Annotated in this window: 90 protein-coding genes and 5 pseudogenes (2 of these 95 only partly in view); 53 read left to right on the top strand and 42 right to left on the bottom strand. The window is 71.5% G+C overall.

What is annotated here, in order from left to right; translation table 11 throughout:
• Nucleotides 1-209 carry the 3' portion of a hypothetical protein gene (locus OG948_RS42570; protein WP_406300585.1) on the top strand. 877 nt of this gene lie to the left of the window's left edge, so only the last 209 of its 1,086 coding nucleotides appear in the window; its start codon lies off the left edge, out of view; it ends in the stop codon at nucleotides 207-209.
• Between the two features lie 362 nt (nucleotides 210-571).
• Here OG948_RS42570 and OG948_RS42565 read toward each other — a convergent pair whose 3' ends face one another.
• The 5 genes from OG948_RS42565 to OG948_RS42545 form a co-directional block, all read right to left on the bottom strand.
• Nucleotides 572-2,074: a S1 family peptidase gene (locus OG948_RS42565; protein ID WP_331770340.1), complete on the bottom strand. Its 1,503-nt coding sequence runs from the start codon at nucleotides 2,072-2,074 to the stop codon at nucleotides 572-574.
• A gap of 206 nt (nucleotides 2,075-2,280) precedes the next feature.
• Entirely contained in the window at nucleotides 2,281-3,246 is a 966-nt protein-coding gene (locus OG948_RS42560; protein ID WP_331770339.1) for a LysR family transcriptional regulator, read from the bottom strand.
• A 283-nt stretch (nucleotides 3,247-3,529) separates the two neighbouring features.
• Nucleotides 3,530-4,978 carry a DUF2252 domain-containing protein gene (locus OG948_RS42555; RefSeq protein ID WP_331770338.1) on the bottom strand — a complete coding sequence of 483 codons (1,449 nt, stop codon included), beginning with the start codon at nucleotides 4,976-4,978 and terminating at the stop codon, nucleotides 3,530-3,532.
• A gap of 338 nt (nucleotides 4,979-5,316) precedes the next feature.
• On the bottom strand, nucleotides 5,317-6,009 hold the full coding sequence (locus OG948_RS42550) for a permease prefix domain 1-containing protein (protein WP_331770337.1): 693 nt from the start codon (nucleotides 6,007-6,009) through the stop codon (nucleotides 5,317-5,319).
• On the bottom strand, nucleotides 6,006-6,350 hold the full coding sequence (locus OG948_RS42545; protein ID WP_331770336.1) for a helix-turn-helix transcriptional regulator: 345 nt from the start codon (nucleotides 6,348-6,350) through the stop codon (nucleotides 6,006-6,008). The genes OG948_RS42550 and OG948_RS42545 overlap by 4 nt, the downstream gene beginning before the upstream one ends.
• Nucleotides 6,351-6,490: 140 nt before the next feature.
• Here OG948_RS42545 and OG948_RS42540 point away from each other — a divergent pair, with 140 nt between their 5' ends.
• The 4 genes from OG948_RS42540 to OG948_RS42525 all read left to right on the top strand — a co-directional run bounded on the left by OG948_RS42540 (nucleotide 6,491) and on the right by OG948_RS42525 (nucleotide 11,129).
• The gene (locus OG948_RS42540) at nucleotides 6,491-6,958 is read left to right on the top strand and encodes a DUF2269 family protein (RefSeq protein WP_331770335.1); all 468 of its coding nucleotides are present in this window, start codon (nucleotides 6,491-6,493) and stop codon (nucleotides 6,956-6,958) included.
• 159 nt (nucleotides 6,959-7,117) lie between these two features.
• The gene (locus OG948_RS42535; protein ID WP_331770334.1) at nucleotides 7,118-8,503 is read left to right on the top strand and encodes a hypothetical protein; all 1,386 of its coding nucleotides are present in this window, start codon (nucleotides 7,118-7,120) and stop codon (nucleotides 8,501-8,503) included.
• Between the two features lie 80 nt (nucleotides 8,504-8,583).
• Nucleotides 8,584-9,858, top strand: coding sequence for a MoxR family ATPase (locus OG948_RS42530; protein ID WP_331770333.1), 1,275 nt, complete (start codon nucleotides 8,584-8,586; stop codon nucleotides 9,856-9,858).
• Entirely contained in the window at nucleotides 9,855-11,129 is a 1,275-nt protein-coding gene (locus OG948_RS42525; RefSeq protein ID WP_331770332.1) for a DUF2201 family putative metallopeptidase, read from the top strand. Before OG948_RS42530 ends, OG948_RS42525 begins: the two co-directional genes overlap by 4 nt.
• Nucleotides 11,130-11,284: 155 nt before the next feature.
• Here OG948_RS42525 and OG948_RS42520 read toward each other — a convergent pair whose 3' ends face one another.
• Nucleotides 11,285-16,771: a carboxyl transferase domain-containing protein gene (locus OG948_RS42520; protein ID WP_331770331.1), complete on the bottom strand. Its 5,487-nt coding sequence runs from the start codon at nucleotides 16,769-16,771 to the stop codon at nucleotides 11,285-11,287.
• A gap of 525 nt (nucleotides 16,772-17,296) precedes the next feature.
• Between OG948_RS42520 and OG948_RS42515 the strand changes: the two genes are divergently transcribed.
• The 11 genes and pseudogenes from OG948_RS42515 to OG948_RS42465 all read left to right on the top strand — a co-directional run bounded on the left by OG948_RS42515 (nucleotide 17,297) and on the right by OG948_RS42465 (nucleotide 28,460).
• Entirely contained in the window at nucleotides 17,297-17,479 is a 183-nt protein-coding gene (locus OG948_RS42515; protein ID WP_406300584.1) for a tryptorubin family RiPP precursor, read from the top strand.
• Between the two features lie 231 nt (nucleotides 17,480-17,710).
• On the top strand, nucleotides 17,711-18,760 hold the full coding sequence (locus OG948_RS42510; RefSeq protein ID WP_331770330.1) for a cytochrome P450: 1,050 nt from the start codon (nucleotides 17,711-17,713) through the stop codon (nucleotides 18,758-18,760).
• Nucleotides 18,761-19,549: 789 nt separating this feature from the next.
• The gene (locus OG948_RS42505) at nucleotides 19,550-20,305 is read left to right on the top strand and encodes an ABC transporter ATP-binding protein (RefSeq protein WP_331773488.1); all 756 of its coding nucleotides are present in this window, start codon (nucleotides 19,550-19,552) and stop codon (nucleotides 20,303-20,305) included.
• A pseudogene (locus OG948_RS42500) lies at nucleotides 20,305-21,402 on the top strand (ABC transporter permease); the annotation flags it as partial. The gene OG948_RS42505 and the pseudogene OG948_RS42500, both read left to right, overlap by 1 nt.
• Nucleotides 21,403-21,628: 226 nt before the next feature.
• Nucleotides 21,629-22,849 carry an ABC transporter permease gene (locus OG948_RS42495; RefSeq protein WP_331770329.1) on the top strand — a complete coding sequence of 407 codons (1,221 nt, stop codon included), beginning with the start codon at nucleotides 21,629-21,631 and terminating at the stop codon, nucleotides 22,847-22,849.
• Between the two features lie 57 nt (nucleotides 22,850-22,906).
• A complete protein-coding gene (locus tag OG948_RS42490; RefSeq protein WP_331770328.1) occupies nucleotides 22,907-24,229 on the top strand; it encodes a sensor histidine kinase in 1,323 nt (440 codons plus the stop codon).
• A 239-nt stretch (nucleotides 24,230-24,468) separates the two neighbouring features.
• Nucleotides 24,469-25,083, top strand: coding sequence for a dihydrofolate reductase family protein (locus tag OG948_RS42485; RefSeq protein ID WP_331773487.1), 615 nt, complete (start codon nucleotides 24,469-24,471; stop codon nucleotides 25,081-25,083).
• A gap of 148 nt (nucleotides 25,084-25,231) precedes the next feature.
• Nucleotides 25,232-25,396, top strand: coding sequence for a hypothetical protein (locus tag OG948_RS42480; protein WP_331770327.1), 165 nt, complete (start codon nucleotides 25,232-25,234; stop codon nucleotides 25,394-25,396).
• A gap of 279 nt (nucleotides 25,397-25,675) precedes the next feature.
• Nucleotides 25,676-26,872 carry a serine hydrolase domain-containing protein gene (locus tag OG948_RS42475; protein ID WP_406300583.1) on the top strand — a complete coding sequence of 399 codons (1,197 nt, stop codon included), beginning with the start codon at nucleotides 25,676-25,678 and terminating at the stop codon, nucleotides 26,870-26,872.
• A gap of 61 nt (nucleotides 26,873-26,933) precedes the next feature.
• A complete protein-coding gene (locus tag OG948_RS42470; protein WP_331770326.1) occupies nucleotides 26,934-27,716 on the top strand; it encodes a hypothetical protein in 783 nt (260 codons plus the stop codon).
• 9 nt (nucleotides 27,717-27,725) lie between these two features.
• On the top strand, nucleotides 27,726-28,460 hold the full coding sequence (locus OG948_RS42465; RefSeq protein ID WP_331773485.1) for a VOC family protein: 735 nt from the start codon (nucleotides 27,726-27,728) through the stop codon (nucleotides 28,458-28,460).
• 75 nt (nucleotides 28,461-28,535) lie between these two features.
• Here OG948_RS42465 and OG948_RS42460 read toward each other — a convergent pair whose 3' ends face one another.
• Both OG948_RS42460 and OG948_RS42455 read right to left on the bottom strand, forming a co-directional pair.
• Nucleotides 28,536-29,369, bottom strand: a complete 834-nt coding sequence (locus tag OG948_RS42460; protein ID WP_406300582.1) for a hypothetical protein — start codon at nucleotides 29,367-29,369, stop codon at nucleotides 28,536-28,538.
• A gap of 398 nt (nucleotides 29,370-29,767) precedes the next feature.
• On the bottom strand, nucleotides 29,768-30,412 hold the full coding sequence (locus tag OG948_RS42455; RefSeq protein ID WP_331770324.1) for a TetR/AcrR family transcriptional regulator: 645 nt from the start codon (nucleotides 30,410-30,412) through the stop codon (nucleotides 29,768-29,770).
• A 239-nt stretch (nucleotides 30,413-30,651) separates the two neighbouring features.
• Here OG948_RS42455 and OG948_RS42450 point away from each other — a divergent pair, with 239 nt between their 5' ends.
• Nucleotides 30,652-31,872 (top strand): IS110 family transposase, encoded by a 1,221-nt coding sequence (locus tag OG948_RS42450; protein ID WP_331770323.1) that lies wholly within the window; start codon nucleotides 30,652-30,654, stop codon nucleotides 31,870-31,872.
• Between the two features lie 488 nt (nucleotides 31,873-32,360).
• On the opposite strand, the gene OG948_RS42445 is transcribed toward OG948_RS42450, so the two are convergent.
• Nucleotides 32,361-33,923 (bottom strand): NAD(P)/FAD-dependent oxidoreductase, encoded by a 1,563-nt coding sequence (locus OG948_RS42445; protein WP_331770322.1) that lies wholly within the window; start codon nucleotides 33,921-33,923, stop codon nucleotides 32,361-32,363.
• Nucleotides 33,924-34,293: 370 nt separating this feature from the next.
• Here OG948_RS42445 and OG948_RS42440 point away from each other — a divergent pair, with 370 nt between their 5' ends.
• A complete protein-coding gene (locus OG948_RS42440) occupies nucleotides 34,294-35,898 on the top strand; it encodes a D-aminoacylase (protein ID WP_331770321.1) in 1,605 nt (534 codons plus the stop codon).
• 33 nt (nucleotides 35,899-35,931) lie between these two features.
• Here the strand turns inward: OG948_RS42440 and OG948_RS42435 are convergent, their stop codons facing one another.
• Entirely contained in the window at nucleotides 35,932-36,918 is a 987-nt protein-coding gene (locus OG948_RS42435; RefSeq protein WP_331770320.1) for an aldo/keto reductase, read from the bottom strand.
• A gap of 207 nt (nucleotides 36,919-37,125) precedes the next feature.
• On the opposite strand from OG948_RS42435, the gene OG948_RS42430 reads away from it, so the two are divergent.
• Complete coding sequence (locus OG948_RS42430) at nucleotides 37,126-37,530, top strand: helix-turn-helix transcriptional regulator (RefSeq protein WP_331770319.1); 405 nt, start codon at nucleotides 37,126-37,128, stop codon at nucleotides 37,528-37,530.
• Between the two features lie 42 nt (nucleotides 37,531-37,572).
• Here the strand turns inward: OG948_RS42430 and OG948_RS42425 are convergent, their stop codons facing one another.
• Together OG948_RS42425 and OG948_RS42420 are read right to left on the bottom strand one after the other, a co-directional pair.
• Nucleotides 37,573-38,160 (bottom strand): ATP-dependent Clp protease proteolytic subunit, encoded by a 588-nt coding sequence (locus OG948_RS42425; RefSeq protein WP_331770318.1) that lies wholly within the window; start codon nucleotides 38,158-38,160, stop codon nucleotides 37,573-37,575.
• Nucleotides 38,157-38,780 carry an ATP-dependent Clp protease proteolytic subunit gene (locus OG948_RS42420; RefSeq protein WP_331770317.1) on the bottom strand — a complete coding sequence of 208 codons (624 nt, stop codon included), beginning with the start codon at nucleotides 38,778-38,780 and terminating at the stop codon, nucleotides 38,157-38,159. The genes OG948_RS42425 and OG948_RS42420 overlap by 4 nt, the downstream gene beginning before the upstream one ends.
• A 203-nt stretch (nucleotides 38,781-38,983) precedes the next feature.
• Here OG948_RS42420 and OG948_RS42415 point away from each other — a divergent pair, with 203 nt between their 5' ends.
• Nucleotides 38,984-39,442, top strand: a complete 459-nt coding sequence (locus OG948_RS42415) for a YcxB family protein (RefSeq protein ID WP_331770316.1) — start codon at nucleotides 38,984-38,986, stop codon at nucleotides 39,440-39,442.
• Nucleotides 39,443-39,478: 36 nt separating this feature from the next.
• On the opposite strand, the gene OG948_RS42410 is transcribed toward OG948_RS42415, so the two are convergent.
• Together OG948_RS42410 and OG948_RS42405 are read right to left on the bottom strand one after the other, a co-directional pair.
• The gene (locus OG948_RS42410) at nucleotides 39,479-41,371 is read right to left on the bottom strand and encodes a HAMP domain-containing sensor histidine kinase (protein WP_331770315.1); all 1,893 of its coding nucleotides are present in this window, start codon (nucleotides 41,369-41,371) and stop codon (nucleotides 39,479-39,481) included.
• Nucleotides 41,361-42,083 carry a response regulator transcription factor gene (locus OG948_RS42405; RefSeq protein ID WP_331770314.1) on the bottom strand — a complete coding sequence of 241 codons (723 nt, stop codon included), beginning with the start codon at nucleotides 42,081-42,083 and terminating at the stop codon, nucleotides 41,361-41,363. The genes OG948_RS42410 and OG948_RS42405 overlap by 11 nt, the downstream gene beginning before the upstream one ends.
• 121 nt (nucleotides 42,084-42,204) lie before the next feature.
• On the opposite strand from OG948_RS42405, the gene OG948_RS42400 reads away from it, so the two are divergent.
• The 4 genes from OG948_RS42400 to OG948_RS42385 are packed head-to-tail and all read left to right on the top strand — an operon-like array spanning nucleotide 42,205 to nucleotide 46,295.
• Nucleotides 42,205-42,858: a hypothetical protein gene (locus tag OG948_RS42400; RefSeq protein ID WP_331770313.1), complete on the top strand. Its 654-nt coding sequence runs from the start codon at nucleotides 42,205-42,207 to the stop codon at nucleotides 42,856-42,858.
• Nucleotides 42,845-44,188: a peptidoglycan-binding protein gene (locus OG948_RS42395; protein WP_331770312.1), complete on the top strand. Its 1,344-nt coding sequence runs from the start codon at nucleotides 42,845-42,847 to the stop codon at nucleotides 44,186-44,188. The genes OG948_RS42400 and OG948_RS42395 overlap by 14 nt, the downstream gene beginning before the upstream one ends.
• Nucleotides 44,185-45,057, top strand: coding sequence for an ABC transporter ATP-binding protein (locus tag OG948_RS42390; RefSeq protein WP_331770311.1), 873 nt, complete (start codon nucleotides 44,185-44,187; stop codon nucleotides 45,055-45,057). The genes OG948_RS42395 and OG948_RS42390 overlap by 4 nt, the downstream gene beginning before the upstream one ends.
• A 53-nt stretch (nucleotides 45,058-45,110) precedes the next feature.
• On the top strand, nucleotides 45,111-46,295 hold the full coding sequence (locus OG948_RS42385) for an ABC transporter permease (protein ID WP_406300581.1): 1,185 nt from the start codon (nucleotides 45,111-45,113) through the stop codon (nucleotides 46,293-46,295).
• A gap of 81 nt (nucleotides 46,296-46,376) precedes the next feature.
• Here the strand turns inward: OG948_RS42385 and OG948_RS42380 are convergent, their stop codons facing one another.
• The 6 genes from OG948_RS42380 to OG948_RS42355 form a co-directional block, all read right to left on the bottom strand.
• Nucleotides 46,377-47,822: a S28 family serine protease gene (locus OG948_RS42380; protein ID WP_331770309.1), complete on the bottom strand. Its 1,446-nt coding sequence runs from the start codon at nucleotides 47,820-47,822 to the stop codon at nucleotides 46,377-46,379.
• A gap of 819 nt (nucleotides 47,823-48,641) precedes the next feature.
• A complete protein-coding gene (locus OG948_RS42375) occupies nucleotides 48,642-48,797 on the bottom strand; it encodes a hypothetical protein (RefSeq protein WP_331770308.1) in 156 nt (51 codons plus the stop codon).
• An 83-nt stretch (nucleotides 48,798-48,880) separates the two neighbouring features.
• Nucleotides 48,881-49,693, bottom strand: coding sequence for an SDR family oxidoreductase (locus tag OG948_RS42370; RefSeq protein ID WP_331770307.1), 813 nt, complete (start codon nucleotides 49,691-49,693; stop codon nucleotides 48,881-48,883).
• 86 nt (nucleotides 49,694-49,779) lie between these two features.
• A complete protein-coding gene (locus tag OG948_RS42365) occupies nucleotides 49,780-50,580 on the bottom strand; it encodes an amidohydrolase family protein (protein ID WP_331770306.1) in 801 nt (266 codons plus the stop codon).
• A 121-nt stretch (nucleotides 50,581-50,701) separates the two neighbouring features.
• Nucleotides 50,702-50,923, bottom strand: coding sequence for a hypothetical protein (locus OG948_RS42360; protein WP_331770305.1), 222 nt, complete (start codon nucleotides 50,921-50,923; stop codon nucleotides 50,702-50,704).
• Between the two features lie 12 nt (nucleotides 50,924-50,935).
• A complete protein-coding gene (locus OG948_RS42355; RefSeq protein ID WP_331770304.1) occupies nucleotides 50,936-51,649 on the bottom strand; it encodes a fatty acid--CoA ligase family protein in 714 nt (237 codons plus the stop codon).
• Between the two features lie 7 nt (nucleotides 51,650-51,656).
• Here OG948_RS42355 and OG948_RS42350 point away from each other — a divergent pair, with 7 nt between their 5' ends.
• Entirely contained in the window at nucleotides 51,657-52,028 is a 372-nt protein-coding gene (locus tag OG948_RS42350; RefSeq protein WP_331770303.1) for a helix-turn-helix domain-containing protein, read from the top strand.
• A gap of 288 nt (nucleotides 52,029-52,316) precedes the next feature.
• Here OG948_RS42350 and OG948_RS42345 read toward each other — a convergent pair whose 3' ends face one another.
• Together OG948_RS42345 and OG948_RS42340 are read right to left on the bottom strand one after the other, a co-directional pair.
• Nucleotides 52,317-53,381, bottom strand: coding sequence for a DNA alkylation repair protein (locus tag OG948_RS42345; RefSeq protein WP_331770302.1), 1,065 nt, complete (start codon nucleotides 53,379-53,381; stop codon nucleotides 52,317-52,319).
• Nucleotides 53,290-53,637 carry a PQQ-binding-like beta-propeller repeat protein gene (locus OG948_RS42340; RefSeq protein WP_406300580.1) on the bottom strand — a complete coding sequence of 116 codons (348 nt, stop codon included), beginning with the start codon at nucleotides 53,635-53,637 and terminating at the stop codon, nucleotides 53,290-53,292. The genes OG948_RS42345 and OG948_RS42340 overlap by 92 nt, the downstream gene beginning before the upstream one ends.
• Before the next feature lie 78 nt (nucleotides 53,638-53,715).
• On the opposite strand from OG948_RS42340, the gene OG948_RS42335 reads away from it, so the two are divergent.
• Nucleotides 53,716-54,663 (top strand): RNA polymerase sigma-70 factor, encoded by a 948-nt coding sequence (locus tag OG948_RS42335; protein WP_331770301.1) that lies wholly within the window; start codon nucleotides 53,716-53,718, stop codon nucleotides 54,661-54,663.
• A gap of 322 nt (nucleotides 54,664-54,985) precedes the next feature.
• Nucleotides 54,986-56,732: pseudogene (locus OG948_RS42330) on the top strand (molybdopterin-dependent oxidoreductase).
• A gap of 103 nt (nucleotides 56,733-56,835) precedes the next feature.
• On the opposite strand, the gene OG948_RS42325 reads toward OG948_RS42330, so the two are convergent.
• Both OG948_RS42325 and OG948_RS42320 read right to left on the bottom strand, forming a co-directional pair.
• On the bottom strand, nucleotides 56,836-58,065 hold the full coding sequence (locus tag OG948_RS42325) for an MFS transporter (protein ID WP_331770300.1): 1,230 nt from the start codon (nucleotides 58,063-58,065) through the stop codon (nucleotides 56,836-56,838).
• Nucleotides 58,062-58,394 (bottom strand): FAD-binding protein, encoded by a 333-nt coding sequence (locus tag OG948_RS42320; RefSeq protein ID WP_331770299.1) that lies wholly within the window; start codon nucleotides 58,392-58,394, stop codon nucleotides 58,062-58,064. Before OG948_RS42320 ends, OG948_RS42325 begins: the two co-directional genes overlap by 4 nt.
• A 90-nt stretch (nucleotides 58,395-58,484) precedes the next feature.
• Between OG948_RS42320 and OG948_RS42315 the strand changes: the two genes are divergently transcribed.
• From OG948_RS42315 to OG948_RS42305, 3 genes are all read left to right on the top strand, one after another.
• Nucleotides 58,485-59,078, top strand: a complete 594-nt coding sequence (locus tag OG948_RS42315; RefSeq protein WP_331770298.1) for an XRE family transcriptional regulator — start codon at nucleotides 58,485-58,487, stop codon at nucleotides 59,076-59,078.
• Nucleotides 59,079-59,726: 648 nt separating this feature from the next.
• Nucleotides 59,727-61,226 (top strand): ABC transporter substrate-binding protein, encoded by a 1,500-nt coding sequence (locus OG948_RS42310; protein WP_331770297.1) that lies wholly within the window; start codon nucleotides 59,727-59,729, stop codon nucleotides 61,224-61,226.
• A gap of 375 nt (nucleotides 61,227-61,601) precedes the next feature.
• The gene (locus OG948_RS42305; RefSeq protein WP_331770296.1) at nucleotides 61,602-63,080 is read left to right on the top strand and encodes a PLP-dependent aminotransferase family protein; all 1,479 of its coding nucleotides are present in this window, start codon (nucleotides 61,602-61,604) and stop codon (nucleotides 63,078-63,080) included.
• A 36-nt stretch (nucleotides 63,081-63,116) separates the two neighbouring features.
• On the opposite strand, the gene OG948_RS42300 is transcribed toward OG948_RS42305, so the two are convergent.
• From OG948_RS42300 to OG948_RS42285, 4 genes are all read right to left on the bottom strand, one after another.
• A complete protein-coding gene (locus OG948_RS42300) occupies nucleotides 63,117-63,971 on the bottom strand; it encodes an NAD-dependent epimerase/dehydratase family protein (RefSeq protein WP_331770295.1) in 855 nt (284 codons plus the stop codon).
• Nucleotides 63,972-64,042: 71 nt separating this feature from the next.
• Complete coding sequence (locus tag OG948_RS42295) at nucleotides 64,043-64,447, bottom strand: cupin domain-containing protein (protein WP_331770294.1); 405 nt, start codon at nucleotides 64,445-64,447, stop codon at nucleotides 64,043-64,045.
• A 151-nt stretch (nucleotides 64,448-64,598) separates the two neighbouring features.
• On the bottom strand, nucleotides 64,599-64,994 hold the full coding sequence (locus OG948_RS42290) for a GNAT family N-acetyltransferase (protein WP_331770293.1): 396 nt from the start codon (nucleotides 64,992-64,994) through the stop codon (nucleotides 64,599-64,601).
• Nucleotides 64,995-65,118: 124 nt separating this feature from the next.
• A complete protein-coding gene (locus OG948_RS42285; protein WP_331770292.1) occupies nucleotides 65,119-65,784 on the bottom strand; it encodes a TetR/AcrR family transcriptional regulator in 666 nt (221 codons plus the stop codon).
• Between the two features lie 69 nt (nucleotides 65,785-65,853).
• On the opposite strand from OG948_RS42285, the gene OG948_RS42280 reads away from it, so the two are divergent.
• The 4 genes from OG948_RS42280 to OG948_RS42265 all read left to right on the top strand — a co-directional run bounded on the left by OG948_RS42280 (nucleotide 65,854) and on the right by OG948_RS42265 (nucleotide 71,203).
• Nucleotides 65,854-66,516 (top strand): class I SAM-dependent methyltransferase, encoded by a 663-nt coding sequence (locus tag OG948_RS42280; protein WP_331770291.1) that lies wholly within the window; start codon nucleotides 65,854-65,856, stop codon nucleotides 66,514-66,516.
• Nucleotides 66,517-66,751: 235 nt separating this feature from the next.
• Nucleotides 66,752-67,150 carry a glycine cleavage system protein GcvH gene (gene gcvH, locus OG948_RS42275; RefSeq protein ID WP_331770290.1) on the top strand — a complete coding sequence of 133 codons (399 nt, stop codon included), beginning with the start codon at nucleotides 66,752-66,754 and terminating at the stop codon, nucleotides 67,148-67,150.
• A 329-nt stretch (nucleotides 67,151-67,479) separates the two neighbouring features.
• Nucleotides 67,480-69,285, top strand: a complete 1,806-nt coding sequence (locus OG948_RS42270; protein WP_331770289.1) for a gamma-glutamyltransferase — start codon at nucleotides 67,480-67,482, stop codon at nucleotides 69,283-69,285.
• Between the two features lie 139 nt (nucleotides 69,286-69,424).
• Nucleotides 69,425-71,203: a PP2C family protein-serine/threonine phosphatase gene (locus OG948_RS42265; protein ID WP_406300579.1), complete on the top strand. Its 1,779-nt coding sequence runs from the start codon at nucleotides 69,425-69,427 to the stop codon at nucleotides 71,201-71,203.
• A 97-nt stretch (nucleotides 71,204-71,300) separates the two neighbouring features.
• On the opposite strand, the gene OG948_RS42260 is transcribed toward OG948_RS42265, so the two are convergent.
• Together OG948_RS42260 and OG948_RS42255 are read right to left on the bottom strand one after the other, a co-directional pair.
• On the bottom strand, nucleotides 71,301-72,404 hold the full coding sequence (locus tag OG948_RS42260) for a C45 family peptidase (protein WP_331770287.1): 1,104 nt from the start codon (nucleotides 72,402-72,404) through the stop codon (nucleotides 71,301-71,303).
• On the bottom strand, nucleotides 72,401-73,360 hold the full coding sequence (locus OG948_RS42255; RefSeq protein WP_331770286.1) for an amidohydrolase family protein: 960 nt from the start codon (nucleotides 73,358-73,360) through the stop codon (nucleotides 72,401-72,403). Before OG948_RS42255 ends, OG948_RS42260 begins: the two co-directional genes overlap by 4 nt.
• Before the next feature lie 94 nt (nucleotides 73,361-73,454).
• On the opposite strand from OG948_RS42255, the gene OG948_RS42250 reads away from it, so the two are divergent.
• A complete protein-coding gene (locus tag OG948_RS42250; protein WP_331770285.1) occupies nucleotides 73,455-74,090 on the top strand; it encodes a TetR family transcriptional regulator in 636 nt (211 codons plus the stop codon).
• A gap of 74 nt (nucleotides 74,091-74,164) precedes the next feature.
• Nucleotides 74,165-75,514 carry a hypothetical protein gene (locus OG948_RS42245; RefSeq protein ID WP_331770284.1) on the top strand — a complete coding sequence of 450 codons (1,350 nt, stop codon included), beginning with the start codon at nucleotides 74,165-74,167 and terminating at the stop codon, nucleotides 75,512-75,514.
• A 98-nt stretch (nucleotides 75,515-75,612) separates the two neighbouring features.
• Here the strand turns inward: OG948_RS42245 and OG948_RS42240 are convergent, their stop codons facing one another.
• The 5 genes from OG948_RS42240 to OG948_RS42220 form a co-directional block, all read right to left on the bottom strand.
• Nucleotides 75,613-77,319, bottom strand: coding sequence for a hypothetical protein (locus OG948_RS42240; protein ID WP_406300578.1), 1,707 nt, complete (start codon nucleotides 77,317-77,319; stop codon nucleotides 75,613-75,615).
• Between the two features lie 658 nt (nucleotides 77,320-77,977).
• Nucleotides 77,978-78,259, bottom strand: coding sequence for a hypothetical protein (locus OG948_RS42235; protein ID WP_331770282.1), 282 nt, complete (start codon nucleotides 78,257-78,259; stop codon nucleotides 77,978-77,980).
• 277 nt (nucleotides 78,260-78,536) lie between these two features.
• Nucleotides 78,537-79,187 carry a nitrate reductase molybdenum cofactor assembly chaperone gene (narJ, locus tag OG948_RS42230; protein WP_331770281.1) on the bottom strand — a complete coding sequence of 217 codons (651 nt, stop codon included), beginning with the start codon at nucleotides 79,185-79,187 and terminating at the stop codon, nucleotides 78,537-78,539.
• A complete protein-coding gene (locus tag OG948_RS42225) occupies nucleotides 79,184-79,345 on the bottom strand; it encodes a hypothetical protein (RefSeq protein WP_331770280.1) in 162 nt (53 codons plus the stop codon). The genes narJ and OG948_RS42225 overlap by 4 nt, the downstream gene beginning before the upstream one ends.
• A gap of 445 nt (nucleotides 79,346-79,790) precedes the next feature.
• Nucleotides 79,791-80,648, bottom strand: coding sequence for an EamA family transporter (locus tag OG948_RS42220; protein WP_406300892.1), 858 nt, complete (start codon nucleotides 80,646-80,648; stop codon nucleotides 79,791-79,793).
• Nucleotides 80,649-80,822: 174 nt separating this feature from the next.
• On the opposite strand from OG948_RS42220, the gene OG948_RS42215 reads away from it, so the two are divergent.
• The 3 genes from OG948_RS42215 to OG948_RS42205 all read left to right on the top strand — a co-directional run bounded on the left by OG948_RS42215 (nucleotide 80,823) and on the right by OG948_RS42205 (nucleotide 84,732).
• A complete protein-coding gene (locus OG948_RS42215; RefSeq protein WP_331773484.1) occupies nucleotides 80,823-81,755 on the top strand; it encodes a LysR family transcriptional regulator in 933 nt (310 codons plus the stop codon).
• A 214-nt stretch (nucleotides 81,756-81,969) separates the two neighbouring features.
• On the top strand, nucleotides 81,970-83,184 hold the full coding sequence (locus OG948_RS42210) for a serine hydrolase domain-containing protein (RefSeq protein ID WP_331770278.1): 1,215 nt from the start codon (nucleotides 81,970-81,972) through the stop codon (nucleotides 83,182-83,184).
• 282 nt (nucleotides 83,185-83,466) lie between these two features.
• Nucleotides 83,467-84,732, top strand: a complete 1,266-nt coding sequence (locus OG948_RS42205; protein WP_331770277.1) for an APC family permease — start codon at nucleotides 83,467-83,469, stop codon at nucleotides 84,730-84,732.
• Between the two features lie 37 nt (nucleotides 84,733-84,769).
• Here the strand turns inward: OG948_RS42205 and OG948_RS42200 are convergent, their stop codons facing one another.
• Entirely contained in the window at nucleotides 84,770-85,084 is a 315-nt protein-coding gene (locus OG948_RS42200; RefSeq protein WP_331770276.1) for a PadR family transcriptional regulator, read from the bottom strand.
• Between the two features lie 402 nt (nucleotides 85,085-85,486).
• Between OG948_RS42200 and OG948_RS42195 the strand changes: the two genes are divergently transcribed.
• The 6 genes and pseudogenes from OG948_RS42195 to OG948_RS42170 all read left to right on the top strand — a co-directional run bounded on the left by OG948_RS42195 (nucleotide 85,487) and on the right by OG948_RS42170 (nucleotide 90,521).
• Entirely contained in the window at nucleotides 85,487-85,888 is a 402-nt protein-coding gene (locus tag OG948_RS42195) for an SSI family serine proteinase inhibitor (RefSeq protein ID WP_331770275.1), read from the top strand.
• A gap of 294 nt (nucleotides 85,889-86,182) precedes the next feature.
• Nucleotides 86,183-86,611 carry a hypothetical protein gene (locus tag OG948_RS42190; RefSeq protein ID WP_331770274.1) on the top strand — a complete coding sequence of 143 codons (429 nt, stop codon included), beginning with the start codon at nucleotides 86,183-86,185 and terminating at the stop codon, nucleotides 86,609-86,611.
• A 314-nt stretch (nucleotides 86,612-86,925) separates the two neighbouring features.
• Nucleotides 86,926-87,936, top strand: a complete 1,011-nt coding sequence (locus OG948_RS42185; protein WP_331770273.1) for an NAD(P)/FAD-dependent oxidoreductase — start codon at nucleotides 86,926-86,928, stop codon at nucleotides 87,934-87,936.
• Nucleotides 87,937-88,141: 205 nt separating this feature from the next.
• On the top strand, nucleotides 88,142-89,134 hold the full coding sequence (locus tag OG948_RS42180; RefSeq protein ID WP_331770272.1) for a phosphotransferase: 993 nt from the start codon (nucleotides 88,142-88,144) through the stop codon (nucleotides 89,132-89,134).
• 620 nt (nucleotides 89,135-89,754) lie between these two features.
• Nucleotides 89,755-90,276 (top strand): annotated as a pseudogene (locus OG948_RS42175) (phosphotransferase); the annotation flags it as partial.
• A complete protein-coding gene (locus OG948_RS42170) occupies nucleotides 90,240-90,521 on the top strand; it encodes a hypothetical protein (protein ID WP_331770271.1) in 282 nt (93 codons plus the stop codon). The pseudogene OG948_RS42175 and the gene OG948_RS42170, both read left to right, overlap by 37 nt.
• A 21-nt stretch (nucleotides 90,522-90,542) precedes the next feature.
• Here the strand turns inward: OG948_RS42170 and OG948_RS42165 are convergent, their stop codons facing one another.
• From OG948_RS42165 to OG948_RS42155, 3 genes are all read right to left on the bottom strand, one after another.
• On the bottom strand, nucleotides 90,543-95,747 hold the full coding sequence (locus tag OG948_RS42165) for a caspase family protein (protein WP_331770270.1): 5,205 nt from the start codon (nucleotides 95,745-95,747) through the stop codon (nucleotides 90,543-90,545).
• A 40-nt stretch (nucleotides 95,748-95,787) separates the two neighbouring features.
• On the bottom strand, nucleotides 95,788-96,654 hold the full coding sequence (locus tag OG948_RS42160) for a hypothetical protein (RefSeq protein ID WP_331770269.1): 867 nt from the start codon (nucleotides 96,652-96,654) through the stop codon (nucleotides 95,788-95,790).
• Nucleotides 96,655-96,820: 166 nt separating this feature from the next.
• Nucleotides 96,821-98,017, bottom strand: a complete 1,197-nt coding sequence (locus OG948_RS42155; RefSeq protein ID WP_331770268.1) for an FAD-dependent oxidoreductase — start codon at nucleotides 98,015-98,017, stop codon at nucleotides 96,821-96,823.
• 104 nt (nucleotides 98,018-98,121) lie between these two features.
• On the opposite strand from OG948_RS42155, the gene OG948_RS42150 reads away from it, so the two are divergent.
• On the top strand, nucleotides 98,122-98,775 hold the full coding sequence (locus OG948_RS42150; protein ID WP_331773483.1) for a TetR/AcrR family transcriptional regulator: 654 nt from the start codon (nucleotides 98,122-98,124) through the stop codon (nucleotides 98,773-98,775).
• Between the two features lie 4 nt (nucleotides 98,776-98,779).
• Nucleotides 98,780-99,064: pseudogene (locus OG948_RS42145) on the top strand (hypothetical protein); the annotation flags it as partial.
• Between the two features lie 432 nt (nucleotides 99,065-99,496).
• Here OG948_RS42145 and OG948_RS42140 read toward each other — a convergent pair.
• Nucleotides 99,497-99,934 (bottom strand): Fur family transcriptional regulator, encoded by a 438-nt coding sequence (locus OG948_RS42140; protein WP_331770267.1) that lies wholly within the window; start codon nucleotides 99,932-99,934, stop codon nucleotides 99,497-99,499.
• A 576-nt stretch (nucleotides 99,935-100,510) separates the two neighbouring features.
• Between OG948_RS42140 and katG the strand changes: the two genes are divergently transcribed.
• Nucleotides 100,511-102,742: a catalase/peroxidase HPI gene (gene katG / locus OG948_RS42135; RefSeq protein ID WP_331770266.1), complete on the top strand. Its 2,232-nt coding sequence runs from the start codon at nucleotides 100,511-100,513 to the stop codon at nucleotides 102,740-102,742.
• A gap of 95 nt (nucleotides 102,743-102,837) precedes the next feature.
• Here katG and OG948_RS42130 read toward each other — a convergent pair whose 3' ends face one another.
• On the bottom strand, nucleotides 102,838-104,706 hold the full coding sequence (locus tag OG948_RS42130) for a hypothetical protein (RefSeq protein ID WP_331770265.1): 1,869 nt from the start codon (nucleotides 104,704-104,706) through the stop codon (nucleotides 102,838-102,840).
• Between the two features lie 399 nt (nucleotides 104,707-105,105).
• Here OG948_RS42130 and OG948_RS42125 point away from each other — a divergent pair, with 399 nt between their 5' ends.
• The 5 genes from OG948_RS42125 to OG948_RS42105 all read left to right on the top strand — a co-directional run bounded on the left by OG948_RS42125 (nucleotide 105,106) and on the right by OG948_RS42105 (nucleotide 114,493).
• Nucleotides 105,106-106,881: an ankyrin repeat domain-containing protein gene (locus OG948_RS42125; protein WP_331770264.1), complete on the top strand. Its 1,776-nt coding sequence runs from the start codon at nucleotides 105,106-105,108 to the stop codon at nucleotides 106,879-106,881.
• Nucleotides 106,882-107,450: 569 nt separating this feature from the next.
• Nucleotides 107,451-110,153 carry an immune inhibitor A domain-containing protein gene (locus tag OG948_RS42120; RefSeq protein WP_331770263.1) on the top strand — a complete coding sequence of 901 codons (2,703 nt, stop codon included), beginning with the start codon at nucleotides 107,451-107,453 and terminating at the stop codon, nucleotides 110,151-110,153.
• A 146-nt stretch (nucleotides 110,154-110,299) separates the two neighbouring features.
• Entirely contained in the window at nucleotides 110,300-111,250 is a 951-nt protein-coding gene (locus OG948_RS42115; RefSeq protein WP_331770262.1) for a LysR family transcriptional regulator, read from the top strand.
• 51 nt (nucleotides 111,251-111,301) lie between these two features.
• A complete protein-coding gene (locus tag OG948_RS42110; protein WP_331770261.1) occupies nucleotides 111,302-111,598 on the top strand; it encodes a DUF6506 family protein in 297 nt (98 codons plus the stop codon).
• Nucleotides 111,599-111,706: 108 nt separating this feature from the next.
• A complete protein-coding gene (locus OG948_RS42105; RefSeq protein WP_331770260.1) occupies nucleotides 111,707-114,493 on the top strand; it encodes a SpoIIE family protein phosphatase in 2,787 nt (928 codons plus the stop codon).
• 81 nt (nucleotides 114,494-114,574) lie between these two features.
• Here the strand turns inward: OG948_RS42105 and OG948_RS42100 are convergent.
• Nucleotides 114,575-115,343, bottom strand: a pseudogene (locus OG948_RS42100) (amidase family protein); it runs 801 nt beyond the window's last position.

The raw sequence follows: 115,343 nt of genomic DNA, 5'->3' as shown, positions 1-115,343 counted from the left end.
AATACCCTCGCGTTCGCGCGTACGACAAACGGGGCGAGCTGATCTGGGACTCCGAGCGGGAGAGTCGGGTCAGGGGTTCGAGCAACTGTGGTCGCACCCCCGACGGCCGCGTCGTCGGCTACCTCGCGCCGGACCCGAACGGGAGCCGGAACCCGCTGACGTGTCCACCGGCCGTGCCCTGGACGGCGGGGGAACCGAACCGGCCCTGAGGTACGCGTGCGCCCGCTCCGCCGGCTCGGTCGCAGCCCCGGAGCGGGCGCGCTCATCGCCGCGGCCGTCGCGAGCGGTTCCGGGACGGTCCCGGCGAAGTGGTCGGGCAGGCCGAGCGCGAGGGCCCACGCCCGGACCGCGTCCGTGCGGACATCGGGCCGGTGACCGGGTTGCGGATCGTCGCGAAGGTGTCGCTCAGGGCACGACCGCCGGCGGGGTATCGACCGAGTGCCGGACGCGGCGACGGGTACAGGCGTCCGGATCGACGCCTGTACCCGTGCCGCGCGGGGCATGCCCCGCGAGGTCCGCTCACCTCGAGGTCCGCTCACCTCGAGGTGTGCTCACCTCGGGGCTGCTCGGCTCAGGGCTTGCTCACCCCCAGCGTGTAGCCGCCCGAGCCGCTGTAGGCGTGCACGACGTAGCGGTAGCGACCGGCGGCTCCGTTGTGGTTGATCGTCTCGTTCGCCTGCGGTGTCGTGCCCGCGGCGACCTCGTTCCAGGTGGAGCCGTTCCACTTCTGCAGGGCCAGGTCGAAGTCGGTGCCGACGGGTCCGGTCAGGCAACCGGTGTGCGTGCCGGACGCCGTGGTCTCGTAGTACGAGTTGTTCGGCTGGATGGCCTGCGCGCCCGACGCGAGGGTGCCGGAGTAGGTGTTCTGCGCCCCGGCGCAACCGGTCGGCGGGGTGTTGCCGGTGACCAGGGTCAGTCCGTAGGTCTGCAGGATCTCGTTGACCGGCTGGTGGTACGTCTCGCCGCCGGAGGAGCAGTTGCCGGACCCACCGGAGGTGACGCCCTGGGCCTGGCTGCCCGAGATGAACGACCCGCCGGAGTCGCCGGGTTCGGCGCACACCGTGGTGCGGGTGACGCCGGTGACGGTCCCCTGGGGGTAGGTCACGGACGTGTTGTGCTGCTGGATCGTGCCGCAGTGCCAACCGGTCGTGGAGCCGGAGCGGCAGATGGACGAGCCGGCCGGAGCCTGGGTGGAACCGGCGACGGGCACGGTGCCGGGATAGCGGTTGACGAGCGGCCGCGGGGTCCAGTTGGCGTTCGTGGCCACCCACGCGTAGTCGTTGCCGGGGAAGGAGGACGCCTGGAAGGTGCCCTGCGCCGCGCCGTTGCCGGTGGTGGTGGCACCGGCCCGACCGCAGTGACCGGCGGTGACGAAGCCGTTCTGGGCGCCTCGGGTGATCGGGAACCCGATGGAGCAGCGGGAGGAGTTGTTGATGTTGTACGCGTCGCCGCCGCGCAGGTCGGCCAGCGCGCGGGGTCGCACGGTGGAGGGCACGATCTCGACGGCGGCGGCGTCGACACCGCTGTCCACGACGAAGGCGCGGGTACGGGCGCTGTCGTGGGACTGGACCACGACCTTGTTGGTGGTGACGTCGACGTACCACAGCGGGGTGTCGGCCGGTGTCCGGCGCAGCGCGGAGCGGTCGAGCGCCTCGCGGACACGATCGAGGTCGGCGAGCGAGTGCGCGACCACGCGGGCGGTCGCTCCGTTCGCCTCGATGGCGCGCACGTCGCGCCGGTCGGTGGTGGCGACCACGAACTGCGCGGAATCGCCGCTCAACCAGGCACCGGCCCAGTCGGCGCCCAGGCGTTGGCGCAGGGCGGGCTCCTGGATCGCCGCGCGGTATTCGTTGGCCAGGCGGGCCTTGGCCGCGGTTTCGGTGAGGCCCAGATCGCGTTGGAGTGCCTCGACGACACCCTCGGGGGCGATGGGGGCCGGCTCGACGGGGACGACGAGGGCGTCGTCCGTGGTGGGGGATACGGGACTCGCTCCGGCCGTGGAGGCGGTGCCGCCGAGGGACAGGGCGGCGAGCAGAACGGCACAGGACGTGGCCGCGACACGCTTGAGGCGCATGGGGACTCCTGTCGGTGGGGACGACAGAAACGTATCTGCGAGCGATGGGTCGAGGTACCTGTCAACAACCCCCTGTCGCGGTGTTATGGGTGGGCCGGCGGCGCTGTGCCGCAGGTCGGTCGCGACCTTCCGCCGTGAGGCCAAGTGCCTTGTCGTTGACGGAGATTGACGGGGCGTCAGTCGACGAGGGGAGAGCCGGCACGCGATCAGTTCGCGGTTCCGTAGCCGTATCCGTCGTGCCGGGCGAGCCAGTCGACGTAGCGCGGTGCCTCCCGTACCGCCGCGGCGTGCGCGGCGCGCGCCTGGGCGGTCACCAGGGCGGCGGTCCGCGCGGCGGGAGCGTGCGGATGCCAGCCGATCAGATGCCGCCACGACAGCGGTACGCCCGCCAGCGGTACCCGGGCGATGCCGGGCGTCGCCGGCATCGTGGCTCGGCACAACCCGACGGCGCGGCCGACCTGGGCCAGGTGCACGCACGAGGCCACGTCCGTCTCGTAGATCGCCTTCGGGGCGAATCCCGCTCGGGCGCACGCGGTGGAGAAGCAGTCGCCGAAACACCCCTCGCCCGGAACCACCACCCAGGTCTCGCCGGCCAGCGCGGCAAGGTCGGCCTCCCGCTCGCCGGCGAGCGGATGGTCGAGCGCGAGCATCAGGAAGACCGGATCGTTGCCGACCTCACGCCACGCGAGACCGTCGTGGTAGGCGGGGCGGCTCTCGCCGCACGCGCCGAGCAAGAGGAAATCCAGCCGCCCGGTGGCGACCATGCCGGTCAACTCCCGGTTGGACCACGACATGTACGTGGTGACCGCGTCGGCCCGATGGCCCTCCGCGAGGCGATCCACCAGGCCGCCGAGTAACGGCCCGTGCGTTCCGCCGAGGCGGAACTTGGGGGTCACCTCGCCCCGGTTGGCGAACCGGACGGCCTCCTCCTGGAGTTCCCGGGCGGCGGGCAACAACACCCGGGCCCGGTCCAGGACCAGTTCGCCCAACGGGGTCAACGTCACGCCCTCGCGGCCGCGCTCGAACAGGGCGCCGCCCAGGGCCTTTTCGATCCGCTTGAGTTGGGTGCTGAGGGCGGGCTGGGCCAGGCCCAACACGGCGGAGGCGCGGGTCAGACTGCCCGCATCCGCGATCGCCCGAATGGTGCGCAGATGGCGCAATTCCATGTCCATGCCCGGCAAGGTACGGCCGACAGGTGGCCGCTACAAGGGACTGACACCACGTCACACGGCATCCACCACAGACCCCAAACGACCAACGGGACACCACACCCGGAATCGAACCGCCGGCCGCGCCGAGCGGCCCCCGCCGGCGCGGACAGCTACGCGCCGAGCTCTTCGACGGGAGCGACAACCGCCGCGATCGTCGCGTGCTCGGCGCGGCCCGGCTCGGCCCGGCCCGGACCGACCGGGCCGGGCACGGGCCTGGGGCAAAGTGCCGTGGATCGGCGGGACTTCAGGCGCTTTCGGCGGTGACGCGGCCGGTTTCGACGGCCTTCAGCAAAGACGCGTGGTCGCGCTCGTTCTGGTCGGCGTACGCCTCGGCGAACGTCGTCAGAGCTCGGTCGAAGCTGTCGCCGCCGCCCAGGTAGGCGGCGATGGCGATGCGGTCACCGGATCGGGCGTGGGCGCGAGCCAGGGTGGCACCGCACAGTTCGCCGAACGCGCGCATGCCCCGCGGGACCATGAGCGAGGGTTCGGCGATGCCCTTCCAGTCGCGCAACTGTCGTACGTAGAAGTCCCGTTTGCGGCCGTCGATTCCGTCGACCCGTTCCCAGCCCAGGAGCATGTCGCCGGCGGACTGCATCAGGCGCTGGCCGGCGACGACCCGCTCTCCCTCGGTGGCGGTTTCGCCGGCGCCGACGTGGGCGGCCAGTACCGACTCGTCGGCCTCCTTGGCCTGGAGGATCAACGGGTCCCCTTCGTCCCGGCCGAGCAGGAGCAGGATCCAGCATCTGGTGCCGACGCTGCCGACGCCGACGACCTTGCGGGCCATGTCCACCACGGTGTACCGGCCCAGCAGGTGTCGAAGGTCGGATCGCAGGGTGCGGCGATAGCGCTCGACCAGGTCGCCCAGTCGGCCTTCGATCGCGTCGGGATCGCCGGCCGGCACGAACTCGGAGAGCGGGGTGATCAACGGCGGCGAGGAGATGAATCGAGGCTTGCCGTCGACCTCGTGGGTGAGTTTCTCGAACGCCTGGAGGCTGTCCCGGGTACGCGCCTTGGCCAGAGCCTTGGAGAGCCGCTTGCGACCGCGCTTGTGCAACCGCCCCGACGCCAGGTCCCGCAACTGGTCGGAGTCGGCCTTGGCGTACCACACGTCCAGGTCGCCCATGGCGGCGAAGCGGCGCATCTGCTCGCGGTAGGAGCGCACGGTGGCGCGGACGATGTCGGCGCGTTCGCGGTCGGTGTACTCGTTCTCCCGTCCCGCGATGACGAGACTGGTGGCCAGCCTCTTCACGTCCCACTCCCACGGGCCGGGCAGCGTCTCGTCGAAGTCGTTGATGTCGAAGAGCAGGAGTCGCTCGGGCGAGGCCAGCAGTCGGAAGTTCAGCATGTGCGCGTCACCGCACACCTGGGCCCGAAGGCCCGACATCGGCGTCCCGGCGAGGTCGCCGGCCATGATCGCGGCGGCTCCCCGATAGAATCGGAACGGCGACTCGGACATGCGGCCGTAGCGGATCGGCACCAACTCCGGTACCCGCGAGGCCGATTGTTTCTCGATGACGTCCACCGGATCCGGCCGTTGCCGGGTCGGCGCGAATTCGGCGTGACTGGAACGGGACGCGTTCGCCCGCGCCGCCCGGCCCTTTTCGGCCCGCTCCCGGGGCGTGGCGCACGGGGCCTTGCGGGTGGCGACCTTCGGGTTCGCCCGGCGTGTGGCGGTTCCTGCCTTCGACGTCATCGCAGGGCCTCCGGGCTCGGGTCGGGATCCGCGGTGCCGATTCGATCGGCACGCGGGTGTGCGGTGCCGGAGCCTGGTGTGTGGACGGACATGGCGCTCCCGGTCCGGATCGACGATCTGGGCGAGGGCGGCACGCCGCCCTGTCCTCAGGAGACGTGGGACCGGCGGTTCGTGCGAGCCGGGTGCCTCGAACGTGTGACGGCCGTACGGCCGGGTGCCTCGAACGTGTGACGGTCGTGCCCGTGGCGGGGCGCGACACGATCACCCGAACGACGCTGCGCCACGCCCCCGCGATCGCGTCTTTCGTGTCCGCGACCACGTTTCGGCGGGTGCCGGTGTCACCCGTACGGCAGCGCGGGGGGTGTGGCGGAGAGGTGGGCGCAGTGTCGGCAGGCACGTGCCGAGTTCGCCATCACCGCGTGCGAGGCGGCGGCGAGCGTGCCGGCGCACGCGAGCAGGGGCCAATTCGTGGCCAGGAGCGAGGCGGTGGCCAGGGCGAGGGTCGTGACGGCCATGGCGACCCCGGCGATACCGGCGGCCCAGCCGACCACGAGCGGCAGCCGCTCGGGTGTCGGCAGCCGGCGGGCGAGCGCGCCGGTGGCGGCCAGGGTGGTGCCGGCCAGCAGCGCCGCGACGGTCGCGACGGCGGCCAGATGTACGGCCAACAATTGTGCCACGTGCGGCAGTTGCCAGGAGCGATCGTGGCCGGCGATACGGGCCAGGTACCAACAGGCGATCAGGAGGGGCGCGGTGAGGGCCACCGTCCCGGCGGTGTGCCGGGCCTGGGCGATGGTCAGTTCGCGCTGGCAGCTCGGCGCGATCTCCTCGACGCTGCCGAACTCGCGTACCGCCTGGTGGGCGGCGCGTGGGTGGGGCATTCCGTCGTCGGCGTGGGCGGCGGCCGTGTCGGTGAGGCCGTCGCGGATCTCCTCGATCATCCGGGCCTTGGCGCGAGCCGGTCCGCGCAGGACGGCGGTCAGGGCCGCCACATGGTCGCCGATGGGGTCGACGTGGCCGGTGCCGGCACTCATGTCGCCGCCGGCCCGGGTGCCGGGGAGGGGTTCAGGACCGAGCCGATCGCCTTGGTGAACTCGCGCCACGCCGTGCGCTCGCCGGCCAGGGTGTGCCTTCCCGCGTCGGTGAGTTCGTAGCAGCGCCGCCGCCGCTCGCCCTCGGCGTGCCAACTGCTGCTCAGCAGTCCGAGCCGCTCCAGCCGCTGGAGCGCCGGGTAGATCGTGCCGGTGCGCAGTTCGAGTGCGCCGTCGCTCCTGTGCTGTACCGCGGCGATGATCGCGTAGCCGTGCAACGGCCCCGATTCGAGCACGGCCAACAACAGTCCGTCCAGGTGCCCGCGCACCGCGTCGGTCTTCATGAGTAGGCAGCCTACCCAAAAAAGCTGTAGGCGGTGTATGTATTGGCAGGCAATATATCTACGTCGGGTGCCGGGCGCGCTCCGCTCCGCTTCGCCATGCCTTGCCCCGGTTTTCGAACATTCGAACAGGAGATCTCGCGGTGACCAAGCTGTTGTTGTCCGTGCACGTGCTCGCGGCGATCCTGGCGGTCGGATCGATCGCCGTGGCCGCCTCGATGTTCCCGCGATACGCGCTCCAGGCGTGCGGCGACGACCCGAACGGGAGGGCCGCGGCGATCGCCGCGCTGCTGCACCGCGTCTGTCGCGGCTACGCCGTGGCCGGGCTCGCCGTACCGGGCTTCGGACTCGTCACCGGCGCCGCTCTCGGCGTCCTCACCGACGCCTGGCTGATCGTGTCACTCGTGCTGACCGTGATCGCCGCCGGCGTCCTCGCCCTGGCCGTGCTCCCCGACCAGCAGCGGTTGCTCGGGACCGCCGGCGGTCCCTCCGCCGGGGAGACGGCACGCCCGATGGCGACCCGCCTGAGCATGGTCACCGGCATCTTCAACCTCCTGTGGGCGATCGTCGTCCTGATGATCGTCCGACCCGGCTCGACGACGGGCGCCTGACCTCGGGATCATCGCCGAACAGGTGTGGTCTGGAGGGGAGTTGGGGGATGCCCGAGCCGTCGGCACCTGACAGATCGGGTCCGGGGCGATAGGCTCCCCCGCGATGACCACTCATGTTGTGAACCGATTGGGGGTCCCGTCCGCGCGAAGTGAGTGCTGATGCTCACTCGAACCGCGAACAGGGATTCCCGCCTTTCCTTGTGGCTGCGCGTGCGCGAGTTCGCCGTGCCGCCCTCCATGATCGACATCGCCACCGCCCGCCGACATACCGGGGACTGGGCGGGGGCGTGCGCCGCCGCACGCGTCGATGTCGATCTCGACCTCCGCTCCGTGGCACGCGCCCACGGCCGCGAACTCGCGGCCCGGGTCCGGGACGATCTCCGCCATCTGGCTCCCGATCTGTTGCGCTGGCACATGCCGAGGATCGCCCCCGACGGGCTGCTGCGCCCGGGGCTGACCATGGCGTTGGCTCGATACGACGACCCGGATGGTGCCGGCGACGGCTCGGTGTACCTGGTGGCTCGGACTCCGCCTGCCTGGGCGGACGCCGGTCAGCGGATCAGCCTGATGGTGTGGGACGGAACGCGTCGCGCGGGCGACGCCGAACGACGCCGGTATCCGCACCCGCATCCCGACCGACGCTTTCGTCTCGACCTGCACCGTCACCTGTGGGACGCGCGCAGGAGCGGCGAACTGCGGATCCGGTCGGGGGCGGACCGGTTGCCCGCCGACGACCCCGCCGAGTCGCTCCCCGAACCCTTGCCGGCCCTGCCGGCGGGACGGAGCTGCGCGGTCGACCGGTGGGCGGCCGAGGCGGGCATCGTGCTCCGGGCCGAGGGACGATCCACCGGCACGGTCACCGTGCGGATCGGCGTGCGACATCGGCTCGCCCTGGACCTGATCGCGGACCGGGACGATGTCGGGCCGCCCGCACTGCGGATCTCGGTGGCGTCCGCCGGCGCCGCCGAATCGACGATCCTGCCCGACGCCGCGACCTGGGTGCCGCCCGACCTGGACCTGATCCGGGCCGGCGCGATCGACGTGGATCGGCTGCACCCGCTGGTCGGCGCGGCATTGGCCGCGGATCACGCGCCGACCGAGCCGTCCCGCACCGGACACCCGACGGAACCCCCGACCGGGCGACCTCGTCCGGTGGAGTGTCGGGGAGCCCGGCATCGGATCGGCCTGGTCGACGGAGTGTTGGTGCCGCTGGACCACGACCCGGCCGAGATCCGCCGCGAGGAACTGCTTGCCGCACTCACCGGTACCCCACTGCCGTGTCTGCGGGTCATCGACGAGGTGCACCGTCGTCCGGAGTGCCTGACCGGTGTCCGCGAACGCCTGGACCACGGCGACTTCGCCGGGGCGTTGACCATCGTCGAAGGCCTGCTCGGCCCCGACGCGCTGCTGCGCGCCGGCGCGCTCCGCGACGAACTCGCGACGGCCGCGCAACGACGGATCGTCTACGGGCTGTTCAGGGCCGGGCTGACCGGACCCGGACCCCGCCCGGACCGTCGTGGTCCGCGCCGCCGCCGCTCCCACTGACACCACACCACCGGTCGATGCCCCGGGGACTCCCGTCCCCGTACCGACTCGACCCATCACGAACCCGAAGGTGATCACACATGCCCACGTCCACCATGCCCACATCCACCCCGACCGCCACCGATCCCCACGCCGACCCCGCCCGCGCCTCCCAACTCGAGGTCGCCGGCGACCTGTTGGCCCTGCTGCGGGAGACCGACACCGAGCCGCGCCCCGATCTGCAACTGGAGGCGCTGACCCTGGCCGTGGCCGCCGACCTGCCCGTGCTCCTGCTGGGCGAGCCGGGCATCGGCAAGACCGCGGCGTTGACCCGGCTCGCCGAGGCCCTGGACCTGCCGCTGACCACGGTGGTCGCCAGCGTGCACGAGCCGTCCGACTTCTCGGGGTTGCCGATCGTCGGCGACGATCCCGCCGAGCAGGGCGTGCCGATGGCCCCGCCGGACTGGGCGGTGCGCCTGGTCCGGGCCGGCCGAGGGCTGTTGTTCCTGGACGAGTTGTCCACCGCGGCACCGGCCGTGCAGGCCGCGCTGCTACGCCTGGTGCTCGAACGCCGGATCGGCGCCCTGCGACTGCCGCCCGGGGTACGGATCGTGGCCGCCGCCAATCCGCGATCCTCGGCCGCCGACGGCTGGGAGCTGAGCCCACCGCTGGCCAATCGATTCGTACACCTGCAGTGGACCCACGACCACGAGGTGGTGGTCCGCGGCCTGGGCGGGGTCTGGCCCCGGGCGACCCTGCCGCTCCTGGACCCGGAACGACTCGCGGAGTCGGTGGCCTTCGCCCGCCGCGCGGTGTGCGGGCTCCTCACCACCCGCCCGGCACTGGTACACCGGCTGCCCAGCGGCGAGACCCGTCGGGGCGGCCCCTGGCCGTCCCCGCGAAGCTGGGAGATGGCGCTGTTTCTGACCGCCTTCGCGACCGCGGCCGGATCCTCCCGCGAGGTACTGTCCCTGCTGGTCAGAGGCGCCGTCGGGGACGGCCCCGGGCTGGAGTTGCTGGCCGGCCTGGACCGGATGGACCTCCCGGATCCCGAGGACCTGCTCGCCGACCCGGCGAGCGCCGTCCTGCCCGAGCGAGGGGATCTGCGCCAAGCCGTTCTCGACGGCGTCGTGGAAGCGGTCCGCAAGCGCCCGGAGAAGGCCCGGTGGGACGCGGCGTGGGCGCTCCTGGTCCGGGCGTTGGACACCGGCGCGCCGGACCTGGTGGTCGTGCCCGCGAGCACCCTGGCCGCGTTGCGGCACGAGGACTGGGACGTACCGGCGTCGATCGATCGGCTCGCCGGAGCGGTGTCGCTGTCCCGACGGGCGGACCGCGCGGCGGAGCGGGCGGGCGTCGCGACGAAGGCCGGTCGATGACGCCGGGCACGCCGGGCGGGTCGGGCCCGCCGGGGACATTGGACCTGGACAAGCTCTACGCCGCCCGGCTGTACGCCGCCCGGGTCCGGCCGTACCTGGCCACGGCGCTGTTCGCCCTGCACATCGTGGAGTCGCGGTCGGTGCCGACGATGGCGGTCGACCGGCACTGGCGGTGCTACGTCTCGGCGAGGTTCGTGGACCGCATGCCGTTGGAGGAACTCGCCGGGGTGTGGGTGCACGAGGTGTCGCACCTGCTGCGCGACCATCACGGACGCGGTGACCGGGTCGCCCGCGAGCGCGAACTGCACGGCCCGGGGGAGCGGTTGCGGATGAACATCGCCGCGGACTGCGAGATCAACGACGACGTGTTCGGCGACGGCTTGGTCCGGCCCGAAGGCGCGGTCGTGCCCGAGGCGTTGCGGTTGCCCGGCGGCGAACTCATGGAGGACTACCTGCGCCTGTTCCGGCTCGGGCCGCTCACGCAGAGCATGGTCTGGCTGGACTGCGGCAGCGGGGCCGACGGGCTGGAACGGGAGTGGGACCTGGGACCGGACGGCGCGCACGGGCTCAGTGAGCAGGAACGGGACGCGGTCCGGTTCCGGGTCGCGCAGGGCATCACGGCCCGTCCGGGGGACGCGCCGATGGGGTGGCGGCGCTGGGCGGAGGAGGCGTTCCATCCGCCGCAGCCGTGGCGGGAGTTGCTGGGAGCGGCCGTGCGTTCGGCGAGCTCCGGGTCCGGCGCGGGGCAGGACTACTCCTACGGTCGGCCGGCGCGGCGCTCGGTCGGCCTGCCCGGCGTCGTGCTGCCGAGTCTGCGGCGCAGGCCGCCTCGGGTGGCCGTGGTCATCGACACGTCCGGGTCGGTCAGCGACGCCGAACTGGGCAGCGCGCTCCTGGAGGTGGCCGCGATCTCCCGTGCCGTGGGCGGCCGTCGGGACATGGTCACGGTCGTGCCGTGCGACGCGGCGGCCGACATCGCCCGCTCGTTGTGCCATGAGGAGGGCCTGGCGCTGATCGGCGGCGGGGGTACGGACCTGCGCGCCGGCTTCGCGAAGGCGCTGCGCACCCGGCCCCGACCGGACGTCGTGGTCGTGCTGACCGACGGGCAGACACCGTGGCCGGCCGCGCAACCGCCGTGCCGGACGGTGGTGGGCCTGTTCCCCCGGCAGCGGAGATCGTCCCGGTACGAGAACGATCCCGACTACGTGTCGAACACCCCGCCCGAGTGGGCGCGCGTGGTGGTCATCGATTCGGGATCCGGCGCCCGGTGAGCGGACCCGGGACGGCGTACCGATCCCGTCCGGGCCGTCGCCGGCCCGTCGTCGACGACGGGTGCGGGCGAGGCCGCCGCCGGATGGCAACGGCCTCGCCCGCAAGGGTGGTGATCGCCTCGGATCGGCGCCGTCGAGCGGCACCGATCCGACGGTCAGCGCGCGATGCCGTCCTCGATGGCCTCGATGATCCGCGGGCGCAGTTCGGCGGCGCTGATGATCGCGTCCACCGAACCGACCTCGACCGCACGCCGGATGCTGTGCACCCGGTCGAACTCGGCGGCGACCTCGCCGAGTTTCTCCGCCCGGACGGCGGACTGGGTCTCGGCCAGCAGCGCGTTGAGCGCGGCGCGCTCGGCGCCGCCGGCCGCCGAGACCCGGGCCTGCAGCCCGGTCACCCGCGGGTCGGTCGCGGTGCGGTTGTTGACCTCGCCGGAGAAGACGACGGCCGCGGCCGGGGCGCCGCCGAGCACGGACGCGAACGAGCCCTCCAGGGCCAGCACGGTCATGTTCGGGTTGAGTGCCTTGGAGAAGACCACGAACGCGCCGCCGTGGTAGCGCGAGATCACGCAGAACACGATCGGGCCGTCGAAGTTGACGATGGCGCGGCCGATTTCGGCGCCGTACTCGAGCTGGACCTTGCGCATGGATTCCGGTGATCCGTCGAACCCGGAGAGGTTGGCCAGCACCACGAGCGGCCGGTTGCCGGAGGCGGCGTTGATCGCCCGGGCGGTCTTCTTCGAGGACTGCGGGAACAGGGTGCCGGCGGTGTAGGTGTCCGGACCGTCCGTGGGCGGGAAGCCGCGTCGCGGCACCGGCCGCGACTCGATGCCGATCAGGCAGACCGGCCGCCCGCCGATGTGCACGTCCTGCACCGCCGCGGTGTCCGCGTCGGCCATGCCCGCCCAGCGCTCCAGCACCGGGTGGTCCTGGTCGGAGAGCGCGCGCATCACGGTCCGGATGTCGAACGGCTTCTTGCGGTCCGGGTTGTGCTCCGCGGAGAAGATCTCGCCGACGGTGGCGAAGTCGCTGTCGGCGATCGTGTGCGGGAAATCGCGGACGTCGCGGTCGGACGGGTCCTTGGTGACCGCCTTGCGGGGCGCGCTCTCGCCGGGTACGACGTAGGTGTGGTCGTAGTGGGCCATCAGGACGTCGCGGGCGGCGGCGAGGTCGGGTGCCCAGTACTGGGCCTGGCCGTTGGGGCCCATCACGCGGTCGTAGCCGCCGATGCCGAAGTTGTCCTCGGCGGAGACGCCGCCGGAGAAGTCCAGCGACTGCTTGCCGGTGAGCACCATCGCCGAGTCCGGGGTCATCACCAGGATGCCCCTGGTGTGCATGAGCATCGTCGCCTCGGCGTTCCAGTACGGCTGCGCGCCGACGGTGATGCCCGCGACCACGATGTTGATCTCGCCGCCGTCCTGGGTGAACGTCACGATCCGCCTGAGCGCCGCGGCCACCCAGTCCATGTTCTCGGTGCCCGAGGTCATCGAGATCCGCGCACCCGCCGACAGCGCGAACCACTCCAACGGGACCCGCATGCGCTCGGCCAGGTCCAGCGCGGCGATCACCCGACGGCACTCCGGCTCCGACAACGCACCCAACGCCTTCGTCGGATCACCGAGCAACACGACACGGGTCACACCCTCCGGGTGCCGCTCGGTGCGCGTGGCGACCACCCCAGCGACGATCGCCGCAGTGTTGCCGCCCCGAAGCCGATCCACCGGGACCAGCGCACCGTGCTCGTCGAGGTCGTGCTCGACGAAGCCGCCGTCGGTCCCGGCGAGCAGGCCGGTCAGTTCGTACGGGTAGACGTTGCCGCGTCGGGCCGCGCGCAGCACCTTCTGCCGGTACTCGTCCAGCGGCAACACCGGTTCCGTCGACGGCTCGCCGACGTGCACGCCCGCGCCGTGGCCGGGGTCGAGGGTGATCCGTACCGCGACCTCGGTCATTTCGCCCGCGCTCGTGCGCCGACGGGCCAGGAACTGGACCTCCTCCAGTCCGGCGCCCGCCGTGGTCGGCAGGATGCGCTGGACCAGCGTGTCGAGTTCCTCGGTGGTCACATCGGTCGACGGCCAGACGTACATCATGATCCGGTTGGTGTCGAACCGCTTGTTCTGCGGGCGCTGCGCCTGGATGTTGCGGATCGCGTCCATGCACGCGGTGACCGCGTCCTCCACCGCGGGCAGCGCGACCAGTCGGCCGTCCGCCTCGCGCAGCGGCGTGAGGTCGCGGATCTGGCACATCGCGAACAGCCGTTCGTCGGCCGGGTTGCTCTTCGCGACGGCCTTGAACAGGTGGATCTCCTCGTCCGCGGTGGGCAGCCGGGTGAGGTCGAACTCGCGCAGCCGCTCCAGTTGCAGGCGTCGCGCGATCTGCGGGTGCAGGCCGCGGATCAGTCGGTCCTCGGCGAAGCCCGCGCCGTCCGGACGGAAGGTGAAGTGGTGGTGCATCACCGCGCCGCCGGCGCCCACCACGGTCGTGGTGATCCGGGCGACGCCCGCGGGCAGCGACTGCCCGGCCAGGACCTCGCCGAGCCGCGCCGCCATCGTGTCGGCGTCCGGCTGGTCCTCCCAGGTGACGTACAGGTCGGCGACCAGGCCGCGTTCGGCGACGTCGGCGGCGAACGCGCCGACCGCGCCGATGGCGTCGGGCAGTGCGGCGATGTCGACGGCGGTGGTGACCAGGCGGGTCACCCGGCTGGTACCGGTGTGCTCGGCGGTGACGAACCGGCAGCCGGCCCGCTCCGACGCGGTGACCTCGGACAGTCCACGGTTGCCGTAGTAGCGCCGGGTCAACACCTCCAGCAGCGGCCCGTGATCCCACCCGGGCCGCCCGCTCCGCCGGCCGATCAGCCGCACCAGCGGCTCGGCGACGGCCACCATGGCCTGGACGCGCTCGGCGCGGTCCGGCGCGTCCGGGTGCTCGTCCAGATGCCGCAGGTCGTTGCGCACCGCGGCGTACGCCTTCGCCCGGTTGCGGCGCAGCAGCGGCTGGGCGAACCAGCGCCACACCACGCCGCGGGCCAGGTCCGAGACCGCCGGGAAGCGCACCTGGGTGGCCTCGACCAGGCGTTCGAGGGTCAATCCGGCCCGCTCGCGCAGCGGTTCGGCCGGCGGCGCGCCGGCCAGCCAGCGGCGCAGTACCTCGGAGACGATGGCGACGTCGGTCGACATCCGCTGTTGGGCCAGGAAGATCCGGAAGACCGCGGCCTCCAGCTCCGGTGTGCGGTCCAGGTCGGTGATGCCGTAGTGCCCGAGCATGCGCCGGAGCTTGGCCTGGAAGCCCTCGGTGACGCCCGCGCGTTCGACGTCGAGGCTCTGCAGGTAGCTGTGGAAGTACTCGCGCGGGCTGTGCACCGGGCTGCCCGGCTCGACGTCGAGTTCACCGCCCGAGGTGTTGCGGCTGAGCTCCGACAGGTCGGCGAACACGGTCAGCAGGTCCACCTCGCCCGGCAGCGGCCGGCCACCGAGTTCGGCCCGTGCGACGGGATACGCGGACAGGACGCGGGCCCGGTCCTGCGGGTCGACGTCGAAGCCCAGCAGCAGGCCGCGCAGGTCGGCGAGGCCACGCTCGACCCGTTCGACGGCGGACGCGTCGATCGGCTCGGCGGGCAGGTCGATCTCGACGCTGCGCACGGCGCCCGCGGTCTCCTCGTCGGGGGCCTCGTCGGCGAGCGGCTCCAGACGCATCAGCGGCGTGCCGGTCTCGACCTGGCTGCCCACCGACACCGGGCACTCGCGTACCCGGGCCCGGAACGGCGCGCGCAGCACCGTCTCCATCTTCATGCTTTCCAGCACCAGGATCGGCGCGCCCGACTCGACCTTGTCGCCGACCGACAGCGGTGTCGCGACCACCAGTGCGGGGGCGGGGGAGCGGACGACACCGCCCTCGTCGCGGCTGATCCGGTGGGTGACGCCGTCGACCTCGACCAGGTGGATCGGGCCGTGCGTGGCGGAGACCAGGCGGAAGCGGTGCCCGTTGACCACGATCCGGCCGCTGTGCGCGTCGAAGCGCTCGAGCTCGACGTCCGCCGGGTGCACGTCGCCGCCGCCGGAGACGCCGACGCGGAAACGCTTGTGGCCCACGCGGGCGACACTCACGCGGTAGTCGACGCCGCGAAGCCGCAGCTCCAGCGGACGGCCGCTCTCGTGGCGCACCTGCGGACGCCCGCCGCGCGCGGTGGTCAGCAGTCGGCGGCGGCTGACCTCCTCCTCGTCCCGGTAGGCCTCGATCGCGGCCGCGGCCAGGGCGACCGCGGAGTGCCGGTGGGTGACCAGACGGCCCTGGGCACGGACACGGTCGATCCAGCCGGTGTCGGCACTCGCGTCGATCACCTCGGGCTGGTCGAGCAGGTCGATCACGAAGCTCTTGTTGGTCGCGCCGCCCTCGATGATCACGGTCGTCTCGGCCATCGCCCGGCGCAGTCGGCCCAGTGCCTGCTCGCGGTCGCGGCCGTAGGCGATGATCTTGGCGATCATCGAGTCGAAGTCGGCCGGGATGGTGTCGCCCTCGCCGACGCCGGTGTCCACCCGGATGCCGGGGCCGGCGGGCAACACGAGCCGGGTGATCCGGCCGGGTGAGGGGGCGAAGTCGCGGTCCGGGTCCTCGGCGTTGAGCCGCGCCTCGACGGCGTGGCCCGCCTCGACCGGGCGGGGGCCCTCCAGCTTCCCGCCGTTCGCCACGTGCAGTTGCAGGCGGACCAGGTCGGTGCCGGTGGTGATCTCGGTGATCGGGTGCTCGACCTGGAGGCGGGTGTTGACCTCGAGGAACGCGAACAGCTTCTCGTCGGGGTGGTAGAGGAACTCGACGGTGGCCGCGCCGCGGTAGTCGACGGCGAGCGCGAGTCGCTCCGCCGACGCCTTCAGCTCCGCGATCTGCTCGGGGTTCAGGATCGGGGAGGCGGACTCCTCGATGATCTTCTGGTTGCGTCGCTGTACCGAGCAGTCGCGGACGCCGAGCGCCCACGCGGTGCCCTGCCCGTCGGCGATGACCTGGACCTCGACGTGCCGGGCACCGGTGACCAGGCGCTCCAGGAACATCACGCCGGAGCCGAACGCGCGCAGTGCCTCCTGGCCGGTGCGCGCGTAGGCGTCGGCCAGGTCCGCACCCGAGGCGACCATGCGGATGCCGCGCCCGCCACCGCCGGCGGTCGCCTTGAGCATCAGGGGGTAGCCGATCTCGTCGCCGGCGCGCAGCGCGTCCTCGAGGGTGGCCACCTCGCCGCGACTCCACGGCGCGACCGGGACGCCGACCTCCTCGGCGATCAGCTTCGCGCCGATCTTGTCACCGAGCCGGCGCATCGCCTCCGCGCTCGGGCCGACGAACGCGACGCCGATGCGCTCGCACAACTCGGCGAACGCCGGGTCCTCGGCCACGAAGCCCCAACCGACCCAGGCGGCGTCCGCCCCGGTCTCCACCAGCGCCCGCTCCAGGACGGCATGGTCGAGGTACGGGCGCGCCGAGGCCGGGCCCAGCGGGTAGGCGACGTCGGCCTCGCGCACGAAGGTCGCGTCGCGGTCGGAGTCGGTGTACAGGGCGATCGTCTCGACCCGCGTCCCGGTTTCCGCCGACAGATCCCGGACAGCGTGGATGAGCCGCATGGCGGCCTCTCCACGGTTGACGATGGCGACACGACTGAACACCGCTTGATCCTCCCGAATACCCACGCACAGAAGGCGACGTCCCGGTCCCGGAGCGCCGCCTCCACCTACTCCCAGCCTGTCCGATGAAGGCCGGGTACATCAATGTGCCGCTCCACGCATCCCGGCGCCGCTATGTTGTGGGAATCCTACAAAAAGCGATCCCGGCCGGCGCATCCGGCGGCCGTCTTACGCAAGGCCTACCACAAACACAACCGCACGTCGGCACGTGTGCGGTCGGCGGCCCGGCCTCCCGGCCCTCGGTGCGGGCCCGGCCGACGCGGCGTGCCCGTCGTCGACGCGCGCGGTGTCGGTGAGTTCTTTGCCGGGAGTAGGTGTTTGCCCGGAGTATCTCTATTCGCACCCGCCTTTCGGGTCGACGGAAGATCCGCTTTCCGCGCGGGCGGCAAGATCGGCAAACGCTCGTTTTCCTGGTTTGTGTGAGGAATATGTGAGTGTTTTTGATCTGTGATCCACGTCACATTGACGTGCCTTTCGTGTCGGGGATTCACTTCCAAGGCAACGAGAATGGGAAAGTCGAATTCTCCAGCGATGGATTATCGCCCCGGCCCGCCCGAGTCACGTATGCGACTCGGCCGGTTCACAAGTCACCCGGAGGTTGTCGTGATGAAGATCGTCAACTCTTTCTCCAAGAGGTTCAGGACCGAGAAGAGCCTGAAGTCCGCCACCTGGTTCATCTGGTACAGCTGATCGGAACACGTTCGCGCATCGGATGATCGTCGAACCGCCGCGGGTCGAGCCCGCTTCCGCCGCACGATCGACACCGTCGCGGTAGCGCCGCCTCGACCCGACCGAGCGTCGGTTCGCAGTCCGATCCCGCGCCCGGTGCAGCCGTACATCCGGCCGCGCCGGGCGCGGGACGCTCGCCGTGCGGGAAGCATCGAGCCTTGTTGAGAGCGTCGAGCCTTGTGGAGAGCGTCGATGAGTCGTTCCGATACGGTCGGCCGGGCCCGGGTCACGGTTTTCTCGCCGAAGATCGAGGAACTCCTTCGCGATCGGCGCGGAGCGAAGGTTTTTCGCCTCGAGGCCGACACCGTCGGAGTCGCCGACCCGAACGTCATGGACAAACTGCTCGGGAGCAGGTCGGCCCATGAATTCGAGCGGCCCACTTTCAAGCCACTCCAGGGAAGATCTATTGCCCGGGCGGAAGCGAACGACATGCTGCACGCGATCTCGCGGGACGTCCGCGACGCATTGCAGCGGCCGGCCCCCGATTCGATCGATCTTTCCGGAATCTGGCCGCGCGCGGGCCACGCCTATCTTCGTGATCTGCTTTTCGGCCCGGAACCCGCGAGGTTTCGCCTGCTGACCGATCCCCGACTCGAAACGGCACCCGTGGTGGCCCGCGCGGCGGTCCGAGCGAGTGCGGCATGGCCCGGCAGGCCCGGTCCGGAGGCGTCCATGTCGCACCTGGCGCTCCGCACCGCCGCAGCCGCCGACGACGATCGGCACTACGCCACGGGTCTGTACCGACGAGTCGCCGCACCGGTGTGCCTGGGTGTGTCCGCACTGGTCGCCAACGCGCTCTGGCTCGGCTCGCCCTTCGACCCGGAGGCCTCGAACCGGCACATCGTGCTGGAGTCGCTCCGGTTGTTGCCCCCGTCGTGGAACATCCTGCGGGTGGCCTCCGGCGAGTTCCCCGCCCTGGACCCGCGGATCGGTCCCGGCGACGACGTGCTGCTGCTCCCGCTGCTCAGCCACCGCGATCCCGATCTGTGGGACGACCCGGACGAGTTCCGACCGCGGCGCTGGCAGGACCTGGACGTGGAGAACCAGCCGGGATTCCTCCCCTTCGGCCACGTCAACGAGCGCTGCCGAGGCCGACACCTGATCGTGCCCCTGGCCGAACACCTGCTGGAACGGATCCGTTCCGAGGGTCTCGTGGTGAGCCCGGAGCAGACCACCGCCAAGGTGCCGCTGGCCGGCCTGCTCGGAGTCACCCGGGTGCGGGTCGTGCGCCCGCGCGCCTGACCCGACGGCGCGGTCGGCGCACGCCTCGCAGCGAGCCGAACCCGGCCGGCGCGTCGGCGTCGGTGTCGGCGTCGAGCGCATGCCGCGCGTCAACTCCCAGAGCCTCTCCGGCACTTCGATCCACGTGCCCGGGAGGCTCGACGCGTTCTCCCGGGCGCCACGATGCCCGAGACGTGTTCTCCCGGCGACGCGACGCCGAAGACGCGTTCTCCGGGCGACGCGACGCCGAACGGCCGCATACCCCCACACTCGCGCGCCGCGGCCCGAGGCGAGTACCAATACCCCGGTACCGCCTGCGCGCGCAATTCTCGTCCCGCCGTACGACGGCGGGCCGGAAAAGCCCTGGCAGTGTGGAGAACACGGATCGCGGGGGCGGTTCGCTCCGTCGATCGGGCCCCCGACCACACACGTTCGACCTCGCCGTAGCGGCGCTGTCGGACCCACGAACCACCGGGGTCGACGCACAACCGGAGTGGGATCGACCCACGCCCGGTTCGGCATGCACACATCCCGTCGCCGCACGCCCCATGGCGTCGTGGGCGTTGATTTTCCCGCAGGTCGGAACCATTGGGAGGCACCATGCTCGGGCGAGGCAAACGAGGCGACCGTCGGGCGAACACGGGGCCCGTCGCGTCCCCGCGCCCGGACCGGGTACCGCCCACCGGACACCCGGGACGGCACGGCCATCCGGGATACCCCGAGTACCCCGAGCACCCCGAGTACCCCGGACACTCCCCGTACGCGGACCGGCCGAGCCGGCTCGCACCCCCGAGCCCATCCCCGCACGACATGGGCCCACCGGCCGTCCGGCTCGAAGGGGTCACCAAGACCTACGGGAGCGGTTCGCAGACGACGCACGCGCTGCGCGGCATCGACCTGAGCATCCCCAAGGGCAGCTTCACCGCGGTCATGGGCCCGTCCGGCTCGGGCAAGAGCACCTTCCTGCACTGCGCCGCCGGACTCGACAAGCCGGGCTCGGGCCGGGTGTTGCTGGGCGACGACGACCTGACCGCGATGAACGAGAACCAGTTCACCCGGCTGCGCCGTACCCGTCTGGGCTTCGTCTTCCAGGCGTTCAACCTGCTGCCCTCGTTGACCGTCGAGAAGAACGTACTGCTGCCGCTGCGACTCGCGGGCGAACGTGCCGACCGGCGACGCGCCGCCGAGGTGTTGTCCCTGGTCGGACTGCACGAGCACGCCGGTCGCCGCCCCTCCCAGCTCTCCGGCGGCCAACAGCAGCGGGTCGCCATCGCCCGCGCCCTGGTCACCCGCCCCGACGTACTGTTCGCCGACGAGCCCACCGGCGCGCTCGACAGCAGTACTGCCGCCGACGTGTTGTCGCTGCTGCGCCGGGCCGTGGACGACACCGGTGCCACCATCGTGATGGTCACCCACGACCCGGTCGCCGCCTCCTACGCCGACCGCGTCGTCTTCCTCTCCGCCGGGCACCTCGCCGGTCACCTGCACGCGCCCACGCCCGAGGCGGTCGCCGCCCGCATGGTCGCCCTGGCACAGCCGGTGCGCACGCAGGGGCGGGCCGCCTGATGCCGCGCACCAACGGCCTCGCCCGCACCTCCGTGCGGTTTCGGCCCGCGTCCTTCATCGGCTCGTTCGTCGCCTTGCTGTTCGCCGCCATGCTCGTGACGATGTGCGGGATCTTCCTGGAGAGCGGCCTGCGCGCGCACGTGCCGCCCGGCCGCTACGCCGACACCCCGATCGTGGTCGCCGGCCAGAACAGCGTGCACAAGACCTTCGGCAGCGGCGAGGACAAGGAGGAGGTCTCGGTCGCCCTGCCCGAACGGGCCCGGATCGACACGGGGCTGGCCGCGCGCATCGCCGCGGTGCCCGGCGTCGCCGCCGTCCTGCCCGACCTCACCTTCCCCGCGCAGACTCCCACCGCCGTGCTCGACGCGCACCCGTGGTCCGCCGCGCGCCTGGCCGGCACCCCGCAGGGCGGCGCGGCGCCGCGCCCCGGCGAGGTGGTGCCGACCACCGAGGCCGCGGCCCGCGCCGGCAACGGCGCCGCCCCCGGCGGCACGCTGCGGGTGAGCACGCCCTCGGGCGAGGTCGGCCTGCGGATCACCGCCGTGGTCCCGGGCCAGGGCGCCCGGCTCTACGTCGCAGACTCCGAGGCACCTCGGCTCGCCGGGAACCCGGGCAAGGTGACCGCGTTCGGCGTACTGCTCGCCGACGGCGCCTCCACCGGCAGGGTCGCCGGCGACCTGCGCAAGGCGCTGAAGGACACCGACGTCAAGGTCCGCACCGGCGACGGGCGCGGCGAGGTCGAACACCCCGGCCTGGGCGACACCAAGGAGATGCTCGTCGCGGTCGGCGGGTCCTTCGGCGGCGTCGTCGCCATGGTCTCCGTGTTCGTCGTCGCCGGCGCCACCACGCTGTCCGTGGCCCAGCGCCGCCGCGACTTCGCGCTGCTGCGCGCCGTGGGGGCCACGCCCTGGCAGATCCGCCGGATGATCTCCACCGAGGCCGGATTCGTGGCCCTGATCGCCGGCCTCGCCGGACTGCTGCCCGGGACACTGCTCGCCCGGTGGTGGTTCGACCGGATGATCGAGCGCGGCATGGTCGAGAACGGGGTGACCCTGTCGATCGGCCCGCTCCCGATGCTCGCCGCGGTCGGCGCGGGCGTCCTGTCCGCGGTCCTGGCCGGGCTCGTCGCCGCCCGGGCCAGTGCCCGTACCAAGCCCACCGAGGCACTCGGCGAGGCCGGCATCGAGCACGCCCGGGTCGGCTGGTTCCGACTCGTGCTCGGCATCGTCTCGATCGCCGGCGCCGCGGTCCTGTCCGGACTCGCGATGAAGGTCGGCGGCGATCAGGCGGTCGCGGCGGCGAGCGGCGTGATCATTGCTGTTCATGCTCGGCATCGGTCTGCTCGGCCCACTCGTCGCGCACCTGTTCGTCCGGCTGACCGGGATCCTGCTGCGCCTGTTCGGCGTCCCCGGACAACTCGCCTTCGACAACGCCCGCGCCAATTCGCGCCGGCTCGCCTCCGCGATCACCCCGATCACGCTGACCGTCGCCTTCGCGAGCACGCTGATGTTCATGTTCGCCGCGCAGGACCACTACAGCGAGAAGCAGGCCGAGGCCGCGCTGACCGCCGACCGCGTGGTCACCGGACCCGGATTCCCGGCCCGTACCGCGGGCGACGTCGCCCGCGTGCCCGGAGTCGACGCGGTGACCTCGATCCTGACCACCAGCGTGGTCATGTCCACCTCGGACCGGCTGGAGAAGTTCCCGACACAGGCGGTCGGCGGCACCGACAGCGACCTCGCCCGGGTTCTGGACCTGGGTGTACGCAAGGGCACCATCGACGCCCTGCGCCCCGGCGCCGCACAACCGCCCGGCGGCGCGGTCGCCATGGACCGGCTCACCGCCGACACCGTCAAGGCACGCGTCGGCAAGCCCGTCGAGATGCGCCTCGGCGACGGCACCAGGATCAAGCCCGTGCTCGTGGCCACCTACGACCGGGGCCTGGGCACCGCCGTCGTCACCCTTCCGCGCGCCGCCGTGGAACACCACGTAGACGCCGCCCTGGACGGCCGCCTGCTTGTCCGCTTCGCCGACGGGGCCGACCCCGCCGCCGTGGACGCCGCGCTCACCAAGGCGACCGGACAACACCCCGACACCTCGGTGTCGGACCGGGCCGGATACGCCGCGGAACGCGACCAGGCCCGCGAGACCAACAAGTGGACGAACCAGGTGATGCTGGTGATCCTGGCCGGCTTCGCCGCGATCGCCGCGGTCAACACGATGGTCGTGTCCACCCTCGCCCGACGTCGTGAACTCGGCCTGATGCGGATGATCGGCAGCACCCACGCCCAGGTGCGCGGCGTGCTGCGTGGGGAGGCGGTACTGGTCGGCGTCATCGGTCTCGCCCTCGGCCTGGCCATCGCGCTGATCACGCTCGTCCCGTTCGGCAAGGCCGCCTTCGGTGAGAGCACCCCCTACGTGCCGATCCCGCCGCTGCTCGGGATCAGCGCCGCCGCCCTGCTGCCGGCCCCACTCGCGGTCGCGCCGGTCACCCGACGGCTCCTGCGCATCGAACCGATCGACGCGGTCGGCGCCAAGGAATAGCCGGGAGGAATGGCCGGTATATTTCGCAGCACCGATCGGCAGCGAAGGAGACCGACGATGGGGTTCCAACACCCACAGGCGGTCTCGGTGGAAGCTCCCGGCGCCGGCGCCGCGGCGAGCCCGCACCCGGAGCCGTTGCCCCGGCACTGGCGCGACCTGGTGACCGTCCGGGCCGTGCGCAACGATGTGCTGATCGCGCTGTTCGCCTGCGCCGGGGACGTCCTCAACTACGTCGCGCCGGAAAGCGCCGACGGTACCGAGGTGACGCCGCTCGGGATCCTGTTGGCGGTCCTGGGCTCCGTGTTCCTCCTGTTGCGCCGGCGATACCCCGGGTGGGTCCTCACGGCCACGGTCCTCGCCCAGGTGGCCTTCCTTCTGGTGGTCACGCCGAGCTCGCACAACTACGGCGGCGCGATGGTGTTCGCGCTGTACACGGTGGCCCGCCATCGCGGGATCCGGGACACCGCGATCGCCGCCTGCGCCTGTGTGGGCGTGCAGGTCTTGCGGGCCGTGCGGATCGGGGACGGTGTGCCGGCGCCCGTCCTCGCGGACACGGCGGCGACGGTGTTGGTGGTCGCGGTCGGCATCGGCGTCGCCAAGTGGCAGAACCAACTCGCCCTCAACCGACAGTTGCTCGCGGAGCGGGCGGTGACCGAGGAACGGCGGCGGATCGCCCGGGAGTTGCACGACACCGTCTCGCACCACATCACCACGATGAACCTGATGTCCGGTGGCGCGCGGTCCACGCTCACACCCGAGCAGGAGATCGCGCGCGGCGCGCTGCTCACCCTGGAGGAGTCCGGCCGGGCGGCGCTCGACGAGATGCGACAACTGCTCGGCGTGCTGCGCGGCACCGACGCCGCCGCCGACCCGCCGTCCCGTTCTCGGCCCGGGATGGACGACATCGACCACCTGATCGCCGAGTCGGACGCGGCCGGCCTGCCCGTCGACTACGAGCAGACGGGCGAGCCGAGGCCGCTGCCGCCGGCCGCGGGGCTGACCCTGTACAGGATCGTGCAGGAGGCGCTGACCAACACGCGCAAGCACGCGGGCGACGCACGGGCGTGCGTGCGGGTGCGGTATCTCCCCGACCGGGTCGCGGTCGAGGTGCTCGACGACGGTGCGGGCGCCGCGGTGCCGGCCGGACTGGCGGGCAGCGGGTACGGCCTGGTGGGCATGCGTGAGCGGGTGGTCCTGCACGGCGGCACCTTGGAGACCGGGCATCGTCCGGAAGGCGGGTTCCGCGTCGCGGCGGACATTCCGCTGCCGCCGGTGCTCGGTCGCGTCGACGACCCGGCGCGGGGCTTCCTCGTGGCTTCCCCCGCCGGGAGCCCGAGCGAGGCCGAACCCGGCCACGACACGCGGCCGACGCGGATCTGAGGGTACGGACCGCGGTCGGCGGCGAGCGGTCGTCGAAGGCGCTCCGAGCATGCGGACCGATGCCGCTCCCGCGGGCGCGACGTGCCGCTCGCGCTCGTCGCGCCGCGCGTCGTGGCGCGGTTGCCGTCGGTTTCGCGATGTCTCGTGAAACGATCGTGAAACCGCGATGAGTTCTGCCGCCGGCGATCGTCTACCCCATGACAGAGTTCACCGACCTTCGACACACCCTGGGGACCACCATGCGGAAGATCACCGCCGGCCTGTTCGTTTCGCTCGACGGTGTCGTGGAGGCACCCGACCAGTGGCACTTCCCGTACTTCGACGACGAGATGGGCGCCGCGGTCGGCTCGATGCTGGGCACCTCCGAGACCATTCTGCTCGGTCGCAAGACCTACGACAGCTTTGCCGGGGCGTGGCCGGAGCGGGAGGCTGTCGGTGGTGAGGACGCGGCCTTCGCCAAGGTGCTGGGCGACGCGCGCAAGATCGTCGTGTCGGGGCGGAAGCTCGACTTCACGTGGCGCAATTCCGAGCAGCTCGAGGGCGAGCTCGTGGCAGCCGTCACCGCCCTGAAGAACGAGCCGGGCGGGGACATCTCGCTCAGCGGCTCGATCTCGATCGTGCGCCGGTTGTTGGAAGTCGGCCTGTTGGACGAGCTGCACCTGTTGGTGCACCCGATCGTGGTTCGCAAGGGCATGCGGTTGTTCGACGAAGGTGACGAGACCATCCCGCTGCGGTTGATCTCGTCGACGACGTTCGGGTCCGGCGTGCTCCACCTCGTCTACACCCGCGCCGACGCCGCCGGCACCGGCACGTACGAGGACGCCAAGACCCACCTGTCGCAGACGACTCGGTAACCCGCCGGCGGCGGGCGGGGCCGTCGTCGGGCACGGCGGCTCCCGCCGCCCGAGGCCGATTCGGCGACCGAGCCGGCTTCCTCGACGCGTCAGCCGTAGTCTGGAGCGCATTCGGGTCCACACGGTGGAGAAAAAACGGGGCGGGCACATGTCGGACACGCTGATGATCGTCCTTCTCGTCGCGCTCGGGCCGATCGTCGTCGGGGTCGCCTTCCTCGCTCTGCTCGGCGCCACGGTCGGACGTCGTGCCCGGGAAGGACGCCGGGCCGGTCGCTACACCTCACGGCCCGGCAACTCCTCCAGTAACTGGTGAGACACCGGGATCGGTTCCCCGCCGCGCCGGACGACCGTCACCCGCACACGCCGATCACGCCTCGGGCGAGCCGCGTCCGTTGATCGACTACCGTCGGACCGACGGGAATTCGAGGGCCGACGGGATCGGGTGTGCGTACTCCGTGTTGCCTCGGTCCGGTGGGCCGACATGTTCGGCGAGCCTTCGACGTCCCGGCCGAGAATGTTCGAAGAGCATGGGAGCAACATCTTGCGACGCATTTTACGAACACGCACCGCGGCGGCAACCGCACTGCTGGCCGTGGCTGTTACCGTCGGCCCCGCGGCGGCGGCCGAGGTATCGGGCCCGGAGGCGGCCGGCTCGTCGCGGTCCCAGGGCACGGCGACCCTCCCGGCACCGGACCTCGCGGGATTGCGCGACGTGCTGACCCGGACACTCGCGGCCGGTGCTCCCGGGGCGATGACCCGGATCGACGACGGTCGCACCGTGTACCGCCAGACGGCGGGCGTGAGCGACACCGCGACCGGCGCCGGCATGGACACGAACGCGCGGTTTCGCATCGGCAGCGTGACGAAGACCTTCTCCACCGTCGTGCTCATGCAGTTGGTCGGTGAGGGCGTCGTCGACCTGGACGCGCCCGTCGATCGCTACCTGCCCGGCGCCCTGCCGGACACCCGGATCACCGTGCGTCATCTGCTCACGCACAAGAGCGGGCTATGGGACTACTCGAACGACATGTTCGCCCGAACCGTCCCGGGCTTCGAGGCGGTGCGCAACAAGGTCTTCACGTACGACGAACTCATCGCGCTGTCCACCGCGCATCCCGCGACGGCCGTGCCGGGCACCACCTACCAGTACTCCAACAGCAACTTCGTGGTCGTCGGGGCCTTGATCGAGAAGCTGACCGGCGGCACGGTGCAGCAGGAGTACGAGCGACGGATCATCGGCCCGCTGCACCTGCGGGACACCCGGTACGTGCACCCGGCGACCGGCATCGCCGGCAAGGGCATCCGCGGCTATCTCACCCCGGACGAGGCGGGCGCGCCGCTGGTGGATTCGACCGAACAGACCGTCTCCTGGGCCCAGTCGGCCGGAGCGATGATCTCCAGCCCGGGCGACCTCGACCGTTTCGTGTCGGCACTGCTGGGCGGCCGACTGCTGCGCGCCGACCTCCTGGACCAGATGGTGCAGATGACGCCCAGCGACACCTCGGGGACCCGCTTCTACGGTCTGGGCCTGCGCCGACGGGATCTTTCCTGCGGCATCTCGGTCTACGGGCACACCGGGACCGTGCAGGGCTACTACACCTACGCGTTCACCACTCGTGACGGCCGACGCAGCGTCACCTCGGTGGCCAACGTCACCAACAACGGCACCGTGAACACGATCCTGGGCGACACCCTGGAGTCGGCGTTCTGCGGCAAGGCGCCCGCGCCGCGCGCGCTCGTCGGCCGAGTGCCGCTGCCCGAGGACGAGGCGGCCGCTCCGGTCGGGTGACGGCGGGTCGACCCCGCACCGTGCGGTGGGGCCGGTCCCACCCGGGACCGGCCCCACCGTCGTGGAATGGGACATCGCCACCCGGACCGCCGCCAGGACGATCGCGGGAGCCGGCGGGAACCACCTCGCGATGCACCCGGACGGACGCATGTTGATCACCGGCCGAGGCCAAGTGGTCGGCCTGCCCTCCGGCGAGCCGATCCGGACCGCGCGCAGCCCCGGCAAGACCTCCGCGTTGGCGTTCAGCGCGGGCGGACGCCTCATCGCCGTCGGCGAGTTCTCCGGCAGTGCCATCGTGTGGGACGGCGGGCTCCGGCGCCGGCTCCGCGTGCTCACCGACCCGAACACCGGGACGTGCCGGTATGTTTCGGCCCCGGCCTTCTCTCCGGACGGCCGAGTCCTGGCCGTCGCGGGCGACGAGGGCTCACTCGGGCTGTGGGACACGGCGTCCGCCCAACCGATCGGGGTGCCGCCGGCGACCCCGGGGGACGTCATCCACGCGCTGTCGTTCAGCGCGGACGGCGACACGCTGTATGCCGCCGGACAACACGTGCCGATCCAGAGTTACCGGATCGGCGTCGACGACGTCGCGGCGACCGTGTGCCGGCGGGCCGGTGCCGGACTGCCTCGGGACGACTGGAACGACTACATCCGCGGCACGTCCTACCGTCGCACGTGTGACCCCACCGCCCCCACCGCACCGGCGCGGTGGGATCCGACATCGGCCGCGCCCTCGCCGGCCGTCGGATCGGCGCCGCCGGCGCCCGCCACGAGGGGCAGTCGTCGGGCGAACGCCCTTCGGGCGGGCGGCCGTCGGGCGAGCGGACGCCATCGGGCCGGCTAGGCTGGGCGGCTGGGCGAGAACACCGTTCCGATCCTGCCGTGCCGGACCATCCGACCCATCGTCGACTTCTATGCGGCACTCGGATTCGAGACGACCTACCTCCAGAAGAGCCCCAATCCCTACGCGGTCGTCGAACGCGGTGACATCGAGCTCCGGTTCTTCGGGATGAAGCAGTACGAGCCGGCCGAGTCGTACAGTACGTGCTACATCCACACCGAGGACGTGGACGGCCTGTACGAGGCGTTCCGGGCCGGCCTGAAGGCGACGTACGGACGGATCCCGACCCGCGGGCTGCCACGCATCGGGCCACTGAAGGAAATGTCCTACGGGGTGCGGCAGTTCCTCGTCACCGATCCGGGTGGCAACTGCCTCCGCATCGGGCAGCCGACCAGCGGGGAGCAACACCATCGTCCCGCCCCCGAGGAGACGTTCGCCCGGGCGCTGCATCATGCCTCGTTGTTCGCGGACTCCAAGGAGGATCCGGCGGGTGCCGCGAGGATCATCGACCGAGTACTGGACCTCCCGGACGAGCGGCCCACCCCCGCGCAACTGCTGCGCCTGCTCGTGCTGCGTGCGGATGTCGCCGGGCGGCTGGGGGACGAGGAGACCGCCGCGGCCGTGCTCACGCGCGCCGAGCAGGTACAACTCGGCGCCGAGGAGCGGGAGTCCGCGAAGGACGACCTCCGGAGGTTGGCGGATCTGCGCGACCGGACGGTGCCGGAGCCGCCGGACTCGTCCGGGTGAGCGCGGGCGGCCGGACCGCTCCGGGCGGCTGCGGACCCGTCCGGCAGCGTCCGACACCGTCCGGCCGTGGTTGCCTCAGGTGAGGCTCGACGCCGTTTGCCACATGGTGTACGAGTATTCGCCGGTGCTGCTGATGCCGAAGGTGCCGAACCGGCCCTCGCTGGTCTGCACGCAGTACGGCTTGCGCATGTTCAGCTTGCCGAAGTCGGTGGTCCACGCGTCGGGTCGTACGGTGACGCAGTCGGACAGGGTCGGCTTGCCCTCGCCCGAGTGGTTCGCGTACACCGCGCCGTGCGCGCCGGAGGGGCCGCCGAGCGTCACGTGCAGGTCCGTGCCCTTGCGCGAGCCGGAACGTTTGTCCGTGTCGAAGTCGAAGTCGGTGTACTTGCCGGCCGCCAGCACCCGGAACTTGCCCGAACTGCGCGTGGGTTGTTCCAGGCTGTCGACGACGGCGACGGTGGTGGGCGTGTCGGAGGCCGCGTCGATGGTGATCAGCTTCTTGCTGGGCTCGAAGGTCTGGATGGTCCGGCCGTTGGTGATCACGTGCACCTTGCCCGCGTAGGCGACCTTGTACCCGGTGTTCTGCACGGTGGCGCCGACCTTTCGCCGCACCACGATCGTCCAGTCGTTCTCGACGGCCTTGGTCCCCACCTGGGTCACGGCGCCTCCCGACCCGGTGGCGCCGGTCAGTTGGTCGAGGAGGATCGGCCCGACGACCGACACCGTGAGCTTCAGCGCCTGCTGGATCGTGATCGCGCCGCCCTGCGCCATCATGATGCGGGCGACCTCGACGGTCAGCGCGGGCGCCGCCTGTTGCACGACCACCCCGCAGGCGACCAGTGATCCCGCGACGGACCCCACGCACAGGGTTCTGCCGAGGACGTTCGCGCGTGCCATGGTGCCTGACATCCCGGTACCCCCACTGCTTCACCGCGACCGAAAACCGGTGCGGCCCCCCAACGGCCACCGCGTCACGCGCGGAACCGATCCCGTTTCAGGCTAGGGCGCATCGCCCTCGTTCGTGAGGGTTTCCGGCGGACGCACGTCGGGTTCGCCGCGAGGGCGCGAGCGGACGTCCGACGCGGTGAGTCGGGCGCGCCCGTATCGTCCGCGCCTCGAATGTCGTGTTGTCACGTGGTCGACGCCTACGCGGCGGGATCGGCGGTGAGTAGCACCGAACGTTGATCCTCGGCGGGCGGGTTCGGGGCCGAAGTATGTTGTGGTGAACGGATGTTCGGTCGGATGGGCGGTCGTGGTGGGTGCGATCGCCATGCGCGTCGTGAGTACGCGCGGCCGACGGAGGGTGGTCAGTCGGCGCGGTCGAGGTGTGCGCCCGCGGTCAGGGTCAGGAAGCGGTCGACGGCCGTGCGGGCGCGCCGGTCGAGGTCGGTGGGCGGGAGTTCGCCGAGCAGGACCCGGATCTGGCTGTCGGCGACGACCAGGCCGTAGAGGAGCCGGAAGGCGTCCTCGGGATCGTCGATGGCCAAAACGCCGTCGGCGGCGAGGTCGGCGAGGTAGCGGGCGACCATGGGTCCGGTGGTGTGCCGGCCCTGTTCGAGCAGCGTCTCGGCCAGCTCGGGCGCGGTGATCGCGGCGCGGTTGATGGCGACCGAGCGCGGCCCGAGCAGAAGCCGCAGCAGACCGGTGGCGAAGCCGGTCAGGGCCTCGCGCGGGGGGAGGTCTCGGGCGAGGGCGGTGGCGGCGCGGGCGTTGGTCTGCTCGGCCTGGTGTCGGATCAGCTCCGCGAACAGGCCGCGCTTGTCGCCGAATCGGCTGTACAAGGTCTCCTTGGAGGCGCCGGCGCGGCGCGCGATGCCGAGCATGGTGGCGGCGGTGTAGCCCCGTTCGGCCAGTTCGGCGAAGGCGGCCTCCAGTATCGCGGTCCGGCGCCCCTCCTCTTCGCCCAGGCGCGGGCGGCCCCTTCGGTTTCGGGGTTCGGGTCCGGCGCTCATTAGAGGACCATCCTTTGTGCAGCCTTCACGAGTAGGGTTGTGACCTCTCGGTCCCGGTGGGTGCACGGCCTGTGGCGCGAGCCGTTCGACGGCCAAAGTGAGTTCCGCCGGCCCCACCGGACCGAGGCCGTCTGATCGGCTTCAGGGACACGCCCCACAGAGGGCCGATTAATGAGCTCCCGGCAGACGACCTCACCCCCGAGCAGGTGCTCCATCACAGGCACAGGAGTACTTCTTTCGTGTTCATCGGATGGGACTGGGCGACCGAGACCCACGACGTCACCGTCATGGACGACACCGGAAAGCGCGTCGACCGCTGGGAGTTCGCCCACACCGAGGAGGGGTTCACCAAGACCCTGGCCCGACTGCGGAAACACGGAGCCCCGGCGGATCTCCCGGTCGCGATCGAGACCACCCGCGGTCTGGCGGTGGACCGACTCCTCGCCGCCGGGCACCCGGTGGTACCGGTGCACCCGAACGCCTTCCACGCGATGCGGGCGCGTTGGGGCGCATCCAAGGCCAAGACCGACGCCGGCGACAGCATGAAACTCGCCGACTACCTGCGCACCGACGGCCACATGCTGCCCCGCCTGGAACCCACCGAGCAGGCCACCATGGACCTCCAGGCGCTCACCCGACAGCGCGCCGACCACATCGAGGCCCGCGTCGCGGCGACCAACCAACTCGCCGCGCTGCTCGACATGCATTGGCCCGGCGGCAAGGCGGTGTTCGCCGACCTCGACAGCGACATCGCCCTCGCGTTCCTGGAGCGATACCCCACCCCGGCCTCCGCCGCCAAGTTGACTGCCGGACGCCTTCAAGCCTGGTGCAAGCGCCGGGGTTACTCGGGCAAGCGACCCGGCAGCGTGCTCATCGAACGTCTGCGTTCGGCCCCGACCGCGGCCTCCCGGCTCGGCGAGGTGGTCGTCGAGCGGCTGATCCGCGTCCAGGTCCAACTCGTTCAGGGCATACGCACAACCATCCGCCTGCTCGACAAGGCCATCGCCGACGCGGTCGAAACCCACCCCTACGCACCGCTGTTCGCGTCCATGCCACGCATCGGCAAGGTCAACCTCGGCCAGATCGTCGGCGAGATCGGCCCGCTCCTGGAACGCGCCCGGACCTGCGAACAACTCATCGCCGAGGCCGGCGTCGTGCCCGTCACCCGCGCCTCCGGCAAGTCCCGCGCGGTGACCTTCCGCTTCGCGACCAACCGAAGAGCCCGCCTCGCCCTGACCACCTTCGCCGACAACAGCCGACACGGCAGCGAGTGGGCCGCGAAGATCTACACCGACGCCCGCGCCCGCCAGAAACGACACCCCCACGCCACACGCATCCTCGCCCGAGCCTGGCTGCGCGTCATATGGGCCTGCTGGCGCGACGGAACCTGCTACGACCGCGAAACCCACCAAGCCAACGGCAAAATCAACATGGCCACCAGTAAGTCCTCGGCTGCATAGAGGTTGACTCAAGGAACTCACTTGTCCGGCCTTTCGTTCGTGGCGTGTCGGTCCGGTTCTCGCTTCCGGCTCGGGTGCGGCGCGGTCTCGGTCTTGGGCTCGGTCTCGGTCTCGGTCTCGGTCTCGGTCTCGGTCTCGGTCTCGGTCTCGGTCTCGGTCTCGGGCGTTGACAAGAGTACCCGGCGGTTCGATTATTAATCGAACCTGAGAGTACGATTAATTGTCGGGAGACCAATGTGCCCCGTGCCCTGCCAACGGGTCTGGGGGTCGCGCTCCTCGCCATGGGCGCGATCACCGGCTTCTTCTACGCCTACGAGGTGTCCGTCACGGGCGGCCTCGCGAAGGTGGACGACGACACCTACGTATCCGCGATGAAGGCGATCAACAGCGTCGTGCGCAACGGCCCGTTCGCGTTGTCGTTCTTCGGCGCGATCGGGTTCACGGCGGTGGCCCGTCCCGGCCGGGGCCTGTTCAACGCGCGGGCCTGCTCAACGCGCGCGTCGGGTCGGACTCGTCCGGAGGACCGCCATGGCCGCGTTGTGGCCGGGGATACCGCTCACGCCGCCGCCGCGGCGCGCGCCGGCCCCGCAGAGCAGGACTCGCTCGTGGGCCGTCTCGACGCCCCACGTGCCGTGCCTCTCGGCGTCCTGCGCGTACGGCCAGGACAGGTCCCGATGGAAGATGTGCCCCGCCGGCAGCCCGAGTTCGTGCTCCAGGTCGAGCGGCGTGCGGACCTCCAGACACGGGTTGCCGTCGCCGTCGCGCAGCAGGCAGTCCTCGATCGGCTCAGCCAGGACGCTGTCGACCGAGTCGAGCATCGCGCGCAGCGCCTTCGCCCTGGCGCCATCGTTGTCGTCGGCGAACAGCCGCGCGGGCATGTGCAGGCCGAACAGCGTCAGCGTGTGCACGCCCGCCGCCCGGGGACCCGGACCCAGGATGGAGGGGTCGGTGAGGGTGTGGCAGTACATCTCGCCGGGCGGCAGGGTCGGCATCCCCCCGGTCGCGGCCCGGTCGTACGCCGCCGCGAGCTGCGCGTATCCCTCGTTGACGTGGAAGGTGCCCGCGAAGGCCCGGCGCGGGTCCGCGAGCGGGTCACGCAGCCGCGGCAGTCGGGCCAGGACCATGTTGACCTTGAGCTGGGATCCCTCCGGCGCGGGCCCGTTCGGAGTGTCGCCGAGGAGCCGGGCCAACGTGTCGGGAGCGACGGCGGCCAGCACGTGCCCGCCCGTGACGCGACAGTCCCGGTCGCCGATCGTGTACCGCACCTCGCCGTCCGGATCCACGGCGGTCACCGACGCCCCGGTGAGCAGCCGCGCGCCCGCGGCGCGAGCCGCGTCCGCGAGGCCCGAGGTGACGGCTCCCATGCCGCCGACCGGTACGTCCCAATCTCCCGTGCCACCGCCGACCACGTGGTAGAGGAAGCAGCGGTTCTGCCGCAGCGCGGGGTCGTCCATCGGGGCGAACGTGCCGATCAGAGCGTCCGTCGCCACCACGCCGCGCACCGTGTCGTCGGCGAACTCCGTCTCGATCAGGCCCGACAGGGGCTGCGCGAACAGTGCGTCCCACAGGCGTTCGTCGTCCACCACCCGGCGGAATTCGGCCGCGGGGCGCAGCGGTTCGGTCAGGGTGGGAAACACCCGACGGGCCAGTCGCGCCGTGGCCGCGCCGAAGCGCTCCCACGCGTCGGCCTCGCGCGGGCCGGCGAAGCGGGTGAGTTCGGCGCGCGTGCGTTCGTGGTCCGCGGCGTCGACGAGCAGGCCCCGAGCGCCGAGCGGGGTGTACGAGCCGACCCGGCGTCGGCGCAGCGTGAGGGGCAGCCGCAGGTCGTCGACGATCTTGCGAGGCAGCAGACTGACCAGGTAGGAGTATCGCGACAGGCGCACGTCGACCCCGGGGAACGGCCGGCACGACACCGCCGCACCGCCGACTTCGTCGAGCCGTTCCAACACCAGGACCGAGCGGCCCGCCCGCGCCAGGTACGCGGCCGCGACCAGGCCGTTGTGCCCACCCCCGACCACGACGACGTCGAACCTCGCACCGTCACGCACCACGTACGCCTCCGGAATCGGCGATCTCGGCCTGCCCGACAACCACGCACAGCAGCGTAGGGTCCGGCGTCGCGGCCGGGTAGCGGGCGCGCGGTCGGGTCGGCGTCGGGGCGGGCGCGCCCGGACGGGGGCGGTGCCCCGGTCGAGGCGTCGTCCTCGGGCCGTGGCCCCGTCCCGTCCTCGTCCTCCCGTCCCGTCCTCGTCCTTGTCCTCCGGTCGTGGCCCCGCCCCCGTCCTCGTCCTCGTCTTCGTACGGATGGACACACCTTCGACGTATCGCTCGTGCCCGGGCCCGAACCCCGTGGGCGTGGCCGCGGCGATACTGAGGGGCGCCACCGGGGAACCGGCCCACCCGTACTCGAAGAGGTTCCGTATGCAGGTCGATCTCGTTGTCCGCGAAGGATCCGTCGTCGACGGAAGCGGATCGCCCGCGTTCGACGGCGATGTCGCGATCGACGCCGGGCGGGTGGTCGCGATCGGGGATGTCGGCGCGACCCGGGGCCGCGACGAGATCGACGCGCGAGGCTGTGTGGTCTGCCCCGGCTTCGTCAACGTGCTGAGCCATGCCTACTTCACGCTCCAGACGGACCCCCGGGGCCTGTCGGACCTCTACCAGGGCGTCACCACGCAGGTCTTCGGCGAGGGCGTCTCGCTCGGTCCGGTGGCCGGCGTGATGACCGAGGGGATGATGGAGTTCGGCGCGGTCCCCGAGGGAACCCGCCGCTCGTGGCCTCGGTTGCGGGAGTTCCTGGAGGAACTCCAGTCGCGCGGTGTGGGCCACAACGTGGCGAGCTTCGTCGGGGCGGACAATCTGCGGATGTCCGTCGCCGGTCTCGAGGATCGTCCGCTGAGCGACGACGACATCGGCAGCGCGTGCGCGCTTCTGGAACAGGAGCTGGCGGACGGTGCACTGGGGGTCGGCTCCGCGCTGATCTACCCGCCGGGAACCTACGCCGCCACGTCCGAACTCATCGCCTACGCACGCGTGTTGGCACGGTACGACGCCCTGTACATCTCGCACCTGCGCAACGAGGGCGATCGCCTCCTGGAAGGCGTCGAGGAACTCCTCGACATCGCCCGGGCCTCCGGCGCGCGTGCCGAGATCTACCACCTGAAGACCGCGGGCCGTGACAATTGGACCAAGATGCGCGAGGTCCTGAACCGGATCGAGGCGGCCCGGGCGGCGGGTGTCGACGTCACCGCCGACATCTACCCCTACGCGGCCGGCAGTACGGCGTTGGCGTTCGCCATCCCACCGCCCTTCCACCTCGGTGGACCGGAGCGGCTCCGCGAGCGTCTCGGCGATCCGCGAGAGCGGTCGCTGATCGCCGACACGGTGCGCGACGGCGGCGATTGGGAAAGCCTGTGGCGGATGAGCGGCGGCGCCGAAGGCGTGGTGATCCTGTCGAACCATCCGGACATCGGTGTCACCCCCGGATCCACCGTCGCGGAGATCGCGAAGGCCCGAGGCGACGTCGACCCGGTCACCACCCTGCTGGACATCGTCCTCGCCGCGCCGCACGCCGACGCGGCCTACTTCATCGGCAACGAGGACAACATCCGACTCGCCTTCGAGCGGGACTGGGTGTCGGTGGGCTCGGACTCGGACGCCCCCGCGGTCGACGAACGCTTCGCCGACCATCCCGTGCACCCTCGGGCCTTCGGAACCTTCGCCCGGGTGCTGGGTCGCTACGCGCGCGACGAGGGGATCGTGCCGCTGGAGCAGGCCGTACGGCGGATGACGAGCCTGCCCGCGACGACGCTGCGCCTGCGGGACCGAGGAGCGCTCCGGGTCGGGGCACACGCCGACGTGGCGATCTTCTCGGCCGAGGACGTGCTGGACACGGCGACGTACGCGAATCCGGCAAGCTACGCCCGCGGCATGCGGCATGTCCTGGTGAACGGGACCGCCGCACTGCGCGACGGGCGACCCACGGGCGCGTTGGCCGGTCGAGCACTGCGACGCGACGTGTCGTGACCCACGATCCCCGGGGTGCGACCCGAGGCGGGCTCAGCCGTCGACGAAGGTGAGGCTGGTCGCGTCGTAGCGGGTGCCCGCGATCTGCTCGGGCGGAGCGGCGGCCTCGATGGCGGCGAGGTCGTCGGCGGACAACTCGACGGTCAGGGCCGCGAGGTTCTCCTCCAGATAACGCCGGCGCCGGGTGCCGGGGATCGGGACCACGTCGTCGCCCCGGTGCTGCACCCAGGCCAGGGCGAGTTGCCCGGCGGTGACTGCCTTGGCCGCGGCCAGTTCGTTCAGCTTCGCGACGATCGCCAGGTTGCGTTCGAGGTTGCCGTCCGCGAAGCGCGGCTGGCTGCGCCGTACGTCGGTCTCCGCCAGTTCCTCGACCGAGTTGTACCGGCCGGTCAGGAAGCCGCGCCCGAGGGGGGAGAACGGGACGAGCCCGATGCCCAACTCGCGGCAGACCGGGGCGATCTCCGGTTCCAGGTCGCGGGTCCACACCGACCACTCGCTCTGCAGAGCGGTGATCGGGTGTACCGCGTGCGCCCGCCGGATGGTGTTCGCGCCGGCCTCGGACAGGCCCAGGTGGCGGACCTTCCCGGCGCGCACCAGGTCGGCCATGGCGCCGACGGTCTCCTCGATCGGCACTCGCGGGTCGACCCGGTGCTGGTAGTAGAGGTCGATGTGGTCGACCCCGAGCCTGCGCAGCGACGCGTCGCACGCCTGCCGTACGTAGGCCGCGTCGCCGCGCACCCGGGTGGGTTCGCCGAGGCGGTTGGCGAAGCCGAACTTGGTGGCCACCACCACCTCGTCGCGACGCCCGGCGATGGCCCGCCCGATGAGCTCCTCGTTGTGCCCGGCGCCGTAGAAATCCGAGGTGTCCAGGAGGGTCACCCCGAGGTCGAGGGCATGGTGCAGCGTCGCGATCGACTGCTCGTCGTCCGTGGCGCCGTAGGCGTGGCTCATGCCCATGCAGCCCAGGCCCTGTGCGGAGACCGTCAGTTCCCCCAGGTGTCGGGTGGGTGTTTCGGTCATGTCGGTGCCTCCCGCGTTCGTGATCGTTCGCCCACGACGCTAGGTGTTGGAGTGCACTCCATGTCAATCGCGGTGCACCCCACGGCGGTCGGGCACGAACACGGTCGGCACCTACCGGTGGTCGCGGTCGTCGCGGTGCGCGGCTCGCCGGATTCCGCTGCGGGCGGACAACTTCGAAACAGGGCGAGGGGCGGCCTACCATGAGGCATGGCCGAGACCGCCCCACCGCTTTCGCCCCGTGCCGCCGACGACAAGCGTCCGCCCCGTGCCGCCGACAACGGGCACCGCGCACCCGAGCCGCGGCGCGCTGCCGCGCCGAGCCGCGAGCCGTTGTGGCGGCACGCGCTCGGTGAGCAGCTTCGTTCGTTGCGACACGATCGCGGCGAGACACTCGTCGAGACGGCGGGCCGCGCGGGCGTGTCGCCGCAGTACCTCTCCGAGGTGGAACGCGGCATCAAGGAGCCGTCGAGCGAGATGATCGCGGCCGTCGGCGGCGCCCTGGGGGTGAGCCTCGTCGATCTGACCCTCGCGGTCAGCGAGAACCTGAGGAGCACCCGGCCGGTGGGCCGTTCCACCCCGGTCTGCCATGCCGCCTTCGCCCTGGCGGCCTGACCGTACGCCGTCGGGGAGCGGGGGCGCGCCGGTCGGGGCGCCTCAGCGCTCCTCGAGCACGACGTCGACGAGCCCGTACTCCTTCGCTCCCGTCGCGGTGAAGACCCGGTCGTGGTCGGTGTCCGCGCGCAGGGTGGCCGTGCTCTGACCGCTGTGCCGGGACAGGATGCGCTCGATGTCCGCGCGGACACGCACCACTTCGTCGGCCTGCAGGATCAGGTCCGGGATCGTGCCGCGTCCCTGCGCGGCGGGTTGATGGAGCACCACCCGCGCGTGGGGCAGGGCGGCGCGCTTGCCGGGTTCGCCCGCGGCGAGCAGGACCGCGCCCACCGCGACGGCCTGCCCCACGCATGTGGTGGCGACCTCCGAACGGATGTACCGCATGGTGTCGTACACCGCCAGCATGGCGCTGGGGTCGCCGCCCTCGCAGTTGATGTAGAACTGGATGTCGCGTTCGTGGTTGTCCGCCTCCAGGAACAACAACTGCGCCACGAGCGCGTTGGCCACGCCCGCGTCGATGCCGGTCCCCAGGTAGATGACGCGCTCGGCGAGGAGGTGCGAGTACACGTCCATGATGCGTTCGCCGCGGGAGTCGCGGGTGATGACGTTGGGAATCGTGTAGGTACTCATCGCGACACTCCCCGGAATCCGGCGTTCTGCGGGCTGCGGCGGGCGCCGCGCGGTGCGACCTCGTGGAACTCCTGCACGATCGCGTCGATGAAGCCGTAGTCGAGGGCCTCCTGAGCGGTGTACCAGCGGTCGTGCAGCGAGTCCTCGAAGATGCGCTCGACGGGCTGCCCGGTGTCCTGCGCGATGAGGCCGAGCACCGTGTCCCGGGTATGCCGGAGATCGTTGGCCTGCAACTCGACGTCGACGGCGGTCCCGGCGATCCCGGCGGAGCCCTGGTGCATCAACACCCGGGAGTGCGGCAGCGCCCGGCGCTTGCCCGGTGTTCCCGCGGAGAGCAGGAACTGGCCCGCGCTGTAGGCGATTCCGAGCACCAGCGTGGACACGTCGCACGGGACGAGGCGCATGACGTCGCGGATCGCGAGCATCGAGGGCACCGAGCCGCCGGGCGAGTGAATCCACAGCGCGATGTCCTCGGAGGGGTCCTCCGCCGCCAGGTTGAGCAACTGCGTCGTCAGCAACGTGCCGTTGTCGTCGTCCAACGGGCCGTCCAGGAGCAGGACGCGCTTGGCGTACAGCTCGTTTCGGGTGCGTTCGGGGAAAAGCTTCGTGTCATCGCTCATGCCTCCACCCTGGGCCGCCGCACACGGTGGTTCCAAGCCGATCTGCCCTGAGCGGATCCGCTCAGGGCTTATCCGCTCACAGCGGATCCGGGCGTGGATTTCCCGATCCTGTGGCCGGGCGGGGGGAGTTGTCGACCGGGGTCGGCCGGTGGCCGTGGAGGGCCGCCGGATCGGGTGTTCCGCGCTCCCTCTAGCATCCGCACATGCTGATCTCGACGACGTATACCTACACGTGGCGGACCGGTGCCGCGGCTATGTTCGCGGCATACCGGAAGTGGGGCCGCGGGGGGTTGGTCGCGTTGCCCGCGGTCGCGCTCCTGGCCGTCTTCACGCAGGAGGGCCTCATGCGTGTGTGGCTGTTCTTCTTCGTGTTCGCCCTGTTGTTCCTCCATGCCAGGCAGGTGCGCGCGCTGATCAAGCAGGGCGCGATCGACATCGTGCTCGACGACGAGGGATTCACGCGCGAACGGCCCGGCGTGGGTTCCACGAGCATGCGCTGGTCGGCCACCCTGGGTGTGCGGCGAGAGTTCGGGCTGCTCGTGATCCGCACGACGCCGCGATGCGTGACCGCCGTGCCCGAGAGTGCGTTCACCGCCGAACAACTCGCCCGGCTGGACGAGTTCATCCGGGAACGCGATGCCGCGACGGCGTCCACCGGGTAGCTCGACGGCTCTCGCCTCGCCGGGGTCGGGTGGCGCTCAGGTCGGCAGGCGGATGGTGAAGACCGAGCCGACGTCGGGGGTGCTGCGGGCCGTGATCGTGCCGGCGTGGGCGTGGGTGAGGCGGTGGGTGATGGCCAGGCCCAGGCCGCTGCCGCCGGTGCGGCGGTTGCGGGACTTGTCGGCGCGCCAGAACCGGTCGAAGACGTGCGGGAGGTCGTGGGCCGCGATGCCGGTTCCGGTGTCCGTCACCTCGAAGACGACCTGCGGTCCGTCCCGGTACGCGTGCAGGGTCACGCTCCCGCCCCGCGGGGTGTGTCGCACCGCGTTGGACACGAGGTTGCCCACCATCTGGCGCAGCCGTACCGGGTCGGCCGGAACCGACAGGTCAGCTTCGCCGCGCACCACCAGCGCGACGTCGGCCGCCGTGGCCCGGGCCAGGTGCGCCGCCGCGACCTGTTCGCACACCTCGAGCGGCGACACCGCCTCCAGCCGCAGGCCGAGCCGGCCCGCGTCGGCCTCGGCGAGGTCCTGGAGGTCGTCGATCACGTGTTGGAGCAGCAACGCCTCCTCCAGGAGCGAGGACGTCAACGCGCGGTCCGGCGCCACGACTCCGTCCTCGATCGCCTCCAGCCAACCGCGGATGTTGCTCAGCGGCGTCCGCAACTCGTGGGCCACGTCGCCGACCATCTCCTTGCGCTGTTCCTCCATCCGGCGTCGGTGCTCGGACATGTCGTTGAAGGCCTCGGCGAGCCGGCCGATCTCGTGGTTCGCGGTGAGGTCCACCCGGGTCGCGTCGTCGCCGTCGCGCATGCGCTGGGCCGCGTCGGTGAGCGCGGTCAGCGGCCGGATCAGCCGGGCCGCGACCAGGCCGGTGAGCGCCGCGGTGAGCAGCAGGATCAGCGCGGCGACGCCGGCGATGCGTACGGTGTCGGCTCGGCTCAGGTCGAACACGGGCGCCGTGGAGCCGTCGTGGTCGCCCACGAACAACAGCGTCGCCGGCACGACGTAGGGGGTGAGTTGCTCGCGCCGGGCCGTGTCGACGCACGCGGCGAGGTCCCGGCCGGCGCCGGGCGCGGCGTTCTTGTCCCAGGTCAGGTCGAGCCCGAGGGTGAGCGGCGCGATGTGTCTGCGCTGAAGGCAGGCCGCGAACAGGCCGTTGAGTTCGGCCAGCGCCTTCGTCTCGGTCGCGGTCGGCGCGTTCGGGCGTTCGAGGCCGCAGCGTTCGCCGAGCACACCAGTCGAGGCCCGGCCGTTGCCGGGTCCGGGGCCCTCGGCCACCACGCCCGGGCTGCTGCGGGACGCCGCGGCGGGAGCGGGACTCGACGGGGTCACGACGGGGCCGGTGGGGTCGGCCGACCCGGTGGATCCGCCCACGATCGTGACGACCGAACGCCCGTTCGGGCGCTGCTCGATGTCTCCGGAGCGTCCCGCGGCGCGCAGGCACTGCACGACCGCGTCGGCCTCCCCGCGCGACTGCGCGCGTTCGGCGTCCGTGAGCCGGAACGGCCCCACCGCCTCGGGGTCGATCCGGTCGGATCCGGTCGTGGGTACCAGTGCCGCGTCGACCGCGAGCGGGTCGACCACGGCCGACGGTCGGCTGAACGGCGGCGACGCCGGCCCCGCGTCGGAATCGGCGATCGGGACACCCTCGCGCGTGGCCAGCGCGATCCGGCGGCCGGTGTCCCGGGACAGATCGCGCAGGATCGGCTCGACGCCGGTCCACTGCGTGTGGGTGGCCGCGTACGTCGACAGGGTGCGGTAGATCCGGGTGTCGTCGGCCAGGACCCGGCTCTGCCCCTCCCGGATCGCCCCCTCGGTGGTCTGCGCCGCCAGCCACGCGGTCGCCGCCACCGCGCACGCCGCGACCAGGATCGAGGAGGCGAGCAGACGCACGAGCAGACTCCGGTGCAGCGGGACCCTACGCGCCACCTCGGCGCTCCCGGTCCGTGTCCGTGCCGGGCTCGCCCATCTTGTAGCCGACGCCGAACACGGTCAGCAGATACGCCGGGCGCTGCGGGTCGGCCTCGATCTTGCGACGCAGGTTCATGATGTGTACGTCGATCGTGCGAACGGTCACGTAGCGGTCGAAGCCGTGCGCCCGATCGAGCAACTGCTGTCGCGTGTAGACCCGGCCCGGCTCGGTGATCAGGGCCTCCAGGATCCGGAACTCGCCGGGCGTGCAGTCCACGCGACGCCCGGCGACGGCCACCTCGTGCCGTACCGGGTCCACCGAGAGGTCGCCGACCCGCAACACCGGATCGGGCGGGCTCGCCGGACGCGCGCTGCGGCGCAGCAGCGTGCGCACCCGCGCCATCAGCTCACGCGGGCTGTACGGCTTGGTCAGGTAGTCGTCCGCGCCCAGGTCCAGGCCGAGCAACAGGTCGTCCTCGGTCGAGCGCGCGGTGAGCATGAGAATCGGCAGGTCGCCCTCCCGGCGCAGGACGCGGGTGACGTCCAGGCCGTCGACGCGCGGCATCATCACGTCCAGGACCAGGATGTCCGGCCGCTTCGTCCGGGCCGCGTCGATCGCGTCCCGACCGTCGTGGACGACGGTGACGGCATGACCCTCGCGCTCCAGGTACAGGCGGACCAATCGGGCCTGCTTCTCGTCGTCCTCGGCCACCAAAACGTGCGCGCACATGCGCCGATGGTAGGTGCTGTGACCGGACCCGATCGCCTTCCGGCCCAGGTCATCCCGGTTCCGATCCGATCCTGACCGGTACCTGACAGGTTTCTGACATCCGGGCGACAACATCGCGGTCATGGCTCGATTTCACTCCCGTACCGCCCTCGCCCGCCGCTCGCGTTCGGCCGGTTTGTCCGCTCTCGGACTGGCCGCACTCCTCGTGCTGACGGCGTGCGGCGGTGACGACTCCGGCAAGTCCGCCACCGAGGTCGCCTCGCTGCCCACCTCCGCCGCCACGCCCAAGGACCCGGCCGCCGCACCGGTCGTCCCCGCCGCCCCGGGTGGATCGGGGGCCGGGCCCGCGACGAGCGCCGGCGGCGGTGCGTCCGACGGGCCCGTCGGCGGCCGGCCGCAGCGCCGCCTGGACACCTCGGAGGAGGAGGAGAAGCGCATGTGGGCCGCGTACAACGCGTGCCTGACCGCCAAGGGCGTCGACACCCAACAGTCGGGCTCCGAGGCGGGGGAGATCGCGCGGAACAAGAGGTACGCCCGCGAGTTCAAGGAGTGCGAGATCAAGTTGCCGCTGCTCCCGCCGGAGATGGACCCGAAGTCGAACCCGAAGTACAACGACGGCATGCGTGACTGGGTCAAGTGCATGACCGCGAGGGGAGTGAAGACCAAGCTCGTGTCCGGCGGGTGGGAGTACCTGGAGGCCCCCGCGATGAGCCAGACGCAGAAGCTCAAGATCGAACAGGAATGCAAGATGGAGGCCTTCGGTGGCAAGCGCTGACGACGAGGGCGCCGGCACCGTCGAGTTCGCGGAGCCGGCACGTGCGCGCCGCGGCAGACGTGTCGTGCTGATCGCCGTGGTGGTGCTGGCGCTCGGCGGCGGCGCCGCGTTCGCCGTGGCGAGCCGGGACGGCGGGGCGGACGGTCCGGCGAAGGCGTCGACCGGGGTGAGCACGGCCACCGTGGAGCGGATCGACCTGTCCGACGCCCGTGACCTGCCGGGAACGCTCGGGTTCGGAACGGAACAGCCACTCAAGGCCGGCCGCAAGGGCATCGTGACGTGGCTGCCCAAGAGCGGGGACACGATCACCCGGGGCAAGTCGCTGTATCGGCTGGACGATCGGCCGGTGTCGCTCTTCTACGGGGCGACGCCGATGTTCCGAGCGCTGGGCAGGACGGAAGGGGACGCGGCGGGCGGCGGCACGGCCGGTAAGGCGGACCCGAAACAGGCGGACCCCAAAGAGTCCGACACCGGACAGTCCGACGCCAAACAATCGGATCCCCAGCAGTCCGATGCGAAGCGGACGGATGCCAAGCAGGCCGACCCCAAGCAGGCCGACCCCAAGCAGGACACCGGCAAGAAGGACGTCGCCAAGCCCCCGCAGGGCCGCGACGTGCGGATGGTCGCGGACAACCTGAAGGCCCTCGGCTACGACATCGGCACCCAGCCGGGCGGCACCGCGACGGGTGAGGCGACCTGGACTCCCGCGCTGTCCGCGGCGGTCAAGAAGTGGCAGAAGGCGCTCGGCGTCCCACAGACCGGGGCGCTGGAGGTCGGCGATGTCGCCGTGTTGTCCGGCGAGATCCGCGTGGGGGCGCTGTCCGCCGCGCTCGGCGACGACGCGTCCACGGCACCGGTGATGATGACCGTCACGCCGACGGCCAAGGCGGTCAGCGTGTCCGTCGCCGCGGCCGACATCGGCTCGATCGCCGTGGACACGCCGGTGACCGTCGTACTCCCGGACAACACCGAGGTCCGCGGCACGGTCTCCGGGGTCGGCCGCAGCGCCGAGCACAAGGACGCCGGAACGGGTGGCCCGGGCTCGGATGCCGGCGGGGCGAAGATGACCGTGACGGTCACCCTCGACGAGGCCGGCGCGGTCGGGAACCTCGACGCGGCCGGCGTCCAGGTCCGCTTCGTCACCGAGACCAGAAGGGGCGTCCTGGCCGTGCCGATCGGCGCTCTGGTCGCGCTCCGCGAGGGCGGGTACGCCGTGCAACTCCCCGCCGGCCGGCTGATCGCGGTCAAGACCGGCCTGTTCGTCAAGGGCATGGTCGAGGTCGAGGGCGGCGGCCTGGAGCCGGGCCTGCGGGTGGTGACCACGTCGTGACACCCGTCCTGGAGGTCGTACACGCGAGCAAGGCGTATCCGGGCGGTGTCAAGGCGCTCGAGGACGTGTCGCTGGCGATCGAATCCGGCGAACTCGTGGGCATCGTCGGCCCGTCCGGCTCGGGCAAGTCCACCCTGCTCAACCTGATGGGCACGTTGGACACCCCGACGGCGGGCACGGTGTCGATCCTGGGCCACGACGTCGGCGTGCTGTCCGACCGTCGGCTCTCCGCACTGCGCGGACGCCTGCTCGGTTTCGTGTTCCAGCAGTTCCACCTCACCGATGGGCTCACCGCGGCGGAGAACGTGGCGACCGGACTGCTGTACGCGGGCGTCCCGCGCCGTCGTCGCCGGCCGCTGGCCGTGGAGGCGCTCGGCCGGGTCGGCCTGGCCCGCCGCGCCGAGCACCGGCCCAACGAACTCTCCGGTGGCGAACGTCAACGCGTCGCGATCGCCCGGGCGTTGGTCAACGCGCCCGCCCTCGTCCTCGCCGACGAACCCACCGGCGCGCTGGACACGGCGAATGGACAGGCGGTCCTGGAATTGCTGAACCAACTCAACGCCGAGGGCGCCACGATCGCGATCATCACGCACGATCGGGACATCGCCGCCGGACTGCCGCGCCGCGTGGAGATCCGCGACGGCCGACTCGTCACCGACTCCGGGCGCCCGGCAGCCGAAGCGCCCGAGGGCTCCGCGGCATCGGAGGTGTCGGAGGTGTCGGAGGCATTGGAGGCGTCGCAGACGTCCGAGGGCTCCGAAGCGCTCGAAGCGTTCGGGGGCTCCGGAGCGTACGCAACATCCGAAGTGCCCGAAGCTCCAGGGCCGTTCGTGCACGTGCCGCCCACGACCGTGGGAGGTCGGAAGTGAGCCGGCGCGCCCGCTCGGCGCGAACGGGCAGGGTGGGCGACCGGACCCGACCCGTGCGGCTGGCCCCGGGTGACATCCTGCGGCTGGGCCTGCTCGGGATCCGCACCCGCAAGATGCGCGCCGCGCTGTCCGCTCTGGGCATCTCGATCGGCATGGCGACGATGATCATCGTCATCGGCATTCCGGCATCGAGCCAGAAGGCGCTGATGAACGAACTCTCCGCGATGGGCACCGACACCCTGCGCGCCGAACCGCAGCCGGATCAGCAGCCCCCGATACTGCTGCCCGAGGCCGCCGACGCGATGGCCGCCCGGATCGGCCCGGTCACCCTCACCAGCGCGGTCGCGAACACCCATGCCCTGGTCCGTCGTTCGGACCGGATCGATCCCAACGACGGCTCGGGCCTGGCGGTGTTGGCGAGCCGGCCCAATCTGCTCGAAGCCATCCACGGCAAGGTCCGCTCCGGCCGCTTCCTCGACGCGGTCACCGAACGTTTCCCGACCGTCGTACTCGGCCACGAGGCCGGCCGCCGCCTCGGCTTCGACACGTTGACGCCGGGCCAGGCGCCACCCCAGGTCTACATCGGCAACCGGTGGTTCACCGTCGTCGGTATCCTCGCCCCGACGCCGCTGGCCCCCGACATCGAGCGCGCCGTTCTGGTCGGCTGGGAGACCGCCCGGACCACCCTGGGCTTCGACGGCCACCCCACCGTCGTCTACGTTCGCTCCGCCGAATCGGCCATCGAAGCCGTTCGCGCGGTCCTGGCCGAAACCGTGCACCCGGCCCTGCCCGGCATGGTCCAGGTCAGCCGCCCCTCCGACGCCCTGGCCGCGAAGCGCGCGACCGAGAACACCTTCTCCGCCCTGTTCCTGGGTCTGGCCGGCGTCGCCCTCCTGGTCGGTGGCATCGGAGTGGCCAACACGATGTTCATCTCCGTTCTTGAACGCCGGAAGGAAATCGGCCTGCGCCGCGCTCTGGGCGCCAACCGCGGTCAGATCCGCGGTCAGTTCCTCACCGAATCCGTTGCCCTGTCCACCCTCGGCGGCGTCGCCGGCACGGCCCTGGGGGTGGCCGCGACCATCGGCTACGCCTGGTTCCAACACTGGCCCGCGGTGGTCTCGCCGGCCTCGGTCGCGGCGGGCTTCGGCGGCGCGATCCTGGTCGGCATGGTCGCCGGCGTCTACCCCTCGATCCGCGCCTCCCGGCTGACCCCGACCGAGGCACTCGCCGGCACGTGACCTCCCTCCGTCACCGGGTCACGGCCTGCGATCGGACACCGTGACCCGGCGCGGGCGTCGCATCGCCCACCGGGGTCGGGGTTACACCCGAGCCCACCGGCGCAGCGTGGCGGTCGCGGCGGCGGCATCCGCGGGGGAGAGGGCCCCGATGGTCAGACTGTGGCCGGTGTGCGGCGCGATCCGGATCTGCGTGTCACGGCTGCCGGGCCCGAGCCGGAACGGCTCCGCGCGCGTGGGGTCGTTCTCGCCGTAGAGGAAGAGCATTTCGCTGCTCCGGGACCGCACCCACCGGTCGATGTCGCGCATCGCCCCGGGCTGGAAGCGCAGTGGGATGTCGCGCGGTACGTAGCTGCGCACTTCCTGGATCCCGGGATGACGCAGCAGGCCGTCGAGATGGGGCGCGGCGACCTGCGGGTATCCGAGCTGAGTGCCGAGTTGGTAGAAGTAGGGCTGGAAGAACTCGACGCTGCGGTCGGTGTAGACACCAAAGCGGGTGATCCCGTCGAGCCACGCGTACAACTCGTCGGAAGTCGCGGCCGGAGTGGGCACACCGGCGCACTTCGGCTCGCCCGCGTACATCCAGAACATCATCGGCAGGCGCAGGACCGCCAGTTCGAAGGCCTTGTCGACACTCCCGAGCGTGTCGAACGTTTCCCCGTTCGCCTGGGCCCATTGCCCGTAGCGGGCCACCAACTCGTCGCGCCGCACGAGCGCTTCGCGTTGCGCTCCCTGCAGCGCCGCCCGGCATTCGGGGGTGCCCACGGTGGCGAGGAACCTGTCGTACGCGCTGTCGTCACGGTCGTCGGTGTTGTTGGGCGCGGAGTAGACGACGCTGCCGTCGACGTCGTTGGGATAGAAGCGACGGTGGTAGACCGTGGTCATGCCGCCCTTGCTGCCACCGGTGGATATCCACGCACCCCGGTAGATACCCTTCAACGCCTGGATCAGCCGGTGGTGATCGCTCGCGGCCTGCCGGATGGTCAGGTTCGCCAGGTCGGCGGGCTCGGGTCGGGACGTGCCGAAGTAGCGCTGTTCGGTGTAGATCTGGTTGCCGTCGAGCAGGGTGGCCGGATCGGAGCGGAAGCCCGGCCCCGCGCCGAGGTCGTATCCGCTGGTGAACAGGACCATCGGTCGCTCGACCGATCGGTGTTGCAGGCTCAGCCGCTGTTCGAAGGAGCCCCGCTCGGGGTGCTCGTGATCGATCGGCTGACGGTAGGTCAACTCGAAGTAGCGGATGCCCGGCGCGGCCGGCTTCTCGCCGGTCACCCGCATCCCCGGGATCGCCTCGATCCGGGTCCTGATGTCGGCCTCGGCCTGCCGCGTGTCCGCTTGCGGGGTGCCCGCCGGCAGTGCCCCGGCCGGCGCAGCCGCGCCGGAACCCACCAGGCCGAGCACCACGGAGAACAGCGCGAGCGCCGCAAGTCTGCCTCGTGCGGGGCGGATCGAGCCGCCGCGCCCGGGTGGTGGTGCCACCCGGAGGTCGTCGCGGGCCGGGTTGTTCGGTGTGTTCGTCGTCGTTCTGGTCATGGGGCAAGCAAAGCCGGAGCCGCCGGGTCGGCGGATCCCCGAGCCGGGGGAACGGCCTCCCCCGCCCGGGGGAGGCCGCCCGCCGAGCGGCCTGCCAGGATGTCATCGGGTGCCGTCCTGCCAGGCCGGCGCGTCCGTCCGGTCTTGCCGATCGCTTCGAGGACGAGAACGTTCATGGACGCGTCGAGGTCGACGGACCGCCGCCGCTCGAGGGTCTCTCGCCAGAGGAGACACCGCAAGCGTTACCCCGCCAGCGAGTGGCGCCGGGAACCCTGCCGGATCTGCGGCAAAGTCATGCGGATGCAGATCGGCCGGCGCCGCCCGCTCTGCTCGTCGGCCTGCCGACGGACCGCCTACCTCGAACGACAGCAACGCGACCAACAGGCCGCTGAGGCGCCTTCGAACCCGGAGGGCGACTTACCGCCGGCTTGTCCGGTCTGCGAAGTCCCTGGCACCGAGCACCGCGAAGAGCCGACGACGCACGTGCTCGCAACGCTGCCGCCAGTCCGCCTACCGCTGGAGAACAAGACCACTGCGTACACCGGACCCGCCCCGCAAACCGGAACTGACGCCTGCCCGCACATGCGAGATCTGCGAACAGCCGCTGCCTCCTGGCCGCGGACAGTCACGGCGCCGCACGTGTTCAGCCCGATGCCGTCAGCGGGCCTACCGGTCATCCGGAGGGCAACGCGCGGCGACAACCCCAAGCCCCGTCCCGTTGCCGGGACCTGCGGCTCCACCCCATACGGTCGGGGCGAGGGCCGGCTGCCGTACGCCGACACCCACCACGGCGCACGGGGCCGACGGAAACGCCCCCGCCTACGGCGGGGGCGTCGTCACCGGCCACCACGGGGTGCGCAGCCGTTCCGACAGGTCGAGGGCCGCCGGGTGCGGGAGGGACGCCGCGTCGACGACCATGACGGCGGCCGGTGAGTCCTCGATGACGTGGTGCAGGAAGTCGCCGCGCAGGTCCATTCGTCACCTCCCGCGATGACGGCCGGAACGACGCGCACACCTCGTCGGCTTCTCGCCTTCAGCAGCTCACGACGAGGTCCGCCTCAGGCTTTCGCCTTGCCTCCCGGTGCGGTCGGCGAGCCGAAGCCGCTGCCGACGCTGGATCCGCCGTCGACAGGGACGACCGCGCCGGTCACGAACCGCATGTGGGGCGAGACGAGAGCACTCACCAGGTCGGCGAATTCGCGCGGCTCGCCGATCCGGCCCAGCGGGACTGTCCGCCCCAGGGTGTCCTTGGACAGCCCCGGCTGCCTGTCGAACGTCTTGTTCATCAGTGGCGTGTCGAAGTAGCCGGTCGATAGTGTGTTGACGTTGATGTCGAGGTGCCCGATCTCAAGTGCCAGCGTCTGCGCGTAGCCGATCACCGCCGACCACACGGCCACAGGCGCGGCCATACCCGCGGCCGGACGCCGAGTGACGCCGGACACGACGTTGAGGATGCTTCCGCCCTCGCTCGTCATGTACGGCAGGGTGGCCCGCACCGACCTGACGACGTAGAAGAAGTGCCGTTGCAGAGCCGTCATCCACACGTCGTCGGTGAGCTCCGAGATCGGGCGGATCGGCGGGCCTCCGTCGTTGGTGACCAGCACATGGACGGCGGGGCCGAACCGCTCGACGGTCTCGGCCGTGACCCGGTCGAGGTCTGCTGCGTCCGAGCAGTCGGCGGCCAGGGCGAGGATCCGTTCCTCGCCGTACCGGTCGGCGAGCCGCTTGGCGGCGGCGGCCGTCTTCTCCGCGCGCCTCGCGAAGATCGTCGCCGAGGCGCCTTCCTTCAGCAGACGGTCGGCGATCGCGTATCCCAGGCCTTCGCTGCCGCCGCCGACGATGGCCACCTTCCCGGTCGGTCCGAGGTCCATCAGTCGACTCCGATCGTGGAAAGGAACGCTTCTGCGCTGCGGTGGAAGACGTCGTCGAGGACGTCCGGCGCGAAGCCCTGGTCACGTCATTCGTCCGCGAGGTGCTCGTGGCTGAGCATCGGGTAGTCGGCTCCGAAGAACACCCGCTTGCGCAGCCTCTTGCCGATCTCGCGCTTGAGCTCGTCGGGGTAGTAGCGCGGGGCCCAGCCGTGCAACTCCAGGAAGACATTCGCCTTGTGCAGGGCGACGGCGATCATCTCCGACTGCCACGGCCAGGCCACCCGGGCCGCGATCACGTTCAGGTCGGGATACCTGGCCGCGATACGGTCGACGTAGCGCGGATGGCAGGACTCGAGAGTGATGCCCATGCCGCCGCGCGTCCCGGCCCCGAGTCCGGTCATCCCCACGAGCATCAGGACCGGACGATTGGCCTCGACACACAGGTTCAGGCACTTCTCCCATGGCGGCTCGTCCGGCAGACCGGCGTCCGGGGCGAACGGGTGCAGCGAGAGACCGACCAGTCCCGGCCCGTCATTGAGGCAGCGCTCGAACTCCTTGACGTGTTCCGGCTTCGACGGGTCGATGCCGATCCAGTTGCCGAGGACCACGTCGGGGTGGTTGCGGGCGAAGTCGAACGCGTAGTCGTGCTGATCGCGTACCGCGCCGACGTCCATCTTGTAGGTGTACGCGAAGTCGAGCATCACCCGGGCATTGGCCCGGCGGAACTGGGCCGCCTGCTCCTCCTCGCTGACGAATTTCATGTCCCATTTGAAGTAGCCGCGCAGTGCGTCCCGAGCCGCCTGAGTCTCGAAGGGACTGCCCTTCCAGCCTTGCTCGGTGCCCCAATGGGAGTGGAAATCCAGTAGTCGGGGTGATGGTGCGCTCACGTCGAGCACCTCTTTTCGTGCTGTGCCGGGTATGGCAGAGAGAGTGTTCTTTCGCTCAGGTCCTGCGGCGGCGGTACGGCAGTGAATCGACGCGTCCCGGAACCGGCGGTGGCGTCCGTGCTCATCCCGCCGAGGCGTCGGACGCGGCGGCCGCCGTACGGCGCCTTTCGACCTCGTCGGCGAGCTCACGCTTGAGCACCTTGCCCGTCGGTCCGAGCGGGAAGGACTCGAACAATTCGACGTGCTGGGGCAGCTTGTACTTGGCGACCGAGTTCTGCACGAAGGAGATGACGTCGTCCATCGTGGGACTGGTACCGGGCCGAGGCACGAGGCAGGCACACACGTTCTCGCCGAACTAGTCGTCGTGGACACCGATCACCGTGACTTCCGCGACGTCCGGGTGCTTGGTCAGCACTTCCTCGAACTCGCGGGGCCATATGTTGGCGCCGCCATGAATGATCATGTCTTTGGACCGGCCTGAGATCGTGAGCCTGCCGGCGGCGTCGAGGTAGCCGCGGTCCCCGGACCGGAACCAGCCGTCCGAGGTCCAGCTCTCCTGGTTCTTGGCCGGGTTGCGGTAGTAGCCGACCGTGATCGCGGGACCGCTCTTGACGATCTCTCCCTCGGTGCCGACGGTCACGTCCTCGTCGTTCGCGTCGAGAACGCGCACCTGCATCCAGGGATAGGGCCGGCCCACCGTGCCGACCCATTCCTGATAAGGCTCATCCGGGGAAGTGCACGAGGTGATACCGGATTCGAGCATGCCGTACAGGTCGACCACCGGGCACCCCAGCCGCTCATTGGCCGCCCGAAGTACCTCCGTGGGCGTCGACGACCCGCCCGTTTCCACCACGGTCAAGGACGACAGATCCCGTGTGTCGAGACTCTCCTCGGACAGAATGGCGATGAGAGCGGTCGGTGCGGCGATGAAGGCGTTCACCTTGTACCGCTCCACAAGGTCCAGCAGGGCAGTCGGACGGAACTTCTCCATCAGGACGATGCGGCACCCCGCGAGAGCGGCTTCGAGCAGCGCGAAGAAACCGGCGTTCAGACCGACGGGCAACAGCACGAGGAGTGTGGAGTCACCGTCGACGCCTCTCTCCGACTGCCCGGCCCGTCTGACGGTCGAGATCGTCGCCGACAAGTGGACGGCGGTCGTGCTCTACGGCCTCAGCGAGGGCCCGGTGCGCCATGGCGATCTGGTGGAGATGATCGGCGGCATCTCCCGCAAGATGCTCACCCAGACGCTCCGGCGACTGGAGTCCCACGGACTCATCCGCCGCCACGCCTACGCCGAGGCGCCGCCCCGCGTCGAGTACGAACTCACCCCGCTCGGAGTGACACTGCTCGACCCGATCCACCAGCTGACGGAGTGGGCGAGGGCGAACGGCGAGGCGGTGCTCGATGCGCTTGACGCCGACCCCGAGCCGGTCACCAGCGGCGGTTGAGACCGACAAGGCCGCCTGCACGCAGGCGTTGAGCGTTCAGCGGCTGATCCACCACCGCTCGGTGACCGCCTGCGAACCGCTTGGTGACCGCCCGCGAAAACACCCGCAACCGCGGACGCAGCCGCCGGCTCAGCTGTCCCCGCCCGTACCGGTGAGCACCTCCACGGCGTGGCGTCGGTGCGCGGCGAAGAGGCTCAGCGCCGAGTCGGTGCCACGGGCGCGCAGCGCGGAGACCAGTTCCCGGTGCTCGCTAGGTCCGCGCAGGACCGGCCGGACGCCGCGCGGACCTCACGGGAGCAGCGTGAAGGGCGCCGTCGCGCGGACCTCGCCGTTGACGATGATGTCGAGGTCGCGCGGACCGGGGGGTTCGGCGCGCGTGGTGATCGGACGGAAGGAGTGCGACCTGGCGAGGGTGAAGGTGTCGTCGGCCGCTTGTGCGACACGCTCGGCCAGGTGGAACACCCGGCGGGAACCGTCGCGGCGGACCGCGTACTTCAGCAGCAGCGGCCCGGGGCTCTCGGCCCGGACGGTGACGGTGAACGGGATGCGGTCCCCGGTCGCGACGGTGTCCGCGACCGTGAGGGATTCCACGGTGCCGCTGCCGTGCGCCGCGCCGACGAGGCCGAGCGCCTCGGGGTGCCCCGCGCGCAACAGGCCTCGGGCGGCGTGCCGCACGACACGGTCGGTGTACGTGCCGCCCTCCGTGTGCCAGCGGCGGAGCAGGGCCAGGGCCGTGTCGGGGTGGTCCTTCGCGATGTCGTTGACATGGTTGGCGACCGAGCGCCGGACGTACTCGCTCGGGTCGTCGCGCAGCCGCTCGAGGATGGGCAGGGTCGGACCGGGGGACATCAGCCCGCGGACGCGCGCGCCCCAGGGAAGGCGCGGACGGGTGCCTTCGGAGGCGAGCCGGCGGAGGTGTTCGTCGTCGGAGTCGGCCCAACCCCGGATGATCGCGAGCGCCGCGTCCCGATCGCGGTCGAGGTAGGGGCGTACGGCGAACTCGGCGGTCGCGAAGGGGGTGATCACGGCGAGCGTGGACATGGCCTCGTCGAGGTGGTCGACGCCCTGGACGGCGACGTAGTCGGTGGCGGGCCAACCGCTCCACATGTCCAGGCGGGAGTGCGCGGTCGCCGCGCGCAGGATCGGGGCGGCCTGCGGGAACGGCAGGTCCAGGGCCGCGTGCAGGGCCTGCGCCACGTGACCGACCCGGGCCTTGAGCTCCCGGCCGTCGAGCCCCGCGAGCGCGCCCGCGACGAAGCGGTCACGGGGGAACGCGCCGTGCGCGGCGGCGACACCGTCGGCGAGGGTGGCGACGGAGGTCGCGTTGATCATGTCCTTGAGCGGTTGGGCCATGCGGCCCACCGTGCCAGACGGCACCGGCACCGGCACCGGCACCGGCACCGGCACCGGCACCGGCACCGACACCGGCACCGACATCGGCCGCGGCGTCGAGCGCGTACACGTTCCGGTCGTCGCCGCCGGTGTACACCATCCCACCGGCCATCGTCGGCGGCCTGCGCCTTCGCGTGCTCCGGGCGATGTCACAAACGGCGGGGCCGCCTCGTCTCGGATGTCGCGGGTGTGTTCCGATCAGGAGGGTGACGGTCATGCGGGTGTACGTGGCAGGCGGGGCCGGGGTTCCGGGACGGCGGCACTCGTGGCGCCGAGGCCGGAAGCAGGCATCGGCGTGAGGCGGGCCGAGGAGTTCGAGGAACTGCGACCGCTGCTGTTCTCGATCGCGTACCGGATCCTGGGCAGCGTGAGCGAGGCCGAGGACGCGGTCCAGGAGACCTGGCTGCGCTGGGACGATTCCCCGGTCACGCCCACCTCGACCAAGGCGTTCCTGTCCGCCGTGGTGACCCGGATCTCGATCGACGTCCTGCGGTCGGCCCGCGTCCGGCGTGCGGAGTACGTCGGGCCGTGGTTCCCCGAACCGCTGATGGCCGACCCCTACCAGGACCCGGAGCGCTCGGCGGAATTGGCCGATTCGCTGTCGATGGCGGCCCTGCTGCTGTTGGAGCGGCTCAGCCCGTTGGAGCGCGCGGTCTTCGTGTTGCGCGAGGTGTTCGCCTTCCGTTTCGCGGAGATCGCCTCGGCCGTGGGGCGCTCGGAGGCGGCGTGCCGCCGGCTCGCGGTGCGGGCCCGCCGGCACATGGACGAGGGCCGTCCCCGATTCGACGCCGACCGCAAGGAGCGCGAGGAACTCGCCGAACGCTTCTTCGACGCCTTTCGGGAGGGGGACGTCGACGCGTTGCGGGAACTCCTCGCCGCCGACGTCCACATGGTCGGCGACAGCGGCGGCAAGGCTCCGCAGTGGGCCAGGGGCATCGTCGGTGCCGGGAACGTGGCCCGGCTGCTCGCCGCGATCGTCCCGCCGTTCGTGCGGATCGGCGGCGTCGTGGAGCCGCACCGGGTGAACGGCCGGCCCGGAGCGATCCTGCGGGACCGGGACGGCAGGGTCCTCAACACCCTGGCGCTCGACGTCCTCGACGGGCAGATCCAGACGATCCGCTCGGTGATCAACCCCGACAAGCTCTGCCACGTGGGTCCGGTGGCGGACGCCCGAGCGGTCCTGCGGGAAACGTGGCAGGCCCGCCGGGGCGTGGACCGACCGGAGGAGCGGCCGGCACCGTGACGGCGCGGCGTGCCGGGTCCCGCGGTGCCGTGCGGGTGCGGGGCCGATGTTCGCGCGACCCCGCGCCCGGCCGGTGCGCCCGGCCGGTGCACGACCCCGCGACCGCCGACCCCGCGACCGCCAACCGCCGACCACCGTCCCGGCGCGTCGGGTCGCCGGCGCGCGCGAGCGGCCGAGCGTACGCCCGGGCGGACGTCAGCGGTCGCCGATCCCACACCGCCGATCGAGACTCGAGGGTGGAAAGCTCGTCGGCCGACCCGGCGTCCACGGCGATCCCGGCGGCACCGGCCGGCCCGCACCCCGACGTCGGAAGGGGATCGTCGTGAACGCCTCCGAGGACTCGCAGGACCGGGTCGAGCCCGGAGTGGGTCCCGCGCCCGGGGAGTCCGCGCGGTTTCGGCCCTACCGGCACCCCGCCGCGGGCTGGGGCGCCGCCAGGAGTGTGGCCGGCCTCCTGCTGGGTGAGCGCGCCGTGGTGGACGGATCCCGGGCCGTCATGCGGATGAATCACGAGAGCGGCGGCTTCGACTGCCCCGGGTGCGCGTGGCCGGACGACACCAAGGGCCTGCACCTGGACATCTGCGAGAACGGCATCAAGCACGTCACCTGGGAGATGACCCGCAAACGGGTCGGCGCGGAGTTCTTCGCCGCCCACACGGTGACCGAGTTGGAGCGGTGGAGCGACTTCGCGCTGGAGAACCAGGGCCGGCTGACCGAGCCGATGGTGTACGACCCCGCGTCGGACCACTACGTCCCCATCCGTTGGCAGGACGCCTTCGAACTGATCGGCCGGACCCTGCGCGAACTCGACGACCCGAACCAGGCCGCCTACTACACCTCCGGCCGGCTCGGCAACGAGGCGACCTTCCTCTACCAGTTGATGGCCCGTGAGCTGGGCACGAACAACCTGCCGGACTGTTCCAACATGTGCCACGAGGCCAGCGGCCGCGCCCTGACGGCATCGTTGGGCACCGGCAAGGGCACCGCGGGCCTCAAGGACTGGGAAAGCACGGACGCGCTGTTCATCATGGGCGTCAACGCCGCCTCCAACGCGCCCCGAATGCTCACGGCCCTCGCCGACGCGTACCGCCGCGGCGCCCACATCGTGCACGTCAACCCGCTGGTGGAGGCCGCCGCGACCCGCACGATCGTGCCGCACGAGTTCGTCGACATGGCCCTGTTCAAGTCGACGAGGACCAGCACCCTGAATCTGCAACCGCGCATCGGCGGCGACATGGCACTGCTGCGCGGCATGGCCAAGGCCATCCTGGAGCAGGCCCCCGGCGATCCCGAGGCACTGGACCGGGTGTTCATCGATCGGCACACCGCGGGCTTCGACGAGTACCGCGCGCTGTGCGCGAGCACGCCCTGGGAGGAGATCGAACGCCAGAGCGGGCTCGGTCGCGCCGACATCCTCGAGGCGACCCGCGTGTACCGCGAGGCCGACCGGAGCATCTTCAGTTGGTGCCTGGGCATCACGCAGCACGAACACGGCGTCGACACCGTCCGGGAGATCGTCAACGTGCTGCTGCTGCGCGGGAATCTGGGACGGGAAGGCGCGGGTCCCTCACCGGTGCGCGGACACAGCAACGTGCAGGGCAACCGCACCTGCGGTATCGACCACCGTCCCGCCGACACCTTCCTGGACCGCCTCGCCGAGGCCTGCCGCATCCGGCCGCCACGCGAGCCCGGCCTGGACACCGTCTCCACCATCGAGGCGATGCACGACGGCCGGGTGAAGGTGTTCGTCGGCATGGGCGGCAACTTCGCCCTCGCCGCTCCCGACACCCCGTATGCGCGAGCGCGGCGTCCGGGAGTTCGACCCGGTCGACGTCACCAGCACCGCCAAGGACGGCAGCACCCGCGCCCTGCACGGCCATCTCGCCGTCCCCTACGACATCCCCCGCGGCTGCGCGGCCGGTTACATGCCCGAGATGAACGTGCTGTGCGCGATCGGCGACTACAGCACACAGAGCGATCAGCCGATCATGAAGCACCTCAAGGTCGCCATCACCCGAGCCGCGGCAGCCTGGGACCTCCCGGGCCGCCCGCACACCGCGGCCCGTTGACCGGCCGACCCTCGGACTCCCTCAGCCGACCGCGGGAAGCACCGGCCGCGCCGCCGCCGCGTGCCCGGGTGTGCGTTCCCGGGCCGCGGATCGTGCGTGCGGCTCACTCCTGTGGCATCGCCTCGACGGTTGTCCCGACCGGCGACCGGTGGTCGCCCGTCGCCCGATCGAGGAGGACGACCAGCACCGTGGCCGCCGCGAGTCCGGCGCCGATCCAGGCGACGGAGGTGACCTCGGCTCCGGCGTCGAGGGAGATGCCGGCGAGTACCGGGACGAGGCTGATGCCCAGTTGGAACGCGGAGACCGTGGTGGCGCCGGCGAGTGTGGGGGCGTCCGAGGCGATGGTGAACACGCGACCGTAGATGGCGGGGTTCAGCACGAATCCCGCGATCCCGAGCAGCAGTACCAGGGGGACGACCACGACGGCGTGGCGCGCGAACAGGGCGAGCAGTACCGAGCAGAGCAGGATTCCGATCGCTCCGGCCAGGAGCGCGTGGTAGGGACGCTTGTCGGCGATCCTGCCTCCGATGGAGAGCCCGATGAAGGCGCCGACGCCGAACAGGACGAGGATCGCGGAGACCCACACGTCGGGGACGCCGGTCACGTCGGTCAGCAGCGCCGCGAGGTAGTTGAAGGAGATCATGTACGCCGCGGTGCTCAGCAGCGTCGTGGCGTAGACGGTCCACAATCGCGGGCGTCGCATGGCGGTGAGTTCGCTCTTGATGCTCGGTTGTCGGTGTGCGGTGGTCACGGGCAGGGCGACGAAGACCGAGGCGGCGCCGAGCAGGGTCAGGGCCACGACCATCCAGAATCCGCCGCGCCAGTCGGACAGGTGGCTGATCAGCGTGCCGGCGGGGCCACCGGCGATCATGGCGAGGCCGAGCCCGCTGACCACGACGCCGGAGGCGCGTGCGGTGCGGTCGGGGGTCACCAGGCTGATCGCGGTGACGGCCGCGACCGCCCAGAAGCCGGCGTAGGCGATGCCCGCCACGAACCGGGTGGCGAGCAGTGTTCGGTAGCCGTCGACCACGAGTCCGGCCGCGATCGCGAGGGCGAAGACGACCTGGGTGATCACGAGCGCGGAGCGTCGTGGCCAGCGCAGGCTGAAGACGGCGAGCGGGGGACCGCCGACGACCACGCCGATCGCGAATGCCGTGACGAGGCCGCCGGCGGCGGCGAGGCTGATGTCGAGGTCGTCGGCGACCGCCGGCAGCACTCCGGCGAGCAGGAACTCGGCGCTGCCCATCGCGAAGAGACTGAACGAGAGCAGGTACACGCCGAAGGGGAGTCGGCCCCCGCCGACCGGCTGTTGCGGTGTCTTTGTCGTGCTCATCGGGCCACACCCCCGGCGCACTCGTACCGGACCGCCTCGGTGGTCTCGTCCGGTTCGAGGAGCCGGCCGGTGATCACGCCGGTCGCGGTGACTCGCCCGTGGTCGAACCTGCTTCCATGGCCGGTGGATTCGCTGCGTCCGATGGCCGAAAACCCGGACGGAGCCGTGCTGTCCCGGCAGACGAGCCCGGGTGCGCGGGTGGCCGGCGGGTTTCGTGGCTTCCCGCCGTCCACCACCAGCGTGGTCGAATGCGCGCCGGTCATTACGATCCCGGCGCTCAGGCCCGCGGCCCCCGCGCCGATGATCACTACATCACGATGGTCGGTCATGATTGTCACCTCCGAGACGACCGTGACGCTCGTGATGCCGAAAGAGCAAAGATCGTTGCCGATACCGGGACGACGTGTTGTGATGGATCGATGGATTCCATGCCCGCCATCGCCGCGACCCTCGGCCGGATCGGACCCCGACTGCGCCGGCTCCGGGAGAAGCGGAACCTGTCGCTGACCCGGCTCGGCGACATCACCGGCATCTCCAAAAGCACCCTGTCACGGCTCGAATCCGGGCAGCGCAAGCCAAGCCTGGAACTGCTCCTGCCGATCGCCGCCGCTCTGGCGGTGTCGTTGGACGACATCGTGGCCGCCCCACGAGTGGTCGCCCCTCGGGTCGTCCCGAAGCCGAGGGGATCGAACGGGCGAATCTTCGTCTCGCTCTCGCGACAGCAGGCCGGCGAGCCCAGGGCGTTCCGGGTGACGATCCCCCGAGACGAGACGGAGGCCGTCATGCGTACCCACACCGGATACGCGTGGCTGTATGTGCTCAGCGGCAGACTCCGGCTGATCCTGGACGAGCGCGACGTGATCCTCGGCCCCGGAGAGGTCGCCGAATTCGACACCCGCCACCCCCACTGGTTCGGATCCAGCGGCCACGGCGACGTCGAGGTGCTCAGCCTGTTCGGCAAGCAGGGCGAACGCATCCGGGTCCGGGTCCAGGGCCGCCCCCCGACGGCCTGAGGCCCGAGCGCACGAGCCGCCGGCGCCGACGAACACGGGGCCGACCCGGTCGCCCGGATCGCGGTCCCGCATGGGACCCGGGAGCCGGGCTCGCGTGGCCCGAGCCGCCGGTGTCGCGAGGCCGGGACGAGCCGACTCGGCCGCGAGCCGGGTTTCGGGAACTGCCCTCTCCGGACGGCGAGTTGGTTGGCCGTCGGCCACGATGCGAGTTTCGGGTCGCGGGTGGGTATTCCGCGTCGGATGGATAGCCGCCACGCGAACGCGCCTATAGCTTCTGTTGCGCCGCGAGATCCCGAGCGCGATCCGTCCGTGTCCCGCGGTGTTCTCGTCACGTCCCGGTAGCGACGGACCGATCGACACGCGAGACGCGCGAGGCGCGGTGCGATGCGCGAACGCGGAAGCGCGGCGCGAGTATTCGGGCGGTTCGACACCCGGGCGCGGCGGACACCGGCCGGCCGGCGACGCACGGCATCCATTTCCGTCGACACATTGGCAGGTAGGCACGTAGTGCTTTTTGCGAAACGAACGACACGAAGAACCGCCGGAGTCGGCGGACCCGTTCGAGACGTCGGACCCGTTCGGAACGTACTGCGCCCCTCGGCCCTGGCGCTGGTGATGATCTGCCTCACCGCCACGGCAGGATGCGGGTTGGTCGGCGACGACGACTCGGACGCGGTCGGCAAGCCGCAGGCGGGCGGCTCGGCCGTCTTCCTCCTCCCGGGTGAGCCACGCGGCCTCGACCCGTTCAGCGCGAGCTACCCGAACGTGGCCGACGGGAACCGGATGACGGCGCTGTACGACGTCCTGGTCTGGACGGAGCCGGCGACCGGCACCGTGCACCCCAAGCTGGCCGAGTCGTTGACCAGCGACGACCAACTCACGAACTGGACGCTGACCCTGCGTCCGGGACTGCGCTTCTCGGATGGCTCGCCCCTGGACGCGGCCGCGGTCAAGGCGACCTGGGACGCCCACCGGGACCCGATGGTGAACTCGTTGGTCGGCGGGGTGCTGCGGGACGTCAAGCTGATCCAGGTGGCGCCGTTGCAACTGCGGATCGAACTCCCGTCCGCCAACGCCAACTTCGATCACCTGGTCGCCCGCAACCTGGCGTTCGTCGCCCCCACGAAGTACGTCGCGACCCCCGACGGTCGAGCCGCGCTCAAGCGCGCCCCGGTCGGCGCGGGTCCGTTCAAGCTGGCGGCCTGGGAGCCCGGAAAAGACCTGCGCATGGTGCGCAACGAGAACTACTGGCAGAAAGGGCTGCCCCACCTGGACGAACTCGTGTTCCGGGTGGACCGCAACATCGCGGCGGCGCCGGAGTCGATCGCGGAGGGCCGGGCGGACATCACCGTCACCACCGACCCGACCGTGCTGGGCGATGCCCGGGACAAGAACCTGACGGTTGACGAAACCCTGCTCAACGGCGGCCTGATGATCGCCTTCAACATGCGCAAGCCTCCGTTCGACAACCCGGACGCACGTCGGGCGATTTCGCTGGCGCTCAGCGGCGAGGATCTCAACCGCCGCTTCTACAAGGGCCTCGGCGTACCGGCCAGGGGCATCTTCAACGCGAGTTCACCGCTGGCGAACGTCAATCTGGCCGCCGTGGAGAACAAGCCACAGCAAGCCGGCGAGATCTTCGCCAAGCTCACCTCGAACGGGCAAAAGCCTTTCGTCTTCCACTACATGGTGCCCGACAGCCCCAAGTCCCGGGAGATCGCCGAGTACATCCGCCGGACGCTTGCCGGATACCCGGGGGTGACCATGATCGTCGACGTCGTCGACATCGCGTCGCTGGTCACGCGCGTCTCGTCCAAGCGCGACTTCGAGGCCACCGTCTTCCAACTGTGGGCGGACGACGTGGAACCGACCGTGCACCAGTTCCTGGTCACGGGGGGCGTCAACAACATCACCGGCTACAGCAACGCCACCGTGGACAAGGCACTGGGGGAGGGCCGACTGTCTCCCGACCCCAAGGTCCGCCGCGACGCCTACACACGTGTGCAGACCTCGCTGAACCGCGACATGCCCTTCTGGGTGTACCTGGAAGCCTCGGCGGCGGCCGTGCACAGTCGGCACATGACCGGCATCGAGCCCTTCAACGACGGACTCGTGCACTTCGACCAGATCACCCGCACCGGCAACTGACCGACGCCTTCCCTCGGGACCAGGACCCGACGAGCACCGCTGCCCCGCACCCGTGACGAGCGCCGGTGGGAACCTCCCACCGGTGCCGTCGGATCCCCGCCCGTCGACGTGTCCACCGATCGGCCGCCGAAGGTGTGCCGCGGACATCGGGCCGGGCCGTGGGTGCCGATGGCGTCGAGGTGCCGACCCGGGTGGAGCACGAACTCACCGAGCCGGGGCGCGGTGTCGCCCGGCCGTCGAGCGGGCTTCGGGACTGGGTCGAGACCCACGTGGACCTGGTCCGTCCCGGCCGAACCGGGCTCGGGACGCGTGACGGTCGGCGCGTCCGGGGGCACCGGCGGGTCGGAAGGCGGCGTGCGCCGGCAGGCTGTCGGTATGCGTCACCCTTCCGTCGGCGGAGTCGATCCGCCTCCTTTCGTTGCCGGAGTCGATCTGCACATCGACGTCGAGCGGCGTACCGCCGGGACCGGTCGCTCCGTGGAGGAGGCGTTGCGAGAGGCCGTGCGCTCGGGGCGCCTGGCTCCCGGTACTCGCCTGCCCGGCTCCCGCGCGCTGGCTGCGGATCTGGGCCTCGCGCGCGGCACGGTCGTCGGCGTGTACGGCCAACTCGTCGCCGAGGGGTGGCTGATCGCGGAGCCGGGGTCCGGCACGCGGGTGGCGGACGTCGGCGGCGTCGAGCCGTCCCGCGCGACCGGCGACGGGAGGCGGGTGCCGACCGAAGGCCGGGTGTGGGCCGATCTGCGACCGGGCCGGCCCGATCTCGCGTCCTTCCCCCGTACCGCGTGGGCGAGCGCGGTGCGTCGGGTCCTGGCCGAGGTGGAGGCGGGCGGCCTCGACTACGGCGACGTCGAGGGGACCGCGAGCCTGAGGGCGAACGTGGCCGCGTATGTGGCCCGGGCCCGGGGCGTGCGCGCCACACCGGACGCGGTCGTCGTCACCGCGGGATTCACCCACGCGCTCGCGGTGCTCGCGCGGGCGCTGCGGGGTCTGGGCGTACGCCGGGCCGCGACCGAGGATCCGGGGTTGGCCCGCCACCGGGAACTGTTCGCCGCCGCGGGGGTGGACTGTGTCCCGCTGCGCGTGGACGAGTTCGGCGCGGACCCGGCGGGCCTCACGCCCGACACCAAAGTCGTGCTGCTGACGCCGGCGCACCAGCATCCGGCCGGCGTCGTGCTTTCGCCCGCGCGACGCGGCGAGTTCGCCGCCTGGGCCCGGCGTACCGGCGGCTTCGTGATCGAGGACGACTACGACGGCGAGTTCCGCTACGACGGCCGACCCGTCGGGGCGCTGCAGGCACGCGATCCCGAACGGGTCGTCTTCGCGGGGAGTACCAGCAAGACCCTCGCTCCCGGCCTGCGCCTGGGCTGGCTGGTCGTGCCGCCGGCGCTGCGCGAGCCGGTGTCGGCGGCGCTGCGCGAGAGCGGCACCGGGGTGTCCGTGATCGAGCAGCTCACGCTCGCGGAGCTGATCGCACACGGCGACTACGACCGGCATGTGCGTCGTGCCCGCCTGGCCTATCGGCGGCGCCGCGGCGAACTCGCCGATCGGGTTACCGCGGTGACCGGGCTCTCCCTGGTGGGGGTCGCGGCGGGACTGCACGCGTTGCTGCCCCTGCCTTCGGCGGAGCACGAGCGCCGACTGATCGCCGCCGGGGAGTACGTGGGCCTGCGCCTGCAGGGCCTGCACGTCTCCGGCTACCGACACCCACCCGACGAATCGGCCCCGGCCGCCCTCGTCCTGGGCTATGCCACGCCGTCGCCGCACACGTGGCGCCAGGCGCTGGATCTGCTCGGCGAGGTGCTCGACGCGGAGGGTCTGCGGGCGGGGCCGACGCGGCGGCGACCGGGGGGATAGGGCGACGATCCTCCGTGTGTCGGGGCCTGCTCCCGATTACAGGGTGGCGAAGCCCGATCGCCAGGAGAGGTGGGTCGGCGTCCAGTCCAGGTGCTTGCGGGCGAAGTGGTTGTCGGCCCCTCTGGCCCAACCGGCGCGTGGCGCGTCGGGCGCGTCGGCGGGCGGTGCCGCGCCCACCGCGGCGGCGAACACCGGCACCCAGGCGTCGGCCGCCGCCGGTTCGTCGTCGACGACGTTGACCGCGCCGTTCGGCCAGCCCAGTGCGGCCACCGCCGCCGCGGCCGCGTCGTCGACGTGGACGAAACTGGACACGTCCGCCCCGCGGGCCAACCGCCCCGCACGCGCGTCGGCCGCCCTGCTGCCGTCGGCCGCGAACCACGTGCCCGGGCCGTACAGCAGCCCGTAACGCAGCACCACCCACTCGGGCAGTTCGCGTACGGCCGACTCCAGGGCGAGCACGCCGTCGATCGTGCCGCGTCGGGGCTGGTCCGTCGTGGCGTCCAGCGGCGTCGTCTCGTCGGCGGGCTCCTCGCCCGCCTCGTAGACCCACGCGATGCTCTGGGCCACGACGCGCCGTACGCCTGCCGCGTGTACGGCGTCGACGAGATTGCGGGTGCCGATCCGGCGCACGCGTGCGTTGGCGGAAAGGTCGACCGCGGCCAGATCGGTGAGTTGGTGCATCACGAGGTCCGGCGCGGCGTCCACCACGACGCGGGTGAGCGAGTCGCGGTCGTAGACGTCCGCCGACACGACGGTGACGTCGGGTGCGCGCAACTCGGCTGCGGCGTCCGGGCGTCGCGTGAGCGCGGTGACCCGGTGTCCCGCCGCGACGAGCCGGGGGACGATACGCCGTCCCAGGACACCGGTCGCGCCGGCAACGAGAACGTGCATGGTGTGGAACTCCTGTACGCGGTCGGGGTCGGATGACGACGCGCCCGTGCCGGGACGGCGGGGCGCGATACTCACGGGGTGGGTCGGGGCGCCCGCCGGTCCCGCCGTTCGGCCAGTTCACGCTCGTCGACGATGGTCAGCATGGGTTCGCCGGGAACGCCGAGCATGACCACCACGAAGCGACTCCACGCGTCGGTGAGGTTGTTGCCGGCCTGGTAGTGGATGACGTCGCCGCCCGGTTCCCAGAACGCCTCGCCGGCGCGGATGATCCGCTCGGGTTCGCCTTCGAGTTCGAAGACCATCTCGCCTTCCAACATGTAACCGAAGACCGGGCCCGAGTGCCGGTGCGGCGGTGTCCCCGCGTCGCCCGGCGGCAGTTCGACCGTCATCGTCATGGCTTCGGTGGGGGTCGGCAGGAAGGGCGGTATCTCGTGCAGGAGGGATGTCAGCACGGTCCCACCACGTTTTTCGTTCATGGCGGCAAACGTAGAGGCGGACCGGACCGTATGACTGGTCCACTTCACGCCGGATCGGATGGACCGGTTCGACCCCGTCGGACCACCGCCCGGACCGCCCGGATCGACCGAAGCGCCCCGTTCGCCCCGGACCGAGCGGTCGGCGACGGGTTCACAAGGCGATCAGGCCCGCCGCGGACTCGCCGAAGCCGCAGACATCGACGTAGAACGACCGCAAGTGCTCCTCGAAGTCGACGTGCAGCCACTCGCACCCCGCCGCGCGGGCCCCGTCGGCAGCCGTCCCGACCAGCATGGAGCCGATGCCCCGGGAACGGGCGCGCCGAGCCACGACCGTGTCCAGGACGAAGGCATGGACCCCGCCGTCCCAGGCGACGTTGACGAAGCCGATCAAGCGGCCGTCCTCCCACGCACAGACCCAGCCGAGGCTGTGCCGCTCCAGCCGTGCGCGCCAGGGGATCCGCTCGGCCGGGTGGTCGAACCCCTCGGCGTGCAACTCCTCGAGGGCCGAGTCGTCGAAGTCGCCCCGCCATTCGTACGTGATATCCATGGCCCGACCGTAGCGACGGCAAAGGCGGATGCCGGAACGACCCGTTGGGTCGAGACCACGCGCACCCGAGTCGGGCGGGAGGCCGCCCTCCGGGGCGTCGGGTGGCCACGGGGGTCCATTCGGGTCAGGGCCGCGTTCGTGGGGCCGGCTCGTGTCGGGCCAGGAACGCGTCGACGAGGGCGTCGGTGAACGTGTCGCCGATGGGTTCGTCGGTCACCAGTACGCGGTAGTAGAGCGGGCCCACGAGTTGGTCCGTCTCGGTCGCGATGTCGAGGTCGGCGGGCAACGAGCCGCCGTTCATGGCGCGTTCCAACGGCAGGCGATCGCGATCGCGTTGCGCGTCGAGCCATCGGGCTCGGAAGTCCCGGGCGAATGCCGGATCGTGCTGAGCCTGGGCGATCAGCGCGCGGAAGACGGCCCCGGAGTCGGACTCGGCGAGGAAGTACGCCAGCCGTCGCAGGTAGTCGCGCAGGTCGCCGGCGAGGTCGCCGGAATCGGGCGGCGTCAGGTCCTCGGCGGCGTCCTCGAGGAAGGCGTCCATCAGGACGTCGGTCTTGGTGCTCCACCAACGGTAGATGGTCTGCTTGGCCACGCCGGCTCGCGCGGCGATGCCCTCCATCGTGACGCCGGTGAATCCCTTCTCGGCGAGCAGGTCGTCGGCCGCCTCGAGAACCGCCCTGCGGGCCTGTTCGCTGCGTCCGTGCCGGTTGCCGTGGTGTGCCCGCCCGGATCCACCGGTGCCGGCCGGCGTGGCGTTGTCCGCCGTGGCCCTGTGAGTCTCGGATGTCATCTTCTCGCCTCCCCGCGCCGAGGATATTGCATCTAGAAAAGACGTGACGTTGCGTCTAGTCTAGCTTTCATGACACCTACCCACACGCTTGCCGACCCCCGAGTCCGAACGGCCCTCGGCAGGATGTTCGAGGAAGCCGAACAGGACGACACCGTCGCCGCCCGGCGCGACGCGGAACTGCCCGGCGGGTTCGCCCCGTTGTCGCCCCAGGAGCGGGCCGACGCCTTGGCGGAGATCTACATGCCGATCTCCGCCGACGGCGGAGCACTGCTGTACAACCTGGTCCGAGCCGTGCGCCCGAGCACGGTCGTCGAGTTCGGCACCTCCTTCGGGATCTCCACGCTGTACCTGGCCGCGGCCGTGCGCGACAACGGCGCCGGACGCGTCGTCACCACCGAAATGAGCAAGGAGAAGATCGCCGCGGCGCGCCGCACCTTCGCCGAGACCGGCCTGGACGACCTGATCACCGTGCTGGAGGGAGACGCCCGGGACACCCTCCGCGATCTGGACACCCCCGCGGACTTCCTGCTGCTGGACGGGTGGAAGGACTTGTGCCTGCCGGTATTGCGCCTGTTGGAGCCACGCCTGCGGCCCGGCACGCTCGTCGTGGCCGACGACGTCGAGCTGAGCAGCCTGCAGCCGTATCTCGACTACGTCCGCGACCCGGAGAACGGCTATCACAACGTGACGTTCCCGGTCGAGGACGGCATGGAGATCAGTTGCCGTCTGTGAACCGGCGCAGAAGCCACTGGTGGACGTGTCGGCGAACGTGACGGTGAGCGGGCCGGTGAACGTGCCGACGGGGCGCGCCCGGTCGGCCGCGGGCCGGCGCTTCGGCGGCATGTCCGCAATGGGGCCTTTCGGGTGAGTGTACTGTTCCGGTGGGTCTCCTCTGCGTCAGGCTGGTCGCGGCCGTGCGCGGATCTCGCGTCGGCGTACGCATGACATCGGCAGGAGACCGACCGATATGACGACCGTGCCCGCGGACCGCAAGTACACCCAGGACCACGAATGGATCCTGCCGACCACGGGCGGCAAGGCCCGGATCGGCATTACCGACTTCGCGCAAAAGCAGCTCGGCGACGTCGTGTTCGTGGAGGTGCCCACCGTCGGCTACACGCTTCAGGCCACGGAGGCGCTCGGGAGCGTCGAGTCGGTCAAGGCCGTCACCGAGATCTACGCCCCCGTCGACGGCAGCGTCATCGCCGTGAACGAACTCCTCGAAGGCGAACCCGAACTCCTCAACACCGACCCTTACGACAAGGGATGGGTCGTGGAGGTCACTCTCGTCGATCCCAAGAGCCTGAACGACCTCCTCACCGCCGAGCGGTACCAGTCCTACCTCGACCGGGAAGAGTCCGACTGACTCCCACCGCCGCGGTCGCCGACGCGACGCGCACGGGCGCGGTCGACTCGCACGCATCCCGCGGCACACGACGGGTGTGCCCGAGCGGGCCGAAGACGAGACCGTGGCCGTGCCCGTGTCCGGCCAGTGGACGCGGCGAACGGCGAACGGCGAACGGCGAGTGGCGAGGTTGCGGGATGGGATGGGACGTGCGAGGTCGCGGCCCGGTCGACGGTCCGTCCGTGGCAACGCCAATGCAAACCCCGATGTCAATGCCAACGCCACGGGCCTCGGACGCCGGGCGAACCCGCGCTCTTGTTGCGATGCCGGCGCGGGCGTACGGTCCGGCCATGGGCATTCGACCGGCGCTTCGGGGCGACTTCGGCATGGTGTCGTCCACCCACCGACTGGCCTCCGAGGCGGCCTTCGCGGTGCTGGAGGACGACGGGAACGCGTTCGACGCGGCGGTCGCGGCCGCGTTCGTACTGCATGTCGTCGAACCGCATCTGAACGGACCGGCCGGCGAGGTGCCGATTCTGCTCGCACCCGCCGGCGGTCCGGTGCGAGTGTTGTGCGGTCAGGGCATCGCGCCGGTGGGTGCGAGCATCGCCCACTACACCGGGCTGGGCCTGGAACTGGTCCCCGGCACCGGCCCCTTGGCCGCCGCCGTACCGGGAGCCTTCGACGCGTGGATGCTGCTGTTGCGCGACCACGGCAGCAAGTCGCTCGCGGCGGTGCTCGATCACGCGATCGGCCTCGCCGAGCGCGGGCACCTGCCGCTTCCGGGCGTGGCGCAGACCGTGACGCGCATGCGCGAACTCTTCGAGACGGAATGGACCACCTCCGCCGAGGTCTACCTCCCGCACGGGACGACGCCGAGCCCGCGTCGACCCCTGCGCAACCAAGCCCTCGCGCACACGTGGCGGCGTGTGCTGGCCGAGGCGGCCGCGGCCGGCGGCGATCGCGAGGCGCAGATCGACGCGGCCCGCCGCTGCTGGCGCGAGGGCTTCGTGGCCCTGGACATCGCGGAGTTCGCCGCCCGACCCACCATGGACACATCCGGTGAGCGGCACACCGGCACCCTCACCGGCGCGGACCTGGCGAACTGGTCGGCGTCGTACGAGGAACCGATCCGCCGGCGGTGGCGGGACTGGGAGGTGTGCAAGCCGGGCGGCTGGTCGCAAGGGCCGGTCATGTTGCAGCAGTTGGCCCTGCTCGCGGACGAACCGGCCTACGGAACCGCCGAGTACGTGCACACCCTGATCGAGGGCGGCAAACTCGCGATGGCCGATCGCGAGGCCTGGTACGGGGACGCCGCCGAGGTGCCGTTGGACGACCTGCTCGGCGCCGACTACGGCGCCGACCGACGTGCCCTGATCGGCGCCGAGGCATCCTACGCGCTGCGCCCGGGTCGGCCCGGCGGACGTGCCCCGATCCTCGGCCGACACGCGCGCGAGGCAGCCGACCGCGCGGCGGGACACCGCGATCGACACCCGGGTCGCCCGGACCACCCGGGGACGGGCGAGCCGACGGTCGCCCCGACCGGAGCCACCCGGGGCGACACCTGCCATCTCGACGTGGTCGACCGCTGGGGCAACCTGGTCTCGGCCACCCCCAGCGGCGGTTGGCTCCAGTCCAACCCGGTGATCCCCACGCTCGGCTTTCCGCTCGGTACCCGACTCCAGATGACCTGGCTCGAACCGGGCCTGCCCAACTCGTTGACTCCGGGCCGTCGGCCGCGCACCACTCTCAGTCCCTCGCTGGCCCTGCGCGGCGGCGTTCCGGTACTGGCCTTCGGCACGCCGGGTGGTGACCGGCAGGACCAATGGCAGACCCACTTCCTGCTCGCCCTCACGCTCAGCGACCGAACCGCCGGAACGCTCGACGTCCAGGGCGCGATCGACGAGCCCAACTGGCACCAGGACAGCTTCCCTTCCTCGTTCTACCCGCGCGAGATGCTGCCCGGCAGCGTGACCGCCGAGGCCGGCCTGGGCCCGGCGGTGCTCGACGACCTGCGCCGCCGCGGGCACGACCTGACCGTCGTCGAGCCCGGTTCGGTGAGCCGGCTGTGTGCCGTCGCCCGCGACCCGGAGACCGGCGCGCTGACGGCGGGCGTACACCGGTCCGGCGGACAGGGCCACGCCACCGGGCGCTGAGGCCCGGTCCGCCGTGTCCTCCGCCGTTCCCTCGGACCCCCGATGTCGACGGTGCCCCGCGTGAGTGGGCGTGTACCGAAGGTCACCGGGGTCCGCGTCGGGTGGGTGCCCGGTCCGGCACGCCGTGATCATGGGGAGTATGCGATTCCGGCGTGGGAGCGAGGAGGACGCGCAGGTTTCGGGACGGGATACCGCCGACGGCCTGCTCGAGGGCTCGATGGCTGCGCTGGGGATGGGCGCCGCGGACGCGGATCTGTCGCGCCGGGTGATCGGCGACGCCCCGGTGGGCATCGGGTTCCTCGACGCGGAACTGCGCCGGCGATTCGTGAACGCGGCGTTCACCCGTGCCACCGGCCTGGCCGCCGCGGACGTCGTGGGGATGCCGATCGGCGGGACACCCTTCGCCGCCGACGCCGACAGCCTCGGCGCGCTGCCCGAGACCGCCCGCCCAGTCGAGATCTCCTTCGGCGCCTCGGCGCGGGTGCCTCCCTTCGCCCGTGTGCGTTACCGGCGGCTGGACATCCGAGGGCGGCCGGCGGGCATCGTCGCCGCCGTGACCGAAGCGGACCCGGCCCACCACCGACTGGCCGTGCTGGACGCCGCCGCGACGCGGATCGGCACCACCCTGGACATCGACACCACCTGCGCCGAACCGGCCGAGTTCGTCGTGCCGGCGATGGCCGACCTGGCGATCGTCGATGTGCTCCCGTTCGATGCCGCGGAACACGGCAGTACGATCCCGCCCGGCGGGGCACGGCTGCGTCGGGCCGCGCCGGCCTGCGCACCGGGGCTGCGCCCTCGACTCGCCTCGCTCGCACCGCCGGGCGCGTTCGTCCTCCACCGGGAGGACTCCGCCGTCGGAAGGAGCCCGCGCACCGGTGTCTCGGTGTCCCGGCCTTCGCCTGTCGACACCGCATCGGACGACCGTGGCCGGGACATCGGCACCGCCTCGAACGACAGGACCGAGCACCTCGACACCGCATCGGACGACCGGGCCGAGCACGCCGGGACCGCGACCTTTCCGCGGGCCGCAGGCATCGACACGACCCTCGTCGTCCCGCTGGTGGCGCACGGCCACACCATCGGTGTCCTGCTGCTCGGCCGAGCCCCGGATTCCGCCGACGACCGCACCGACGGCGACGCGGTTTCCCTCGTCGCAGACCTGGCCGCCCGCGCCGCGGTCGCCATCGACAAGGCGCGCCGCCACACGCACGCCCAAGGCATCGCCGCGGAACTGCAACGGGCACTCCTGACGGAGCCCGGCACACCCCATCCCAACCTCGAACTCGCCTTCCGCTACCTGCCTTCCGGAATCACCTCGGTGGGGGGCGACTGGTACGAGGTCGTGCGGCTGTTCTTCGGGCGCACCCTCCTGGTCATGGGTGACGTCATGGGACACGGCATCGAAGCCGCCGTCGACATGAGCAACTACCGCTCGACGCTGCGCCACGTCGCCGCGACGGAGCTGCCCCCACATCGGATCCTGCGTCGACTCGACGCGCTGATCGACGAGAAGGAGTCCGCCCGCCCCGCAACATGCCTGCTCGCCCTCGCGGACCCCGGCCGCCGACGCTGGACGTTCTCCACCGCCGGCCACCTGCCCCCGGTGCTGATCGCCGCCGGTCGTCCCGTCGAACTCGTGGAGGTCCCGACCGGCCCTCCTTTGGGCACCGGCGTCGGCGGCTACGAACAGATCACCCGCGACCTGCTGCCCGAGGAGACCCTGCTGCTCTACACGGACGGCCCGGTCGAGCGTCGGGACCAGGACATCGACGACTCGCTCGCCGGACTCGCGGCACTGCGACCGCCCACCGGCGGCGGGCTCGACGGCCTACTCGACGCGATCCTGGACGGACTGGCTCCGCACACGGGCGAGGACGACATCGCGATGCTCGCCGCACGCATGCGTCCCCGGTGACGCCGTCCGACCGAGGGCCCGCACCTCGCCGGCGCGACGTGGCACGCGAACACCGCGACGGAGGGCTCGAATCGACGCACCCTCGGTCGCGCCGGAGTCACGCCGTGAGGGTGCGCCAGGTCCGGGCCCGGGCTTCGGCGGGTGTGCCGTCCAGGACGGTCGCGGTGCGCGCGGCCGGTTCCAGGACGACGGTCGCGAGCGTGGCCCAGCGCTGCCCCAGTGGCTTGTCCGGGTCGGGGCGGCAGGTCACGGGCGGTTCGCCGGCTCCGGTCACGAGGTAGTCCACCAATTCGCCGGCCGCGTTCGGCGCGCCCCGGCGCCCGAGACGCGCGCGCACGAAGTCGTAGCGCTCACCGGAGTCGGGTTGGTAGAGCCAGGTCTTCTCGTCGGCCGCGGGCGTCGGGGTGAGGAAGTGGTTCGTGCGGACCAGGACGCCGTTCCGCGGTGCGATCTCGAAGACGCCGACGGGACTCACGTCGAGCAGGACCGCCGTCGACTCGTCGAAGAGCGAGAACGATCCCGACGACGCGATCGGCGCGCCGCGGACGATCTCCACCGCCTCGGCGACACTGCCGGCCTCTTCCAGCACGATCGCCGCGAGTACGTGCACGGGGATGCCGCCGACACCGTCGCGGAGATGACCGAGGATGTTGAAGTGCAGGGCGAGGCCGGCGCTGTTGACGCCGATCTTGCCCAGGATGCCGTTCTCGGTGAGGCCGACCACGTCGTGCCTGCCGCCGCGCGATTCGAGCGTGTGCCAACAATCGCTCAGCTCGACGTGCCAGTCCCAGGTCTGGATGCCGAACGTGCGCGAAGCCGCGGAGTCGCCGTCCCCGAGCCGACGCACGATCGTGGTGCACTCGCCCGGCGGCACGACGGCGCTGCGCGCGAGGATCTCCGTGCGCGCGTTGAGCGCCGCGACGCGCCACGGTTCCACCCGGGCTCCTTCGGCGATGCCCTCGATCTCGGCCCGGGCGCCGGGACGGAAGTCGTCGATCGTGTCGAGGGCTCGCGCGGCATCTGCCCGCGCCTGCGTCGAAGTGATGCCGCCGAGTGCGAAGAGCCGGTCGTAGATCTCGATCGCGTCGTGGATCCCCGCGCGCAGTCCCGCGCCGCGGGCCACGCCGCGGGTGTGTGGATCGATCGCGGAGGCGACGACGTGCGGGCGGGATTCGGGGTGGGGGTGAGGCGTGACGATCACGAGCGTCCTTTCGGGAGGTCGGTGTGCAGGCGGACGTCGCCGTCGACGATCGTCGCCAGGACGGCGTTGTCGGCTTGGGCCTCGGGAGCCAGGTCGAGCGGGTTCGCGGCGAGGATCGTGAGATCGGCGAGGTACCCCGGGGCGACGCGCCCGAGTTCGTGGCCGGCGCCGCCGGCGTGCGCGGCGGCGAGCGTCATGCCCGCGTAGGCCTCGCGAGCCGAGAGCGCCTGCTCCGGATGTACCGGCGTGCTGCCCGGTTCGTCGACGGGGCGTCGCAGTTGGCAGTCGGCGAGCCCCACGCGCGGGTCGCCCGGGCCGATCGGCCAGTCGGATCCGAGCGCCACGACGGCGTGATGGTCCACGAGGTCACGCGTTCGCCAACCGTGCGCGGCGCGATCGGGGCCGACGCGCCGCGACCAGTTGTCGGTGCCGTCCCCGCGTGTGTGTCGGGTGGCGTGCGCGGGTTGCAGGCTCGCCACGACGCCGAGTTCGGCGAATCGGCCGAGGAGGGGGAGGCCCAGGCGCCGCGCGAGGCCGATGCCCGCGACCGACGCGGCCGACCAGTTCAGGGCCAGATAGGCGGATGCGATCAGCCATCCGGTGAGCACCAGGACGATCCTGTTGCCCAGCACGCCGTACATCGCACGGGAGACCACCGACCCACTCGTGCCGGCGGCCGGACCGCTGATCGCGACCACGCCCGTGAGGATCCACAGCAGGTTGCCGACGAGTGCGACACCGATGGCCTGCACCGGCGAGAGCCCCATCAGGACAAGTGTCGCGCCGATGACGAAGCTCAGATAGCTGACGTTCGGGGCCGCCCAGATGGCGAAGAGTTCGCGGGCTCGCCCGTGCCGTTCGGCGATGGGGACCTGGTCGATGCCCCGGGTTTCCGGGCGACCCGCGCGGTCGCCGGCACAGTCGTCGGGGGCCGCCGTGGGAAGTGCGTGGTTCATACGTCGAGACCTCTCGGGGCACACCTCTGGCAACCACTGCTATTGGTCTCTTGGCCAATGGGGTATTGGCCACACATCCAATAGGGTGGTCGGTATGACGTCAAGCCCCCCGTCGACGCGGGTTCGCAAGATGCCCGAGGAGCGTCGCGCCGAGATCGTCCGGACCGCCGCGCGGATCGCGCTCGAAGAGGGTCTCGAGCGCATCACGCTCCGTCGCGTCGCCGACGAACTCGGCGTGCGCCCCGGATTGATCGGCCACTACTTCCCGGCCGCCGACGACCTGGTGAGCGAGGCGTTCACGCACGCCGCCACCAGGGAACGCGCGGCGCTGCTGCCGGCGGAGGAGGCCGGGCTCGCCCCCATCGATCGACTCGCCCGCTTTCTGGTGCGCCTGACCGACGGCGAGTTCGTCGACCTCGGCCGACTCTGGCTCAACGCACGCCACGTCAGCCGGTTCAAACCCGGTCTTCGCGCGGCGGTGCGGGCACAGGAGTCGCTCACCCGCGACGCCCTCACCGCGCTCGTCGACGAGGGTGTGCGTTCGGGCGATTTCACGACGGACGACCCGCTCGGGGTCACCCTGCACATCCTCGTCAACGTGGACGGCCTCGGCGCGTACAGCAACGACGACGTGCCGTTCGACCACCCCGCCCTGCGCGACATGTCGATCGGGACGGCCGAGCGCATGCTCGGACTGCCGCCGGGCACGCTGCGCGCTCGTACGCGCTGACACGGTTGCCGGGGCCGCCCTCTTCCCGAGGCCGGCTTCCGCATGGGCCGGCGCGGCGGCAGTAGCCTGAATACATGACGAAAGTCGCATTTCGGCGCCGGTGCCTACCGCCGAAGACGGCCGTCCTCGGGCTCGCGCTCGTGCTGGCGGTCCTGCTCTTCGCGGCGGCGCCCGCCCACGCGGCGGCCGGCGGCGGCATCGGGACGATCGCAGCGTCGCTGCGCGACGACCCCGTGTACACCGTCCCGGCGGCCGAGAACGTGCTGCCGTCGGCCACCGCCGACGCGTTGCGGACGAAGATCCGGTCCGCCGACAAGCCGATCTTCGTGGTCGCGGTACCGGCCGACTCGCCGCTCGCGTCGGCCGGTTCGCCCGCGGCCGTACTGTCGGGCCTGCGCGAGCAGGTGGGCCGACCGGGCGTGTACGCGGTCACCGTCGGTCGCACGTTCGACGCCGCGGCCGACGCGTCGGTGATGTCCCGCGCACGGCTCGCCACCCTCAAGAGCGACGTACTGGCCGCACACCAGGGAGACGGACCGGGCCTGCTGACCGCCTTCGTCGACGGGGCCGCGGCCGACGCGCAGCAGCCGTCGGCACCGGCACGCGACGACGGCGGCTCGTCGTGGGTCGGCCTCGCCGTGGTCGGGGCCGTGCTCGTCGCCGCAGCAGGCACGATCCTCGTGCTGCGCAGGCGGACCAGGACCCGCCGGGCGGCGCAGGCACGGCAGGAACTGGAGCAGGTGCGGCCGGTCGTCGACGAGGACATCACCGCGTACGGCGAGACGCTCGATCGGGCCGCCTTCGATCCGGGCGCGGCCGACTCCGACGACGCCATACGCGAGGAATGGACCAGGGCGCTCGACTCCTACGAACGGGCGAAGTCGGCCATGGCGGCGGCCCGGGAACCCGCGGATGTGCGTGCGGTCAGCGAGGCCCTGGACGACGGACGATTCGCCCTCGCGACCCTGGAGGCCCGACGTACCGGCGCGGCCCTGCCGCAACGCCGACCGCCGTGCTTCTTCGACCCCCGCCACGGCCCGTCCGTGCGCGACATGCGCTGGGCACCGGCGAGCGGTGCCGAGCGGGAGGTACCGGTGTGTGCGGCCGACGCGGCCCGCCTGGACGACGGTCTGGATCCGGAGATCCGCGAGGTGGACAGCGCCGGCGGTCGTCGCCCGTACTGGGAGGCCGGTCCCGCCTACGGTCCGTGGGCGGCCGGTTGGTACGGCGGCATGTTGCTCCCGGGCCTGCTCATCGGGACCACACTCGGCGCGTCGATGAACCTGGGCTACGCGGCGGAGGCGGGCGCGGCCGGGGCGGGGGACGGCGGATTCGGTGGCCTCGGTGACGGGGGCGGCGGCTTCGGGGGCTGGGGCGGAGACGGCGGTGGCGGCTGGGGCGGTGACGGCGGCGGCTCGTTCTGACCCCGAGAAGACGACACCGGCGCCGGGCGTCGGGACCGGGCGCCGGCGCGCGGTTCCCCGCCCGCCCGAAGCCGGGCGGGCGGGGAACCGCGTCCTTCTCAATAATCGATCGTGCTCTGGTACAGGCTCTTCAGCGGACCGTTCGCCGAGGTGTCGTATCCGTCGGCCTTGCGCTGTTGCCAGAACTCGGCGAATGTCGTGGACCGGTGTCGCAGGAACGTGTTCCAGACATTGCCCGGCGCGGCCTCGCCGTAGACGTCGGAGCCCTCGTTCGTGGTGTCGGTGAGGTCGATCAACGCACCGGCCACACGACCCTCGACCGCGTCACCGTCGTCCCAACCCGACGTGCTCCAGGTGGGCGTCTCCAGGTTCATGGACGCACCGCTCGGCCACCGGTAGTACGGATCCTTGTATACGCTCGCCGGCACCCACTCGGCGAAGCCCTCCACCCACGCGCACCCCGTCGAGGACTTTGCCGAGACGCCGTGCGGGCTGCAGTTGGGGATGGGCGGTGAGTTGTCCTCGTAGACGTCGCCCATGATGGCGTGCGTGAGTTCGTGGACCACGGTCATGTGCGAGTCGGGGGCGTCCGCCTTGAGGTGGATCTGCTTGTTCCCGTAGTAGTTGCCGACCGTCGAGTCCGGTGCCCAGTTGAGCACGACCTGCCGGCACGTGGTGTCCAGGCCGTCCCAGCAGGTGTTGCCCGGTACCCACTTCCACGCGTCGTTGAGCGCGTCGAACGCGTGCAGCGCGCGCATCTTGTCGGCCGCGCCGGGCTTGCGGTCGCCGAACGAGGTGGTGCTTCCGTTGGCGACGTTGGAGACCGTGGGCGTGGTGAACGTGAAGGCGTTCGTGGTGCCGGTGGCCTGGACGCGCCAGTTCTTGTTGGTGGTGGTGAGCTTGACGTAGACGTCCTGGCCCGAGTTGTTGCTCTCGGCGTTGTCGAAGCACAGCTTGTACTCGCCCTTGGTCCCGGTGAGGCCGGAGGCGAGCCGGTCGTGCGCGTTGCTCGTGTCGGCGTCCCACGCCTCGACGGTCATGTTGACCACCGGCCGGGTGACGCCCTTCTCGTCGACGTACAGCCACTTGCCGGTCGCGCAGGCGGTCGGTGCCGCGGCGGCGGCGAGGGCGCGCGGTGCCGGCGGGTCGTCGCCCGCGGGTGCGGCCAGACCGGCCGGGGACAGCGACTCGGCCGTCAGGTGCGGTGTCGATTCCTGTGGCGTGACGTCGGGCGCCACCTCGACGGAGTCCGCGTCGGTCGACCGCTGCGCGCCGAAGCTCGACATGCCCGGGGCCGCGCCCACGGTGAGCGGGATCAGGTCCTCGGCGGCGTCCACTCCCGCGCGCAGGTCGGCGGCGGCGCGCACCTTGACCTCCGCGGGGCCGGCCGCCTTCGCGACGATCCGTCCGGTGTAGGTGACGGACTGCCCGGCCTTGAACGAACGCACGGTGCCCGCACGGTTGATGCCGCCCAGGTGCACGGGATTGGGCGAGGGGTGCGAGGACAGGGTCAGCCCCACGGGTGGGTCGACCCAGGCGAGGTTGGCGGGTAGATCCGCCTCGACGCGCACACCCTTGGCCGCGAGTTGGGCGCTCACCACGAACCGGACGCCGGCGGTCTCGCCGACCGCGAGGGGGCGATCGACGGTGGCGTCCACCGAGAAGCAACCGCGCTCCTCTCCGGCCTCCGGCGCGTCCGGGTTCGGGCGGGCGGTGCACGCCTGCGGTCCGGCGGGGCCCTTGGTCGAGCCCGCGGAATCCAGGGCCGCGAACGCCCCCGCCCCCAATCCGACCTGAATCGCCACGGCGCCGGCGACGACTATCAGCACACGTCGTCTGGACCGTACGGATTTTCGGTTGATCATGGTGGTCGAACCTAGCCATTCACACCGGGCGCCACTATCCGATGTGCGCGAGGGTGGCCGGGACCGGCTTGCCGTCGAGCGTCGGCCGGATCGGGGATCGCGGGTGGCGAGCGGGTCGGGAGGCCCGCGTTGGTGCCGGGGTGGGGCGCGACGACCACGCACGGGGAGGACGGTCGGTGTCCTGCCCCGCGCGGAATCGGTGATCGGGATCCCGGGTGGGGGTTCGCGGCGTGCTGTCCAGGCCGCCGATCGCCACTGCCCGGGATACCCGATGTGGCCCACCGCGTGGATTACGGACGGGGCTCGGCGCTCCCTGCCGAAGTACCACCTCCGGCCAGGCCCCCGAGTCGCCCGCAGCCCGCCCGACCACGCGTGTGGGTGTGTTGCCCGAGACGCCGACCCATGTCGTCCGTCGTCTCTCGGGCAGCCTGTCGCATGCGTCCGATGGTGCCAAGTGATGCAGCCCCAGGATCGGTTGGCGTCCGGGCCACGACGTCTGGGCCTGCGTCGAGCCGCGTCGGCGGCGCCGAGCACGCGGGGGACCGTGCGGGCTCGGCACGCGCTCGCGATGCGCCGACGGGCGGCTGCTTCCCCGTACCTACTTGACGTAGAGCGCGAAGTAGCCCAGGAGGATGTCGTACGGACACTTCCAGGTCGAGAAGCCCTCACGCTGGTACTGCTGGCCGGCGTCCACACACTTGTTCCGGGTCGTGTAGTAGTCGATGAACAGCCAGCCGGCCGCCGCCTGGGCCGGGGCCGACGCCACCGTCGTCGCCGACGCCGGTGGGGCCTTCGCCGTCGTCGCCTGGGCAGGGGCACCGAGCGCCGTCATCGACGCGATGGCGAGTGTCGTGGTCAGCAGTGCGGCACGCTTGCGCATGAGGAATTCCCTCCGGGAATGCGAGTGGAAGAGGCAAAGCGCCCCCGATCCTTGTTCGCAAACTCCGTACCGCGCAAGGCATTTGCCGGCTTTGCGCGGGGCAAACGCCGAGCCCCCGAGCCGCCCGGACCGCGCGTTTTCGGCCACTCGATGCTCGGCCACCCGCTCGCCGGCCACGCTTTGGTCCAGCCGAACCCGTCGTAGCGGTGGCGCCGGCCGGTCCCGCCGACGAGGACGACCCGGGCCGGATGCGGCCGCGCCGCCCACAACATGGTGTTCATCGCTCGACTCCGCCCGCTCGAGTGCCGTCCGGGCCGACGTCCTTGCGCGGCGGCCCGGCGTGCGCGAGGGCGCGGTCCGCGGGGGAGGCGCCGGGCAGCGTCGTGCACACCGCCTCCAGGACGCCTGCGTACGGCGTGCCCGCGTCGAGCAGAGCGAACCGCAACAGCTCGATGCCGGGGCGGTGTTCGCGCAGCAGCGCCTCGCCGGCCGCGACCGGCCCGGGACCGCCGATGGCGGCGAACTCCAGCACCGCGGGCAGGAAGTCCGGCAGTTCCTCGCCGGTGAACTCCAGGCCGTGCTCGCGATAGATGCGCTTGAAGGTCACCAGCGCCTCGCCGCGCCATCGGGTGTCCTCTTCGCGCCACCGACTCAGGTACAGGCTGCGCTGATCGAAGACGGACACGTGGTGCGCGGCAAGCTCGGCCGCCGGCCACGCGCACACGCCGTCGAGGAAGGCCGTCAGCAGTGTGCCGGCCGGCCTCGGGCCGATCTGTGCCAGCGCGCCGCGCACCAGCGGCACCCGGGAGTGGAAGATCTCGTCCGGGTGGTGCAGGCACAGCGCGGCGGCCTGGCGGATCACCGCCGTCGAGTACCGGTCGTCGAACCGGGCCGCCTTGGCCCGGAATCGGTCGGTGAGCGACTTCATCGGTGCGTGTCCCCCTCTTCGCGTTCGGGGAACAGCCCGGCCGGTCGGCCGTCGCCGTCCCAGGTGAGCAGGTTCACCCGGGCACCGGGGCCCGAGGTGTCCGCGGGCCGATCGAGGGTGCCGCGGTCGCACGGGGTGTGGAAGTTCTCCACGCTCACCGGTGCCGGTCTCCCGGACGCCTCGCCGAAGGGCCCGGATCCGCCCGTGCCGGGCGGGTCGAAGGGCGGTGGGCCGATCGGCGACGGGTGTGCGGGCGAGGCGTCCGAGGATGGCGGGTCTGCGGGCGATCGGTCTGCCGGTGGGGGCGAACCGTTGTCCATGACGACCCTTCGAGGCGACTACTCCACGTCCTGAATGCGAGTCAATGTCCTATATATAACAGTCATTCATCGGATTCGGGCGCATAGCTCACCGTGTCCGGCCACCTGGACACAGAACACGCGAAGGGAGCATCGCACGTGGAGCAGACTCGGCCTGCGGCTCGGGCGACGGGTGCCCGGGTGCGTTCCGGCAGTCGCGGGGTCGGGGCCGAGATCCGCGGGTCCCGGATCCGGCTCGGCGCGCGGATCGACGGTGCGTCGGGCGGCCGGTGGTTCGGCCCGCTCAGCACACTTCCCGGGCAACGGGGCGCGGACGCGGCGGGTCGGTGTGCGGGTCCCGGGGTTCGGGGCTTGTGCGGGCGCCCGTTCGGGTGGCGCCGATGCCGGCGATCACCACGAAGACGACGCCGGCCGCGGGTACCGGACCGGGTATCTGGTCGAGCACCAGCAGGCCCATCAGGAGCGCGATGGCCGGCTCCAGGCTCATCAGCGTGCCGAAGGCGGACGTGGTCAGCCGGCGCAACGCGAGGAATTCGAGGGTGAACGGCAGTACGGCGCTCATCGCGGCCAGCCCCAACATGGCCGCGAGCAGGGGCCAGGTCAGGCCACCGAACCCGGTGGGAGCGGCGACGAGGACGGCGAGGAGGCCGGCCACGGACATCGAGACGGCCAGCCCGTTCAGGCCGGTGACCCGATCGCCGATGTGTTGGGTCAGCAGGATGTACGCCGCCCAACAGGCCGCGGCGGCCAACGCGAAGCCCACACCGGCGAGATCGGTGCCCGCGTGCCAGGGTTCGGTCAGCAGGAGCACGCCCGCGCCGGCCATGGCCGTCCAGTGTCTGCGTCCGCCGCCCGATCCGTACAGGGAGACGGCCAGCGGCCCGAGGAACTCCAGCGCACTCGCGGTGCCGAGCGGCAGGCGCGCCACGGCGAGCATGAAGAAGAGCATCATGCCGCCGCTCACCGCGCCGAGCAGGACGCACGCGCCCAGGTCCCGGCCGGCGAAGTCGCGGCGGCGCGGGCGCACGAGGACCAGCAGGAGCACGCCGGCCCACGCCAGGCGCAGCCCGGCGGTTCCCAGCGCGCCGAGCCGGTCGATCAGCGGTACCGAGAGCGCCAGCCCGAGCTGGACGGTGGACATCGAGACCACGGCCATCAGGGCTCCGGTCGCCGGGTCGGGCAGGCGCGGCCGGGCGATCGCGAGTCGGGTGCGTGATTGCGGCGTGCTCATGGGATCAAGTAGATGACCTCGGCATCGTTCGTGTCCACGTGCCGATTCGAAACATATCGTTCGTGAATCGTGGACAATGAAGGCGTGGAGACCCGACGGCTACAGATATTGGTGGAATTGGCCCGGCTGGGATCCATGCGCGCGGTCGCGGACATGTTGGAAACCACCACCTCGACGGTCTCGCAGCAGATCGCCGCGCTGGCCCGTGACATGGGCGCCGCGCTGATCGAGCCGCAGGGGCGCCGGGTCCGGCTCACTCCGGCGGGGCGTCGGCTGGCCGAACACGCCGTGACCATCCTCGCCGCGGTGGAGGCGGCGCAGCACGACCTCTCGCCCGGTGCGGAGCCCAACGGCACCGTGCGCGTCGCCGGGTTCGCCACCGCCATCCGGACCCGTCTGCTGCCCGTGGTCACCGACCTCGCCGTCGCCCATCCGCGGGTCCGGGTCCTGATCCGCGAGCACGAACCCGCCGAGGCGCTGGAACTCCTGGCGGAGGACGGTACGGACCTGGCGCTCACCTACGACTACAACCTGGCGCCGGCGGCCGAGGATCCGAGCGTGCGGGCCACCGCGCTGTGGACCGCCCGATGGGGGCTGGGCGTTCCCGCGCACGCCGACGCCGGCGAGGGGACGACAGCGGAGGTGTTCGCCCGCTTCGACACCCACTCCTGGATCGTCAACTCCCGCAACACCGCGGACGAGACCGTCATCCGCACGCTCGCCTCGACGGCGGGGTTCACCCCGCACATCACGCACCAGGCCGACAGCCTCGACCTGGTACAGGGCATGATCGTCGCCGGTCTCGGCGTGGGCCTGCTGCCCATGGACACCGCGCCGTTGCCCGGGGTGCGGCTGGTCCCGCTCGCCGTCCCGGAGGTGGAACAGCGCGTCTTCGCGGTGGCCCGCCACGGCCGACTGAACTGGCCCCCGCTCGCCCTGGTGACCGACCTCCTCCTGGGGCGGACCGGCGAGGCTGCCGCCGGTGGATCGGGTGAGGCGTCCTCAGGTGGCGCGTGACGCGCCTTCCGGTGGGATGTGACGCCTCTTCCGGTGGCGTGTGACGCCTCCTCCCGGTGGACCGCGTGACGTCCGCGCGCGCCGGCGGCGGGTGCCGGTGCGGCCGTACGGGTGGAATCGCCGGGGCGTGTTCGTGGGCGCGGGGGCCCGGGCCGGGGCGGATGGTGATCTTGGCCGGACAAGGTCCCCGTACTCCCGGAAGAGACATCCCGCCATGCGTCGTGCCCCCGCCTGCCGACTCGCCACCGCCCTGTTCGCCCTCACCGCACTGGTCCCGCTCACCCTGACCGCGCCCGCGGCCCAGGCCTCGCGGCAGACGGCCGCCGTGGTCGCCGCGGACCCGCACAACGACGACCGCCCGCCGCACCACGGTCTCGACCCCGCGCTCGTGGCCCGCCTCGACGAGGCGATCGAGCGCACCCGCCAGGAGGCCGGCGTGCCCGGCGTGACCGTGGGGTTGTGGCTGCCCGGACGCGGCAACTACGTCCGGTCCACGGGCGTGGCCGACAAGGAGACCGGCGCGCCGATGACGCCCGACCTCAACATGCGGATCGGCAGCGAGACCAAGACCTTCACCATCACCGCCCTGCTGGAACTGGTCGACGACGGGCTGATCGGGCTGGACGACCCGATCTCCGACTACATCGACGGCGTCCCCGACGGCGAACACATCACCATCCGGCAGATGGCGGAGATGCGCAGCGGTCTGTTCTCGTACACCTTCGACGAGGAGTTCGTGACCACCCTCCTGGGCGACCCGACCCGCCCGTTCACCCCGCAGGAACTGCTGGCGTACGCCTTCCGCCACCCGAACGTCTTCGCCCCGGGTACACAGTTCCAGTACTCCAACACCAACACCGTCCTGCTCGGTCTCGTCGTGGAGAAGCTCGGCGGGATGCCGCTCGCCGAGTTCATCCACCGACGCGTCACCGGACCGGCCAAGCTGCGCCACACCCTGTTCCCGGAGGGCGCCGAGTTCCCGTCGCCGCACGCGCACGGGTACACCGACCAGACGCTGTCCGGCGAGGTCGCCGACGCGACCGACTGGAACCCGAGTTGGGGCTGGGCGGCGGGCGCGATGATCTCCGACCTGCACGATCTGCGCCGCTGGGCCAAGGTGGTCGCCACCGGCACGCTGCTCTCCCCGGCCACCCAGGCGGAGCGGGAGAAGTTCATTCCGGTACCGAACTTCGACGACGCCGGGTACGGCCTGGGCCTGTTCCGGACCCACGGCTGGGTCGGGCACAACGGCTCGCTGCCGGGCTACGAGAGCGTGACGATGTACCTGCCGGAGCAGGACGCCACCATGGTGATCCTGCTCAACACCGACATCCTGCACGACGGTTCCGAGCCGAGCACGCTCTTCGCCAAGGCGATCACGTCGATCATCACTCCGGACCACGTCTACGATCTGCCGCCCCAGGGCTGATCGCAGCGTGGTGTGGTGCGGTGTGCCGCACCACACCACCGCACCACAGCGCACCGCACCACAGCGCACCGCACCACAGCGCACCGCACCGCACCGCATTGTTCGCACGGCAGCGTGTGCCGCGAGTCGCCCGGATCTCCGGGGGCTCGTGGCCGCGCTGCCGGCCGCGTTTCGACGTCGCACCGCTGTTCGGGCTTTGGCGGCGGCGCGATGGGCCGGTCCTATATCGTGATCCGATATCGGGGTCCGTAATGGATGCGAAGCGCGGTCGGGGAGCGAGCGATGGGGATGTCGGCGGCGTCTGCCGAGGCGGGGGAGCTGAAGCGCCATCTGGGCGTTTTCGACGCCGTGGTGATCGGGCTCGGGTCGATGATCGGCGCCGGCATCTTCGCGGCGCTCGCGCCGGCCGCGGGCGCGACGGGGTCGGGTCTGCTGCCGGCTCTGGCGCTGGCCGCGGTGGTGGCCTACTGCAACGCCACCTCCTCGGCCCGGCTGGCGGCCCGCTACCCGCAGTCCGGCGGCACGTACGTGTACGGACGCGAGCGCCTCGGCGACTTCTGGGGCTACCTGGCCGGTTGGGGCTTCGTGGTCGGCAAGACCGCCTCGTGCGCGGCCATGGCGCTGACCGTCGGCTCCTACGCGTGGCCGGGCCAGGCACACGCGGTCGCCGTGGCCGCGGTGGTGGCGCTGACCGCGGTCAACTATGTCGGGGTACAAAAGGCCGCGTGGCTGACCCGGGGGATCGTCGCGGTCGTGCTCGCGGTGCTCGCCGCCGTGGTCACCGCCTGCCTCACCGGCGGTACCGGCGACGACGCGCACCTGCGGATCGGCGCGGACGCCACGTTCGGCGGGGTGCTCCAGGCGGCCGGTCTGCTGTTCTTCGCGTTCGCCGGGTACGCGCGCATCGCCACCCTCGGCGAGGAGGTCCGCGACCCGAAGCGGACCATCCCCCGGGCGATCCCGACCGCGCTGGGCATCACCCTGGTGGTGTACGCGGCCGTCGCCGCGGCCGTGCTCGCGGTGCTGGGACCCGAGCGCCTCGCGCACACCGCCGACCCGCTCGCCGAGGCGGTACGCGCCGCCGGCGTCCCCGAACTCGCCCCGCTGGTGCGCGTCGGGGCGGTCGTCGCGGCGCTCGGCTCGTTGCTGGCGCTGATCCTGGGCGTCTCCCGCACCACGTTGGCGATGGCCCGCGACCGGCATCTGCCGTACGTCCTGGCCGCCGTGCATCCGCGATTCAAGGTGCCGCACCGCGCCGAGCTCGCGGTCGGCGCGGTGGTGGCCGTACTGGCCGGCACGACGGACGTGCGCGGCGCGATCGGGTTCTCCTCGTTCGGCGTGCTGGCCTACTACGCGATCGCCAACGCCAGTGCCTGGACGCTCACTCCGACCGAGGGCCGCCCGCCGCGGGTGGTGCCGATCCTCGGCACGGCCGGTTGCCTGGTGCTGGCCTTCTCGCTGCCCGTGGCCTCGGTGGTGTGGGGGGTCGCGGTGCTCGCGGCGGGCGCCGCCGGCTACGGCCTGCGCAGGAGGTTCGCCCGCGCCTGACGGATCGTCGGGTCGCCGTGGGCGAATCGCCGGCCGGCTACAGGCGGGGTCGGTCCGCTTCGGGCAACACCTCGCGGGCCAGTTCCGCCAGCGCCCGCCGGTCCTCGGCCAGCGCGGCCCGGCCCGCGTCGGTCGCCCGGTACACGCGGCGGGTGCGGCCCTCGACCACCCGCTGCTCCGAGGTCAGCAGCCCGTCCGCCTCCATCCGGTGCAGCGTCGGGTAGAGCGTGCCCGGACTGATCCGGTAGCCGTGAACGGCCAGTTCCTCGGCCATCCACGCACCGTGGATCTCCTCCTCGGCCGCGTGGTGGAGGATGTGCAGCCGCACCGCACCTCGTTGGAACTCCCTCACCCGTCGACCACCCCTCCCCGGGTCACCCACCAGGTGACGAATCCGATATCGAACTCCGATACTACGGGCGGTCGGTGACGGTGTGCGTCGGGTCGTTCGCGTCGCCGGCTGCTCGGTTTCGGGATGGCCGGATGGGTGTGGCAGCGACTTCGCGCCGGGCCCGGACGCGGTGACGCGCTTCCGGATGCGTGGAAACCGTGAAATCCGATTACTCGACGTGTGCGATCGACTACGTTGAGGACATGGGTGGATCCGGAGCGACTCTCCGGAGCGAGTCCGGAGCGCGCGGCTCGGCCGCATCGGTCTGGGCGGGCCTGTTGGATCCGACCCTTCGGTTCGTCGTCTTCCGTGCCCTTTCGACCCGTGCGCGCGATGCCGCGCGCCCTATCCCGGGAGCAGCCCGTGTTGATCCGCCGCCTTGTCGTCGCCGCCGCCGCAGTTGTGGCCGTGCAATGCCCGATTCCCTCCGCCGTCGCCGCCACGGTGGACCACTTGACCGTGACGGTGGCCGACAACCCCGAGGGAGTGATCACGTACACCCTGGCATGTCACCCCGCGGGCGGCAGCCATCCCGAGCCGCAGGCGGCCTGCGCTCGACTGGACGCCACGACCACCGGCGGACGCGACCCGTTCGCGCCGGTGCCCGCCGGCGCGCACTGCACGATGATCTACGGCGGACCGGCCACCGCGCGCATCAGCGGCACCTGGGCGGGCCGTTCGATCGACGCCACGTTCAAGCGTGTCGACGGTTGCGAGATCTCCCGCTGGGACAACCTCGTCCCGGTCCTGCCCCAGGCCCGTTGATCCCCCGCAGGCGTGCCCCCGATTGATCCCGCGGGCCTGCCTCGGGCATGCGATGCCCGAACGAACTCCGTGACCGCGTACGAGTGGTGCGCGCCGGTGACGCCCGCGCGGCGGGCGTCACAGCCTCGGGGAATACGGCATTAGTGGCAATGTCACCGCCCGTTCGGCGCGCTCCGGGCGCGCCGGCGGTCGGGGCGTGGTGGAGTCGACGGCGAGCCGGGTCGTGGGCGCGAGGACGAACGCGCCCACGACCCGGACGAAGCGTCGGCGTGACAGGCCCGGACAGGAGCGGTGATGACTCCCGACATCCACATCGAGGACCAGGAGGACCGGGGCGGGCGGTGTCCGTTGGGCGCGTGCTCGTCGCACGCGTGCGGTGGACCCACCGACGAGAGCGGCGTGCCGATGCTCGGCCGGGTCCCCGGGATCGCCGAGGTCGACGACAGTGCGCCCGGGTGCGGCGTGCATCTGGGGGAGGCCCTGGTGACGCGGGACCCGGAGTTGTGGGTCGGCCTGGTGTTCGAGACGCCCACCGGTGACACCGATCCGGACCGGGACGCGCGGTCGGCGGTGACGGAGTTCGCCGAACACGTCGCCCTGGACGTCCTGGATCGGCGCGCCGAGATGGTCGACGACCCGGACGAGGTGGTGTCGCGGCCGGTGGACGCGGACGAACTCGCGCGGGCCGTCGAGTACGCCCTGGCCACGGTCGGCGTCGCGTAGGGCGCGTCACCGGCATGCCGCGTGGGTCCGGGTCGGACCGGGCCTGTCCGCGCTTCACTGCGGAGCGTCGTGGGGCCCGGTCCTCGCCCTGGTTCACCGGCCGCTTCCCCGCATCCGGTGATCACACCCGCCCGACGAGCCGGCGACCGCACGGTGACGGGTGGAGGTGGTTCGCGGCCGCGCCCGTTCGTACCCGCCCGTGACCGCGGCCGGCCGGAAAGCGCGGGTCCGTGCCCGATTCCTGTTGCCAAATCGGCAACGAAGTTTGCTGTCCTGTGGGTCGCGGACGCACGCTCGGGGTGGAGGTGATCGCCTTGAGCGATACGACGAACGATGTGCGCGCCACCTGGACCGGCGACGACGATGTGTACGACGTGGTGATCGTGGGTGCGGGTGCGGCGGGGCTGAGTGCGGCCCTCGTGCTGGGTCGGTCCCGTCGCCGGGTCGCGGTGGTCGGCGCGGGCGAGCCGCGCAACGCTCCCGCGGCGCACATGCACGGATTCCTGTCCCGGGACGGCATGGCGCCGGGCGAGTTGTTGGCGGTGGGTCGGGCCGAGGTCGCCGGTTACGGGGTGGACCTGTTCGAGAACCGGGTGGATCGCATCGACCCCGGGTTCGTGGTCGGGCTGGACGGCGGTGTGGTGTTGAAGACCCGCCGGGTGGTGGTGGCCACCGGGTTGCGGGACGAGCTTCCCGACCTCCCCGGCGTACGGGAACGGTGGGGCAGGGACGTGCTGTTCTGCCCGTACTGCCACGGGTACGAGGTACGTGACGCGCCCATCGGGGTGCTGGGTACCCATCCGGGGGCGGTGCAGCACGCCTTGCTGATCCGGCAGTGGTCGCACGACGTCGTCTTCTTCGCGCACACCCTGGACCTCGGCGCGCCGGAGCGCGAACGGTTGGCCGCGCGCGGCGTCGCCGTCGTCGATGGCGTGATCAAGCGCCTGGTGGTGGCGGAGGACCGGGTGCGCGGCGTCGAGACGGTCGACGGTCGGGTCTTCCCCCGCCGCGCGGTCTTCGTGGTCCCGCGGATGGTGCCGCACGACACGCTGCTCACCGAACTGGGCTGCGCACGGGACGAGAACGGCCGGGTGGGCACGGACGACGCGGGCCGGACCAGTGTGTCCGGAGTGTGGGCGGTCGGCAACGTCGCCGACCCGAAGGCGCTCGTGATCACCGCCGCGGGGCAGGGCGCGGCAGCCGCGTTCGCCCTCAACCTCGACCTGGTCGCCGAGGACGTCGAGCGCGCCATGGCGGCGGACCACGACCCCGCCGAGGACCGAGACCACTCACACCCGGCTCCCCAACCCGCCCTGCACGACTGAACATCGGGCGGCGGTGCTCGTGCCGCCGGGGTTCGCGGGCCGTGGGTCGTATCCGAGTGCGGTGAGGGTGCGGAACGTGCGTGTCCTCCCGGCTCGGATCGGCGACGACGAGGGCGATGTGCGGGTGGTCGGGAAATCGTTCGGCGTGGGGTGGGTGCGCGCGTAGGGTGCTTCGGTTGTCGAACGGGAGAGGCGGGTTGGGGACATGGCACCCAGGCACGTGACGCGGGAGCACTTGGCGGGGGCGGCGAGGGCCGCGCTGGGCGGTGGTCGACGGTTGGCGGCGGTCGAGCGGCTCGCGGGCGGGACGCGGAAGGGCGTGTACCGCCTGACCATGGACGACGCGACGACGGCGATCGCCTATCTGTGGGAGGAGTCCGAGAACTACTGGCCGGCGCACGAGGGCGACGACGACGTCGCCGATCCGTTCTCGCCGAGCGTGGGGCTCGACCTGTTCGAGGCCGCGCACGCCCGGCTGGAATCGCTGGGCCTGCGGGTGCCCACACTTCACCTGGTCGACCGCGACCGCACCCACTCCTCGGCCGACCTCGCCATCGTCGAGGACTTCCCCGGAGAGCACCTGATGGAGCTGTACGAGCGCGACCCACGCGCCGCGGAGCCGACGATGGCGCGCCTTGCCGAAGGCCTGGCGGCGATGCGGGATCATCGCGCGCCGTCCTACGGCAAGGTGGCCCTGATCGACGAGGGAGGCAGGTCCCACGGGACATCGTGCGAGGCGGCCGTGCTCGACTTCGCGCTGCGCAACCTCGCCGAGGCCACCGCGCGCGACCGGCGGATCGCGCGCGTCCGGGACCGACTCGAGGAGCGGCTGCGCGAACTCGCCGCAGCGGTACGGCCGCGCGCCGAGTACTCGGTCGTCCACGGCGAACTGGGGCTGGACCACGTGCTGGTGGACGCGGAAGGAAACCCCGTCCTGATCGACATCGAGGATCTGATGTACTTCGACGTCGAGTGGGAGCACGTGTTCCTGCGGATCCGCCTCCATGACGACTATCGGCGGCTGTCGGTGACCGGCCTCGACGAGGATCGGCTCGCGCTCTACATGCTCGCGCAACGCCTGTCCCTGACGGCGGGGCCGCTGCGGTTGCTCGACGGGGACTTCCCCAACCGGCAGTTCATGCGGGAGATCGCCGAACACAACCTCAACGAAGCCCTGTTGTCGGTCTCGCACGCGTAGCGGAACGGCTCACCGTGCGGTCGGCGCGACGCCGGTCACCTCGGTGAAGTCTCCGGTCCACCAGGGAAGGCGCGGTCCCGCACCGGTAGTCGGACCCGGGGCACGGCGTTGGGGGCGGTGCGATGTCGGGTGGGTGGAGGATCGCGGTGTCGGGGCCGCGTTGGGGCCGCGTCGGCGGTCGTCGTGTCGACCCCGTTGATCCGGTTGTCGGACGGTCCGGACGCCGGCCGGTTGGTGGGGGCCTCGGTTCAGGCGGCGACCGGTGTCGGGGCCCTTGTCTGGGCCCTTCTCCAGGGTGCGGATCCTCGATCGCCTCGGACTCCGCCGTCGACACGGGTGACGCTCGGGCGACCGGCGGTGGCGACGCGCACACCGGCGTACGGCGTCCCGGTGGTCGCGGGGGCGGGGCGGCGTCGGCCGAGCGGACCGGGGATGCCACCGCGGACGGTCCGGGCAGCAGCGCGAATACGGGTATCGACTACACCTGACCCCATCGACCGGCGGTAGGGCCGGCGCCGGCGTCTCGGGGGAAGGGGCCTTCGCGCTGCGATCGGGGCGCGGCCGAAAGCCCGGCAAGGGCAACGCTCTTCCCGGAGCGGCGGCCGGGTGCCGGACACACGCTCTCCCGCGAGCCGGGACCCGCCCTGTCCGTCTGGGAGTTCGTCGCCGCGAAGACGTCCACGCGACCCTGGTCCCCGCGGCTCGCCGAGGACCTCGGTCTGACGCTGGGGCGCCTGCATCGCGCCTTCGCCCGGCACCCGGCGGCCTCCCGACTCGTCGCGGTCCGACCACTGTGGTGGGACCGGGACCCCGCACGCGCGCTCGACGTCGCGGACGCGCTGCTGCGCCCTATCGGCGAACCCCGCACGGAGGCCGACGCCGCGCGACGCGACCAGGTCGCGGTACGCCGTGCGGACCTGGCGGCGCACGCTCCCGGCCTGACCGCGGGACTGCCCCCGGTGTCGACGCAACCGGTGCACTACGACTTCACCCGTCCGAACGTGCTCGTCGGCCTCGACGACACGGTCGCCGCCGTCATCGACCTGCACGACTGCATCGCCCACCGGCGTGGGAACCGGGCCGGATCGCGTTCGACCCGCTCACCGTGGCCACCACCGACGACTGGCCCGACACGGCGCTGACCCTGGTCGCCGCCTACCGCTCGGAGAACCCCGACCTGCCCGCCGACCAGGTCCTCGCGTGCGCGCGGATGGCCCTGCTCCAGGCCATGCAGTCGTTCTACGGCGTCCGGGAGCACTACGAACGACCCGATCCCGTGCACCAGACGGACCTCGACGGCTACTGGCACCGCCGCCGGCAGATGACCCGCCGCCTCCCCGACACCCTGCCCGACATCGAGGCCGCCCTCCGGACATCCACCCCCTGAACGCGACCGTCGCGCACAGTGCTACGTGGTCAGTACAACCACCCCGCTTTGCGTCGCCACCACCACGTCGCCGTCGGGGGATACGGCCAAATCATTGCAACCGTCCGGGAGTTCGATGGTGAGATCGCGCACGCCCCGGGGGCCGAGAAGGTGGAGTGCGGTGATGGTCGTGATCGCGATCCGAGATCGGCTCCCGGGAAAGGCGCGCAGGGCGACCACGTTGGTGTCCGGAAGGGTGGTCTCCCACAGCGGTTCCGGAGCTCTCGGCGAGCGGAGCCGGCGGCCGGCGTAGAGGCGATCGAAGAGCCGGGGCAAGTCCCATGCCGTCACCCGCCCCTTTGCGTCGGCGATGATCAGCGTGGACGGTTCGTCCTCGGGTGTGGCCACGGCGTGACCGACGTAGGAATTGCTGCCCTTGCCGATCACCGTGACCATCGGACGGTGGGTGAGGTCGTACAGAAGCACGCGGTTGTCATACGTGCCGATGAGCGCGCACGGCCCTCGCGGCCCGCGGATGAGGGCGATCAACGTGCTCGCGTAGTGCGGGAGTTCGAAGTCCTCCCTGGCTCCGTCGGCCAGGTCGAGGAGGGAGAGTCGAGCCCAGACGGCCAGGTTCGAGGCGACCACCGCGGGACATCCCGTGACATGGGTCGTGTCGAAGTCGAAGTCACCGACATCGAGCAGGAGTCGCCCCGTCGCCTCGTCGGCCTCCGTGAAGGGACGCCAGACACGGACGTCGACACCCGAGTGCATCGATACCAGGAAGGTCTCGTCGCCGACGCGGGCCGCGGCGAGTTTGCGGACGGGACCGCCCTGGGTCCAGATCGGGTTGCGCAGTGGTCGACCCGTCCGCAGATCCCAGAGGTGCAGGGTGTCACGCCCCTCGGCTCCCGCGACGACGTGGTTCTGCTTCGAGTCGAAGACGGTCACTGCCGTGACGGTGTCCGGTGCCTGGGTCAGCCGCTCGGTGCGGCCCGTGGACAGATCGTGGCAGCGCAACACGCCCGTGTGGTCGCCGGTTCCGACGGTGGGTGAACCGTCGAGTGCGGTGATCGCGGTCAGGATGTGCGCCGTTGGGATCGGTTTCCTCGGGACCAGACCGGTCGATTCGACGGTCCACTGTTCCAGCGCCCGCCGCGTGCCGACGGCGGTGAGGACGGAGCGGCCGCGGACCTGGGCAACGCAGGCCGCCCAGTACCACGAGCCTTCGCTGCACACCGGTGCGCCGACCGCTCGCCCGGACTGCACGTCCCAGAGCCGAAGCAGGCCGTCGGTGCTCCCGGTCACGACCAGGCCGGGGTCGAGTGGTACGGGGACAACCGACTGGACCCATCCGGGATGGGCACGGGGCAGGGTATGGCACCGCGTGCGCGTTGCCGGGTCCCACACGGCCACGCCGCCGTCGTGGGTGCCGACGACCAGGCGCTCGGCTCCCGGTTCGCCGAGCAGGGCAAGGGCGGTCGGCATGTCGGCGGACTCGGGAAGATCGAACACGAGCGCGCCCGTGTGGGGATCGATCGCGCGGATCGAGCCCCGTACACCGCCGATGACGGCCAGGGTTCGCGATGCGAAGATGCCGATCGTGGCACAACGCAGTTGCTGGTCCGGGAAGCCGCGGTGGGCCGCGCGTTCCCTGTGGCCGCCGTCCCAGAGCCGGAGCCAGGCATCCTCGCCGATGCTGATGACATGGATCGGATCGGCATCGCCGACGGCGTCACCGGCCTCCGCGTTGCCGTCGAGGGGGGCGACCTCCAGGACCGGGCCGCGGTGCGCTTCGCGGCTCGCGCTCGGCCCGTGCGGTGACGCGCGGTCCTGGAAGGTGACGATGCCACTCCTGTGTCCGGCGACGATGTCTCGGGTGCCGGGGATCGCCGCGACGCAGGTGACCGGATCATGGGGTGGGACGACCGCCCCGGCTATCGACTTGCCGGTGGTCAACTCCCATGCATGGGTGCCCCATCCGCCCGCGATCACGGTCGGGGTTTCGTCGAGTTCCGTCGTGACGACGTGGTTGTAGCCGTACCCTCGGATGATCGGCAGCGTCTGATTGTTCGTCAGGTCATAGCGGAGGATGCCCTCCCCGGGAGCGGCGGCCGTCAGGATCCAACGATCCGCGACGGCGTGCACGGCGAGCGATCCGATCGTGCTCGTACTGGTCATGAGGAGACCGTGCGCCGTGGCTGCCTCGTCGAAGACGCCGAGTCTTCGCGAACACACCGTGCCGTCGAGGGCTGCGGATATCACCGTCATCGCATGCGATTCCAACGGGCAGACCGCAAGGTCGGAGATCGCCGCCGTATGGCGGGGCGCTGCCTCCTGCACCGACGGGGCACCACCCTGTACATCGGCATAGCAGACTCTCCCGTCCGCGGTCCCGACGACGACGACCTCGTTGCCGTCGGGTGTGCGGGCCGCGACGCACGCGGTGATCGAGCCAAACGTGCCTGCCTCGAACACACGCGTCCGTCTACGCGTCAGCGCGGGGACCAGGTGGAGTTCACCCCGGTCGTCCCACACCGCGATCCGTGGAACACGGGTGCGTATGAACCGCATACCTCGAACCCGATCGCGTGAGGCCGGCTCATGCGGCGAGTCGCGTGATCCCAGACCCAAGTGTCGATTGACGAGCACCGTGTTCGTGTCCAGGTCCACGACGGACAGCCGCCCCGTGTTCGTGACGGCGGCCAGCAACGTTCTGTCGCCGATTCGGGCCACATCGGTTTCCACGACCCAGCCCGAATAGTCGTTCTTCCGCCACAACTCCGGAGTCTCCAAGCCGATCCCGGTTCTGGCGTCCCAGCGCTGGACGTGGTGCCACAGTTCCGGACGCCCGGATCCGGCCACCACCCGCAGTCTTTCGAGCACCTGGTTCTCGTGGGCGAAGAACCCGTGCCGCGCGGGCTCGTGGTTCCATCGGGCCCAGCGCACCCGCCAGGGCATCGCGATGCCCAGTTCCGCGATGGCGTCCACGAGAGCGCCGACGCCCAGACAGTGCGCCGCGAGGTTCAGGTACGCGAGGCGTTCGTCGATGGGTGACCCACGATCACGCAGTCGGTGTGCAACGCGCCGATAGGCCCGGGTTACCGCCCGGTCATCGTCCGTCGCCGACGCCGCGACGAGCTGGTCGACGTCGGCGTGCAGTAGGAACGCGGGGTCGCACATGACGTCCGGGAGCCGGCCCGCGCGTTGGGCGTGGATCGCGAGATAGACGCGGGCGTAGGGATGGGAACGTGCCCAGCCGCCGCGACGGCGCGTGTGGTCGAGCAGAAAGTCGGTGAATCGAAGGTGGATGGCGATCTCGTGACCGTTCTCGCGCAGATGCTCGACCAGGGCCCGGTGAAAGACGCGGTAGACGGAACGGCCGTCCTCGGTGGACTCGACGAAGTACGAGCCGGCCGCGTCGCGGAGCCACACCAGGTCGTCGTCGCCGTACACCGTTCCGCTCAAGCGGGTGGCCAGCGGTGCCCACACGTCTTCCTGGGGAAGTCCGGCGCCTTGCGCAAAGGCGAGCGGGATGAGCAGTTCGCGGGCCTTGCGGGCCAGGGTGCCGAGCCGCTTGTCCAGGTCTTGGCGCATCGCCTCGCCGGGCAGTCGGGGCAGCCCTTCGCGCCAGTCGGGATCGTGCGGATCGGGCGGCAGTTCGTCGATCGCGGACAGCGTGAGGGCGGTGATGCGGGCGACGAGGAAGGAACGTCCCGCGGCTTCGGCGACGGCGTCCGCGACACCGTCCACGTAGGCGTTGTCGCGTTCGGGGTAGTGACTGGCGGGTGCCCCGTCCACGAGCAGGCGTCGCGCGTACGCCCGGACACTCGCCGGGTCGGCGTAGTCGGCGTCGTCCAGGTCGAGGATGCGCGGTGCCGCACCGAGCCAGGGCAACACATGCGGACGCGTTCCGAGTAACAACCGTACCGGAAAGGTGAATTGGGACTCGATGAACGGTCGCAGCAAGGACTGGGCCAAGCGTTGCGGATCCTGGGCCTCGTCCACGGCGTCGATCAGCACGACGATCGGCGTCGAGCGCGCTTCGAGGGCAGCGAGCAGCCGACCGAGGCTACCCGCGGTGACGCCGGCGGCGGCCGCGATGGAGGCCAGAACCTGATCCACCGTCCGGTAACTCGCTTGTACGGCGACGGTGATGGCGCCGACGGGCGGGAATGCCTCGTCGGGTAGCCCGAGTTCGGGCACGCCCGGTAGGCGCCGCGAGTCGGCGAGCGCCGCCAACAGCCCGAGCACCGCGGATTTTCCGGATCCCGGTGCGCCGGTGACCACGCATGCCCGCTGGGTACGGGGATCGGCGAGCCAGGACACGACATCGGCGAGTATGCGATGCCTGCCGACGAATCGCCACACTTCGTCGCCCGGTCCGTCGGCACCGCGCGCACGGGGCAGGAAGTGCGTGCGCATCTCCTCCTCGCGGAGCATGCGTTCGCGCCGGGCCTCGGCGACGAGTCGGTCGATCTCGCCGACCGGCAGGCCGGCGGCCCAGGGTCGGTAGCGGGGATTGCGCAGGAACGCGGGCAGCCGGCCCGCCGCTCCGGTGGCGAACCAGTGGACCTGCTGCCAGGTCGGGATCTCCGTGTCGTGTTGGAGCACTCCCAAGACCGCGTCGATGGGCATGACCTCGAGGGCATACCCGGCCGTCGCCAGGTTGTCGACCGCACGGACGAGCGCACTGCTGAAGGCCCCGGCCCGAGCGCGCTCGGCGGGGCGGGCCGCCATGACCACTACGAGGGCGGGTTCGTCGTCGCGACCGAGTCGGTTCTGCCACGTCCCGTGTTCGGCGGGCGAGAGGAGCTGGTAACCACCTGCGCCGGAATGACAGGTGTCCAGGATCAGCAGCAGACGGCGTACGCCGGTCTCCTCCAGCATGATCCGGCCCAGTTCCGAGGTGCGAATGCCGGAGAACGCGATGTCGTCGGGGTCGGTGTCGGTGGTGATCAAGACGTGGTCGCCGGTGCCGTCGAGCAGTTCGCCGTGTCCGACTACGTACACCACGACGTAGTCGGCGGCGTCTCGGCTAGGATCGCGAGCGAAGCGGCGCAACTCGGTGCGGATGTCGGCGGCCGTCGGGTTCGGCCCGAGGATCGGCACATGCCGATACCCGAAGCGGTCGACGAACAGGTCGTGCACGCGACGCAGGTCTTCCGCCACCGTGGGGCGATCCCACTCGCGGGCCCGGAGGTGGCTCGAGGTGCCGATGGTAATGAGAAGGCGGGTCTCCGCCATGACGTCACCGGCCGGGGCGACGTCCTCCTGCGGCGACGGTCTACCGCCCACGTAGGCCCCGGGCGATCGCCGTGCCGGTGGCGGCGTCGGACAGGTACGCGGTGCTGTCGTGCGCATGCGAGCCGTTGGAAACCACCATTGAGGCGAGGTCGGGTCCGAACAACGGACCGAGGTCCTTGACCGAGGCGACCGCGTCGCCTCGGTCCACGATGTTGGTCCAGGCCAGGTCCGGACCGCCGGGCCACGTGCCTCGGCCGGCCACGGGTGCGGGGTCGAGGCGGTCGAAGACCAGTCGGGGCAGACCCAGCGGCGAGCCGAGGGTGACGAACGCGCGGACGGTGTGCCCCGGGTGGGCGGCGAGTGCTTCGTACGCGACCACCGAGCCGAGGGAGTGCGCGACGACGACCTCGGTGTCGTCGTCGACGAGCGCCTCGACACGGGCCCGGGCCGCGCATCGGATGTCGTGGTCGGTGAGGTACGAGCGGGTCTGCCGAAGATCCGCGATGAGGGCGCGCATGGCCAGGCCCGCGAAGAACCGCGACCGCAGCAGTGCGAGCAGCCCGGCCTGTACCGACCGGGGTACCCGCGCCAACGTGTCCATCGCGTCCGGCGGCACCACACCGGGGTCGCTGTCGGCGGCCGCGCTCCACCACGCGATCAGGAGGTCGGTCTCCAGGCCCGGCGCGAGGTCGGCCGGACGAAGTGGTGGATCGCCGGGGCTCAGCACCTCGGCGTGCGGTCGGAACAGGTCACCATAGAAGGCGACGGCGATGTCCTCGTCGTGCAGTTTCCCGGTGTGGCCGGCGCGCGTGAGTCCATCCCGCAGCGCCGGAACCCAGTCACGGTGCAACTGTCTTTCCCCGAGCAGTTGTTTGCCGATCCCGTGGACACACACGACGCGAGCCATGGTTCCCCCCGATGGTGTTCGCCGGAATCCACCATAGGCGCCCGGATCGCGTTCCGGTGGCCTCTTGGCAACACGCCCGGGTCACACCGGACACAGCACGTTTTCTGGTGGGTCGGGCGTGTGGCGGGAAGGTGAGCCGGGCCGGGTGGTGGGTCGACGGGCGCGGTCAGGTGGTGGGTTGGGGGAGGTGGCCGCAGTCGTGGGTGTGGAGCCAGGAGGTGGCTCGGGCGTGGAAGAGGGGGAATGCCATCGGCATCACCAGGTCGCGGATGCGTCGGGCGAGGGGGCCGGCGGTCTTGGCGTCGCGGTTGGCGGAGGCCGACTTGACCATCTTGGCGACGCGGTGCGAGCGGGCGGCGTCGTATGCCGAGAGCGCGGCGGCCGGCGAGGGCTGCGCGGCCAGGGACTGGGCCAGGACCAGCGCGTCCTCCAGGGCCATCGACGCGCCCTGGCCCGCCCCGACGGGGTGTGCGGCGTCGCCGAGCAGCGCGATGCGGTCGTTGTGGCGCAGCGGGATCGCGTCGAGCCGGTGCATCAGGGTGGGGCGGTGCAGTTCGGCGGTCGCGGCGAGGATCGCGGTCGGGATGCGTTCGTGCCGGTGGAGCCCGGCCAGGCGGCCCAGCCACTCCCGGTCGGTGAGCGCGAGTTCCGGCGCGGTGGGGGAGGAGACCTGGGCCGCCCACCAGACGCGGCCGTCGGGGGCGGTGAGGTGGATGAAGGCGCCGTTGCGGGCGAACGTCATGTTGAAGGCGCCGGGTTCGAGGTCGATGCCGCGAGTCGTGCCAGGGGTGACGTCGCGGGGGATGTCCTCGGCGATGCCCGAGATGCTGTAGAGGCCGGCGTACTCGGGGGTGGGCGCGTGCGGGTCGAGCAGTGAGCGGGTGGTCGACCGGAGGCCGTCCGCACCGACAAGCAGCGACGCCCGCGCCGTGCGGCCGCCGGCGAAGACCGCCCGTACACCGCTCCCAGTGGCGACCGCGTCCACCAGGCGCTCGCCGGTGACGACGATCGCCCCGGCGGCCACGGCCTCCGCGCGCAGCGCCTCGACCAGCGCGCCGCGCATCAGGGTCACGCTGTGCAGGTCGTCGTCGCCGAGCCGACCGCGTGGGACGTCGGCCAGCAGCTTGCCCGAACTCGACCACATGCGCTGGCGTGGCACGGCGAAGCCGGCCCGCTGCACCTGCTCCAGTACGCCGAGGGAGCGCAACACCCGCAGGCCGTTGCCCGCCAGGCTCAGGAACGAGCCGACCCGGCCCGCCGGTTCGGCGTACGCCTCGTACACCGTGACGTCCAGTCCCAGCCGGCGCAGGGCTATCGCGCTCGCGGCCCCGGCCACCCCGCCGCCGATCACGATCACGTTCATGCCAACTCCTTGAATTCGGATTCAGTGAATGTCAATTCACCGAACTGGGGTTCACTATGATGACGGGCAGGCCAGACGTCAAGCCCGGGAAGGAGCGCCGGTCGATGGGCGTGCGCAAGGAGAAGGCGGCCGAGACCGAGGCGGCGCTGAAGGACGCGGCGCGGCGGCTGTTCGCCGAGCGCGGCTATCTCGACACGAAGATCACCGACATCACGCGCGAGGCCGGACGCGCCACCGGTTCCTTCTACGCCCATTTCGCGGACAAGAACGCCCTGCTCCAGGCCCTGATGCGGGACCTGAACACGCAGGCCGACACCGAGATCGGCGTGGCGGACCACCCGGCCGATCACGATCTGACCGACCCCGAGCAGTTGCGTGAGCATCTGGCCGTCACCTGGCGGGTGATCCGCGACCATCTGCCGGTGGTGGTGGCGATGATGCAGACGAGCTTCGCCGGCCCGCCCGGCGAGGGTCGCGCGTGGGCGAGCCTGGCCGAGGAGACCGGCATCCTGCGCGAGCACCTGGAGTGGCTCCGCGGGCGCGGTCATCGGCTCCCGGGCGACCCGGAGGTGGTTGCCGCGGCCATGGGCGCGATGGTCTCGATGCTCGGGTTCGCGGTGGTCACCGCGGGCGAGGACGGACCGCGGGCCGGCGACGGGGAGATCGTCGACACCCTCACCGCACTGCTCCTGCACGGCCTGGCGGGACCCGCGTCCGACGCGAGTCGACCCGCCGCCGATCGGCCCGGACGCCGGTGACGGGGTGGGCGCGCGGGTCGCGGCGCGCGTGGTTCAGGAGCCGGGAGCGGCGGCGCGGGTCAGTACGCCGATCGCGGCGGACTCGAGATCCGCCGGCGATTCGTCGAGCGAGCGCGATGTCGCGGCCGGATTCGGCACCCTGCAACACTTTCCGTTCGGCGAACCCGCCGCGCCCGACCTGCCCGAGGTGATGGTGCTCGCCACCGGCGGCGAGGGGCCCAAGATCTCCAACGCCGACATCTGGCACAGCGACGCCACCTTCCTGGCCCGGCCTCCGCCGGGCACGATGCTGCGCGCGGTGTCGCTGCCGCCGAGCGGGGGCGACACGCTGTGGGCGGACATGGCCGCGCCGAGTTCGAGGAACGCGTCGATCTCCGGGCGCTGTTCGCGGACGAGCAGGTTCGCCAACCAGGCGGCCAACACGGGGCGCCGCAGCCTGCCGATCCGGTCGGCGACGGCACGGTTCCCGGCCTTGCGGGCCCGGGCGGCGTACGCGTCACGCGCGGCGGTGAACTCGTCGGGCGAGAGCCCGTACAGCTCCTGGGCCACCGCGTCCTCGTCGACGGCTTCGGGCTCGGCGTCGGACCGCTTCGTACTCACGGCGTCCCTATTGCCGTTTCCGGCGCCCGTTCATCCCTGCCGGATCCCCGATGGCCGATCCGGGCACCGGCGGGCGGTCGTCGTGGACCGCCCTGGGACAGGAAGGAACGGTGGTCGGTGCCTACGCGCCGGAGTCCTCGCCGGCCTTCCCGGCGCACGACGGGCACAGTCCGCGGTAGGTGACCTCGACCTGGGACACCGTGAAGCCGAATCGCTGGTCCGCCGGGAGATCGGCCAGCGGGCTGCCGGTGGGGTGCACGTCGCGGACGGTTCCGCAGGAGGAGCACACCAGGTGCTGGTGCGGGTGGTGCGCGTTGGGGTCGTAGCGCTTGGCCCGGCCGTCGGTGGAGACCTCGATGACCTCACCGAGGGAGACCAGCTCGCCCAGGGCGTTGTAGACGGTCGCCCGGGAGATCTCGGGCAGCCGCTGCGCCGCGCGGGCGTGCACTTCGTCGGCCGTGAGATGCACGTGGTCGCCGTCGAGGACCTCCGCAACGACACGCCGCTGGGAGGTCAACCGCCAGCCGCGCTCTCTCAGTCGCTCCAGCAGGTCGCTCATATGGGTTCACCTATTCGGTTCGGTGGGGTAGCCCGAAGTTTACCGGTGGACGTACGGACGTCCGGATTCCGGTTGGGTATGGGTCTGGCGTACATCTTGACTTGGACTCTGTCCATCGTAGGATCGGTTCCGGCGGTAGCCAAGGGGTAGGAAGACTCCAGGACAAGGGGTACGAAAACCGCATGACGGCAGGAGACACGGACATGACGGGACCACTACCGAGCAGCCGCGCGGTGCCGGCCTGCGGGTGAGGATCGATCATGTCGCGCTGCTCCGGACCGTCGGGGATGGTGACCGCCTCGATATCGGGGCGATCGTCGTCACGATGCGTGACGGGAGTCCGTATCCGCCTTCTTCGCGTCGTCCGCGCCGAGGCTTCCCGCCGGGCCTGCCAGACTCGGCGGCCTTGCCGGCCCCACCCGACCCGTTCGACCGCGCCCCACGAGCACGGGTCCCGGTCGACGGAGCGGACGGGGCGAGGTCGACCGTCGCGAGGTCTGTACCCCGACCACTCCACCGCCCACCACCGCCCACAGCTCCTGAGCACCGCGATCAGCCTGGTCCGGAAGGGATCCCATGTCTGAGAACCATGATGCAATCGTCGTAGACGCGAAGACGGAGGGCGGAGGTGGTTGCCCGGTCGCGCACGAGCGGGCCCCGCACCCGACGCAGGGCGGCGGAAACCGCCAGTGGTGGCCGGAGCGGCTCAACCTGAAGATCCTCGCCAAGAACCCGGCCGTGGCCAATCCCTTCGGCGAGGAGTTCGACTACGCCGAGGCGTTCGACAGCCTCGACCTCGCCGCCGTGAAGCAGGACATCGCGCAGGTGCTGACGACCTCGCAGGACTGGTGGCCGGCCGACTTCGGCAACTACGGCCCGCTGATGATCCGGATGGCCTGGCACAGCGCCGGCACCTACCGGATCAGCGACGGCCGCGGCGGCGCCGGGGCCGGTCAGCAGCGCTTCGCCCCGCTCAACAGTTGGCCGGACAACGCGAGCCTGGACAAGGCCCGCCGGCTGCTGTGGCCGGTCAAGCAGAAGTACGGCCGGAGCCTGTCGTGGGCCGACCTGATGGTCCTCACCGGCAACGTCGCCCTGGAGTCGATGGGCTTCGAGACCTTCGGCTTCGGCGGCGGTCGGGTCGACGTCTGGGAGCCCGACGAGGACGTCTACTGGGGCCCGGAGACCACCTGGCTCGGCGACGAGCGCTACACCGGTGACCGGGACCTGGAGAACCCCCTCGGCGCGGTGCAGATGGGCCTGATCTACGTCAACCCCGAGGGCCCGAACGGCACCCCGGACCCGCTGGCCGCGGCCCGCGACATCCGTGAGACGTTCCGCCGGATGGCGATGAACGACGAGGAGACGGTCGCCCTGATCGCGGGCGGTCACACCTTCGGCAAGACGCACGGCGCGGGCCCGGCGGACAGCGTCGGCCCCGACCCCGAGGCGTCGCCGCTGGAGCAGCAGGGCCTCGGTTGGAAGAGCAGCTTCGGTACCGGCGCGGGTGGCGACGCGATCACCAGCGGCCTCGAGGGCATCTGGACCAACACCCCCACGACGTGGGACAACAGTTTCTTCGAGATTCTGTTCGGCCACGAGTGGGAGCTGTTCAAGAGCCCGGCCGGCGCGCACCAGTGGCGGCCGAAGGACGGCGGCGGCGCCGGCACCGTCCCGGACGCGCACGACCCGTCGAAGAGCCACGCGCCGACCATGCTGACGACCGACCTCTCGCTCCGGATCGACCCGGCCTACGAGCAGATCTCGCGGCGCTTCCTGGAGAACCCCGCCGAGTTCGCGGACGCCTTCGCGCGGGCGTGGTTCAAGCTGACGCACCGCGACATGGGTCCGGTCGCGCGTTACCTCGGTCCCGAGGTCCCCGGCGAGACGCTGCTGTGGCAGGACCCGCTTCCGGCGGTCACGCACGAGCTCGTCGACGCCGAGGACGTCGCGTCGCTCAAGAGCCGGGTCCTGGAGTCGGGCCTGTCGGTGTCCCAGCTCGTGTCCGCCGCGTGGGCGTCCGCCTCGTCCTTCCGCGGCAGCGACAAGCGGGGCGGCGCCAACGGTGCGCGGGTTCGCCTCCAGCCGCAGATCGGGTGGGAGGCCAACGACCCGGACGAGCTGGCGACGGTGCTGCGCGCGCTGGAAGGCATCCAGGAGGCGTTCAACGCCGATCGCACCGACGGCAAGCGGATCTCGCTCGCCGACCTGATCGTGCTCGCCGGTGCCACAGCCGTCGAGCGGGCCGCCAAGGACGCCGGGTTCGACGTCGAGGTGCCCTTCACGGCGGGCCGGGTGGACGCGGCGCAGGAGCAGACCGACGTGGAGTCGTTCAGCGCGCTGGAGCCCACCGCCGACGGCTTCCGCAACTACCTCGGCAAGGGCAACCGGCTGCCGGCCGAGTACCTGCTGATCGACCGGGCGAACCTGCTCACCCTGAGCGCCCCCGAGACGACGGTCCTCGTCGGTGGCCTGCGCGTGCTGGGCGCGAACCACCAGCAGTCGTCGGTGGGCGTGTTCACCGCGACCCCCGGTTCGTTGACCAACGACTTCTTCGTCAACCTGCTCGACCTGGGCACGACGTGGAAGGCGACGTCCGAGGACGCGAGCACGTTCGAGGGTCGCGACGCGGCCACGGGCGAGCTCAAGTGGACCGGCAGCCGGGTCGACCTCCTGTTCGGGTCGAACTCCGAACTGCGCGCGCTGGCCGAGGTCTACGCGAGCGACGACGCGAAGAAGAAGTTCGTCGACGACTTCGTCGCGGCGTGGGTCAAGGTGTCGAACCTGGACCGGTTCGACATCGCGTGATCGTCACGTCCGGGTCGGCCCCGTATGGGCCGACCCGGACGTGTGTCGGCCCGGGGTGACGAGCGGGTTCCGCTCGGCGGATCACCCGGACCGGCTCACGGGGTGTTGCGCCCGCAGAACTTCCTTTCGGCCGCGAACGGATCGGCCGGGATGGTGAGGTGGGTGCGTCGCCAGGAGCCCTTCAGGTTGTCCAGGAAGCGGCCGGCGGTCATCGGCGCGCGCGTGGACGCGGCGAGTTCGGCGAGTTCGCCGCAACCCAGCGCGTGCCGCGCGGCCGTGACCTGTTCGGGGGTGACCGGCTCCGGGCGGGCGAAATTGCCGGAGGGATTCACCGGCGCCGCCGGGTCCGCGTACGCCGCCAGGAGCCACGCGTTGCTCAGCGGTTTCGAATGCCCCGGCTTGGTCAGCGGAAGCTCGAACCGCGCCCCGATCGGATTCACCAGGCCCCAGTAGTCCACCAGCCGCACGTCCGCGGGTGACAACGCGCCGGCGGTGCCGAGGTAGACACCGATGACCGCGACCCGCGCCGGGATGTCCTCGCGCAGCGGCACCGTGATGATGTCGCCTTCCAGGCGCGACCCGTAGTAGATCAACGACCGGCGGCCGGAGGCGAGTTCGGCATCCACGGCGGCTTTGGTCAGCGGGTGGGTGCGCAGGAAGTCGCGGGCCGAGGTGGGGTGCGACGAGCCGGTGAAGCTCGCGTAGTAGGCGCGCTCGTCGCCGACCATCGATGTGGGCGAGGGGCTGTAGCGCAGCAGGATCCCGCTGATCGGGGACCATACGGCCAGAGCGAGGGCGGGTGCCGCCAGGGCCCTGGACAGCGGCAGTACGGCGACCGGCAGGAGCAGCAGGAACAGGATCGGTACGAGCATGCGCGCGTGCATGTAGTCGCCGCCGACTTTGACCACGTAGCCGAACAGGATCGCGGCGGCGGCCGGCGGGGCGAGGACGACGATCGTGTCGCCGCGTCGCTCGTGGATGCCGCGCAGCGCGTACCCGGCGCCGATCACGATCGCCGACAGCGGGACCCAGAGCAGGTAGGGACCGGTGAAGTCGGTGACGTACGCCCAGCCGCGCTCCCACAACGACCCGTCGGCGCCCTTGGTGAGCGCCGGCATCGGGAAGACGATGCCGTAGTAGCCCATCCGGAAGATCTGGTACGCCGTCGGTACGGCGGCCGCGACGCCCGCGAGGGCGAACGTCCCGCGGATCGTGGGTCGTCGGATGAACCACAGCGCGAGCAGGAACACGACGGTGACGACCGCCGCCTCCGGGCGGACCAGTGGGCCGAGGCCGATGACCGCCGCCGTGACGAGCGCTCGGCGACGGGAACCGCCGGCGCGCAGCCGAACCAGCAGCCACCACGAGCCGGCCGTCCAGCACATGTTCAGGCCGGTTTCCAGGCCGGACGTCGCGTACTCCCACATCGGCCGCAGACCGAGCGGGATCAGGATCCCGAACGGGACCAACAGGCTCTCGGTGCGGCTGCGGCTACCGGCGCGGCCGGCCCCGGTGTGCAGCCGTCGCGCGCCGTCCACGGCGAACAGCACGGCGGCGCAGGTCAGGAACAACCCGAGCATCCACGACAGGGCCGTGGTGTCGCTGCGGCGCAGGACGAACCCGAACAGCGCGAGCAGCCATTGCCACAACGTGCTCGTCGAGGCCTCGGCGCGCTCGCCGGGACTGGAGACGGGACCGTTGCCGGCCAGGATCTCGCGGACCGCGCGGGTGAAGATCAGCGCGTCGTCGCACACCCAGCGGGCGTGATAGCCGAGGACACCGATCGCCAGCGCCGCGACCGGGGCGAGCGAGCGGTTCCAACGCGGCCGAATCCCGGGTGTCTCGGCGGCGGGCGTTTCGGGTTCGTGCTCCGCCGCGCCTTCGCGCTCGTGCGCTCCTCTCGGGTTTCGGCTCCCTTCGGGTCTCGCGGTGGACGCGGGCTCGCGGGCGGCGACTGGGGTCATTCGGGCTCACTCACCTATGGATCTCGGGTCGGGGTCGCGGGAACGGCGTTGCCGGGTTCGGGGCATGGCGACATGGCGGCTCGGCCGCCGACGCCGGACGGGGTGTATGGGGAGTGTGACGGCATGCCGGCAGAGCCCCTGGCTCGGCGGCGGGCGCGCGTTTGTGGGTGGGGCCGGGTTGTCCCGGGAGGCGCGACACCTGCGCGACGCGGCCTCGCTTGGGGAACGCGATGAACCCGGCGGGCCGTTACACCCGCTCGGGCAACGCGCCCCGACAACATCCGAACGACCGGGTCGGGAACGGCCCGTAGGCGGCGCGCGGGAGGGGGACGGATCCCTCGGCCGCGATGTCGGACGACGCCCCTAAGGTGCCCTCAACCGACGAGGTGGGGATGGGGAATGGGCTTCTTCGACGGACTGACGGCCCCCGAGCCGGAGTTCGAACCAGTGGTCGGGCAGGCGCGGTTCGATCGCCTGGCACCGTGGGACGCATCCGTCCACGGACCACAGGCCCTTCCCGACGAGCACTGGCTGCCCACCTCGATCCCCGACGGGCGCGAGATCGGCGTGGGGCGATTCGTCCGGCTGCGACTGGAAGGCTTCGAGGCGTGGCCGGAGGCGATGACGTTCCGAGTGGTCGTCTTCGAGAGCCTGCGTTGTACGAACTCGCGTCGGGATCCGGGGGAATTACGGATCGGACTGTGCTTCGCCGACGGTCGGCGGGTCACCGTCCTGGACGGCGAACCGTGGCCACACCGCGCCCGCCCACGGCTGACGCTGACTCAGTCCACCACTCGATCCTCGACGTTCCGCCATACCAGGACCCTGACATTGGCCGGCATCCCGCCGACCGGGACGTTGTCGCTCGTGGTCGAATGGCCCGGCCACGGCGTCCCCGAGACCTGGACCGAACTCGACGCCGCCGCACTGCGGGACGGCGCCGCTCGCGCGGTTCGGATCTGGCGCGAGCTGCCGGTGGGGGATGTGGACGACACGGACCACGGGCACGGCCGGAAGGCGGTCGGCGATGAACCGCGGCCCGTCGATGCCGCTGCCGCGATCGGGTTGGGGTGGACCGCCCGAGGCCGGAGGGCGAACCTCGGTCGTGGTCTCGACGCGTTGATCCCCGCGAAGGGTCCCACGCCGAACCCCGAGCCCACTCGCGACCGCTACGAGTCCCGCGCCGACTGGGGTGACATCGACCCCGCCGACTGGACGGACCCGCGCCTGGTGCGCACACGCCTGGACGCGGGCGCCGATCCGGCGGCGTTTCCGGTATTCGGCCGACACCTGCTGCACCACATGGCGGCCGTGGGTTCCCCCGAAGTGGTCGCCTTGGTCGCCGAACGCATCGATGACGTCGACCTCCTCGACCGCTACGACCAAGTCACCCCGCTGTGGCATGCGGTCGCGTCGGGGCGTGCCGACAACGCCGCCGTGTTGCTCGCCGCCGGCGCGGATGCCTGGAGACCGGTCATCGGCACCCGTTCCCCCGGTCACCTCGCCCGAGTCACGCCGCTCGCGCCGCTGTTTCTCGACCTACCGGGTGCGGTTCCGCTCACCGACGCCGAACGAGCTGCCCAGGACGACGCCGACCGGCGACTGGCGGCCCTGAGCGGCATCTGCGCGGACGACCTCGGTGTCGCGTTCGTGGCGGGCATCGACGAAGACGAGGTGATCCGACGCCTGGGAGGCGATCCGATCCGGTGCCCGGTCCTGGACCTGGACCGCGAACCGGGCCGGTACGGCACCGGACCGGGCGGATTCGATCCGGACGACTTCGACGAGCTCGCCCACTGGGTCGGCATCACCGCCGTCGACGGGGGTTGCGCGCTCACCCAGCCGATGGTCGGCCTGTTGCCGAATCGGTCGGACGTCCTGATTCCCCTGTCGGTGGGTACGACCGCCTGGGGCATCTACTTCTGCACGGGAAAGGGTGCCCGCTGGTACACGGCCGCCCGCGACGGGTCGGACGAACGCTTCGGCGAATTGCGGTCGCTCCCGCGGCCGGACGAGCACGAGGATCGGTGGCTGTATCGGGAATGGCAGAACGACGGTTGTCGACGGGGTGACGCCGCGGCGCTCGCCTGTCTCAGTGCCCGCGCCGGGGTCCGCGTCCACGATCCGGCGGTTCTGGTCGGGCCCCCGAACCGTTGGCTGCGCCTGGCGCGTTGATGCCGCGCGATAGGAATCGGCGCACACCGAAGCGCGGAGACGACCGAGGCTCCGACGGGGCTCGAGTCCCATGGGCGGGGGCTTTCGGGTGCCGGCATCCCGAGTCACGATGCCGGCCCGCCGGCCCGCGCGGGACCTACGAAAGATGTGTGTTCGGGGGCGAAGGATGGGTGTGGGAGATACGAAAGTCGACGGCTTGTCGGGGTGAACCGGAACCGATCAAGCCAAGTCCCTAGCCCTACTCGGCCCGCCCCGTCGGGCGTTTAGTAAAGAGATCGTAAAGAAACCTTGGTGTCCTCTGTCTCTGCCGTCACTTGCGCCTCTAGTGTCCGGGACGCCCGGCCCCAACTCCCGCCGCCGCCGCCGTGACCCGACGGTCGATGGGAGGCAGGCGTCGGGTTCTGCCGAATCAGCTCGACGTCGTGGGCGCGTACGGCACCACAGCACCCTGATCGGCGTCGCTTCGCGTCCGGGATCACCTTCCGGGCGGAAGGGGGACCATCTTGAGTCGAGCGATACCCGGACGCGGTGGAACACCGCCGCGAGCCATCCGGCGTTTGCGTGGCCCGGTGACGTTATTGTCCGTCTCGCTCCTCGCGGTCACGGGACTGACCGCAGCGCCGGGCATCACGTCGTCCGCGGCGGCCGCGCGTGTGGACAACACCAAGGCCGTGTGGAATCCCGGTCCCGAGGACCAGTACTTCAATCCCGTCGAGGCCGAGGACGGCCGGGGCGGCGGGATCGACGCCGAGCAGGGCGGTGCCGACAAGGCCCGCAAGGCCAAGGAAGGACCCGGCCGCAAGGAACGCGAGGGCAACCCGCGCGCGGCAGCGCAACTGCGCCTGCTGGAGGCCGAGTCCCAGCGCACGGGCAAGAGCCCGGAGCAACTCAGGGCCGAGAAGGCCGGCTTGGCACCGGGCTCGAAGCAGGATGCCAAGCTGCTGACGGTTCTCGTCGAGTTCAACGAGAACGCCAACGACGACTTCTCCGGGTTCAACCGCCGGGCGAGTGTCACCGACCCCTCCTGTGTGCTCGAACCTCCGGGCACGATCAAGAACGGGCCGCTGCACAACAAGATCCCGGACCCGGCGCTCACCGGGCGGGACAACAACTCGCAGTGGGTCAAGGACTTCAGCCCGGAGCACTTCAACAAGATGCTCTACACCAAGCAGGGCATCACCGATCGTATGCGGCTGGATCTGACCGGTCCCGACGGCAAGCCGGGCATCGACATCTCCGGCTACACGATGAAGAACATGTACGAGGAGATGTCGGGCGGCAAGTACACCGTGTCCGGCACCGCCACCCCGTGGATCAAGGTCGCGCACTCCGAGGCGTGGTACGGCGCCGGCCGTTGCGGGCAGCGTGAGCAGGACATGGGCGGGCACCCGAACAACCCGGCGGGTGCGAGCCGGTTGGCGATCGACGCGGTGGACGAACTCGCGCGCAGCCAGCCGAACTTCCCGTGGGCGGACTACGACAAGGAGGACACCGGGGACGCGGACGGCGACGGGAACCTGCTCGAACCCGACGGCGTGGTCGACCACTTGGTCCTCGTGCACTCGGGCAAGGACAAGTCCACCGGCGGCGGCGCCGAGGGCACGTACGCCATCTGGGCGCACTCCAGCGCCGTGGCGGGCGGATACACGGTCCCGGGCACGCAACTGAAGGTCGCCAACTACATCGTGCAGCCGGAGGACTCCGGCGTGGGCGTGTTCGCCCACGAGTACGGCCACGACCTCGGTCTGCCGGACCTGTACGACAACTTCAGCGGTGGTCAGTCGGACGTCAACTTCTGGGACCTGATGGCCAACGGATCGCACTCCGGGCCGCTGTTCCAGTCGATGCCCGCGCACATGAGCGCGTGGTCCAAGTACTCGCTGGGCTGGCTGACGCCCGAGGTCCTGAAGGTGGGCGACAAGCCCGCGCTGGTCACGCTCGGACAGGCGGCCAAGACACCCAGGGGCACCAAACAGGCGGTGCGGGTCAACCTCCCGGACAAGGTGATCAGGTTCAGCACGCCGCACAGCGGTCAGAAGGCGTGGTACTCGAACAACGACCAGGACTGGGCGGACGTCAAGCTGGTTCGCGACGTCGCGGTCCCGGCGGGCTCCGACGTGAAGTTCCGCTGGTGGACCGACTATGTCCTGGAGGAGGACTGGGACTTCGGCTTCGTCGAGGTGTCCACCGACGGCGGCACCACCTGGACGCAGCTCCAGGTGCGTGACGAGGCCGGCACGCTCGTGTCGACCCCGCCGGACTACCCGGACCCCAACGGCAACCTCCGAGCCTTCGGCAAGAGCACCGGGTTGACCGGCGACAGCCACGGCTGGCGCCACGACCAGGTGGACCTGACGCCGTACGCGGGGCGGAACATCAAGCTGAGGATCGGCGTCGACACGGACGCGGCGACGCAGGAGAAGGGTTGGGTCGCCGACGACTTCTCGCTCACCAACGGCACCACCACGGTGTGGTCCGACGATGTCGAGCAGGGCGCCAACGGCTGGACTCCGCAGGGCGGTTCGTCCGGCGGCGGTACCAGGGGCGCGGGCTGGATCGTCACCGACGGCACGTTCAGCCGCGAGCAGTACTACCTGCTCGAGTGGCGCAACATGTCCGGCTTCGACCAGGGCCTGAAGTACACCTACACGTTCGGCGAGAACGGCAAGCGCGAGAAGCTCGCGTACAACGCGCCGGGCCTGCTGGTGTGGCTGCGGGACAGCTCGTACGAGAACAACGGCGTGCTGTTCAACATCGACAAGGCCCCGTCGTGGGGTGCCAAGGGCGAGTTGCTCCTGGTCGACGCGCACCCGGAGCCCTACCGCTTCCCGGACGCGCCGTCGAACCAGGCGGCCAACCTCGAACCCCGAGTGCAGTCGGCCAACGCGGCGTTCAGCTTCAAGGACACGCCCGGATTCCGGGCCTGCCGCACGGCCGGCGACCACTGCGCGCAATTCGCCAAGACGGAACCGGTGCGGTTCTTCTCCGACACGCTCGGCTACGCGCCGGGCGCGGAGGCCAACGGCACCGGCTTCGCACCCAAGGACCGCAACGGTTCGACCGTGGTCCCGGCGCGGGCGCCGTACTCGACCAAGGTCACCAAGACGGACGGCTCGCCGGACTTCGCCAACTACGGCAAGCCGTTCTTCTCCTCGGTGCTCGGCTCCGGAAACCCCGGGTGGGAGAAGGCATACGGCGTGACCGTGTTCCCGGTCCTCCCGTTGTCCGGTGACCAGGGCGCCGTCGTCTGGATCGCGCCCGCCCGCAAGTAGCCACAAGTCCGCACGTGTGCGACATCGGCCCCCACGACGCGCTTCCGGTCGTGGGGGCCGATGCATCGGGGGCGATCCGCGCACGGCCCGGGGCGCGGACGGGGCGGCCCGGGCGCGACCGGCTGCGCGGGGATAACATCCGCCGGATGGAGTTGCGTCAGTTGCGGTACTTTCTCGCGGTCCACGAGGAGCGGCACCTCACCCGGGCCGCGTACGCGCTGGGCATCCGGCCGACGTCGTTGAGCCAGCAGATCATCGCTCTCGAGCGCGTACTCGGGGCGCCGCTGTTCGTGCGTACACCGGGCGGTATGACGCCGACCGAGGCGGCCGACCGCCTGGTGGTGGACGCGCGGGCCGCTGTGGAGGCGGCGCGGCGGGCGAAGGAGTCGGTACACGGGCGACGCGTGATGCGCGCCGCGGTCACGCCGGGGGCGCCGCCCTGGGTCGCACCCGCGTTGTGGCGGGCGGCCGGGGAGTCCGCGCCCGAGATCGCCGACCGACAGACGGGCGAGCAACTGGTGCGGCTGCGCGCCGGCTCGTTGGACGTGGGGGTCGTGGTGCTGCCGGAGGACCTGCACGACCTCGCGTGCGCGGAGGTCGGCGACGCGGAGTTGGGAGTCCTGGTCGCCGGCGGGCATCGCCTCGCGCAGCGGGGCACGGTGGACTGGGCCGACCTGTCCGGGAGCGCGTTGTTGTGGTTCGCGCGGTCGTCGGCGCCCGGCTACCACGACGCGACGCGTGGGGCCTGGACGCGTGCGGGGTGGCGGCCGCGGGTGATCCGCGAAGGTTCACCGAGGCGTGCGTTGTTCACCGCCGAGTTGGCCGGCGACGACGACATGGTGGCACTGCGGCCCGCGTGGGACGCGCACGACGGAGACGGCCTGGTGTGGCTGCCGTTCGCGACGGACGCGCCGCGCATCCGGCACGCGCTGGTCTGGAACGCCGACGATCCGTACGCGGCGCGGTATGCCGCGACCGCCGCCGACCTGGTGCTTGAGGCGCGACCTCAGGCCCGTGCGGGTGCGCCTCGTGGACGGCGGGCGGTCGAAGGCGGTGTGCTGGGATCGACCGGGCCCGCCGCGTCGAGGATCCGATAGGTCGACGACGCCGGGGGCCGACAGCCAGGAGTCGAACAGGAGGCGTCCGCCATGGCGCTGACGGCATGGGGATTCATCTACACCGCTTCGGGCGCCGATCCCGACCGCGAGACCGTCGTCGTGACGCCCGACTGCCGTTCCGTGTTCGTCGGTGTGGACCGGCCCGAGCAGGCCATCCGAGTGACCCGGCGCCTGGTCGCGGAGGGTGTCCAACTGATCGAGCTGTGCGGAGGATTCGGGCCGGTGTGGGCCGCCAGGGTGATCGAGGCCGTCGGAGGCGCGGTCCCGGTGGGGGCGGTGGCGTATGGCGCGGAGGCGGTGGACCAGGTGCACGCGATCTTCACGTGAGGCGACGACCGGGGGCGTTCGCCTCGCGGCGCGCCGCGCGTGGTGGTGGTCCCGTCCCATGGGTCCCACGAGTGGTCCCGTGACGCCCCAGTGGGTACAACGGTAGACATGGCCGATGATTCCGGCCGATTTCGGGGTGCATCGGTTCAGTCACCGTCCGGCAGGCGCCGGCGAAGCGTTGCCGGGCAGGTCTTCGTCCTGCAAGTCGCCGTGGTGTTTCTGCTCGTGGCCGGCGCCGTGCTCGCGCTCGTGGTGCAGTCCCGGCACGACAGCGACCGCGAGGCCCGCAACCGGGCGGTCGCCGTCGCCCAGACGTTCGCCCACTCTCCCGGGGTCATCGCCGCGCTGCGTTCACCCGACCCGTCCGCGGTGCTGCAACCGCTGACCGAGGCGGGGCGGATGGCCGCCGGTGTGGACTTCATCGTGGTGACCGACACCCAGGGGATCCGCTATACCCACCCCAGGCCGGAACTGATCGGCCTGCCCGTCGTCGCCAACATCGAGCCCGCGCTGGCCGGGCACATGATCGTGGAGAGCGTGAACGGCCCGCTCGGCCGCGAGGTGCAGGCGGTGGTCCCGGTCACCGCCCCCGACGGCACGGTCGAGGGTGTGGTCGTCGCCGGGCTGCGGGTCAAGAACGTGACCGGCGTGGTCGACCGGCAACTGCCGATCATCCTGGCCACCGGCACCGCCGCGCTCGCCCTGGCCACCGGAGGGACCGCACTGGTGACCCGCCGGCTGCGGCGACAGACACGCGGCCTGGGCCCGGCCGAGATGACCCGCATGTACGAACACCACCACTCGGTGCTCCACGCGGTTCGCGAGGGCGTGCTCATCGTCGGCGCGGACACCCGACTGGTGCTGGCGAACGACGAGGCCAGACGACTGCTCGACCTCCCGCCCGACGCCGAGGGCCGGCGGATCGCCGACCTCCCCGGCCTCGAACCGGGCACGGCCGAACTGCTGATCTCCGGTCGTGTGGTCTCGGACGAGGTACATCCCGCCGGGGATCGATTGCTGGCGGTCAACCAGCGGCCCACGGATCGTCACGGCGGTCCGCGCGGCACGGTCGCGACCCTGCGCGACACGACCGAACTGATGACGCTCTCCGGCAGGGCCGAGGTGGCCGGCAGGCGGCTGAAACTGCTGTACGACGCCGGGGTGGCGATCGGCACCACCCTGAACATGGTGCGCACCGCCGAGGAACTCGCCGACGTCGCGGTCCCGCGATTCGCCGACTTCGTCACCGTCGACCTGGCCGCCCCGGTCCTGGACGGCGGGGAGCCGACCGGTAGCGGCGCGAACATGCGCCGCAGCGCCGTCGCCGGCATCCGCGACGATCACCCCCTGTACCCGCTCGGTACCCTGATCGACTTCGTCCCCTCGACCCCGCAGGCCCGCGGACTCGACAGCGGCCGGTCGGAGATCGTGGCCGATCTCGCGGCCGCGGACGACTGGCACGCCCAGGACCGGGAGCGGGCGGGAGCGATCGTCGAATACGGCATCCACTCCCTGATCACGGTCCCGGTCCAGGCGCGCGGCTCGGTGCTGGGCATGGCCAACTTCTGGCGGAAGGAAAAGCCCGAGCCGTTCGACCGGGACGACCTGTTCCTCGCCGAGGAACTGGTCGCGCGCGCCGCGGTCAGCATCGACAACGCCCGCCGCTACGCCCGCGAACACACCCTGGCGACGGCACTGCAACGCAGTCTGCTGCCGCGTGCCCTGCCCGCGCAGAGCGCGCTGGAGGTGGCCCACCGCTATCTGCCCGCGCAGTCCGGGGTGAGCGGCGACTGGTTCGACGTGATCCCGCTCTCCGGCGCCCGGGTGGCCCTGGTCGTCGGCGACGTGGTCGGCCACGGGCTGCACGCCGCGGCCACCATGGGCCGGCTGCGTACCGCGGTGCACAACTTCTCCACGCTCGACCTGCCGCCCGACGAACTCCTCAGCCACCTGGACGACCTGGTCGGCCGGATCGACCAGGACGAGGCGGACCCGGACGTCGGGGCCGGCATCATCGGCGCCACCTGCCTGTACGCGATCTACGACCCCGTGTCGCGGCGCTGCGCGATGGCCCGGGCCGGGCACCCGCTGCCCGCGCTGGTGCACCCCGACGGCAGCGTGGAGTTCCCCGACCTGCCCGCCGGGCCGCCGCTGGGACTGGGCGGCATGCCGTTCGAGACCATCGAACTGGAGGTGGCCGAGGGCAGTTCGCTCGTCCTGTACACGGACGGGTTGATCGAGGACCGCACCCGCGACCTGGACGTCGGGATGGGGCTGCTGCGTCAGGCCTTGGCCCACCCCGGCCGCACCCCGGAGCAGAGCTGCGTGGCGGTCCTGGACGCGCTGCTCCCCGAACACCCCAAGGACGACATCGCGCTGCTCGTCGCCCGCACCCGCACCCTGGGCGGCGACCGGGTGGCCGAATGGGAGGTGCCGTCGGATCCCGCCGCGGTGGCCGGGATGCGCGAGGTGGTCGCCGCGAAACTGGAGGAGTGGGGGCTGGGCGATCAGCTCTTCGGCACCGAGTTGATCCTCAGCGAGCTGATCACCAACGCCATCCGCTACGGGTCCGAGCCGATCCGGGTACGGCTGCTGCGCGACCGGAGCCTGATCTGCGAGGTGGCCGACGGCAGCAGCACCGCCCCTCACCTGCGCTACGCGGCCACCATGGACGAGGGCGGCCGGGGCCTGTTCCTGGTCGCCCAGATCGCCGCGCGCTGGGGTACGCGGTACATCCCCGAGGGCAAGATCATCTGGGCGGAACAGCCCCTGCCCGACCCCGCCGAAGCACACGCCGCCCGGGCACCCGCGGATACCGATCCCGCGGATACCGATCCCGCGGACACCGATCTCGCGGACCGGGGGACGGCCCCGGCGAGTGAACGGGTTTCGTGATGACGCGGCGGCCCGCCACCGTGTGGTGTGCCCTCTCCGGGAACACCTCGCGGTGGCGGACTTCCCGCGGGCGATCGCCGGTCAGGTGCCGGGTCCCACGGTCGGGAGGTAGCGCGGCGCGCGCCAGGCGTCGAGTCGGTGTTCGACCGCCGCCCCCAGGGACAGCAGTTCGCCGTCGCGGTGGTCGCCGGACATCAGCAGCAGGCCCACGGGCAACCGGTTCACCAGGCCGGCGGGCACCGACAACGACGGGTACCCGGCCACGGCCGCGGGGGTGGACGAGGGGATCACGTCGTTGTCGCCGCGCGCGCAGTCGGTCGTCCAGGCGGGCGGGTTCGTCGGCGAGGCGATCGCGTCCAGGCGATGGGCGGCCATGGTCTCGTCGATCGACCCGCGGGAGAGATCCTTCAACTCGGCGCGCGCGGCCCGGTATCGCGGGTCGGTGGTGGGCGGCGCGAGCAGGGCCTGCTCGAACAACTCCTGACCCGCGAAGCAGGTCTGCTCCGCCGGGTGGGTGCGGTTGAACTCGATCAGTTCGGCGAGGTCGCGCGGTCCCCGGCGGGTGGCGAGGTAGGCGTCGATGTCGCGGTGGAACACGCTCAGCAGTGCGGGGAACTCCAGTTCGGCGAGTCGCTCCTGGTAGGGGAGTCGCACCTCGACGACCTCGGCGCCCGCCTCGCGCAGGCTGTCGGCCGTACGCGTCATCAGGGCGTCCACCTCCGGCCCGAGCGAGGGCAGCCGCCACAGGCCGATGCGCTTGCCGCGCAGCGCGCGCGGGGCGTGTCGACGCCCGCGCGACATCGAGGGAGGCGGTGAGGTGCGGGACGCCGCCGCTGATCACCGCGAGGGT

The sequence above is a fragment of the Embleya sp. NBC_00888 genome (assembly GCF_045207655.1).
GTDB lineage: Bacteria > Actinomycetota > Actinomycetes > Streptomycetales > Streptomycetaceae > Embleya.
Note: the sequence above shows the minus strand (reverse complement) of the source record. Positions and strands in the feature narration are given on the sequence as shown.

What these genes read in the sequence shown, in the direction of transcription:
- OG948_RS42565 (WP_331770340.1), bottom strand. Translation starts at nt 2,074, where the DNA reads ATGCGCCTCAAGCGTGTCGCGGCCACGTCCTGTGCCGTTCTGCTCGCC.
- OG948_RS42560 (WP_331770339.1), bottom strand. Translation starts at nt 3,246, where the DNA reads ATGGACATGGAATTGCGCCATCTGCGCACCATTCGGGCGATCGCGGAT.
- OG948_RS42555 (WP_331770338.1), bottom strand. Translation starts at nt 4,978, where the DNA reads ATGACGTCGAAGGCAGGAACCGCCACACGCCGGGCGAACCCGAAGGTC.
- OG948_RS42550 (WP_331770337.1), bottom strand. Translation starts at nt 6,009, where the DNA reads ATGAGTGCCGGCACCGGCCACGTCGACCCCATCGGCGACCATGTGGCG.
- OG948_RS42545 (WP_331770336.1), bottom strand. Translation starts at nt 6,350, where the DNA reads ATGAAGACCGACGCGGTGCGCGGGCACCTGGACGGACTGTTGTTGGCC.
- OG948_RS42535 (WP_331770334.1), top strand. Translation starts at nt 7,118, where the DNA reads ATGCTCACTCGAACCGCGAACAGGGATTCCCGCCTTTCCTTGTGGCTG.
- OG948_RS42530 (WP_331770333.1), top strand. Translation starts at nt 8,584, where the DNA reads ATGCCCACGTCCACCATGCCCACATCCACCCCGACCGCCACCGATCCC.
- OG948_RS42525 (WP_331770332.1), top strand. Translation starts at nt 9,855, where the DNA reads ATGACGCCGGGCACGCCGGGCGGGTCGGGCCCGCCGGGGACATTGGAC.
- OG948_RS42515 (WP_406300584.1), top strand. Translation starts at nt 17,297, where the DNA reads ATGGGAAAGTCGAATTCTCCAGCGATGGATTATCGCCCCGGCCCGCCC.
- OG948_RS42510 (WP_331770330.1), top strand. Translation starts at nt 17,711, where the DNA reads ATGAGTCGTTCCGATACGGTCGGCCGGGCCCGGGTCACGGTTTTCTCG.
- OG948_RS42505 (WP_331773488.1), top strand. Translation starts at nt 19,550, where the DNA reads ATGGGCCCACCGGCCGTCCGGCTCGAAGGGGTCACCAAGACCTACGGG.
- OG948_RS42495 (WP_331770329.1), top strand. Translation starts at nt 21,629, where the DNA reads ATGCTCGGCATCGGTCTGCTCGGCCCACTCGTCGCGCACCTGTTCGTC.
- OG948_RS42490 (WP_331770328.1), top strand. Translation starts at nt 22,907, where the DNA reads ATGGGGTTCCAACACCCACAGGCGGTCTCGGTGGAAGCTCCCGGCGCC.
- OG948_RS42485 (WP_331773487.1), top strand. Translation starts at nt 24,469, where the DNA reads ATGCGGAAGATCACCGCCGGCCTGTTCGTTTCGCTCGACGGTGTCGTG.
- OG948_RS42480 (WP_331770327.1), top strand. Translation starts at nt 25,232, where the DNA reads ATGTCGGACACGCTGATGATCGTCCTTCTCGTCGCGCTCGGGCCGATC.
- OG948_RS42460 (WP_406300582.1), bottom strand. Translation starts at nt 29,369, where the DNA reads ATGTCAGGCACCATGGCACGCGCGAACGTCCTCGGCAGAACCCTGTGC.
- OG948_RS42455 (WP_331770324.1), bottom strand. Translation starts at nt 30,412, where the DNA reads ATGAGCGCCGGACCCGAACCCCGAAACCGAAGGGGCCGCCCGCGCCTG.
- OG948_RS42440 (WP_331770321.1), top strand. Translation starts at nt 34,294, where the DNA reads ATGCAGGTCGATCTCGTTGTCCGCGAAGGATCCGTCGTCGACGGAAGC.
- OG948_RS42435 (WP_331770320.1), bottom strand. Translation starts at nt 36,918, where the DNA reads ATGACCGAAACACCCACCCGACACCTGGGGGAACTGACGGTCTCCGCA.
- OG948_RS42430 (WP_331770319.1), top strand. Translation starts at nt 37,126, where the DNA reads ATGGCCGAGACCGCCCCACCGCTTTCGCCCCGTGCCGCCGACGACAAG.
- OG948_RS42425 (WP_331770318.1), bottom strand. Translation starts at nt 38,160, where the DNA reads ATGAGTACCTACACGATTCCCAACGTCATCACCCGCGACTCCCGCGGC.
- OG948_RS42420 (WP_331770317.1), bottom strand. Translation starts at nt 38,780, where the DNA reads ATGAGCGATGACACGAAGCTTTTCCCCGAACGCACCCGAAACGAGCTG.
- OG948_RS42415 (WP_331770316.1), top strand. Translation starts at nt 38,984, where the DNA reads ATGCTGATCTCGACGACGTATACCTACACGTGGCGGACCGGTGCCGCG.
- OG948_RS42405 (WP_331770314.1), bottom strand. Translation starts at nt 42,083, where the DNA reads ATGTGCGCGCACGTTTTGGTGGCCGAGGACGACGAGAAGCAGGCCCGA.
- OG948_RS42400 (WP_331770313.1), top strand. Translation starts at nt 42,205, where the DNA reads ATGGCTCGATTTCACTCCCGTACCGCCCTCGCCCGCCGCTCGCGTTCG.
- OG948_RS42380 (WP_331770309.1), bottom strand. Translation starts at nt 47,822, where the DNA reads ATGACCAGAACGACGACGAACACACCGAACAACCCGGCCCGCGACGAC.
- OG948_RS42375 (WP_331770308.1), bottom strand. Translation starts at nt 48,797, where the DNA reads ATGGACCTGCGCGGCGACTTCCTGCACCACGTCATCGAGGACTCACCG.
- OG948_RS42370 (WP_331770307.1), bottom strand. Translation starts at nt 49,693, where the DNA reads ATGGACCTCGGACCGACCGGGAAGGTGGCCATCGTCGGCGGCGGCAGC.
- OG948_RS42345 (WP_331770302.1), bottom strand. Translation starts at nt 53,381, where the DNA reads ATGGCCCAACCGCTCAAGGACATGATCAACGCGACCTCCGTCGCCACC.
- OG948_RS42340 (WP_406300580.1), bottom strand. Translation starts at nt 53,637, where the DNA reads ATGACCGTCACCCTCCTGATCGGAACACACCCGCGACATCCGAGACGA.
- OG948_RS42325 (WP_331770300.1), bottom strand. Translation starts at nt 58,065, where the DNA reads ATGAGCACGACAAAGACACCGCAACAGCCGGTCGGCGGGGGCCGACTC.
- OG948_RS42320 (WP_331770299.1), bottom strand. Translation starts at nt 58,394, where the DNA reads ATGACCGACCATCGTGATGTAGTGATCATCGGCGCGGGGGCCGCGGGC.
- OG948_RS42315 (WP_331770298.1), top strand. Translation starts at nt 58,485, where the DNA reads ATGGATTCCATGCCCGCCATCGCCGCGACCCTCGGCCGGATCGGACCC.
- OG948_RS42305 (WP_331770296.1), top strand. Translation starts at nt 61,602, where the DNA reads ATGCGTCACCCTTCCGTCGGCGGAGTCGATCCGCCTCCTTTCGTTGCC.
- OG948_RS42300 (WP_331770295.1), bottom strand. Translation starts at nt 63,971, where the DNA reads ATGCACGTTCTCGTTGCCGGCGCGACCGGTGTCCTGGGACGGCGTATC.
- OG948_RS42295 (WP_331770294.1), bottom strand. Translation starts at nt 64,447, where the DNA reads ATGAACGAAAAACGTGGTGGGACCGTGCTGACATCCCTCCTGCACGAG.
- OG948_RS42290 (WP_331770293.1), bottom strand. Translation starts at nt 64,994, where the DNA reads ATGGATATCACGTACGAATGGCGGGGCGACTTCGACGACTCGGCCCTC.
- OG948_RS42285 (WP_331770292.1), bottom strand. Translation starts at nt 65,784, where the DNA reads ATGACATCCGAGACTCACAGGGCCACGGCGGACAACGCCACGCCGGCC.
- OG948_RS42280 (WP_331770291.1), top strand. Translation starts at nt 65,854, where the DNA reads ATGACACCTACCCACACGCTTGCCGACCCCCGAGTCCGAACGGCCCTC.
- gcvH (WP_331770290.1), top strand. Translation starts at nt 66,752, where the DNA reads ATGACGACCGTGCCCGCGGACCGCAAGTACACCCAGGACCACGAATGG.
- OG948_RS42270 (WP_331770289.1), top strand. Translation starts at nt 67,480, where the DNA reads ATGGGCATTCGACCGGCGCTTCGGGGCGACTTCGGCATGGTGTCGTCC.
- OG948_RS42265 (WP_406300579.1), top strand. Translation starts at nt 69,425, where the DNA reads ATGCGATTCCGGCGTGGGAGCGAGGAGGACGCGCAGGTTTCGGGACGG.
- OG948_RS42255 (WP_331770286.1), bottom strand. Translation starts at nt 73,360, where the DNA reads ATGAACCACGCACTTCCCACGGCGGCCCCCGACGACTGTGCCGGCGAC.
- OG948_RS42250 (WP_331770285.1), top strand. Translation starts at nt 73,455, where the DNA reads ATGACGTCAAGCCCCCCGTCGACGCGGGTTCGCAAGATGCCCGAGGAG.
- OG948_RS42245 (WP_331770284.1), top strand. Translation starts at nt 74,165, where the DNA reads ATGACGAAAGTCGCATTTCGGCGCCGGTGCCTACCGCCGAAGACGGCC.
- OG948_RS42235 (WP_331770282.1), bottom strand. Translation starts at nt 78,259, where the DNA reads ATGCGCAAGCGTGCCGCACTGCTGACCACGACACTCGCCATCGCGTCG.
- narJ (WP_331770281.1), bottom strand. Translation starts at nt 79,187, where the DNA reads ATGAAGTCGCTCACCGACCGATTCCGGGCCAAGGCGGCCCGGTTCGAC.
- OG948_RS42220 (WP_406300892.1), bottom strand. Translation starts at nt 80,648, where the DNA reads ATGTCCACCGTCCAGCTCGGGCTGGCGCTCTCGGTACCGCTGATCGAC.
- OG948_RS42210 (WP_331770278.1), top strand. Translation starts at nt 81,970, where the DNA reads ATGCGTCGTGCCCCCGCCTGCCGACTCGCCACCGCCCTGTTCGCCCTC.
- OG948_RS42205 (WP_331770277.1), top strand. Translation starts at nt 83,467, where the DNA reads ATGGGGATGTCGGCGGCGTCTGCCGAGGCGGGGGAGCTGAAGCGCCAT.
- OG948_RS42190 (WP_331770274.1), top strand. Translation starts at nt 86,183, where the DNA reads ATGACTCCCGACATCCACATCGAGGACCAGGAGGACCGGGGCGGGCGG.
- OG948_RS42180 (WP_331770272.1), top strand. Translation starts at nt 88,142, where the DNA reads ATGGCACCCAGGCACGTGACGCGGGAGCACTTGGCGGGGGCGGCGAGG.
- OG948_RS42165 (WP_331770270.1), bottom strand. Translation starts at nt 95,747, where the DNA reads ATGGCGGAGACCCGCCTTCTCATTACCATCGGCACCTCGAGCCACCTC.
- OG948_RS42160 (WP_331770269.1), bottom strand. Translation starts at nt 96,654, where the DNA reads ATGGCTCGCGTCGTGTGTGTCCACGGGATCGGCAAACAACTGCTCGGG.
- OG948_RS42155 (WP_331770268.1), bottom strand. Translation starts at nt 98,017, where the DNA reads ATGAACGTGATCGTGATCGGCGGCGGGGTGGCCGGGGCCGCGAGCGCG.
- OG948_RS42150 (WP_331773483.1), top strand. Translation starts at nt 98,122, where the DNA reads ATGGGCGTGCGCAAGGAGAAGGCGGCCGAGACCGAGGCGGCGCTGAAG.
- OG948_RS42140 (WP_331770267.1), bottom strand. Translation starts at nt 99,934, where the DNA reads ATGAGCGACCTGCTGGAGCGACTGAGAGAGCGCGGCTGGCGGTTGACC.
- katG (WP_331770266.1), top strand. Translation starts at nt 100,511, where the DNA reads ATGTCTGAGAACCATGATGCAATCGTCGTAGACGCGAAGACGGAGGGC.
- OG948_RS42130 (WP_331770265.1), bottom strand. Translation starts at nt 104,706, where the DNA reads ATGACCCCAGTCGCCGCCCGCGAGCCCGCGTCCACCGCGAGACCCGAA.
- OG948_RS42125 (WP_331770264.1), top strand. Translation starts at nt 105,106, where the DNA reads ATGGGCTTCTTCGACGGACTGACGGCCCCCGAGCCGGAGTTCGAACCA.
- OG948_RS42115 (WP_331770262.1), top strand. Translation starts at nt 110,300, where the DNA reads ATGGAGTTGCGTCAGTTGCGGTACTTTCTCGCGGTCCACGAGGAGCGG.
- OG948_RS42110 (WP_331770261.1), top strand. Translation starts at nt 111,302, where the DNA reads ATGGCGCTGACGGCATGGGGATTCATCTACACCGCTTCGGGCGCCGAT.
- OG948_RS42105 (WP_331770260.1), top strand. Translation starts at nt 111,707, where the DNA reads ATGGCCGATGATTCCGGCCGATTTCGGGGTGCATCGGTTCAGTCACCG.